The organism is Paenibacillus cineris (assembly GCF_018333335.1).
In the GTDB taxonomy this organism is placed as follows: domain Bacteria; phylum Bacillota; class Bacilli; order Paenibacillales; family Paenibacillaceae; genus Paenibacillus_AQ; species Paenibacillus_AQ favisporus.
The window spans coordinates 115,343-230,685 of sequence record NZ_BORU01000004.1; the positions used below are offsets into that span (position 1 = coordinate 115,343).

Consider the following 115,343-nt stretch of genomic DNA (forward strand, 5'->3'; position numbering starts at 1 on the left):
TTCGTTCATTTGACTCGTCACAAGCTCACGGCGCTTCTCCATGATGGAGAACAACGGACCGAAAGCATATTTGCTCAGAAGCCAATACAGAATCACAAACGCAATCAATGCCACAATGAAAGACGAAGGGATAATAGTCAATCTAGTCACTCCTTTCCGGTGCACGTTCAGTCTTGTTCATCAGACAATCAGATAAGGAAGGATCCAAGAACCTTCCTTATCTGACGGCTAAAAAGAAGGCGCGGATGGCCGTGGCCTTCCCCGCCAAACCTTACTGCTTAAATTAAGCTCCTGCGTAGAACAAGAACGCGAGTACGACACCGATGATTGGAAGGGCTTCGACCAGACCTACACCGATAAACATTGTCGTTTGAAGCGTGGATTTCGCTTCTGGCTGACGAGCGATACCTTCAACCGTTTTACTTACGATCAGACCGTTACCAATACCTGCGCCAAGTGCGCCCAAACCTACTGCAATCGCAGCTGCAAGAAATGCCCAAACTCCCATTTGTAAAATCCTCCTTAGAGATGTGTATTTTATTATTATTTATGTTTAGTTAAGAGTGAAGAAAGAAAACTCCAAGCTTAACTTTGAAGCTAATGTTCGTGCTCGTCGTGGCTCTCGATCATCTGAGAGATATAAACCATCGTCAGGATCGTGAAGACGAAAGCCTGGATGGCGCCGACGAAAATACTGAAGCCCTGCCAAACGATGAGACCGAGCACGGAAGCGATGTATCCGCCTACGCCGAGTGCGGTCAGTTTCAACAGAACCGAGATCAGCACTTCACCCGCGAAGATGTTACCGAATAGACGCATGCCCTGCGTCAGCAGCTTCGCAAACTGCTCGATAACGTTGATCGGGAAGAAGAACCAGTAAGGTTGGAAATAGTGCTTGAAATAACTCTTTGTATTTCTGGTCATTCCCAGGAAGTGCGAAAGGAAGAATACGATAAACGCGAGCCCCATGGTAACCGAAGCATCAGCCGTAGGTGATTTCCACCAAGCTAGCTCGACTTCTTCTACATCCGGATGCTTCGCAAACTCTTCGGTGACAGATACGATTTCTTTGCCAAAGATATGCGCATGTTCCGGATCATGGACTCCTGTAACGATACCAAATGGAAGACCCAATAGGTTGCCGACGAAGATAAACATAATAAACGTCAATCCAAGGGACAGAAAGTGCTTCCCCTTCTTCCAATCCATCGTGCTGGAAATCAGGTTCTGGACGAATTCCACCGTCCATTCCATGAAATTCTGCAATTTCCCCGGGTTTTCGACTGACAATTTACGGGTTGCCAGCTTCGCGATCACAAACACGATTACGGAGGTTACGATGAGCATCAGGATTGTGGAAAGGTCGAATTTTATGCCGCCCAATTCAATAATCGGTGATGTATGCATGTTTTTCTCACCCCTTTCTCAGTTGAAGGTCTACTCCTGTTTACGAGACAATCGAATCCCTATGAATAAGAGAAGAAACTGTGCCAATACCAGTGTTGCCGCAACGGCATACAGGTTAAACGTCTCCGGCCTTTGATAGGCCACAACGACGGCCAGCACACTGAGGGCTGCACGGGTCAGAAAACCCATATTTACTCTCTTGCCGCCCCCGCCTTCGACTGAATCCAACACTTTTTGCACTTTATAGCCCAAATAAAAGCTATTGGCAAGGCTGACACTGGAGCCAAGCACCATACCCAGCGCTATACTCCGGTATTGCGGGAAGACAGCAGCACCCAAGAAGCAAAGAGCCAGGAAATAAAGTGTCGCTCTAGTCAATACCCTGCGGTATTTCCATAGTTCACTCATCACTTTCCCCCATGACTGCCTTGGTGATCATAAAAACGCTTACGCCGCCAATCGCCAGACCCAGCAAAACTCCGAATGCAATCCAGAGTCCGGGTCCTCCCCAAATCTTGTCCAGCCAAGAGCCGAGATAAAAGCCCCCTAAAGTACACGCGGCCAGATCGATTCCGATGGCGCTTACAAGGCCCGCATACTTCAGAGGGCTTGCAGCATTTTTATTGGATTTTTGCGGCTTATCAGGTTGATTCATCTCTGTCCACCCTCTAATCCCAGTTCATTTTACTGAATGACCCGAGAGTTTGTCAATTGAACAAATCCGTGTCGAAACTGGCTGGAAATGTGACTAAAATCACTGCAAAAAGCCCGCAAATCCGTGTCAACCGTACAGTTTAACTGTATGCTGTACTCTTTGCCCTCAGAATATGGCTTAACTTTCCTTTGTGAACATTCTGTGAAATTGTTCCGGACGTTCATTTTTGATGCCAAAATGATGCAAAATCGCGTCGACAATCCGCTGGGATGCCTTGCCATCTCCGTATGGATTTGCGGCGCCGCTCATCGCATTATAGGCTTCTTGATCGGTCAGCAAATGCTTCGTCCGTCCGTACACTTGTTCCTCATCCGTTCCGACCAGCTCGAGCGTTCCCGCCTCGATGCCTTCCGGTCGCTCGGTCGTGTCACGGAGCACCAGCACCGGTACACCGAAAGATGGAGCCTCTTCCTGAAGACCGCCGGAGTCCGTCAGGATCAGATGCGTATGCGGATAAAAATTGTGCAAGTCTACAACATCCAGCGGTTCAATCAGCTTAATTCTTGGATGATTGCCCAAAATTTGATGCGCCGGTTCTTTGACCGCCGGGCTTGGATGGACCGGATACACGATGGCGATATCGTCGAATTCGTCGGCGATCCGCTTCACGGCACGGAAGATGTTCAGATGAGGCTCGCCCTGCGATTCGCGCCGGTGCGCCGTCATCAGAATCAGCCGTTTGCCCTGCGCCCAGTCGAGCACCGGATGGTGATAATCCGACTTGACGGTGTACTGGAATACGTCGGTAACGGTATTGCCAGTCACGTAAATGTGGGACTCGTTCTTGTTCTCCTTCTTCAGGTTGCCTGCAGACCAGTCTGTCGGGGCAAAATGAAGATCGGCAAGCACGCCGGTCAGCTGGCGGTTCATCTCCTCCGGATACGGGGAGAGCTTGTTCCACGTTCTCAGGCCTGCTTCGACATGTCCTACCTGGATCTTCTGCAGGAAGGCCGCATAGCTGGCCAGGAAGGTCGTCAGCGTGTCTCCGTGCACCAGAACGATATCAGGCTTGGCCTCTTTCAAAACCGGCTCCAGGCCCTGCAGAACGCGGATGGTTACCTCGTTCAGCGTCTGGTTCTCTTTCATGACGTCCAGATCGAAATCCGGCGTAATCTTGAATACCTCGAGCACCTGATCCAGCATCTGACGGTGCTGGGCCGTTACGCAGACGACGGATTCGATATGTTCGGGATGCTTCTGCAGTTCTAAGATGAGCGGAGCCATCTTGATGGCTTCCGGGCGCACCCCGAAGATCGTCATCACTTTAATTTTTGACATATGGTTTCCCTCTCCTTACTTGGTTCCGTACAGCCGGTCTCCGGCGTCTCCCAGTCCCGGAATGATATAACCGTGGTCGTCCAGCTTCTCGTCCAGGGCCGCTACATAAATGTCCACGTCAGGATGGGCTTCCTGCACGGCTTTGACCCCTTCCGGCGCGGCGATCAGGTTCATCATCTTGATCTGGGTGCACCCCCGCTTCTTCAGGACGTCGATCGCGGCAATAGCCGATCCTCCGGTCGCCAGCATCGGATCGATGACGATCAGCTCGCGCTCGGTCACGTCCGTCGGCAGCTTCGTGTAATACTCGACAGGCTGCAGCGTTTCCGGATCGCGGAACAAGCCGACATGTCCCACCTTGGCGGCGGGAATCAGCTTCAGCATGCCGTCGAGCATGCCGAGCCCGGCGCGCAGGATCGGAATCAGCCCGAGCATGCGGCCCGCCAGAACCTTGCCGTCCATCTCAGCGACAGGTGTCTGCACCTTCACCGACTCGAGCGGAACCTCGCGTGTAATTTCGTAAGCCATTAAGGAAGCAACCTCATCGACCAGTTCGCGAAAATCTTTCGTGTTCGTCCGCACATCGCGGATAAATGTCAGTTTGTGTTGAATCAAAGGGTGATCACAAATCACCAGTTTTCCCATGTTAGTCCCTCCGGTTAAATCGTAAGTCTAAGTGCTGTCATTGCCGGTTAGTTAGATGCCCATTCGCATACGATACATGCAAGTACACAAATCTTATTTATTATATCATTCCTGGAAATGATTTTGCACCCAAGAAAGATATGTTTATTCTGGCCCAAAGATCAGCCGGCTTAAACGTTAACCGAAAGACCGCGCAAGGGAACCGGCATGGTGTAAGCACCCCGTAAAGACCCGCCAATCTAGCATCTGCTCTTCGTATCGAGCAGTCTTAAATCTAGCAGTTCTTCCCCTCTGAACTACTATATAAAAGCCACTCTAAGAGTGTGAAGGCACACATCCGCTGTGACGGCAGAAAGGTTTATTGACCTATACGGCTTCTGAGAGCGAAAAGAAAAACGTATTATCGGCGTACATTCTCAGAAGACAGACCGCGTTTAGCGGGAGTTTCTTTTGCGGGATCAGGATGGTTAGCCTCGAAACCTCGGAAAATCTCTATTTCTTATTTCTAAAAAAAGGGACCGGAGAACATTCCCCAGTCCCTTATATTCTCACAGACCTGTACTTCTCAAGATCTGTGTCCTATTAGTAGTTAAGTTCAGGATACAGCGGATATTGATCCGTCAGTTCCTTCACCATCGCCGCTGCTTTGGACAGCACGGCTTCGTCCTTAGGCGACTTCAGCGTCATGGCGATGATTTTGCCGATCGTCACCATAGCCGCTTCATCCATGCCGCGGGAAGTCGCAGCCGGCGTACCGATCCGGATTCCGCTCGTCACGAACGGGCTGGTCGGATCGAACGGGATGGCGTTTTTGTTCACAGTGATACCGACGGAGTCCAGCACCTTCTCGGCGTCTTTCCCTGTAATGTTCACGCTGCGGGTATCCACCAGCATCAGGTGGTTATCCGTGCCGCCGGATACGATGTTCAGGCCTTCGCTGATCAGCGTCTCAGCCAATACTTTGGCGTTCTTCACCACGTTTTCGGCATACGTTTTGAACGATGGGTCCAGCGCTTCGCCCAAGGCTACGGCTTTGGACGCGATAACGTGCATCAGCGGACCGCCCTGCGTGCCCGGGAAGACGGCCTTGTCGATGGCCGCAGCCCATGGCTGCTTGCACAGAATCATGCCGCCACGTGGTCCGCGGAGCGTTTTGTGCGTTGTCGTCGTGACAAAATGGGCGTGAGGCACCGGGTTCGGATGAAGCCCGGCCGCAACCAGGCCCGCGATATGAGCCATGTCGACCATGAACAGCGCGCCTACGTCATTGGCGATCGAAGCGAGAGCTTCGAAATCAATCGTACGCGGATAGGCGCTCGCACCGGCGACGATCAGGCGCGGACGATGCTTGAACGCAAGTTTGCGGACTTCGTCATAATCGATGAGGAACGTATCTTCCTGGACCCCGTAAGCGACGAAGTTGTACAGCAGACCGGAAGCGTTCACCGGGCTTCCGTGCGTCAGGTGTCCGCCATGGGCAAGGTTCATCCCAAGCACGGTATCCCCTGGTTTCAGCGCTGCCAGGTATACGGCCATGTTGGCCTGAGCGCCGGAGTGCGGCTGCACGTTGGCATGCTCGGCTCCGAACAGCTCTTTCGCACGGTCACGGGCAATATCTTCAACGATATCGACGCGCTCGCAGCCGCCGTAGTACCGCTTGCCCGGATATCCTTCGGCGTATTTGTTCGTGAGGACGGAGCCCATGGCTTCCATAACCGCTTCACTGACAATATTCTCCGATGCGATCAGCTCGATATTCGCACGCTGACGCTTCAGTTCCAAGTTCATGGCCTCGAGTACAGCCGGGTCCTTCTTACGCAATTGATCCATGTTAATAGTTCCTCCCTTATTGGAATTCAAAATAAAATGTTCGTTTCAATCATCCGCTCATGTTAATCGCAAAGATCTGAACTGCCGCCGTCACGGTCGGCTCTGCCGGCTTCTTCATCCAGACGGTACACCGCCCGTTCGCCGCCGATCAGCTTGGGCCGCGTGTAGGCCGCATTCACGCGCGCGTGCCCCACATACCGCAGGGTCGGGCGAAAAGGCACCGCCACACGCCGAAGATGCATGCCGATCATCGTCTCGCCGATGTCAATGCCCGCGTGAGCCTCGATCGCTTCGGCCAGGCAAGGCTCCTTCATGGAACGGTAAGCAGCGGCAGCCATAGAGCCGCCCGCTTTCGGAACAGGAACGGCGGCGACCTCGGTTAAACGAAGGCGCTCCAGTACGGAACGCTCCATCACAAGCGCCCGGTTCAAATGCTCACAGCACTGAAACACCGTGTCGAAGCCGAACTTGGCCCGGACCTCGCCGATCGCCTGCAGCAGCTCTTCAGCAACCCCAAGTGCCCCCGAAGTGCCGATGCGTTTCCCGGCCACCTCACTGGTGCTCGTTCCGACAACCAGTACCTTGCCAGGGCCAAGCCCCGCGGCTTCCACCAGCTCATGAAGAATTTGAGATACCTGTTCTCCCAGCGAAACTTCCAATGGACTGCCTCCTGACATGCTTTCCATGAGAAAACCTCCCTAATTGTGCAGATACCGCTCTTCAATCGCTTTAATCTTGTTCACGCGCCCGACATGACGCTCGCCGCCGCTGAACTCCGTGCCCAGCCAAGCCTTGACAATCTCCTGGGCCAGACCTGGACCGATGACGCGTTCGCCCATCGCCAGCACGTTGGAGTCGTTATGCTCCCTGGTGGCAATCGCCGAGAATACATCGTGGACCAAGGCGCACCTGATGCCCGGAACCTTGTTCGCCGCGATGCTCATGCCGATGCCTGTTCCACAGATCAGGATTCCCCGGTCGGCCTCGCCTTTGGTAACCAGATCGCACACAGGGAGAGCGTAGTCGGGATAGTCCACGGAATCCGTGCATCCGCATCCCACATCCGCAACTTGATGCCCCATCCCTTCGATCACGGCAATGATGTCTTCTTTCAAACGTATACCCGCATGATCTGTTCCAACAGCAATTTTCATCTTTCGAAAAACCTCCTAAAATTTCGCGCAATACAGAGAAACGAGTCTAGCGCTCCCCGGTATTCCCGTGACTTCTTGTACCATTATAACTCATTTGCAGCCACTAGACGAAAAAAAGAGCAGTCCGCGGATCATTCCGCAGAATTGCTCTTTTGCCCAGGCGACCGGCCGTATATTCCGGTGCTCCATCGTGGTTGGATCCACATTGTCGCCAGTTACACCGGAACCGATGTTTTTCACCTTCATCATAAAGCATGACGCGATGAAAATCAATCTGCAAATTTACTCCATTTTTTTCAACCTAGGCTCCCGCCCAAGTGCAATTTAAGCTTGTTTCTTAAAATGTACGGAACGCCTCCAGCTTATCCAGCAGCCGCTCGATAGCGGCGCGGATTTCTGCGGCGGTGACATCGTAATCGTCGCGGGACCCGCCGAACGGGTCCGAAATATCAAAGCTCGGGATGCGCTGCTGGATCTCGATCAGCCGCTCCCGTTCCTCGTCCTCCAGCTGCTGCCCGAGCGCCCGCTTCATTTCCCAGGTGGCGTACAGGCTGTCGAGCTCCTGCAGGTCCTTGATCACGTTCTCGTCATCTTCGGTGTATTCCTTCAGGGTATAAATTTTGTCAGCCGCGAGTGGAAAGCTCCGGATCACATGCTGCTTATGCCCCTGGGTCAGTGTCAAAATCAAATCCGCCCAATCCACCGTGTCGGCCCTGAGCGGCTTGGCGGTCAAATGCTCATCGATCTCGTGGTCCCGCAGCACCGCTTCCGCATGACGCGAGATGGGTGTCCCTTCAAGGGCGGCCACGCCGGCCGAACGGACTTCGAGCGGAACGCTGCGCTCCTTGGCCAGCTTGCGAAGCAGAGCTTCGGCCATCGGGCTGCGGCACGTGTTTCCCGTACAGACAAACAAAATATGCTTCACGTCTCTAGCACCTCCCGAAGTGTCTTTGCCGATATTGTATCAGAAGATAAAGGCGAGGCCAAATGCCAGCAAAATCGCGCCGCCAAGGGCCTCCCCGTATTCGCCGAGATTCCGGCTTACCCTCCTGCCGAGCAGGAGTCCAAGCACGGCCATCGCGCCCCCGCAGATCCCGAAAGCAAGCACGGTCAGAATGCGGTTGCTCTCAAACATCCCCAGGGATACGCCTACCGAAAAGGAGTCAATGCTGACGCTGAGCGAAAACAGCAGCATCCCCAGCAAAGAGCGGTGATCCACCATTCGCGTTTCGCTTGTTTTGAAGGCATTCAGGACCATGTGCCCGCCCAGCAGCACAAGCAGCCCGCCGGCAACCAGGGCGGCAACTTGTCCGAGCAGCGAACTGACGTAATATCCCATAAACATTCCCAGCAGCGGCATCAACACATGGAAAAGGCCGATCAGCAGGCTGATCTTGAGAATATGCAGCAGCCGGATTCCTTTCATGCCGATTCCTACGCCCAGAGAGAATGCATCCAGTCCTAATGCGACGGCCATTATCATGATAGTCATTAGCTGCCCTAAACCGGCAGAAGTCTCCAACATCCCTATTCCCCCATGTCCGTTAGGTTCTTGTACAACCATATGCGGACAAGAGGTAAATGATGTCTCTTAAAAGGTGCGGCGAGAGGTCACAAGCGCACAACCCGCTGGCCGGCGGCCTTGCGGAGCCGGTTCATGATGGCAGCGCCCAGACCCTCTTCCGGGCAGGCTTCCGACAAAATAAACGTCACGCCTTCTTCATCCATGCGGCGAAGAGCGGCGTACAGCCGGTGGGCGGCCGCTTCCAGTCCGGCAAGACTGCCGAGGGACTGCACGCAATCCGCGGCGTAACGGCCGATATGCTCCTCGAATGCCATCACGCCGGTTCTCTCCCCGCGTGCCGCCGCCGCCTTCAGCTGCTCATCGATCCAGCCGGATACCTGCTCCGGCGTGCCGCCCTGCACAATGGTGAGCGCACCCTTGGGAGCGTAATGCGTATATTTCATGCCGGGCGATTTCGGCGCGACGATCTCCTCTTCATCCGGAGAGCGTTCGATTCCCGGATCGGTCGTCACCGCCGTCCCGGAAGCGGCGGCTAGCTGCTCGCTCGTAATGCCGCCGGGCCGAAGAACGGTGACGCTGCCGTCCTCCTGAACCTGCACGACGGTGGATTCAAGGCCGACCCCGGTCGGCCCTCCGTCCAGAATACCGTCGACCAGCCCGCTCAAATCTTCCTCGACATGGCCCGCGAGCGTCGGGCTCGGCCGTCCCGAGCGGTTGGCGCTCGGCGCCGCCACCGGACAGCCGGACTCACCGATCAGCTTCAGCGCGATCGGATGGTCCGGCATCCGGATGCCGACTGTCGTCAGCCCCGCTGTTACCCGCGGGGACAGCACGCCCGGTCGAAGCGGCAGCACCAGCGTCAGCGGACCGGGCCAAAAGGCCGCCATCAGCCGCCGCGCCGTATCGCTGACCTCTGTCACGAGCCCGTCCAATTGGCTTGTATCCGCAATGTGGACGATGAGCGGATTGTCGGACGGCCGGCCCTTGGCCTTGAAAATCGCCTCGACAGCCTCCGTATTCCGGGCATCCGCCCCAAGGCCGTAGACCGTTTCGGTCGGAAAAGCAACGGTACCGCCATCCCGTAGAATGGCGGCTGCCCGGCCGATCGACTGCTCTGCACGAGACACCGCTTCCCTCTCCGCTTCTGCGGCAGCGATGCTGCGTCCCCTCAATACGGTCACATCCCATACCGGTGTGGCATGGCTCTTATTTGCATCATGGGCGGAAGGAGCGCTTCCTCCATCCTGCCCTTGGTTTAAACCTTTCATCGCTGTTCATTCCTGTCATCGAAATTGGTATGTTTTATTATAGCACATCTGCACAATCTCCAAGACGCATGCCCCTGGACAGGATGGCCGCTAGTTCCTAAGCGAACAGTCCCGTCAGCCAGGACCACAGCCCGGAGAGCATGTCTACCAGGAAGAAGCGAACTTCCGGCTGGGAGGCATCGGCCGCTGCTTTCCCGGAAGCTTGAGCGGCTGCAGTATCCGTCACCTTGGCCGACGCGGTGGTCACGGCGCCCTTAGCGTCACCCTTGGCATCCGCAGACTGAGCCTTGGCCTCGGCGGGCTGAGCCGCAGCATCTCCGCTGGCCGCATCAATGAAGCAGAGCGGAGGGAACAGCACGCACCACCAATTTTGACCGCTGCCTGCACCCAGTGTGATCCGGAGTGCTTCATAATTCCCGGCCGGATACACGGTACCGCCGTACAGTTTGGTCGGAAACGGCACGATGCCCAGTTCAACATGGTAATCGTAATGAATGCCTCTCTTCTCCAGCTCACGGCCCACCAGATCGTTCAGTTCCGGCAAATGCTCCCGGATCGTCGTTCTCGCCTGATCCAGGCTTTGCGGGTCCTCAAGCTCCTGTACCCAGCTGTTCATCTCCGCCACCACGGCATCGCGAATTTCGCGTTTGACCAGCTGGTCGTCCGGATTATCGGAATTGGCCAGGATGCGCAGGCGGATGGATTCCTGCGGAATCGGCCCGCCGGCCACGGCCGCGTCGGTCTTTTGACTCTCCCACATCATGGCGATCATAAACAAAATACAAAAAATAATAGCGGTATCCTTCACCAAGTCGCGCAGCCAGTCTTGCCCTCTATATTTCCCCTGCTTCATCGTCTTTTCCATTTTCCCCGGGCCCCTCTCTATCAGAACAAATCTATGATAGTTCTCAGTATGTCCGGGAATGGTAGAGTCTAAACCTAGCAATCTATAATATAGATTGAATTAAAGAAATCACACCTTTGACACGGATATTCCCCTTGGAAACAAGGAATGATAAGAAAACTCGAATTCATCTTATCTAGTATTTCTACGAGCTTTTAACCCGTAAAAAAAAGACCGCCTTCCCAAGCCCAAGGACTTGTCGAAAACGGTCGTTTCTTGTAAATCATCAGCTTCACATACCCGCCTTGGCCTGTCCGGCTTGAGCGGAAGCCCCTTTGTTTGCCGGGGTCAGCATCTCATCGTCCACTTCCTCCCCATGAACGCGCACGCTCATGACGATCCCGATGCTCGCCATATTGATCAGCAGCGAGGTTCCGCCGTAACTGATAAACGGCAGCGTAATCCCGGTCAGCGGCATCAGGCCGATGAAGGCGCCGATATTTTCGAAGATCTGATAGAGCATCATGGCGATAATGCCCACGATCAGAATCGGCCCTGCCCGGTCCCGGCACTCGAGACAGATCAGAATCATCCGGTGGATCAGGATAAAATAGAGCAGCAGCACGACCGATGAACCGACGAAGCCGAATTCCTCGGCGATTTCCACGAAAATGGAGTCCGAATAAGTATACGGCACGCGCCCGGATTGAACCGAAGACCCTTTCATATACCCTTCGCCGACCATGCCGCCGGATGCGATCGCCAGCTTGGCGTTTTTCGTATGATAGGACGCCTTGGCCGTCGCCTTATCCGGCACCAGCCATGGGTCGAGACGTTCCGTCCAGTGCTCCCGCCCGATGTCCTTCATAAACTTCTCAATGTTGTCGTGAAAATGGATGTAAGAAAAAATGCTTCCGACAGCGACGGCCGCCAACACCACCAGCGCAATCAGCGCATGCCAAAACTTGATGTTGCCGATCCAGAGCAGTCCGAGCAAAATCAGAACGTAGCTGAGCGCGTTCCCGAGGTCATTCTGAACCATAACGAGCGCAAACGGCACGAACGTCAGCAGTCCGATCGGGACTACGTCATGCCAGAACGTGAGCCTCGATTTATTTTTGCGCATAATGATATACGTCAGAAAAATAATCAGGATGAGCTTGAACAGCTCCGCAGGCTGCAAACTGAAGCTTCCCATCTTGATCCAGCCCTGGGCGCCGTTGACGTCGGTCCCGATGAAGTTAACCGCAACAAGCAGGGCCAACCCGAACAAATACAAATAAAGCGCATATTTGACAAGCAGCTTGTAATCGACGATAACCAGCCCAAAAAATGCGATGAAGGCAAGCACGTAAAACTCGATCATTTTAATATGGGAACCGGCAAACTTCGTCCCCTGTGTGACACTGTAAATGGACATGATGCTGATGCCCATGAAAATCAAAAGAATAAAAACGACGACATAATCCACTTTTTTCAGCTTTTGAAGCATGGCTATCCTCCTGTGCGGAGCCTTCCGCTCCTCGTTGCCCCTGATGCGTACCTGTCTATTGTAATAGAACAGCCATGCCATATTCAATTCCTGTTAAATCCATCCCGGATGAGGCGCAGAATTTTGCCCGTCCCTGTGGCCGGAGCCGGTTCGTTCTGCAGCGGGAGCAGCTCCTCTTCCTCCTGCCCGTGAATCCGGACGCTCATCACCACCCCGATGCTGACCATGTTGATCACCAGTGAAGTGCCGCCATAACTGATAAAAGGCAGCGTAATGCCGGTCAGCGGCATCAGACCGATAAAGGCGCCGATGTTGACAAAAATCTGGTAAATGAACATCGTGATAATGCCTGTAATCAGGTATGGCCCCGCCCGGTCGCGGCAGTCCGCCGCAATCAGAATCATGCGGTGGATCAGAATAAAATACAGCAGCAGCAGCGCCGACGAGCCGATAAATCCGTACTCCTCGGCAATCTGGACGAAGATCGAGTCGGCAAAAGCCAGCGGAACCCGGCCGTCAGACTGGATCGTCGTCCCCTGCATGTAGCCCTTGCCGTCCAGGCCGCCCGACCCGATCGCCAGCTTGGCGTTGTAGGTCTGCCAGCTGTCGTCACGGGAAGCTTTGTCCGGAACGAGCCAGGGGTCAAACCGCGCGATCCAATGCTCGCGGCCAATGGACTTGAACAACTTCGCCGCCTCGTCATGATAATGAATATAAGCCTGAATTCCGCCGAAGATGGCGGCAAAGGCCACGGCGAACCCGATCAGCGCATGAACATACCGGATGCCGCCGATCCACAGGAGCCCTACCAGAATGAGGAGATAGCAGAGCGCGTTCCCCAGGTCGTTTTGCGCCATCACCAGCATAAGCGGAACCAAGGTGAGGAGCCCCATCGGCACGACATCCCGCCAAAAATACAGGCCGCGGGACCGGTCTCGATTTTTCCTCAGCAGCAGGCTGGACAGAAAAATGACCAGGAACAGCTTGAACAGCTCGGCCGGCTGCAGGCTGAGTCCCCCGGGAAGGGTAAGCCAGCCGCGGGCACCGTAGTATTCGTTACCGGCAAACAGGACGAATAAGAGCAGCATCAGGCCGAAGATATACACATACAGTGCATATTTAATCAGCAGCTTATAATTGACGAGCGAAGTCGCCAGAAACCCTGCAAAGCCGATGACGTAATAGACGGCCATCCGCACCGAATAATGATCGGTTTTGGGCCGGCCGGCGGTGACGCTGTATATGGAAGTCAGACTGAACGCCATCAGGCAGAGCAGCACCAGCATGACGGCGAAATCCAATTGTTTCAGTTTGCGCAGCATATCCTTTCCTCCAGGGAAAACATAGGTAGTTCCATTGTAGAGGAAATTGGGTCAAAAAGAAAATTATGGGATCACCGGCGGACGCCGAGAACGTGGCGGTCAATGCCGGCGAGGTCCGGGATGATCATAATCTCATCCCAATGGCCCGCTTGGCGGAGCAGGTCTGCGACTTCGCCCGCCTGGCCGATCCCCAGCTCGAATCCGATGAGCCGGGGCGGCTCCTGCAGCAGCGGCAGCTGCTGCATCATGATGCGGTAAGGCGCGAGCCCGTCCGCTCCGCCGTCCAGCGCCGTGCGCGGCTCATGGTCGCGCACCTCGGGCTGCAGGCCGGGAATATCGGCCGCAGGAATGTACGGCGGGTTCGACACCAGGATGTCGACCCGCCGCCCCGCAAACGGCTCCAGCAGGTTGCCTTCTTCGAAGGCAACCTGGGCGCCGTTGGCTTCGGCGTTGCGCGCGGCGACCCGCAGCGCGTCCGCCGAGATGTCGCTGGCGTAGACCTGCCAGCGAGGGGCATGCAGCGCCAGCGTGACCGCAATGGCGCCGCTGCCGGTGCCGATGTCGGCCGCGACCAGCGGGCGCAGGCCGTCCGCGGTGCCGGCACCGCCGCCGGGCGCAGCGGCTGCGCGGCCCTGTGCCGCCGGACGAGCCGCTTCGCGGTCCGGCAGCTCCGCGTCAGCCGGTGCCGCTCCTTGCGGCCACAGCTGCTCGGCCTGCTGCAGCACGGCCTCCACGAGCAGCTCCGTCTCGGGCCGCGGGATCAGCACGGCGGGCGTCACCTGAAAGGGGATGCCGTAGAACTCCTGCTCCCCGATAATGTATTGGGCCGGTTCGCCCGCCGCCTTGCGGGAAATCACTTCCTCCCAGGCCTTCTGCCGCTCCGCCGGAAACGGATCGGGCAGCGCCATGTAATAGGCCGCGCCGGAGAGGCCCAGCACATGCTCCAGCAGCAGCTGGGCGTTCCGCTGCGGCTCCATCACTTCATGCGCCGCTAAAAAAGAGGAAGCCTCCGCAAAGGCTTCCCGTATACTCTGCTTTGTCGTCATCACAAACGTGCTTTCCTTCAAAGCCTTATTCCCCTTTATCCATCATTTCCGCCTGCTCCGCAATGTTCAGGGCCGAAATGATCTCTTCGATTTCGCCGTTCATCACCGAATCGAGCTTGTGCAGTGTCAATCCGATGCGGTGGTCGGTCACCCGGCTCTGCGGGAAGTTGTACGTGCGGATCCGCTCACTGCGGTCGCCAGTACCCACTTTGCTCTTCCGCTCACCGGCATACTTCGCTTCTTCTTCCTGCCGCATCATATCAAAGATCCGGGCACGAAGCACCTGAAGCGCCTTTTCCTTGTTCGAGTTCTGCGACTTGCCGTCCTGACAGGTGGCCACGATTCCGGTTGGAATATGGGTCACGCGAACGGCGGATTTCGTGGTGTTGACGGATTGTCCGCCCGCACCGCTGGAGCAGAACGTATCGACGCGGATATCCTTGTCATGGATTTCGATATCGATCTCTTCGACTTCCGGCATGACCGCCACCGTGGAAGTGGAAGTATGGATCCGTCCGCCGGACTCCGTCGTCGGGATGCGCTGCACGCGGTGCGCGCCGCTTTCGTATTTCATTTTGCTGTAGGCGCCGCGTCCGTTGATCATGAAGATGACTTCCTTGAAGCCGCCCAGATCGTTCGTATTGGCGTCCATCAGCTCTACGCGCCAGCCTTGGGTATCCGCATAACGCGTGTACATCCGGTACAGGTCGGAAGCGAACAGAGCCGCTTCATCGCCGCCCGCCGCGCCACGGATCTCCACGATGACGTTCTTGTCGTCGTTCGGGTCCTTCGGCAGGAGCAGAATGCGGATGCGCTCCTCCAGCTCAGTACGGCGCTGGGTCAGCTCCTCGATTTCCATCTTGACCATTTCACGCATTTCGTCGTCCAGCTTCTCAGCCTGAAGCGCTTTGGCGGATTCGAGTTCTTCCATAACGGATTTATATTCGGTATAAGCCTCATATGCAGGCTGCAAATCGGATTGTTCTTTGGAATATTCCCGCAGTCGCTTACTGTCGTTCGCAACGTCAGGATCGCAAAGCAGTTCACTAAGCTTCTCATAACGGTCCGCCAAGGATTGCAATCGGTCCAACACTGGGATTCACCTCTCCTATTTAAAAAATACACTAGGTATATATATGCTTTGATCGTTATCGCTGCTCTCTATCAAAATAGAGGGTAGACGACTTTTTATTATATCACGGTGCGCGCATATTTACCATAGCCGTCATGGGTGAACAGGATAGCCGAAAGCCTGTTTATGTTAAGCTTGCGCTTTGTTTTTCCGCCCTATACTTACCAAAAAATAAACGCCGCAAATGACCAACGGATACAAGATCGCCCACCCGACGAACGGAAACACCGCCGCCGTCAGGATAAAGGACAGCCAACTGACCGTCCGTCCCCACCGCTGGCCTTTCAGCAGCCGGATCCCGGCTGCGCAGCCGCCCAGATACGTCAAAATAAACGTGGCATTGGGGAGCGTAATCAGCGTGGTCAGGGACACCGCGCCGGTTCCGTACAGAACGAGCACGAGCACGAAACAGCCTGCCAGGAAGCCCAGTCCCCCGACAGGCGTCTGGAATCGGGACGACATCTTCCCCATCCAGGCCGGCGCCTTTCCTTCCCGGGCCAGCGCGTAAGCCAGCCTCGACGAAGCGCCGGTATACGAAATGACCGTGGCCGTGCAAATAAACATTCCCGTCAAGCCCGCGATAACGGCCCCGGCCGGACCGAGCAGCTTTTCAATAACCAGCAGCAGCGATACGTCCGATCCGCTCCCCCCATAGCTGTGCGTTCCCACCGTGGCCAAAGCCGTCAGAAAATACAGCACGCCGACGATGATGGCCGCAACCGTCACGCCCTGCACCGCCGCCCGTTTCGGGTCCACGAACTCCTCGGACAAATGCGATACCGCCTCCCAGCCGATAAAACACCAGAACAGAATGGCCGCACTCTGGCCGACGCTGATCCACCCTTCCGGCATAAAAGGCGTGAAGTGCCTTGCTTCCATATGGGGAAAAGAACCGGATATCGCCAGGATGAGCACCAGCACGATCGCCGATACGACGACGATTTGCACGCTGCCTGCCAGCTTCATGCCAAAGACGTTGATGAACAGGGACACAGCCAGCATCAGCGCGGCGATGACGATTCTGGCGCCGTCACCCAGTCCAAAGGCTGCAGTCATATACCCTGCTCCCGTCAATGCTGCTACCGGTGCGCCTATCGGCACCGACATGAGAAAAAACCAGCCGACCAGCGTCCCGGCTTTGGTGCCGTATGCTCTGGAGACAAACGAGGACACGCCCCCGGCATCGGGGTAACGCGCCGACAGCAGCCCCATGACAAGGGCCATCGGCAGGACGAGCAGCGTCATGAGCCCCCAGGACAGGAGCGAGGCCGGACCCGCGATATGCGCGGCGAGCCCCGGCACGATCAAGATACCGGATCCGAGCACCGAACCGATATATAAAGCGATAGCTTGAGGCAGCCGAATGGAAGAGGTTAAGTGTGATGCTGCAGAAGTTTTTTCGAATGAGGTCTTTTCTAATGAAGCCATATATTTGATCATCCTATCTGCTGTTAATGGTGTAACCGGCAGGGATTACCGGCCATTCTAGGGTTGTGCAGTGCTCACAGCTTAACAGATAATAGATGAATAGGTAAAACAGATTATTTTGATCGTTTCCATCGGGAGAACCGATAGATGATGATGGCCACGAATTCATATTTCGCATCATGGAGGATTATGGATGGACTTAAAACACTTACACACCTTCCGAACCGTTGCGGATACGCACGGCTTTACCAAAGCCGCCGAAATCCTGTCCTACGCCCAATCGAGCGTCACGGCGCAAATTCAGGCGCTGGAGGAGGAAGTCGGCTCGAAGCTGTTTGACCGTCTTGGGAAAAAGGTACAGCTTACAACCGCAGGCGAGCGCCTGCTGCCCTATGCCATCCAGCTGCTGGAGCTGCACGACCGGGCGCTGGCCGAAATGTCCGCTGGCGGAAGCCTGCCATCCGGGACGCTGAACATCGGCGCACCCGAGTCCCTTGCGGCGTTCCGCCTGCCGGACATTATAAAGGAATACACGGAGCTGTACCCGGACGTGAAGATCATTCTCCGGCCGGCCGGCTGCAAGGAGCTCAAGAAATTGGCCCTGTCCGGCGATATGGACCTGGTGTTCGTGCTGGAGCCGGAAGCGGATGACCCGCACTTGCAGTCGGAGACGCTCATTCATGAACCGATGGCGCTCATTGCGCCGCCGGCGCATCCCCTGACCCTGCTGCCGCAGGTTGATACTCTGGACTTGAAAGACGTTTCTTTTATCCATACCGAATCGGACTGCAGCTACCGCCTGCTGCTCGAACAGCATTTAAACAGCCACGCGATCTACAGCAGCAGCGACCTGGAGTTCTGGAGCATCGAGACGATCAAGCACTGCGTCATGTCCGGTCTCGGCATCTCCCTGCTGCCCGCCATTGCGGTCAAGGACGAGCTGTCCTCCGGCCGGCTCATCCGGCTCCCTTGGGACGACAGCCCCTGCCAAGTGGCCACGCAAATGCTGTACCATCCCGGAAAGTGGCTGTCTCCGGCCCTTGGGGAGTTCATCCGCCTGTCCCGGGAACATGCCGCCAGATGGCGCCAAAACGGCTGAATAAATTTTTTTAAAAAACTTTGCAGGGATGCCTCGACATGCGGCGTCTAACTTAACGTATCGGGAGGAGGGGAGAAGACTGGAAGAAGAGTTGCAGTGGATCCGGGCGGTCAAAGCCGGCCATCCGGAAGCCTATAAATTTCTGGTGCAGCGGTACCAGAGCATGGTATACCACGTATGCCTGAAAATGACCGCCGACAGCGTCTCGGCGAAAGATTTGTCGCAGGACATTTTCCTTAAGGCATATTCGGCCCTGCCTGCTTTTCGGGAAGAATCCTCCTTCTCCACCTGGCTGTATCAAATCGCCGTCCGGAAATGCCTGGACTGGAAAAGGGCCCACCAAAGGGAACAGGCGCGAAGGACGATGGGAGAGGTTAGCGAAAACGATTGGGTAACCGCCGAGACACCCGAGAAGATCGTCCTCTCCGAAGAGACGAACAGCCGGATCCGTCAAATCGTCGATGAGCTGCAGGAGCCGTATAAGTCGGCCGTGCAGATGTATTATTTTGAACAATGCTCCTATCAGGAGATTGCCAAGAGGCGGGGCATTACCGCCAAAACCGTTGAATCCCAGTTATACCGTGCCAGACAAATGATGCGTCAGAAAGGAGAGGAGCTCAGGTGAAATGCGAACTCATTCAATACCAGATGGCCGCTTACGCCGCCCATGAACTGCCGCCCGAAACCTCCCTCTTGATCGAAAAGCATTTGAACCATTGTCCGGAATGCCAGGCTTGGTATCAGGAAATTGTGGAGATATCCCTAATTTGGGAGAATCCCGGTCCGGTCATAGATATGCCGGATATCGTTGCCGGCGTGATGGAGGAAGTCCGTCAAATGCCGCCGCTGGCGGTAAGATCGCTGCCGAGAAGCCGGCCCCGCGAGTCGCAGAAATCCAAGCTGGCCCATTTCGGCCTTGCGGCCTGCCTGACCTTTTGCTTATTCCAATTCGGAATTTTCGAGCATCTGGGGAACGGGTTAACGGAGGCCACGCAGCATTTATCCACTCGAATGGAGCACATATTTAAGGAGGGTAACCCATGATTAGAAAAAGTAGATGGCTCACGTTTATGTTGTCCATGATTCCCGGCCTCGGCCATTTATATTTAGGATTCGCCAAACAGGGACTGCAGTACATGATCGGCGCCTGCGTCTGCATCATCCTCATCCCGTCGATTCCGATGCTGTTTCCGTTCGCTCTGGCGATTTTGTGGTTCTACCAGCTGTTTGACGCCCTGCAGAAGGCGAGCTGGATGAAAGCCGCAGCCATGGAGCATGAGCGGATGATGATGGGCCAGGATACCTTCGGCTATCCTTGGACCGAACGTGACTGGATTCAAATGAACGGATATCAGAAGGAATCGGCGGTCCATCCGTTTTGGATCGGGGCAACCTGCATCGGTATGGGTATCCTCGTCCTCCTCGTCGGCGTCTTCCCCGGCCTGTGGGAATGGCTGCTGAACCGCAATATTACCAGCGTGCTGCTGGCCGTCGGCCTGATCGTTTACGGCATGTGGCTGCTTGGCAAAAGACCAAACCATAAGGGAAGTGAGCATCTGTGACCGCACCGCTTGAGACGCGCCCGCCGGTCCGAAAGATCGGCAAATGGACCACCGCCATCGGATTGATCGGCCTTGGGGTCATCATCATTCTTCAAATGAATCAGTTCATCAGTTTTGAAGTTCTGAAATACGTATGGCCCACTCTGCTCATCCTGCTCGGCATTGAAGTTGTCATTTCCAATGTCGTGCATGCCAACCAGCGGGTTCGTCTGGGCGGCGGAAGCGTCACGATCCTGATCCTGCTTCTGATTGTCAGTGGAGCCCAGGCGATTTACCCCAACTGGACGTTCCTCTTTAACAAAGGTTACCTCAGCGCCGTGCAGGGATCGGTTCCGGCGCAGGGAGAAATCAAGCGGGTAGAAGTTTTCCTCGACAGCGGCAAGGTTAACGTAACGGAAGCTCAAGGCTCGAATATTGCCTATGAGGGAAAAGTCCGCGTGCGCACCGAATCCTCCCAGGCCAATGCCGACAAATGGACGAAGCAGCACTGGAAGTCGGAAACGTCGGGGGACACGCTGACCCTGACACTGGATAAACACCAGCCGGATATCGTCCTGATCGGCGGCTGGGCGATGCCTGAAGATTACTTTAACCTCCAGGTTCCGGAGTCCGTCGAAGTGGAAGTGCATACGAAAAATTCCACCATCGACGCTTCCGGACTTCATGCCGGACTGACGGCCGTGACGTCGAACGGCACCCTGAACGTAAAGGATATCCAGGGCAAGGTGTCGGCCAAGACCAGCAACGGCCGGATCGTAGCCACGAACATCAACGGCCCTTCGGAGCTGGTGACCAGCAACGGTACGGTGACGGCCAACCAGCTTGGCGGCCCGGTCTACATCCGGACCAGCAACGGCGCCGTTCGGGGCGATAGCGGCATCGCCGGCAATTGGGACGTGAAAACCTCAAACGGCAGCATTAACCTGACCGTTTCCGAGGATGCCAGCGCCAAGCTGACCGCCAAGACGTCCAACTCCTCCATCAAGGGCAACATCGGCTGGGTGGATGAGAGCGACTCCCGCGCCACGGCCACCTTGGGAGACGGACAGTTTACCGTGGGGCTGGCCACGTCCAACGGCAGCATTACTGTGAATCATTAAGGAGCTGTGATCGTCGCAGGCTGCAAGCGATAATCAGCCTTTCGCGCTGGGTAGGACGGGGATAACCGACCACTCTGTCCTACCAAAAAACCGCCATTCCAAGGGTTACCCGGGGAATGGCGGTTTTACGTTGACTATCAGCTTACTCAATATCTAAATGTTTGCCTCAATTACACGTTTACACGTTGAAACGGAAATGCATTACGTCGCCGTCCGCAACGACATAATCTTTGCCCTCCAGGCGAAGCTGGCCGCGTTCCTTCGCGGCGTTCATGGTACCGGCGGCGACCAGATCGTCGTAGGAGACGACTTCGGCACGAATAAAGCCGCGCTCAAAATCGGTGTGGATGACGCCGGCTGCCTGCGGCGCCTTCGTTCCTTTGCGGATCGTCCACGCGCGCACTTCCTGCACACCTGCCGTAAAGTACGTGTACAGGCCGAGCAGGCGGTAAGCCGCCTTGATCAGACGGTTCAGGCCGGACTCTTCGAGACCGAGCTCCTCCAGGAACATTTCCTTGTCTTCCCCTTCCAGCTCGGCGATTTCCGCCTCGACCTTGGCGCTGATCGGAACGACTTCGGCGTTCTCGCCTGCCGCAAAGTCCTTGACCTGCTGCACGTATGGATTGCTGTCCGCGTCGGCCACGCCATCCTCGCTGACATTGGCAGCATACAGAACCGGCTTCAGGGTCAGCAGGTGCAGATCGCGCACGATCACTTTCTCTTCGTCCGACAGCTCCACGCTGCGGGCCGGCTGGTCATTGTACAGCGCTTCTTTCAGGCGCTCCAGCACTTCAACTTCCTGGGCGTACTGCTTGTTGCCGCCCTTCATGTTTTTGCGCGAACGGTCGATGCGCTTCTCCACGCTCTCCAGGTCGGCCAGGATCAGCTCCAGGTTGATGGTTTGAATGTCGCTGACCGGGTTGACCTTGCCGTCCACGTGTGTGATGTTCTCGTCCTCGAAGCAGCGCACCACGTGCACGATCGCATCCACCTCGCGGATATGGGCGAGGAACTTGTTGCCCAGACCTTCCCCTTTGCTCGCGCCGCGGACCAGGCCGGCGATATCGACGAATTCAAAAGCGGTCGGTACGGTTTTGTTCGGCTGGACCAGCTCGGTCAGCTTATCCAGACGCTCGTCCGGAACCTCGACAACCCCGACGTTTGGATCAATCGTACAGAACGGATAGTTGGCGGACTCGGCGCCCGCCTGGGTAATTGCGTTAAACAACGTGGATTTGCCGACGTTCGGCAGTCCAACGATCCCTGCTTTCAAAGCCATTTATATGACAACTCCTATTTAGGTAATAGTTAAACAGACGTCTCTCAATCCTACCCATTATATATTAGAACCCCCGGAGCGGCAAGGATTGGACTTTACGATCGGACGCCCGGCTTAAGCCTTTATTTCGCCCTGCTGCTGGGATGAAACGAACCGGGGAGCGTAAAGTGCCTAAGGATAAAGATGAAGCGATCGTGGGAAAAACGAAAGGCGGCAAAGTGAATGAAAGCTGCGAAAACCAATGCCGCAGACGCAGGCAATCAAGCTTTCGACGAAAAAGACCCGGATTCTCCGGGCCCTACTGCCAGAACATTTGCCAGACGATCTCTAAAAAGGATACCAAAACCCTTTCAGCACCTGCACCTTCAGCCAAATGCCTACTGCCAGCAGCAGCACGCCAAGCACGGCCAACGTCCAGTCCAGCCCTTCCATCTCCTTGCCGCTGTACCAGGTGCGTTTTTTCTCCGTACCAAAGCCCCGCAGCTCCATGGCGTTCGTCACCGAATCGATCCGGTGCAGCGCGGACTGCAGCACAGGAACGACGACCGCCGCCAAGTTACGCAGGCGCTGGGCGATGCTGCCGTCCTCTTTCGTAATCCCCATGCCGCGCGCCTGCATCGAGTTCAGCGTGCTCCGGAATTCTTCCGTCAGGTCCGGAATATAGCGGAGGGCAATGCTCACGGCGTAGGCGATTTTATAAGGGACGCCGATCCGGTTCAAACTGCCGGCAAATGCGCTAGGCTGCGTAGTAAAAATGCACAGGATCGTAATCGGCAGCAGCGTCAAATATTTGGCCGACAGCGTCAGCACATAAAACAGCGTCTCCGCATTGATCGTGTTATAGCCGAGCGGAATCAGCGGCGTATCCGTACCCGTCAGCCGAGTGCCGAAGGTCGGCGTGATGAGCAGAATAAAGATGCCGTTCAGTACCGTGAAAATAATCATCAGCCAAAACAAAAATGCCATTTTTTTAAAAGGAATCCCTGCCGTCACCAGCAGCGCAATCCCGACAACCAGCATCAGCACAAACACCCGCAGGTCCAAAAACATGTACGTCATGACCGTCCAGGCCATAAACAGCACCAGCTTGACCGCTCCGTCCAGCCGGTGAAACAGCGAGTTCCCCGTGACATAGAGGCTGCCCGTTCTATTCATGGCCCTTTTTCCCCTTCTTCTCTGCGTTGATAAAAGCCTGCACAAACCGCTCCGGCGAAGCCAGGCCGTTGGCTTTGGCGAAAAGGGACAGCGACGTCTCCTTCAAATGGGCCGGCTCCGTCACCTCCGGACGGCTGAGCACCGAGGCGACCGTGTCGGCGGCGAGCACCTCGCCCCCGCTGAGCACCACGGCGCGCTGCGCGTACTCCAAAGCCAGATACATGTCGTGCGTAATGAGCAGGAAGGCGATGTCTTGTCCGGCCAATTGCTCGATAAAATCCATAAACTCCTGGTAATGCCGATAGTCCTGGCCGGCCGTGGGCTCATCCAAAATCATCAGCTTTGGCGCCAGCACGAGAATCGCGGCGATGCTGAGCCGCTTCTTCTGGCCGTAGCTGAGCGCGGAAACGGGCCAGTTGCGGAAAGGATACAGCCCGCAGGTTTGCAGGACGCCCGCGACCCGCTCCTTGATTTCAGCGGCAGGCACCCCGCGGACCTTCAGGCCGAGGCCAACCTCGTCTGCGATCATATGCTGCGTGATCATCCGGTTCGGGTTCTGCATCACATAGCCGATCGCTTCACCCCGGCGGCGGATCGACCACGAAGCCATATCCTGGCCTGCATAAGACATCGAGCCGGACTGCGGCTTCAGAATGCCCGTAATCAGCTGGGACAGCGTCGATTTGCCCGCCCCGTTGTTCCCCAGGAGCGCAACGATCTCTCCGGCGCCGACTTGCAGCGATACATCCTTGAGAACCGGCTGGCCGGGCTCATACCCAAAGGTCAGCCCGCGTACGTCCAGCAGCGGTTCTGCAGGATGTGACGGCGCCCCGGCAGCTGCCTGTTCGCTCCATCCATCCAGCCGCTCACCAAGGCCGGGAATGCCCAGCGGCTGCGGCCGGCTGAGGCCTTGAACACCGTCCAGGGATACGCCGGCATACCGCAGCGCATCGACATACAGCGGCGGCCGCAAGCCGCAGCCGCGCAGCAGGCCGGACGCCAGAATCTCGTCCGGCGTACCGACCGCCTCGATGCCTCCGTCCTTCATCAGCACGATCCGGTCGATCGGCTGCTGCAGCACATCCTCCACCCGGTGCTCGATGAGGATGACCGTTTTGCCGCCCTGCCGGTGGATATCGTCGATGAGCTGCATCGCTTTGCGACCGCCCGCCGGATCGAGGTTGGCCAGCGGCTCGTCGAACAGCAGCACCTCCGCATCCGTCGACAGCACGCCGGCCAGGGATACGCTCTGCTTCTGTCCGCCCGACAGCTCGTAAGGGCTGTGGTCGATATATTCCAGCATGCCGACCCGCTCTAGGGAAACGGCGGTTTCCCGCTTCATCTGCTCGCGGGGCATCGCTTTATTTTCCATGACAAACGCCACGTCCTCGGCCACGCTTAGGCCCACAAACTGGGAGTCCTGGTCCTGCAAAATCGTTCCCACCGTGCGGCTCAGCTCGAAAATGCTCAATTCGGCAGGATTCCGTCCGGCAATACTCAGACGGCCGCGGATGTCTCCGCCGTAGGTAAAAGGAATAAGCCCATTGATACAATGGGCCAAAGTCGATTTGCCGGAGCCGCTGGGACCGGCGATCCAGATCTTTTCTCCGGGATAAATGTCCAGCGTAATGTCCTTCAGCGTGGGCTCCGACTGATTTTTATATTTAAAACTGTACTGTTGAAACGAGATGATCGGCTGCATCATGACGTAAATCTCCTATCCTGTGGCGCTCTGCCAAGCACCTACTCGTTGACGCTCAAATTGCTGACTTTGGCGTTTCTGCGGGCAAATCCGATCACAGCCGGAACCCCGAGCACCAAAAAGACGACAATATTCGAAATCGAAGCGGCCGTGACCTGCACCAGCAGCTTATCCGACGGCTCGCCCATAAACGTGATGTCAAACCATCCTGAGAAGAGCAGCGACAGAATGATGCCGACGACGCCGTATACGATGAACAGGCCGATATGCTTTCCTTTGTATGTACCGTTCTGCGGGTCAAACCCTTTGGATAAGTAAATGAGTCCCATAAATGCGGCCGTAATGCCGGAACCGAGCGCCCAGCCCCACCATACCGTACCGCTGGTGAGCAGGTCGTTCAGCACGTGGCCGATCAGCCCCGCGATAAACCCGACCACCGGGCCGAACAGGGCGCCGAAAATCGCCAGCAGCGCAATCGCCGGACGCAGCGAGGTATCGGGTCCCACGGGAATTCCAATAAAGCTGGTGGCTCCATAGAGGGCCGCACCGATGCCTATCGTCACCACAGTTCTTGTGTTCAACTGAAAAATGGATTTCTTCAAAGCAGAGTCACCTTCCCCTTTACATCAATTCAACAACCTTCATGTCCTAAAGGCGAACATTTCGCGTTATTTGTACTCTTAATATAAGGGCAGGCAGAAACGAAGGCAAAACTTTTTTTGGTAAATATTATATAAATTTTTTGGATCGATCGCCGCACGGAACGCGGAAACATCCATAAGGGCAGCAAAAAAGGCCTTATTTCCGATGAGGAAAATGGGCCTTTGGTTGATTGTTTGCTTTTTGGCATCATCCAGCTGACTGCGGCCTGGGGGCTGCGGTCCGCCGCCCGGGTTACGGCCGGGTCCGCACCAGCCGGCGCGTACCCTTCAGCGCGGCGACGTCCGCCGCGCCAATGCCAAACATCGCGGTGCGCAGCTCGAACTCGACCTGCGCCAGCGCCTCGTCCAGCGCCTGCTCGGACGAGACGGCCGGGCCGAGCAGGCTGCGGCCAAAGCCCGCGAGATCGGCGCCGAGCGCCAGCGCCTTGGCGGCGTCCACGCCGCCCTGCAGCCCGCCGCTGCCGATCAGCCCTCCGTGCGGGGATACCGCCCGCACCTCGGCAATGCACTCCGCGGTCGGGATGCCCCAGCCCGCGAAAGCCTCCGCCGCCCGGCGCCTAACCGCGTCCCGGCTGCGGAACTTCTCGACCTGGCTCCACGAAGTCCCGCCGGCGCCGGCCACATCGACGAAGGCCGCGCCGGCGTCGTACAGCCGCGCCGCCGTATCCCCGTCGATGCCCCAGCCGACCTCCTTGACACCGACCGGCACGTCCAACCGGCGGCACACCTCTCCGATCCGGAACAGCAGGCCGCTGAAATTCGTGTTCCCCTCCGGCTGGAACACCTCCTGCAGGCCGTTCAGGTGCAGCACAAGCATGTCCGCTCCGGCGATATCGACGGCCCTTTGGCACTGCTCCACGCCGAAGCCGTAGTTCAGCTGGACCGCGCCCAGGTTCGCGATCACCGGGATCGTCGGCGCATGCGTGCGCACATGGAAGGTCGGTGCGAGCTCCTCCTTCTCCACCGCCGCGCGGACCGAGCCGACCCCGAGCGCCCAGCCGCGCCGCTCGGCGACGGCAGCCAGGCGGGCGTTGATCGCCCCGGTCGTTTCGCTTCCGCCCGTCATGGAGCTGATCAGGAGCGGCGTCCGGAGCGTCCGCCCGAGGAAGGAGGCTTCGAGGGAAATCTCCTCGAAGCCAATCTCCGGCAGCGCACAGTGGCGAAAGCGGTACTGCTCCAGGCCGGAGGTCACGCCACTGCCCACATCTTCGCTCAGGCACAGGCGCACGTGCTCGATTTTTCTTTCCCCTGTAGGTATTTCGGGCAGCAAAGACCCGCTTTCCGCTTCGTTTCCGTTCATCTGATGCGCCCCTTTCATGGATATGCTGCAAACTTTGATTAACTTCATGACCCGCTCGTCACCGCACGATTCTCTAAAGAAAGTATTATACCACAGAACCTCTGGTAAATTCGCCAACTTGCCTCAAACCGAGCCGACCTTCCATCCTGTACATCACGGATGATGCATCCGGCTGACCAAAGTTCACATGACCGCGGCCTTCCCCTCCCGCGACCCGGTTCACACATCGTGGTGTAATGCTGGCTGCTCACACAGGCACACGTCACAGCAGCGAGCCATAAATGCTTTGCAGGATGTTCGGCCGAAGCGTTGGCTTAGGAGCCCACAAAGTTTCCTTGGGGAAAATTTTTGAAGTACATGCAACAGCCCAGGTGCTTTCCAATAGGATGTGATAGCCGTTTAGACTCGATTTGAATCGAAAGAATGTTGTGAAGGGAGTGCTGCCCATGAACGCAAGTGAGGAGAGCCGACTGGCGGCCGCCGGAAGCGGCTGGCGCAAAGGAGGCGGTCCGCCCAGCCTGCCTGAAGTTCATAAGTCGATGAAGGTTCCCTTAAAGGGCAGCTTCTTCCGCAAAATGCTAGCCTTCGCGGGTCCCGGATACCTCGTCGCTGTCGGGTACATGGATCCCGGCAACTGGGCCTCCGATTTGGCCGGCGGAGCCATGTTCAACTACTCGCTGCTGTCGGTCATCATGATTTCGAACCTGATGGCGATCCTGCTTCAGTCCCTGTCCGCCCGCCTTGGCATTGCTACGGGAAGGGACTTGGCCCAAGCCTGCCGCGATCATTACAGCAAGCCCGTCAGCATTGGGCTCTGGATATTATGCGAGCTGGCGATTGCGGCCTGCGATCTAGCCGAAATCATCGGCTCGGCCATCGCGCTGCAGCTGCTGTTCGGCCTGCCGCTGCTAGCCGGTGTCCTCATCACGTCCGTGGACGTCCTTCTGGTACTGCTGCTGCAAAACAAAGGATTCCGGCATATCGAAATTTTGGTCATTTCGTTTATCGCTGTGATCATCATGTGCTTCGGGGTCGAATTGTTCCTGTCCAAGCCGGAGATGGGCGCGGTCATGGCCGGATTCGTTCCGACGGCAGACATCGTGCAGAACCCGGAAATGCTGTACATCGCCCTTGCCATGCTTGGCGCGACCGTCATGCCCCACAACCTGTACCTGCACTCCTCGATCGTGCAGACCCGCCGGTACGACGAGTCCATCGCCGGCAAGAAATCGGCCATCCGTTTCGCTACCGCGGATTCCACCGTGGCGCTCACCATCGCCCTGTTCGTCAATGCGGCCATTCTGATCCTTGCGGCGTCTGCCTTTTATTCAACGGGGCATACTGAAGTAGCAGAGATTCAAGACGCCTACCAGCTGCTCACTCCGCTGCTCGGCACCGGTGCGGCCAGCGTTCTGTTCGCCGTCGCGCTGCTCGCTTCCGGCCAAAACTCGACGCTGACGGGAACCCTCGCGGGCCAGATCGTTATGGAAGGCTTTATGAACATCCGCCTGAAGCCATGGATCCGCCGTCTGATTACGCGCCTGATCGCTATCGTTCCCGCCGTGATCGTGATCGGAATTTACGGGGAAGGCTCCACCGGCCAGCTGCTGATTTTCAGCCAGGTCATCCTCTCGCTGCAGCTGTCCTTCGCCGTGTTCCCGCTCGTTAAATTCACATCCGATCCCGTTAAGATGGGACCTTTTATCGCCCCGCGCTGGGTGCGGATACTGGCCTGGATCGTAGCAGCCGTCATCGCAGCGCTGAACATCTATTTGCTGTATGGCACGTTTTTCTAGGCTGCTACTGAGGGTCAGCATGCCCTTTTCCCATATGATGACAACGTTCCGCTGCTTCAAACAGGCCCTTTCGACGTTAATAGTTGGTTAGACCGCTGTACCAAGCAAGGCAGGGTTCCAAACCGTGGGGCACTCCCTCGGAGAACCCTGCCGTTTAACCCGGCTGCAGTGGACAAGCAAAGGAGGCGATGACTCGATGACCCAACATATCCCATCCCAGGACGCACCTGAACCGTACCATTCGCGTGCGGCCAGCTGGCAGCCGCAGGGGAAAAGCCGTAAACGCCGGGTTCGGCGCTGGATTCTGGCTGCGGCCTGCTTGCTCATCCTTTGGCTCGCCGGGGTCATCGTGTATCAGACACACAAGCCGCTTCCTCCCGGCATTTCCTACGAGAGCCCGCTCTACCATCTCGATCAGGTCCGCTTCTACCGCGACTTGACTTACCCGGATAACCAAGGGCAGGTCATCCATGAGCCCCAGATTACGAATCGGATCATGCAGATTGTCGATGAATCCAGGGAGTTTCTTGTCATTGATCTGTTCCTGTTTAACGATTACAAGCATAAAGGGCAGAAGTTTCCGACCGTCAGCAAGGACTTGGCGGACAAGCTCATAGCGCATAAAAAGCAGTATCCCCAGATGCAGATCGTCTTTATTACGGACCAGATCAATACGAATTACGGCTCCGCCCCGAACTCCCTGCTCGAAGCGATGAAGGCGGAGGGCATCCAGGTCATCGTGACCGATGTGGATCCGCTGCGGGATTCAAACCCGATCTACTCCGCCGTGTGGCGGACGTTTATCCAGTGGTTCGGCCAGTCGGGCAATGGATGGATTCCGAATCTGATGGCAAACGACGGGCCCAAAGTCACCGCAAGGTCGTATTTAAAAATGCTGAACGTCAAGGCCAACCACCGCAAGGTTGTGGTCAGCGAGAAGACCGCTCTGGTCTCTTCCGGTAACGTGCATGATGCCAGCGCCTACCACTCCAATATTGCTTTTGAAGTGCAAGGCCCGATTATCGGCGATATCCTGAAAGGCGAGCAGGCCGCGGCCCGGCTGTCCGGGGACTACCAACTCCCGGTATATGCCCCAGCTTCCGAGAGCGCTCAGAAATCAAACCAAGGGAAAATAGCCGTCCGCTATCTGACCGAAGGCAAAATCGACAAATATACGCTGCTGGAGATCAACAGGGCACCGCAAGGGTCCACCTTGTGGATGGGCATGTTCTATCTGGCCGATGAAAAGGTAATGAGCGCCTTGCTGGATGCCGCCGACCGCGGCGTCAACATCCGGCTGCTGCTTGATCCTAATCAGAACGCCTTCGGCCAGGACAAAATCGGTATCCCGAACCGTCCCGTCGCGAAGGAGCTCACCAAACGTTCCGATGGCCGTATCGCCATCCGCTGGTACAACACGACCGAAGAGCAGTATCATACGAAGCTGATGTACATCTCCAACCCTTCAGGCAGCTCCGTGATCATGGGCGGCTCGACCAATCTCACGCCGCGGAACCTGGACAATTACAATCTGGAGAACGACCTCTGGATATCCGTTCCACGCGGCGATGCGCTCGACCGGCAGATGGCCGGCTATTTTGACCGGCTCTGGAACAACCGGGACGGGCACTACAGTCTGGACCTGAGCGCGTATCAGGAAAAGTCCACCTGGTTCAAGGACTTTCTGTTCCGCGTGCAGAAGCTGCTTGGATTTACGACCTTCTGATGCGTCACCAAGCCCCGATGCTTTCACAGGCGTCCTCCCATTCTCCGGTTGACCTGGGCCTTATCAGCACAGTCACTTCATCCGGATAGACCCAGCGATATCTGGCCGTTATGATCATACAACGCAAAAAAGGCGCCTTCTGTTATGCAGAAGCGCCTTCTGTTATATATTCCATCTTGTTATTACAATTCAAGTGAATTCCCGCTCACCGAACGGATCCCCTAAGCTTCGCAGACCGCCGACAGCTTGCACCGGTCTCCGCACAAGCGGCCTTTGCCGTGCGGCACGCACATCGGCGTTCCGAAGATCGGATCCTCCGCAATCATGCAGTCCATGCAGAACACTTCCTTGACCATTTGCGGCGTCAGCACGTCTTCCGGTGCACCGGCACAATAGACGCCCTGGTTCTTCACGGCAATCATATGATCGGCGTAACGGCAGGCCAGGTTCAGGTCATGAAGCACCATCACGATCGTCCGTCCCTGCTCACGGTTCAGCTCATACAGCAGATCCAGCACCTCGATTTGATGGCTCAAATCCAGGTACGTCGTCGGCTCGTCGAGCAGAATCAGGTCGGTGTTTTGCGCCAGCGTCATGGCGATCCAGGCCCGCTGCCGCTGTCCTCCGGACAGGGAGTCAACCGCGCGGTCGGCCAAATCGGTGAGGCGCGTCATTTCCAGCGCTTCGTTCACCAGACGCTCATCCTCCGCACTCCACTGCTTCAGCCACGATTGATGCGGATAACGCCCCTGCTTCACCAGCTGAAGCACGGTCAGTCCCTCCGGAGCCGTCGGTCCCTGCGGCAGAATTGCCATATTCCGGGCAACTTCCTTGGTTGACGTCCGATGGATTTCCTTGCCGTCGAGCAGAACCGATCCGCTCTTCGGACGCAAAAGACGCGCCATGGAACGAAGCAGCGTGGATTTGCCGCAGCCGTTGCTGCCGATCAGAACCGTAACTTTGCCTTCGGGAATGTCCAAATGCAGGTCTTTAATAATATCGGTATCGCCGTACCCCAGCGTCAGTGCTTCCGTTTGCAAAAGCGTCATCTTTCCCGTAACCCCCAATTCTGCCCATCATATGATTTAAACCAATCTAATAACGTCCGTCCACAATAATGAGAATCATTATCACAAATATAATCGGCGGCCGCGTGAATGTCAACCACTCACGGGCCGCCAAAAGAAGCTTTTTCGCCTACCTCGTACCACCGCAAAGCCGCTACAGCAAAGGGGATAGCAGCCTTGCGAGCGACTCCATAAAGCGCTCCGGTATTTTTTTCTTATTAAATTTATCGGGAATGATTTGCTTCGTATACACCAAATCCCGTTCAAAGTCCGACACGATCCGCTGCACGCTCTCGGTCTGCACCAGCAGCGCGTTCACTTCAAAATTCAAATGGAAGCTGCGCATGTCCATATTGGCGGTTCCGATCGTCGCCACTTCGCCGTCAATGATCAGCAGCTTGGAATGCAGGAACCCTTTTTCGTATTCGTAAATTTTGACGCCCACGTCGAGCAGCGAAGGAAAATACGAATGGGAAGCCAGGAACGGCAGCCACTTGTCCGGCTTGGACGGAAAAAGGATGCGTACGTCGAGCCCCGACATCGCAGCCACGCGCAGGGACGTCAGAATATCGTCGTCCGGGATAAAATAAGGCGTCGCCAGCCAGACCGATTTCTGCGCCGAAGTGATCATCGAGAAAAAAATATTTTTGAGCGTACGCCGGTCGTTGTCCGGTCCGCTAGGGATAATCTGCACGGCGCCGCCGCTGCTTTCCGCCAGCTCGGGAGACAGATATTCGGCGTCCAGCACCTTTTCCCCGGTCATATAGAGCCAGTCCTGCAGGAAAATAATTTGCAGCGTCCGCACCGCCTCGCCCCTGACGCGCATATGGGTATCTCTCCAGAAGCCGTATGCCGCATTGCGGCTCAGGTACTCGTCCCCGACGTTCAGCCCGCCGATAAAGCCAACCTTGCCGTCGATCACGACGATTTTACGGTGATTGCGGAAGTTGACCCGGGAGAGAAAAAACGCCTTGGAGCTTCCGTACGCGACGACCTGAACCCCGGCTTCCTGCATGGCCCGGAGGAACGATTTGGGCAGCTGCATGCTTCCCCAAGCATCGTACATAAAACGGACCTGCACGCCGGCTTTGGCCTTTTCAATTAAAATCTGCTGAATCCTTGTTCCGATGTGATCGGCGCGGTAAATGTAGTATTCCATATGAATATGATGCCTGGCCTTCTCGAGCTCCTTCAGCAGGGTGGAGAACGTTTCCTGCCCATTGGTCAGCACTTTGGTATCGCTGGAGAAGGAAATCGGAGTCCGCGCCAGCCGCTGCGAGAGATGCAGCAGCTGCTGCTGCATGGGATTAAAGGAAGAAAGATCCGGATGGAACCGCGCACCATTCTCTTCCAGCCGGTCATATGTTCTGAGATCCTGCTCGGCTTTTTTATCGAACTTGCGCCGTTTGAAGTAGTTTTGCCCGAAGAGCAAATAAAAGAACAGACCCACCACCGGCATCAGGGCGAGCAGCAGAATCCAGGCCATCGTCGAGGACGGGTTGCGGTTCTCCATAAAAATCATGAACCCGAGCGACACGACGGTAAGCGTGGAAAATATACTGACAATGGTTCCCGCGGTTTTGCCGAACACGCCGAAACCAAAATAGTAAAACGCAAATAATATCGCGGCAATGATAAAGATTTGTATTCCCCGTCTCATATGTTACCTCTCTTAAGTATCATTAAAAACATGCATATCCATGGTCATCGTCCAAACCCATAAGGTATATTTTACATGAACAAGTTCAAAGTTCCTACGAATTTTTATCGAATGGACAAGCCCGCCTGAAATTTCCGCGCATGCCTGATGTTAGAATGCCCATCTTCTTGACATTGGCTGCATTGTGTGAAAAAATATCACCTAACGACCGTTAGGTAGTCAATAGGAGTCGATGATATGAACGCCAAAAACACCCTGCTCGAAGCTGCATTATCGCATTTTGCCAAGGATGGATATGAAGGAGCGTCCCTGCAAAAAATAGCCGAGGAAGTCGGCATCAAAAAGCCGTCCATCTACGCGCATTTCAAAGGGAAGGATGAGCTGTTCCTGCAGACGCTGAAGGGCGCCCTCAATGAGGAAGGGACCCGGATTATCCGCCGCTATATCAGCCTGAAAGACCAGCCGCTCGAGCAGCGGCTCAAGGGACTGCTGGAGTATCTCCAGGAGGAGTATACCCGGAGCAGCAAAACCAAGTTTGTGCTGCGCATGGCCTACTTCCCCCCATCCTCGCTGCATGATCAGGTCATGGAACTGGTCTTTCCGTTTCTGGATTCGATGGAAAAGCGGATGATTCGCGTCATGCGCCACCATGCTTCCGCCGGCCACCTCCCGGTTAAAGATCCGGACGGTGCAGCCGTCGCCTACATGACGCTGATCGACGGGGTCCTTATCGAAATGGTGTGCGGCGGGCTGGAGGGGTCTCAGCGAAGACTGGCGGCATCTTGGCCCGTATACTGGGCGGGTATTCATCATATATGACGCAAGTGGCATCCTAACGGACAAACAAAGGAGGATCATCATGAACCGCCACTGGCTTTCTGTTATTATCGGGGGCGTTGTCGAAGTGCTGTGGGTGTCCGGCCTGAAGCACTCAGACAATGCGCTTGAATGGATTCTTACGGTCATCGCGATCATCGCGAGCTTCATTCTCATTATTAACGCTTCGAACCATCTGCCGGTCGGGACGGTGTATGCGGTGTTTACCGGCCTGGGAACGGCCGGCACCGTCGTTGCCGAGATGCTGTTCTTCGGCGAACCGTTCCGATGGTCCAAGTCGCTGCTCATTCTCGTTCTTCTCGCCGGAGTGATCGGCCTTAAGCTGGTCACTGACAAAGACGGCAAGGGACAAAAGGAGGCGAATCACTGATGGCTTGGATTGCAATCGTCGTCGCCGGCCTGTGCGAAATGTTCGGCGTCATCGGGATCAAGGGCGTCACGCAAAAGAAAGGGCTGCCGGCATATGTCATGCTGATCCTGTCCTTTATCGTCAGCTTCTCCCTGCTGTCCTACGCCATGAACTCGATTCCGATGGGAACGGCGTACGCCGTCTGGACCGGTATCGGTACGGTCGGCAGCACGCTGGCCGGCATGTTTCTGTTCGGCGAGCCCAAGGAATGGCGGCGGATTCTGTTTATTGCGATGATTTTGGCCTCAGCGGTAGGTTTGAAGCTGATCTCATAATTTTTTTTGCTTTTTTATAGAACGATGTCACAAATCGCGCACCTGATCAGTCTTCTTTGTGAACGAACCTAAAGGAGGCTGTTATCGATGGAAATCAGATTGAATTACAGGGACGCCAATATGCCGGCTGTTAAAGCGATGCTTGCTTTTGAGCAGTTTGCCCAGAGCACTTCGATCGACAAGGTGCTCTCCGAGCTGATTAAAATCCGGGTGTCGCAAATCAACGGATGCGCGTTTTGTCTGGATATGCACAGCAAGGACCTGCTCAAGCTGGGAGATTACCTGGAGCAGCTGACGCTGGTCTGCGTATGGCGGGAAGCTCCCGTATTCACCGAGCAGCAGCGCGCTGCGCTGGAGCTTGCGGAATACGTGACGAAAATTTCCGAGGCAGGCGTCCCGGATGAGGTGTTCGGCAGGGTCAAAGAACATTTTGACGAGAAGGAAATCGTCGACCTGCTGATGGCGATCAACGCCATTAACTGCTGGAACCGTTTAGCCATTTCGACCGGCATGTTCCCGGGTTGTATGGGTTAATAGAACCGCCTATCAAAACCGTCACAATTTCGCCATATTCATTCCCTATAAATGTGGAGCCCAACCGGCACCTTCCTGCGTATTACAACCAGGAAGGTGCCTTTTTTTGTAAATGGCGCCGGGTTGTTTGAAAACGACCTTCGCTCTGTAATATAATCGTTCTGACTAGGCGGTCAATTTGAGAACCGAAGTGTCAGAAAGGAGTGAAGGTGCATTTGTCTGAGAAACTGGCGGACAAGAAAAAACAGATTCTGAAAACCGCCCTGCAGCTGTTTTCCACAAAGGGAATTTCGGCCACCTCCATGCAGGAAATCGCGGAATACTGCGGCATGTCCAAAGGCAGCTTGTATCTGCACTTCAAATCCAAGGAGGATCTGGAGAGCAGCATCTACCTGTACTGTGAGGGCCTGATCCGGGACAGCGTTTTGCAGGTGGAACAGGAACACCTTCTGACTCCCAAAGAACAGCTGCGGAAACAGCTGGAAGTCGTGCTGAATCTGCTCGTGGAGCTCCGGGAGTTTCTGGTGGTGCAGATTCAGGATCACCATGCGTCGGGAAAAAAGCCACCGTCCCAGAAACATTTGCGCGAAAAGCAAATCATCGGCATCCAGTGGTTCAAAAACAAGCTCGAGCAAATTTACGGGGATGACGTCTATCCCTACACGCTGGACCTTACCATGTTTGTGGTGGGCCTTCTCGACGGATATATCCGGACGCTGTTTATTCCGGGTTTGCCGCTGAACATCCGGCGGGTTGCCGATCATATCGTGTTTTTGCTGGACGAAGTCGCCGGCGGCATGGTCCGGTCGCAGCGGGATCCGCTTATTTCCCCCGGGATATGGACCGAGTGGACGGAGAAGCTGAAGGACCGGTCCGGGGGGAGCCTGCGGCATCCGCTTATTATTACCAAGCAGATGCGGGATCTCTTAAAGGACAAGCTGCCGGAAGGACCAGAGCGTGACCTGGCTCAGGAGTCGATCGATATCATCGACAAGGAGTTTCGGGACATCGAACCGCGCAAAGCGATCCTGGCCGGCATGATCGCCAACCTGGAGAGCGTGCCCGAGCTTGTTTCCTTAAGCCGCGAATTGAAGGAAATCTGCAGGCTGTACGTGTTTTCAAGAACCGATCGTACCTGAAGCGTGAGCAAGAGATACAAAGGAGAGGAGCAGAAACCTGCGAAATGAAGAGCATTATTAATTTTTCATTGAACAATAAATTCGCCATCTGGATCCTGACGGTCATCGTCGCCGCCGCCGGCTTGTACAGCGGGCTGGTGATGAAGCAGGAGACGATTCCGAACATCAACATCCCGTTTCTTAGCGTGACCGCCGTTTACCCGGGCGCAGCGCCGGAAGGCGTCGTGCAGGATATTACGATCCCGCTGGAGCAGCGGCTGCAGAACGTGGACGGGGTCAAGAACGTCTCCTCTACGTCTATGGAGAACGCAGCCAACATCGCCATGGAATTCGATTACGGCACGGACCTCGATCAGGCCACCGCGGCCGTCCGGGAAGCGCTCAACGAAGTGACGCTGCCTGACGGCGCCCAGAAGCCGACGATCTCCAAGTTCAGCCTGAGCTCGTTTCCGGTCGTATCCCTCAGCGCGTCCGACAGCTCAAGCGATCTTGAGGGTCTGACCAAAAACATTGAGGGCGAAGTCGTGCCTGAACTGGAGAAAATTCCAGGCGTCGCTTCCGTCTCCGTCTCCGGACAATACGTAAAGGAAGTCCAGCTGACATTTAATAAGGAGAAAATGGCCCAGCTCGGCCTGACTGAAGATACCGTCAAGGGTATCGTTCAAGGCTCCTCCGTACGGGTTCCGCTCGGTCTGTTCAATCTGGAGCAGTCCTCCAAAGCGGTTGTCGTGGATGGCAACATCACGACGCTCGATGATTTGAAAAAACTGACGATTCCGGTTACGCCGGGAGCGGGCAGCGCACAAGGACAGAGCGGTACTGCCGGGGCAGCCGGTCAAGGTGCCGGTGGCGCGGGCGCTGCTGCTGGTGCAGGCGGCGCTGGGGCAGGCAATGCAGCAGCTGGTAATGCTGCAGCTTCCGTTCAAGGCGGCCAGGCCGGCGTTCCAACCGGCATTCCGACGGTGAAGCTCAGCGATATCGCCGACATCAAGGTGGTCGGCAGCGCAGAGTCGGTGTCCCGCACGAACGGCAAGGCCTCGATCGGCCTGCAGATCGTCAAGGACAATGACGCCAACACGGTGGACGTGGTCAATGCCGTGAAGGACAAAGCCAAAGACCTTGAAGGCCAGTTCAAAGGCATGGAGCTTACGGTGCTGCTCGACCAGGGCAAACCGATCGAAGACTCCGTGTCGACGATGCTGGATAAAGCGGTCTTCGGCGCGCTCTTCGCCGTTATCATCATCTTGATCTTCCTGCGGAACATTCGCTCCACGATCATCTCGATCCTGTCGATTCCGCTGTCGCTGCTGATCGCCCTGCTGATCCTATGGCGGCTCGATATTACGCTCAACATGATGACGCTCGGCGCGATGACCGTAGCGATCGGCCGCGTCGTCGACGACTCCATCGTCGTCATCGAGAACATTTACCGCCGCTTGACCAGCAGCGGCGAGAAGCTGCGCGGACGCGAACTGATCCGCGAAGCGACGCGCGAAATGTTCGTTCCGATCATGTCCTCGACGATCGTAACGATCGCGGTCTTCCTGCCGCTGGCGTTCGTCACCGGCATGGTCGGCGAGCTGTTCATGCCGTTTGCGCTTACGATGGTCTTCGCCCTGCTGGCTTCCCTGCTCGTAGCGATCACGCTCGTGCCGATGCTGGCCCACAGCCTGTTCAAGAAGGGCATCAAGGCCTCCAAGCAGCATGATCACGACAAGCCGGGCCGGATGGCCCGCGGCTACCAGCGGATTCTGAACTGGGCCTTGTCCCACAAGCTGATCACATTCGGTTCAGCGGTTATTCTGCTCGTGGCAAGCTTCTTCCTGACCCCGCTGATCGGCACCAGCTTCCTGCCGGATCAGGAGGACAAATATATCATGGTGACCTACTCGCCTGAACCTGGCGCTCAGCTGGAAACCGTGGAGAAGCGGGCCCTTGAAGCCGAGAAATACATTTTGAGCCAGCCGAACATCGACAAGATGCAGTACTCCGTCGGCGGCAGCGGCAATCCGCTGGCTGGAGGATCCTCGTCCAATTCGGGTCTGTTCTATGTAGAGTACAACAAAGATACGAAGGACTTTGAGAACGTGAAGAAAAACCTCGTGGAAGGCCTGAAGAAGCAAGTATCCACTGGAGAATGGAGCTTGATGGACATGTCCGGCGGCATGGGCGGAAGCTCGCTCAGCGTCAGCGTCTACGGCAACAGCCTGGATGATATCAAGCCGGTCTCCGAGCAAATCCTGAAGCTGGTGCAGGCAGACACGGATCATTTTGAAAAAGCGAAAACAAGCCTGACCAAAGCTTATGACCAATACACGATCGTGGCGGATCAGCAAAAGCTAAGCTCGATGGGCTTGACGGCCGGTCAAATCGCCATGAAGCTGAGCCCGGTCCGCGAACGTCCGGTGCTGACCGAAGTGACGGTCGACAACAAAGACTACAAGGTTTATATCGAAACCGATAATAAGGAATACAAGAGCATCAACGACATTGAGAACGAAACGGTCCAGTCGCCGCTGGGCATGAACGTTCCGATCAAAGACGTCGCCAAAGTGGAAAAAGGCACGTCGCCGGATACGATCACCCGCAACGACGGTAAAATGGTCGTGGACGTGACGGCCAACATCGTCACCTCCAACGTCGGCAAAGCTTCTTCGGACCTGCAAAAGGAAATCGACAAGATCGATTTGCCGGACGGCGTCGAAGTTAAATTCGGCGGCACCACTGAGCAGATCAACGATACGTTCACCCAGCTCGGCCTGGCCATGGCTGCGGCGATCGCCATCGTCTACTTCGTGCTCGTCGTTACCTTCGGCGGCGGCCTGGCGCCGTTTGCGATCCTGTTCTCCCTGCCGTTCACGATCATTGGCGGACTTGTCGGCCTCTGGATCGGCGGAGAGACGCTGAACGTATCGGCCCTGATGGGCGCCCTGATGCTGATCGGTATCGTCGTGACCAACGCGATCGTGCTGATCGACCGGGTGATTCACAAGGAACGCGAAGGCTTGTCGACGCGCGAAGCGCTGCTGGAAGCCGGAGCCACCCGTCTCCGTCCGATTCTGATGACGGCTCTCGCCACCATCGGTGCCCTGCTGCCGCTCGTATCGGGACTGGAGAACAGTGCCGGTATCATCTCCAGAGGTCTCGGCATCACGGTTATCGGCGGTTTGGTCAGCTCCACGCTGCTGACGCTGGTCATCGTGCCGGTTGTGTATGAGTTCCTGATGAAATTCCGGAAACCGAAAGTAGAAGATTAATTTCTTCAAATAAAAAGGACGTGCTTCTCTCCCTAAACGGGAAAGGGCACGTCCTTTTTCTATATAGTTTAGGTTTGCCGACGAAACTTAACCTACTAACCTATGCATAAAATCGGAATATACAGACAACTTAACACAAATCCTCTCTCAAGAAAAGACCTGTCATGGCACGCTTATAGTCTAAAGGTTCATTCATGTTATAGAAGGCTTTGTCCGCACCGGGCCCCAGCTCCTGGATGAGCTCTTCCTCGGAGACATAGCACACCTTCAGCTGCTCCAGCCACCCGGTCAGGCGCAGCCGGCCGGAAGACAAGCACGTCTCCAAGGACGGCAGGACGCTGCGATGGTAGGCAGCCAGCAGCGGCTGAATGCGCCCCCCCGATACTGGGACGATGGCCTGGAGTCCGCTTTTATCATCCATAACCGCGGCCGCTTCATCTGCCTTCCGTGCCAGAAAACGAAAAACCTCTTCCGTCACAAACGGCATATCACAAGCCGTGATGATGCTCCAAGGCGTGGCGGCAGCATGCAGTCCGGCATGCAATCCCGACAGCGGTCCCTGCCCCGGATAACGGTCATGCACCACTTCTTTGCCCAGGAACGCATATTTTTCGTCGTCATTCGCCGAAATGATGATATTTGAAGCAGCAGGCGACATCAAGCGGACGATCCGCTCGATTACCGTTTCGCCGTTCACGTTCAGCAGTGCCTTATCGGTCCCCATCCGGCTGGATTGACCCCCGGCCAGCAAAATTCCTGTGACCTTGAACATCGTTCGTCTCATCCCTCTCGTTACAAGCATTAACAGGCAATCTAGGTCGTATTTTTCATACATTTAAAGTAGCTCCAAATAAATTATGGGATAATTCTCAAAAGTTGGTTTGTATCCCTTTTCAACTAATGATAAAGTGGGATTGGCAGTCTTTAAAACGCCGCTTTCGATATGGAATGAACGGAAGAATTTCTAACTTTGCGCACAGAAGCGGGTCATCAGAAGATTACAATGCGGAACTTCAGTTCAACCTATATATTAGCAAACGGCCGGAAAGGAATGTGCTAGCGTGCAGGAAAACGGAAGCAAGCCGTCTTCGTTAACGTCGCTCAAGGCGTTCAACTTTTTAATTTACGGCACCATGGTGATTTTCACCAGCTATTTTCAATTATACCTGCAGGATGCGGGAATGAACAAACTGGAAATCGGCAGCCTGATGGCACTGGGGCCGTTGATCTCCCTGCTGGCCAATCCGGTCTGGACGTTTGCCAGTGAACGCCTGCGGGACACCAAGCGCAGCCTGCTGCTCATGATGGCGGGCACCCTGCTGCTGACTCAATTTGTATTTCATGCCGATACGTTTACGATGATTTATGTGGCCATGATGCTCTTTTTCTTCTTTCAAAGCCCGATGTTTGCGCAGAGCAACACGCTGATTCTCGGCTATATTCCGGATCAGCCGCACCGGTTCGGCGCGTTCCGGATGTGGGGCTCTATAGGCTGGGCGGTGACCGCTGTGGCGGCCGGCCTCTTCCTCGACCGGATCGGAATCTCCCGCCTTTCCTTCGTGTTTACGGGAATCCTTGTCCTGGCGATCGTATCCGTCCTGCTCCTGCCTCCGCTCAAGCGGACCTCCGAAACGCCGCCGATGCGTCTCCGGGGCTTTGGCAGGTTTGCGGTGAACCGTTATTTTATCGCTTTTATCGTTCTGGGCATGGCTGTCTCCGTCCCCACCTTTATGAATAATACGTTCATGTCGCTCTATATCACGGAACTGGGAGGATCAAAAACGGTAGTGGGACTGGCCGTCTTCCTGTCGTCCATTCTGGAGATCGGCGTGCTGATTCTGTTCAATCGTTATCTAAGGCGTAAATTGTCCACGCTCGTAGGCTGCCTTTCCCTTGTAAGCCTTCTGTTTGTCCTTCGCTGGCAGCTGATGGCGAACGCCACAAGCCCGGTCGAAATCGCCGTCATCCAGATCCTTCACAGCATCACCTTCGGCGGCTTCTTCTTTGTCGGAACCCAGGTGGTGCGACTGCTGACGCCGGCCCCATTCCGCGGACCCGCTCAGGCGCTCTACACGCTCACTTGGAGCGGCATCTCCGGCATGCTCGGCAGCCTGGCCGGCGGCTGGCTGTTCCAGAACTTCGGCGGCGCGGCCATGTACAAAATTTGCGTGATGCTGGCGCTGATCGGCGCGGCCGGCTTCGGCATTATGTGGTACTGGATTCGCGTTCAGCATCATACCCAGGCGGGGGCTGCCGGAACTGTGACCGGGCCTGCAGATGATGACGATTCACCGTTCTAAAGAAGCTGGACCCGATTGGCCGGGCCAAAGCTTGACATAAGCGAGACAGAGCAAGCCAAACATAAACAAAAAGCCAGCCGCTGGGTGATTGCATCTGCGGCTGGCTTTTCTATATGTCATTCGAACGTTGCAGGCCTTCTCATAGGTTCTTGTGCCGAGCCGATCCCGCCTTATTTCGGCATTTGGAAGGAGCTCTTCAGGGAGACGACCAGGTTAAATACCGGTTGTCCGGGCGCAGAATACTTCGAATCCACGTTAAAATATCCGTGCCGGAAAAACTGGAACTTGTCCTGCGGCTTGGCATTCTTCATGTCCGCTTCCACAAAGCCGTGCAGCACTTCGAGGGAGTTCGGATTGATTTCGTCCAGGAAGCTTTTCTCTGCTGTTTCGGCTTCGTTCTCCTCGGCCGTGACATCCGTCTCTTCCGCCTTGATCAGCGGCTCATACAGACGGAACTCCGCCGGTACGGCATGGGAAGCTTCGACCCAGTGGATGGTTCCCTTGACCTTGCGGCCGGTAAAGCCGGTGCCGCTCTTCGTTTCCGGATCATAGGTGCAGTGAATTTCCGTCACCTGGCCGTTCTCATCCTTCACGAAGTCATGGCATTTAATGAAATAGGCATTCTTCAGCCGGACCTCGTTGCCCGGGAACAAACGGAAATATTTGTTCGGCGGGTCCTCCATGAAGTCGTCCTGCTCGATGTAAATTTCGCGCGAGAACGGGATTTGCCGCGTGCCCATGTCCGGGTTCTCGGTATTGTTCTCCGCTTCGAGCCATTCCACCTGGCCTTCTGGATAGTTGGTGATGACCACTTTCAACGGCCGCAGCACCGCCATCGTCCGCGGAGCCTTCAGCTTAAGGTCCTCGCGGATAAAATGCTCCAGCATTTGCAAATCCACCAAACCCTGGCTCTTCGAGATGCCGGTCTCGTACACGAAATTCCGGATCGCTTCCGGCGTGTAGCCGCGGCGGCGGAGTCCGGAAATCGTCGGCATGCGCGGATCGTCCCAGCCGTCGACGATCTTCTCGTCTACGAGCAGCTTCAGCTTCCGCTTGCTGGTCAGCGTCTGTGCCAGATTCAGGCGGCCGAATTCGTATTGATGCGGTGTGCTCTCCATTTCGCATTCCTGGATGACCCAATCATAGAACGGGCGCTGATCCTCGAACTCCAGCGAGCAGAGGGAGTGCGTTACGCCTTCGATGGCGTCCTCCAGCGGATGGGCGAACGCATACATCGGGTAAATGCACCACTTGTCCCCCGTGTTGTGGTGCGTGGCATGGGCGATCCGGTAAATGACCGGATCCCGCAGGTTGATGTTCGGCGAGGCCATGTCGATCTTGGCGCGAAGCACCTTCTCCCCATCCTTGAATTCACCGCTGCGCATTTTCTCAAACAGCTCAAGGTTCTCCTCGACGCTGCGGTCACGGTAAGGGCTGTTTTGGCCCGGCTCGGTCAGCGTGCCGCGCGTCTCGCGGATTTGATCGGCTGTCTGATCGTCGACATACGCTTTGCCTTTTTTGATCAAGAGCACCGCACGGTTGTACATCTCATCGAAATAGTCCGAGGCATAACGCTTCTCCGCCCATTCGTATCCAAGCCATTTCACGTCTTCCTCAATGGATCTGACGAACTCCACATCTTCCTTCAGCGGGTTCGTATCGTCAAAGCGCAGGTTCGTTGCGCCTTCGAATTCGCCGGCCAGCGCGAAATTGATCCAGATCGCCTTGGCATGCCCAATATGCAAATAGCCGTTCGGTTCCGGAGGAAAGCGGGTGACCACTTTCTGAACCTTGCCCGACTTCAGGTCTTCCGTTATGACATTTTTAATAAAATTGGAGGGAGTGCTTGGTTTCTCCACAGTTATCAACCTTTCATCCATAAAGTCTTCTTTATAGATAGACCTCGTCCATCTTATTCTCTGTATAAAGCTTGTTTCATATAAATATACCTGTAATGCCGGGAGAGTTCAATCATTCGCGCTCCTCTCCCCTTTTACGTGAACGCGAAGCCTTATACATCCTTCCCCAATCCAGGGGCAAACATGAAAATTGGGGCTAATACCATTTTGACGCCATTTGAGGAATAAGGTAGCATGGAAATAAAAGCCGAAGGGGGCCTAAATGCATATGAAATCGATGAAGCTGGCGAAGGAACAGCGGGACCAGGCGATTCTGCAGATCCAGCAGTTTTTTGAGCATGAACGCGGCGAAGCCATCGGTGAGCTGGCAGCGGACGGCGTGCTGGACTTCTTTATGACACGCATCGCTCCGCATGTGTACAACCAGGCGCTGAGCGACTGCCGCCATGTGGTCAGCCAGAGAATGATATCCCTGGAAGACGATATATACGCATTGGAACAAAAGGTTAAAGCGTCCCGTTAAGTACGAGGGGAGAAGTGAAAACGCATGGTTGGTTACATATATAAGCTGGCCGCCAATTTCGCCGATCTTGGGAAAAGAAAGAGGGATTCATTCATGTTTACATACGCACTTGACGACCAAATTGAGCTCCGGCCCCTGGCGCTGCAGCATGCACGCCCGCTGTTTCACTTGACCGACCGGTCACGTGACCGGCTGCGGGAATGGCTCCCCTGGGTGGATGCGATCCGGGAAGTGGAGCATACGGCCAATTTTGTGAAAAATGCCATTAAGCAGGGCGCCGAGAACGGCGGCATTTCCGCCGGCATTTGGGTGGACGATGAAATCGCCGGTCTGATCAGCTACCATCAGATCGACTGGAACAACCGCTCCGTCAGCATCGGCTACTGGCTGGGGAAGGAATTTGAAGGCAAGGGCATCATGACCAGCGCCTGCCGGACCTTTGTCGATTATGCCCTGATGGACATGGATCTCAACCGGGTCGAAATCCGCTGCGCAACGGGCAACCACCGCAGCCGCGCAATCCCCGAACGACTGGGATTCGTTCTCGAGGGAATCGTCCGTGAAGCGGAGAAGCTACCCCAAGGTTACGTGAATCACGCGGTCTATGGGATGATACAAAATGAATGGAAGCTGCTTCGGTAGCCCGTTTTGAAAACCCTTCCTCCAAGGCAGACAAAATGCCGCCGCTCCTGTCCAACGGACAGGGAACGGCGGCATTTTTGCCATACGATGAAGCGGTCATTCAGCGATACACAGACGTTCGGCAGCCGCTGGATAACTGGGCGGCCGGCGGACTGGCCGCAGCCTGGCCGGTTTAGGCCAGCCAGTTGCTGAACTGCTCCTTCACGGTCGAAGCAAGGGCTTCGACTTCGAGCATCCGGGCAATCTCTTCCCGGTCCGCCCGCTTGCGTCCCAGCGCCAGCTGGCGCAGAACCGCGGCCACTGTCACGCCGCCCGGGCTGGATTCACGCTTGACGATGGACGATTGGCGGTCCAGCACCCCTTCCTGGAGCACGCGGAGATAAAAACCGCTGTATCCGGTATCCAGCACCCGTGCCGGGAAGTCGGTCACCCCATGCTTGCTGGCGATTTTGAAACAGGGAAATCTCGGCTGGGCGACCTGCATGACTGTCCCGCCGATTTCAAACGTATCGCCGATGCACACTTCTTCTTCCAGCAGCCCGGATACGGTCAAATTCTCGCCAAAGGCCGGGCACTCCATCGGAATGCCCAGCTCCCGCTTCCAATAGGCGTAATGCTCTACAGGATAGACGCACACGGCCTTGTCAGGCCCGCCGTGATTTTTCAAGTCACCTTGGCCGTCCCCTTCCATCTGCGTGCGTCCAACGAACACTTCTCCTTCAATCGGGCGTTTATGTATGCCGGTTGTGAGCGGTTTGCCCATATACTCCACCGTGATCGGCTTGCCGACGTTCACCGATACGATCCGGTAAGCGGTATCCACCTGATTCATTGCGGCTTCCCTCCAAATTGATCATCTTGCTTCCATCATAGCATTTGGGGGTGCGCCGGTACAAAAGAATTACACGAGCTGGGATGGCCCTTAGAGAGCCTGTACCAGCCCGCCGTCAATGACAAGGGTTGTGCCGGTAATATAGGTGTTGGCACCCGATAACAGGAATACAACGCCTTTGGCGAATTCCTCCGGCGTTCCATACCGTCCGAGCGGAATTTCGCTCTGGGACTGCTCTGCGACCTCTTCCGCGCTGACACCCTTCGCTTTCGCATTCGATTCGTTCAGCTGGATGATCCGGTCGGTCTCGATCCGCCCCGGTGCCACCGTGTTCACCAGGATTCCGTACTGAGCCAGCTCCTGAGACAAAGACTTGCTCATGCCGGCTACGCCGTTGCGGAACGTATTCGACAGAATGAGCCCGGGAATCGGCTGCTTGATTGACGTCGACGTCAAATTGACGATATGCCCGCCCAGTCCCTTCATATGCGGAAGCACCTCACGGATCATTCGGACATAACTGAGCAGGTTCAGCTGAAAGGCTTTATCCCAGTCTTCATCCGTCAGCGTTTCAAACGTTCCCGGAGACGGACCGCCTCCGTTATTGACCAATATATCGATGCGGCCGAACTTTTCGGCCGTATAACGCACCATCGCTTCCACTTCATGCGGAATCGTAATGTCCGCCGCGTAATATTCCACCACGCCGCTGCCGAGCTTCTGCAGCTCCTGCTGTACCGCCTCCAGCTTGCCGTCGCTGCGGCTGACCAGCATCACATCGGCTCCTTCTCGCACCAGTTCAGCGGCGATCGCTTTGCCCAGTCCCTGACTGGATGCAATGACAAGCGCCTTTTTACCCTCAAGATGAAGATCCATTCTCTTATGACCCCTCTTCTATAAATTCTGCTATACCCTTATAAACTGATCATTCGGGGATGAAACCATTCGGATTCTTGAATGCTGCTGATGACAAAGCGTTAATTATAGTATAAAAAGGAACCTTCACCTTGTGAAAGTCCCTTTTGTACCGTTTTATATCGGGCTGACTGACTAATTATACACAAAAAATGTCATATCATGGTATTTTACAGGACGGATAGCCCCATAGCCCCATTAAGGACGCGCCAGAAAGCAGCTCATCAATATATCATCGACATCGCGGCCGCCGATACAAAATTCCCGTTCCAGGCAGCCCTCCTGTACGAAACCACATTTGCGGTAAAATGCGATGGCTCCGGGGTTGGAAGACAGGACCCGCAGTCTCAGCTTTCGTTTTCCTTGCTCCTGCGCCCATTTCTTTCCCGCCTCGATCAGCCTCGACCCGATCCCCTCCTGCTGATAATCGGGATGAACCGCAATGTTAATTTCACAAACATGGCTGTTGCTGGAGAGGCCCGTAGCCGGACGAAATCCGATGTACCCGCACAGCACGTTGTCCACCACGGCCACCAGCTGGGAACCCGGCGGGCAGTGACGCAGATAGTCCTCCCGGGAAGACCAGCGGACCGGTTCCGGAGCGGTCCACTCGTTCCACACGAGGGCGTCGATATCCATCAGCGCCTGGGCGTCCCTCATTTCCGAGAGGCGGATGGTCAAAACACGATGTTCGGATGGCATAACAGCTTCACCTCGATTGATAGTAAACTAGGACCAGGTTCAGGGGTATTTGAGTCATCGTCAGCTTCCGAAGGATTCGGCCAGATCGATCTCCGCCTGCCGGTTGCGGACCGCGTGCGTCACAAAGAACACAACCGACAGCACCGCTACCCCAATCGCCAGCCAGGTCACCGGCATAATTCCTCCGTTATCATACAGTATTCCCATGACATAGGGCCCTGCCATTCTTCCGACGGCCCCCATTCCCCCGGTCAAACCGATATAGAACGGAGCCGCCTTATAGGCGTGATCGGAAATAAAAGCCGGGATGGCCGGCGAGATCAGCATCTCTCCGAGCGTCGCCAGGATCATAGCCATGACCATTCCCGGATAACTGTGCAGACCAGCAATGACAAGATAGGCCCCCAGGTAAAAGAGGCCGCTGGCCGTAATTTGGGCCGACGAGGTCCGTGCGAACCAGCGCTTGATCAGGCTTGTCAGCGGCTGGGCGACAAAAATGAGAATGCCGTTCATCGTCCACAGGAAGCCATAGGCCCGCTTCGGCATGCCCTCGGAGATAATGAACGGGGACACGCCTGTGTTCCAGATCGAGTTCCCCAGCCAGAGGAACAGGGAACCGATGCCGATGAACAGGTAAACCCTCGTATTGCAGAGCAGGGACCAGGTACCTTCGGCGCGTTCGGGCTTGTCCTTTTTCTGCAGATGAACCGGCCCCTGCTCCTTATCGAGCCTGCTGAGATAATTCAGGAAAAACATGGCGAAAACCGCCGATGTGACCCCGTTCAGAATAAAGGTCAGGTCGTAGGACAGATCGGCAAGGAATCCGCTCAGCGCCGTCCCCAGGGCGACGCCGATGTTGTTGGCGACGTACACGACGTTAAACAGCTCGCCCCGCCGGTCGGCGAAGCGGTAGCCGATGAACGCCTGGATCGCCGGCATGGACACGGCGTTGCAGAAGCCGATAAAGCCCATCAGAGCCATGTATAAATACCAATACGGGCTGATGAAGGGCAGGGCGAACAGGCCAAGCGCATTCAGGCCAAGCGACCCGACGATGAGCCGCTTCACCCCGACCCGGTGGTACAGCGCGCCGCCGAGCAGCTGGCCGATGATGCCGCCCAGCGCCTGGATCATGATGACCAGGCCGGCATCGGCCATCGAGTGGCCCAGCTCCTCAAACACGTACATGGTGGTGAGCGGCCACATCAGCGACCCGCCCGCCGAGTTGATCAGGCTGGCCGCCAAAAATATTTGAACTTCCCTTGGATAGGATTGCAGAAATTTCATGTTAGGAATCTCCTGTGCAGCGGTATGTGGTGAGGCCGGGCAGATGTCCGGCATCTGAAACCGGCAGATCACGAACGAAAAAAAGAAAGCCCCTGGGGGCTCTCCGGCAGGTGTCCGCCAAGCGTAAAACCGGCTGACACCTGTAGCAATTTATCGTTATGTCTGCCGTCCCACATGACAGTATCTATCATATTGTGTCATCCCGCAATGACCTTCACTGACGCTTTACTTCGACAGTGGTTGAGAAGAACGTGGCTCCGCCGCCCATGTCGGCCAGGCGGTCGGGCGTCAAAGCGTTGGCCCGCTGCCTGCGGCCGTCCTTTGCCCACCACAATCCCTGGCTTACGACAGTGCCGGGAAGCATTTTATCCGTGACCACAGCCTTCAGCTCATACCGTCCCCGCTCGTTGTATACGCAGACGGGATCCCCGTCGGTAATGCCGCGTGCAGCGGCGTCTTCCGGATGGATCTGCAGCACCGGCTCCTTCTCCAGCTTCTGATGCTTTTCCACATTGGCGAAGGTGGAGTTCAGGAAATTGTGGTTCGGCGGCGAAATGAACATGAGCGGGAAGCTCTCTCCTGCTGCAGGACGGCGCTCACCGTCGTAGCCTTCCTTCAGCGGGACATACTCCGGCAGCGGCGGCAGTCCCGCCAGCTTCATCGCTTCGGAATACAGCTCGATTTTGCCGGAAGGGGTCGGCAGCCGGTCCAAATAGTGCAGCTTCGGCGTCATGTCGAGCTTGACGAAGCGCTGCTCCTTCAGCGACTCCAGGGTTACTCCGTTCAGATAGGGATTGTCCGGATAATCCAGCGCCGCTTCGATCATCTGCTCCTCCGTCTGGGAGAAGGCTTCTTCATCAAAGCCCATCGCCCGGCCCAGCAGAGAGAACAGCTCCACGTTGCTCTTGCTCTCGCCCTGCGCAGGAATGACGGGCTCCTGGATCTGAACATATTGATGCCAGTAAGAGCCGAACAAATCTGTGCTCTCAAAGGAAGAGGTCGCCGGCAGAAGGATATCGGCGTATTTCGCCGTATCGGTCATAAACAGGTCATGCACGACCGTAAACAGGTCCTCCCGGGCAAATCCGGCCTGAACCCGTGCCGTATCCGGCGCGACAACCAGCGGGTTGCTGCAGTAGACAAGCAGCGCCTTGATTGGCTGCTCCGTCATGGCCAGCGCTTCCCCGATCCGGTTCATGTTGATGCTGCGCGCCTCCGGGTTCGGCCGCAGATCCGGGCGCTCCAGCGCTTCGCTGTTCATCGCGTTATAGCCGCCGTTGGACTTGGCGGCACCTCCGCCCTGCTTCAGCCAGTGGCCGGTCAAGGCCGGCAGGCAGGCGATGCTGCGGATGTTCATGCCGCCATTGTCATGATGCTGCAACCCGTTGCCGATGTGGATGTAGGCGGCTTCCGCCTCGCCGTACATACGGGCCAGCTTCTCGATATCCTCCTCCGGAATGCCCGTAATTTGGGATACAAGGGCCGGGGTGTACGCCTTCACATGCTCCCGCAGCTCCTCATGGCCGACAGTGTACTTGGCCATAAAGTCATTGTCCGTCAGCCCGTCGCGGAACAGGATGTGCATCATGCCCAGTGCGAGCGCCGTATCCGTTCCGGGATACAGCGGAATAAACCAGTCGGCCCACTGGCCGGTGCGGTTGCGGTGCACGTCGATCACGACCACTTTGGCTCCGCGCTTGCGGGCTCTCTCCGCAATGACGACTTGGTGCATATTCGTGCTGATGATGTTGCCGCCCCAGACCAGTATCAGGTCGGCGTATTCGGTATCTTCCGGCGTCGTTCCGCCGCCGAAGCCCATCGTATATCTCCAGCCGGCGCCGCCGGCGGAGTTGCATATCGTTTGGTCCAAACGGCTTGTACCCAGCGCATTGAGGAAACGTCGGTCCATGCCGTCGACGCTGAGAATGCCCATATTACCGTAGAAGCTGTAGGGCAGTATCGCTTCGGAGCCATGCTCCGCAATAATATCCCGAAAGCGCTGGGTAATTTCCGTCACCGCTTCGTCCCAGGTGATCCGTTCAAACTGGCCTTCCCCTTTGGGCCCCGTTCGCTTCATCGGGTACAACACCCGGTCCGGATGATAAACCCGCTCCGTCATATTTCTTACCTTATTGCAGATCGCACCCTGAGTAATCGGGTGATCGGGGTTGCCGGTCACTTTGACGATTCTACCGTTCTCCTTGTGCAGCAGCAGGCCGCAGGTATCCGGGCAGTCCAGCGGGCACACCGCAGGAAAAACGCCGTTCTCTTGCTCGATCATCTCCCGCTCCATCTCCCTCTATATGAAGTCTGTATATGCTTGTATTTCTATCTTAAAGCGAGCCGGCAAAATCCGCAAAAGAAAAAATAAGGCATCTGTTTCAACCCCACACCCGCCGGGTATAAAAAGAACAGGAGCATAGAGTGGACGAACCGTGTTCGCCCTGCCTGCTATGCCATATATCATGGACCACTCCCAACCGAATTCGCCAGGTCGATGTTTCGTTCCCCCGGACGCCGACCTGGCGAATTTGTTTATTTTTGGAATTCGATCAAAACCTGTGTTCCCGCCCTGGACATCGGGGTAATGCATACGTAGAGGTGATCAATGATGACAACCGTTTTTGTGGCAGGCGCAAACGGCCAGACCGGGCGCAGAATCGTATCGAAGCTGGTTGAGGCAGGTTATGACGTGAGAGGGCTGGTCCGTAAAGAAGACCACCTCCGGGATCTGGAATCCACAGGAGCTAAGGGTTATCTTGGAGACTTGTCGGGAGCTTTCTCCGACGGTATGAAGGGAGCGGACATCGTCGTCTGCGCCGCAGGGGCCGGCACCTCGGGAGATCCGGAGCATGTGGATCATGTCGGAACCGTTCGGCTCATTGAGCAGAGCGTGCTGGAGCAAATTCCACGGTTTGTGCTGATCAGCTCTATGGGCACCAAGGATCCGGACGCCATGCCTTCCTTCCTGAAGCCCTTCCTGATGGCCAAACGCAAGGCCGAGACCATCCTGGAGGAAAGCGGGCTGAGCTATACGATTATCCGTCCGGGCGGGCTGACAAACGAGCCGGGCAAAGGCAAGGTGCATGCCGCTCCGGAACTGCAGCGTCACGGCCGGGTATCCAGAGATGATGTGGCCGCAGCTGTTCTCGCGGCGCTGCAAATCCGGCAGACCCATAACCAGTCGTTCGACCTGCTTGAAGGCGATACCCCGGTGGAGGAAGCCTTGAAAGGATTAAACGGCAGCGTTCCGCAGTAACATCCGTTTTTGTAAGAAAAACGTCTATCGACGCACCTTCAAAGTAGACAGACCGCGTTTAAAGGAAGTTTTTCCTGCAATATCAGGAAGCAATGGCTATGGAGTTCATACTTACTGATATTATAAGAAAAACGTCTATCGACGTACCTTCAAAGTAGACAGACCGCGTTTAAAGGAAGTTTTTCCTGCAATATCAGGAAGCAATGGCTATGGAGTTTATACTTTCTGATATTATAAGAAAAACGTCTATCGACGTACCTTCAAAGTAGACAGACCGCGTTTAAAGGGAGTTTTTCTTGCAATATCAGGAAGCAATGGCTATGGAGTTCATACTTACTGATATTATAAAAAAAACGTCTATCGACGTACCTTCAAAGTAGACAGACCGCGTTTAAAGGAAGTTTTTCTTGCAATATCAGGAAGCAATGGCTATGGAGTTCATACTTACTGATATTATAAGAAAAACGTCTATCGACGTACCTTCAAAGTAGACAGACCGCGTTTAAAGGAAGTTTTTCTTGCAATATCAGGAAGCAATGGCTATGGAGTTCATACTTACTGATATTATCAAAAAGGTCTGTCCCGTTTTCGGGACAGACCTTTTGTTCATGATATTGGTTCGTATCACTTTCAGGAAGTTTTCAGGAAGCATCCCGGCAGTTTACAGCAAACCGCGAATCGCTTCCGTCATGGCTTCCGGCGACTCCTTCGGTTCAAAACGGGCAACTACTTCTCCCTGCCGGTTCACCAGGAACTTCGTAAAGTTCCATTGAATCTCGCCGTCTTCGGCCGGACCCGGCTGCTGCTGTTTCAAATATTGAAAGAGCGGATGAGCCCCTTCCCCGTTCACTTCCACTTTGGCGAATACCGGGAATTGAACCCCATAATTCAGCTGACAGAACGATGCGGCTTCTTCACTGGTACCCGGCTCCTGTCCTCCGAACTGGTTGCAGGGAAATCCAAGGATTTCGAGCCCCTGCGCCTTGAACTGGTCATACAGCTTCTGCAGGTCGCCATACTGTGGCGTTAATCCGCATTGGCTTGCCGTATTGGCGATGACCAGCACTTTACCTTCATAATCCTGAAGAGACACCTCTTGACCAGAGGTCTTGGCTGCTGTGAATTGGTATACGGACATGTGATTACCCCTTTCTATCCTTCATATAGAATTGGCATTCTGCTGCTATTTACCCCGATGCTTGGCCTTGGCCTTCCTTACGGCGATCTCCCGCTTGTAAGCGGCCAGGGCTTCCCGCTGTTCCCTGTTTCGGCAAGTGCGCTGCTTCTTTGACTTCTCCAGCTCCAGGCGAAGCGCCTCCTGGCTCTGGGTGCTGACGCCTCGGGAGCGGGACTCCTTCGCCGCCTGCCGGGCAAGCCGCTTCGGGTTGACCGACTTCACAGGCAGCCGCGCGGCCGGGACGCTGCAGGATAAACGCTCCACCAGCGCGGGAAGATCGTTCATAACGTACTCCCACACTTCCTGCAAAGACGGCTCGGAACCAAAGACGTGACAACCCGCCTTGAGCCCGTCTGCTTCCTGCACTTCGACGACACCGACCCAATAAGGATCTTCAAAAAATACCGTGAGTTTCACCAGTATTCCCCCTCTGTATAAATCGGACCGAGGGACATCCCGAGGGGGGAAGGCTACTGACATGTGATCCGGGAGGCTGTGCTGGCGAATCGCCCTCTGCCTCCCTACATGCGCCGCGGACTACCGACCGGGCTGTGATTTTACGATCCACTTTCCATGATACTCCAAAGCGGCCGTGATGCAAGTCCGGCCCCAAGCGAATCCAATGAAGCCGGGAATCAGCCTCATATCGGCATGCGGCGGTTCATATACTTTCCTGTAGCTGAAAGCGAGATTACTGCTGAAAAGGGGCCATACGCATGAATCATTCATCCAATCGGCCGGAGTCGGGCAGGCGGATTCCCCAGCCGATCCGCGGCCGCGAAGGGGCGACCGACGAGGGGCCGCGCGACGTGCTTCGGGACATGGAGAATCCCGATATGCTCGTTCCGCCGAAGACCGATAACGGGCTGATACCCAATTTAAAATTTTCCTTCTCCGATACGCACATGCAGCTTAATGAAGGCGGATGGTCCAGGGAAGTGACGGTTCGCGACCTGCCCATCGCCACCACGCTGGCCGGCGTCAACATGCGCCTCACCCCTGGCGGCCTGCGTGAGCTCCACTGGCACCAGCAGGCCGAATGGTCCTTTATGCTGCTCGGCAGGGCACGCATTACGGCAGTGGACCAAAACGGGCGCAATTTCATTGCCGATGTGGGTCCCGGAGATCTCTGGTATTTCCCGCCAGGCATCCCCCATTCCATCCAAGGGCTCGAGGAAGGCTGCGAGTTTTTGCTTGTTTTTGACGACGGACATTTCTCCGACCTGAATACCCTCAGCATCTCCGACTGGTTCGCCCACACGCCCAGGGAGGTCCTCTCAGCCAATTTCGGCGTTCCGGAAAGCGCGTTTGCAAGCATCCCTCCCAGCCAGGTGTACATCGAGCAGGAACCCGTTCCCGGTCCACTGGACAGCCAAAAGGTAACCTCGCCCTACGGAGAGGTGCCCCAAACCTTTACGCACCGCCTGCTCGCGCAGCCTCCGATCATCACATCCGGCGGCAGCGTACGGATCGTAGATTCGTCCAATTTCCCGATCTCGCGTACCGTAGCGGCGGCACTGGTGGAAATCAAACCCGGCGGAATGAGGGAGATGCACTGGCATCCGAATCAGGACGAATGGCAGTATTACCTTACCGGCCAAGGCAGAATGACCGTATTCGCCGGTGGCGGCAAGGCCCGTACGTTCAACGTTCGCGCGGGCGACGTCGGCTATGTGCCGTTCGCCTTCGGACACTATATCCAGAATACCGGAACAGACAGCCTCTGGTTTTTGGAAATGTTCAAAAGCGACCGGTTCGCGGATGTGTCATTGAACCAGTGGATGGCCTTGACACCACGGGAGCTGGTGGCGGAAAACCTGAACGTCGGGTCCGATCTGCTGGATGCGCTGCGCAAGGAAAAATCGCCTGTAGTCAAGTACCCCGGCTTCACCTACACGAAGCCAAAAGACGGCGCCCCGGACGGATAATATCCAGGGGGCCGTCTTTTTTTCTAGATGCAAGAAAGTATTAGCTTCGGAGAATGTGCTTCTTTATAACACAAGAAACACTTCCGGATGCGGTCTTGCTTCCGATGTATGCCGATAGACGTTATTCTAATTTCCGCCTGTTCGTTCTGTTATCGTCCGGCGGCGTCCGCCGGACGTCCGAACGCTTCGGCGATCAGCCGGAAGGACTGCAGCTTATCCTCAAAACGATGGGTAATGCTGGCGATCATCACCTCATCGGCATTGTATTCCTCGCACAGCTCTTCAATTCTGCGCTTCACCTGCTGCGGGGAACCGACGACCATCCGCTTGCGGTTCTCCTCAATCCGGATTCGGTCGTACCGCGAATACGGATATTCCAGCGCTTTCTCCACCGACGGAGTGCCTGAAGACGATCCGCCCTTTTCCAATAAAATGAGCGAGAGATCCATGCTGGACGCAATCCGGTTCGCTTCCTCCTCCGTCTCTGCGCATACGGCAAAGATGGCCACCAGGGACTGGGGCTTGTCAAAAATGGCCGACGGCTGAAAATGCTCCTGGTACCAGCGCATCACATCACTGCCGCCGGAACCGTTGATAAACTGGGCGAAAGCAAAGCCGGTTCCCCGCATGGCGGCAATCCCGGCGCTGCCACCGCTGGAGCCAAGCAGCCACATTTCCGGAACGGTTTGGACCATCGGCGTGGCCAGAAGTCCAGCAAAAGGATGTTCCGGACTCAGGGAATCCGTCAAATAGGCGACTAAGTCGTCGATCTGATCGGCGTAACGGTCCTCGCCGCGCATCTTCCCTTCCTGAAGGGCACGGGTCGCCAAAGGCATGCCGCCCGGCGCGCGTCCGAGTCCTAGGTCGATTCTGCCCGGATAGAGGCCTTCCAAGAGCCGAAAGTTCTCCGCTACCTTGTAAGAGCTGTAGTGAGGCAGCATTACGCCGCCTGATCCAACCCGGAGCGTCGATGTCTTCGCCGCCAGATGGGAGATCAGCACTTCCGGACTGGAGCCGGCCAGGTTCGGGGAGAAATGATGCTCCGATACCCAAAAACGATGGTATCCGAGCCGTTCGGCTTCCTGGGCCATGGCCGCCGTCTGGGCCAGCGCTTCCACCGGATTGCTGCCTTCCGATATCGTTGATTGATCCAATATGCTCAGCTTGATCATTACGCATCAAGACCTTTCTGCTATGACTGATTGCAGCCGGTGCTGACTGCTATTGCAGCAGCGGCATCCAGGTTTTGGATGAGCTGCCCTGCTATTATATCATGCGTTTGACGGGCTGCTGAAACGCTTGGCCGCAAAGTGGGAGGTTGCCCGAATCATCCGAGTCAGAAAACAAAAACGGCAGCGCCGCGATAGAGTACGGTTTGCACGGGCGGCCCACCCATTAGCAGATTTAGAGATTTGCCTCTAAATTTCGGGGCATCCGTGAGGACAAAAAAAAGGCAGCAGCTGACCCCGCCTGGGTTAGCTGCTGCCTTTGCCTTGGCCGCGGGGCGCCGTTATTTCCGGCGCCCGCGTCCTCCCGCGCTCCGGCCTCTGCCGCCGGGAGCGGATGGGCGGCCCGTGCCGCTCCGCTTGGCATCCCGGCCGCCGCGGGAACCGCCAACCGGCGCGCCGCGTTCCGCGCGGGCCGCTTGGCCCCGGCCGCCGCCAGCGCTGCGGCCGTCACGCTGCCCGGCCGCACCAGTGCGGGAGCGGCCGACACCTGCACCGCCTGCGCCGGCTTCGCTTCCGGCGTAGGCGCCCCGCGCCCGCTTGGCCTCGCCGCGGGCGCCTCTGCCTTCACCGCCCGCGCGTGCGGGGCGGTCATCCCGGCGCGGGCGGCCTTCGCCGCGCCCGCCGTCTCTGCCGCCGCGTCCGCGGTCCTCACGCTCCGCATGGATGGAGCGCGCCTTGGTCCCCGCGGCAGTGATGCCGGCGCCCTTGTCATACCGGCGCCGTTCAATATTGTACTGGATGTGCTGCTCGATGTTTGCCAGCTCGCCTTTGTCTTTGGGGGCGACCAGCGTGATGGCCATGCCCTTTTCCCCGGCCCGGCCCGTACGGCCGATCCGGTGGATATAACTCTCCACGTCATGCGGAATATCGTAGTTAAACACGTGCGTGACGCCTTCCACGTCAAGCCCGCGGGCCGCCACGTCCGTCGCGACCAGCAGCTGCAGCTTCGCCTCACGGAACCGCTTCATGACCGCTTCGCGCTTCGCCTGCGACAGGTCGCCGTGCAGCTCGTCCGAGTTATATCCTTTCTCCAGCAAGGCTTCGTTGAGTGTCGACGCCCGCCGTTTCGTGCGGCAAAAAATGATCGCCAGGAACGGGCGGTACGTGTCGATCATGGACATCAGCGCCTCCTGCTTCGTCCGGTCCGTCACTTCCACGACGATCTGCCGGATATGGTCCAGCGGCACCGGCGATTTCTCCCCTTTGATCACTACGTCCTCCGCGTCCCGGGTATAGGCTGCCGCAAGCCGCTTGACCTCGGCAGGCATCGTGGCCGAGAACAGCATCGTCTGGCGCTTGTAGGGCAGCGCCTGAATCAGCGTCTCGACCTCGTCCAGGAAGCCCATGTGCAGCATTTGGTCGGCTTCGTCCAGCACGAGCATTTTGACGCGCCCGAGCTCCAGCGTACCGCGCCGGAGGTGATCCAGCAGCCGGCCCGGCGTTCCGATGATCAGCTGGCGTCCCCCTTCGAGCTTCCGCAGCTGCTTCTCGACGTCCTGTCCGCCGTAAACGGCCAGAATCCGGATATCGGTCCCTGCCGCCAGCTTGCGCGCCTCCTCGGTAATTTGCAGCGCCAGCTCGCGTGTAGGCGCAACGACAAGCGCCTGCGGGTACAGCTGTGTCGGGTCTATTTTTTGCAGCATCGGCAGCATAAAGGCCAGCGTCTTGCCGGTTCCTGTACGTGCCCTCGCAATCACGTCGCTACCTGCAAGCAGGAGCGGGATCGTCTCCGTTTGCACCGGTGTCGGGATGGCAATACCGTTCGCCCTCAGTGTATTGACCAATGATTCGTTAACGCCCAAACTTGAAAACTTCAACAAAAATGCACCTCATTCATTAAGTTCCGCCTTTAGCGGGATATATAGTGGATTAACTCGGTTCAGACGCTTGTACTTTTATCTTAAAAAGGAGGACCGCCACGTGACCCGTGCAGGGCCGCCGGACAGACCTCCCTTAAAGGATGAAATGAAAAACGCATGAATAACAATGTATGGATCATAATGGCGGCAATACAGGCAGCTAAAACCTGCCGGATTTGAATATGGAAAACAGCAGCCACAGCACCATCAACAGCGCCACAATAAAGCCGGTTCCGATCACCGGAAAATGCCACAGTACCGAAGATTGCTGATTCAGGGAAGAACCGATGATCAGCCCAACCATGATGATGCTGAAGGCAAGCAGCACGATGCTGAAAGACAGCCGGTTGCTGATCTGGTCGAGCTTCCTCATCAGGGCTTCCATCTCCGGAACGCTGATCTCAACCTTCAGCTTGCCCTTGCTGATTAACGATGAAATCTGCCTTGCCTGGTCCGGCAGGTCGAACAGCGCCTCCGCCAGACCCGCCGCTCCGCCCAGCAGCTTCTTGCGCAGATTGCGGGTGCTGAAGCGGTCCTTGATCAGCTTCCGTCCAAACGGCTCCGCCATGTCGATGATGCTGAGCGTAGGGTCCAGCTTCTCGATGACGCCTTCCATCGTCAGCAGCGCCTTGCCGAGCAGCGTCAGATCAGGCGGAATCATCACTTTGTGACGCTGGGCGACCGCGAACAGATCGTTCAGCGCCGTCCCCATGCTGATTTCGGAAAAAGGAATATTATAGTACTGCTCCCGCAGACTGTCCAGATCCCTGCGCAGCTCGCGAATATCGCCGTCTTCCGGCATCATGCCCAGCCTCAGCACGGCGCGGACCATGCTGTCGGTGTTTTTCCGCATCAGGGCGATGATCAGCGAAGACAGATGATCCTTCATCTCCTCGCTAAGCCGTCCCACCATACCGAAATCCAGATAGGCAAGGCTGCCGTCCTTGCGCACGAGCAGATTGCCCGGATGCGGATCGGCGTGGAAAAAGCCTTCGATGAAAATCTGGTGCAGCATGCTCTCCACGAGCTTCTCGGCCGTTTCCTTCAAATCGTATCCCTTCGCCACAAGCTCCTCCTGATGGCTTAAAGAGATGCCGCGGACATATTCCATCGTCATGACGCGTGAAGATGTATACTGCCAAAATATTCGCGGGATGCACACGGTCTCATCGTTCTGAAACTGCAGTGCAATTTTTTCCGCGTTGCGGCCTTCCTGAGTATAATCCAGCTCAGCCCGCATGGAGCTCGCAAACTCTTCCACCAGGCGGGCGATCTGGTACTGCTTGACCCACACCCAGCGCTTCTCCGCTAGCGCGGTCAGGTCCCTGAGGATTTCCAGGTCTCTGACCACCATCTGCAGAGCGCCCGGACGCTGGACCTTGACCGCTACATCCTCGCCGGTCTTGAGCTTGGCGAGGTGAACCTGCCCAATGGAAGCTGCCGCGATCGGCGACTCCTCAAACCAGGAGAAAATATCCTCGATGGCGTCGTCCAGCTCCTGCTCGATAATGCCCTTGGCCGACTCGGACGAGAAGGGCGGAACCTGATCCTGAAGCTTGATCAGCTCCCGGATAATCGGCTCCGGCAATAGGTCCGACCGGGTGCTGGCCAGCTGCCCCAGCTTGACGAAGGTCGGTCCAAGGTCTTCCAGAACCAGCCGGATCCGTTCCCCCAGCGTCTTGGTCTGCGGCGTCTCATGGGTGATCCACCGTCTAGGTATGGACAGCATCTGGAACAGGCCCAGCTCCTCCACGATATAACCAAAGCCATGACGCATAAGCGCCATGGCGATCTCCCGGTAACGACCGGTATGTCTGATGCGCAGTGCCATCTTATTCCGCGGCCGGTCCGGAACGCTCTGCTTCGAGCTCCGCCACCCTCTTCTCCAATGTTGCAATGCGCTGTTCCAGACTGACGATATCCTGATCGGAAGGAACGTGAATGTCCGTTAATACACGCCGAACCTGGTCTTGAATCCACGTTTTAAATTGGGACTGCTCCTCCTCGCCGCGTTCCACCAGCCGGTTGACCAGATCTTTGGATTCCGACGGCGCCAGCTCGCCCCGTTTGACCAGATCGTCCACGATCTTCTCGACTTTCTCTTTGCTCACTATGGTAAGGCCCCATCCCAATGAAATTGCTTTTTTAAACAGATCACTCATGGTTATTCCTCCCAAAGCTATAGTCAATATATTATACCCCCAAATGATGGGTCATATAAACCCGGGAACCGCATTAACCCGGAAGATGCGCTGCCCACTGCGCTGCCTGCAGAATAAGCCGGCGGATCTGCGGATGGAGGAATGTCGGCTCGTGATGCCCCGGCATCAGAAAGGCGACTCTTCCCATACCGTAGCTATGTTTCCAGGCCGCCGGATGCCACGTTCCTTCCAGTTCGTATTCCAGCAGCACGGTTCTTTCGCCAAACGGGTCAAAATCAATCTGGTACGGCTCTTCGTCGAGTTCAAAAGGCTCGATGCCTTTCGTAACCTGGTCCTCTGCGCTCACCCGGAACGACAGCGGCTGGTACGGCGGATGACCGTTAAAACGGCCGCCGGCCAGCTGGGCCAGCTCATAGCGCCGGTTGCCGATAGACAGGCCGTTGTGGATGACAAGCAGGCCTCCTCCCTGGCTCACGTAAGACAGCAAACCCGCTGTCTGCTGCGGAGACACCTTCTCGTCCCACAAGTCGAAATAGCATATGCAAAGGTCAAACGGCTTCAAATGCTCCTCGAGCAGCAAATTTTTGTTTTCGCTGCATTGAACCGAAATGACATCGTTCAAAATATGGCTGATCTGCGCGTCTACCCCCTGCAAAGGGTGAAATTTCGGATGCGTGTAATCACCGAGTAAAATGCTTTTTTTCTTGTTCATTATGTTCCTCCTTGCTCGCTCTCGTTCCCTATAGCATTCCACACTTTCTGGAAAAAACCTTTAATTCCTTTCGTTTTGATGAAGGAAAAAGGGATGCAGCCAGCCGCATCCCCCGTCTGTATAGACATGTCCTTTCCTTCAATTTCGAACAAAATACCTTCCCAGTTCCACCATCATGCTGCCCATCCGCTCATCTTCCTCCGGCGAGCAGACGCGTTCGATGCCTTCTTCCCGCAGCGCCTGGGCCGTAATTTTGCCGACAGCCGCCGCGACCACCGGTCCGGAGAAAGCCGATACCAGCTTCGGGAGCTCGCCCTTCGCCCGGGCGTACTCGATCAGGTTGCGCACCTGCGGCCCGCTGGTGAACGCCACGGCGTCCAGCTCCGCCGCCGTAATTTCGGCGAGCAGCCGCGCAAGCTCCGCTTCCTCCGGAGCAATATGCTGATACGGCAGCACTTCCCGTACCTGGGCCCCCTGTTCCTGCAGCCAGGCCGTCAGCTTCGGAGCCGGATCGCCGTGCAGCTGTAGAATGACGTCCGCCCCTTGAAACGGATAAGACGCCAGCCCCCGAATCAGACCGGCCGTGCTCCCATCGTCGTCCCGTACGATCGGGATAAGCCCTCTCTTCTTCAGGGCATTCACCGTCTTGTACCCGCGGGCGGCAATGGACGAGCCCTGCAGCGCTTCGAGCAGTGCAGCGCCAGCCCCCATCTCCTCCGCCACCTGATCGATGGCGTCGAGCCCCATGCCCGTCGTCAATATGACCCAGGCGGGTGGATTGGCGATCCAGGCTTCAATATCCTTGCGCAGCTTCACATCGTCGAGGAATACCGTTCCCTGTGCGGGACGAATCAGCGGAATGCCTCCCATATTCTCCACAAGTTTGGCCATTTCGGCCGCTTTGCGGGGACCGGTTAACGCAATTTTTTTACCTGCCAAATTCCGAGCCATGCATCCTTCTCCTCATCAGGGTTCATGGAACCCGCCACTGTTTTATTAAACAGTATACTTGAAATTCCGCCCAAGGAGATGAAAAGATTCACAGACTTTTGACGGCAGCGGCGTTCTGGCGCTTGGCCAGGCGGTGCCTTTTACGCTGGTTATACAAGAATCGAACGACAAAAAAGGAAATGACGCCAAGCACCAGGCCGAACACCGACATGCCGATCAGTACGTGAAGACCGCCCTGCAGCAGATGCTTAAATATGGTAAAATCGCCGGACAGCAGGTTTCTCCAAGCATGCTCCTGGACCGGAATATCCACCATTTTTTTCGGGAAAAACCATTCTCCGATTTTCTTGGCAAAAGGGAGGAGGACGATAGGAAGGAAAGTGAGCTTGCCAATGACATTGCCTATAATAGCTGCCGGAAGCGAGCCGCCGGCCAACCTTACCGTAGGGTAAAAAATCAAATACACCAGCGATCCGGTGGAAATGACGATCATCTCGAGCCCGAACCCGAGTGCAAATCCGAGCGACACTTTGCGTGCTCCGCCCGGGGAACGGAACAGCTTGATCATGTTCAGCTTGATTTTCCGGTAAAACTTATGAAAAATGTTGTGCTTTCTCGATTTAGTTGTCATGTAATCACCCTTCAGGTATGCCTAGCAGGCAGGACATCCCCTTCAGCCGCAGGCTTCAGGGCCGCCCGTTCCTTCTATTGTATCACTTTTATCCCCTCTAATCTAACCGAAAGAGTCTGTTTTATTTTTACCGGCAGAAGGATCAGGTAGCGTCCTCCCGGGGTTCCTGCATCCGGGGTTTTCGATGGGGCCGATGGAACAAAAAGATGAAGAGCGGCAGCACGATGACGAACACCAGGGCCACGACCGTCCACTCCCTGTCGAACCGGAACACTTCGATCGAATTGGGATAGATCCAGAATGCTGTCACCACGGCGAATAACCCGATGGGCGAGGTCATCATTTTTCCGGAAATCTGCGGGATCATCGTTTTTAATCCGTAACAAATGATGAACAAGCTGGTGGAGATATTCAGCAGAACCGCCGGAAACCAGAGGCCAACGAGCAGCATGTCGAACCGGTCGAGGAAATCCGTTATTTTAATCTGCCGGGACATTTCGTAAGACGGGTACATCAGGCTTTCGGCAATGGGTACGCCTACCAGCAGCGAAATCATAATGACGATCAGCAGCAGCAGCCCTGTCGACAGGAGCAAAGCGTACATCCCGTCACGGATCCGGTAATCTTTGCTTGAGAAGATGAACGGGAGCGCCAAGATCTGGCCCAGGTAAGAAAAGACGACCCAGCTCCCTTTGCCGACGCCCGCCCAATCGACATAAAAGTAAGGTTTGATATAGTTGAAATCAAAATCCTTGGCAACGATAAACGGTATGATGAGGACCACCGTTGTCATCATCGGCCCATACAGGTCGGCAATGCCCATCACCGTCTGCACGCCCCCTCTGGCAATAAAAATCACCGTCGCCGTGATCGCAATAGAAATGATGAAAATCGGCGTGAGCGGCAGCAGGACGACATTGGTAAAGTCGGCAACCATGCGGATATCCCTGGCCAGGATGATAAAGAAAAATATCAGATACAGGATGGTAATCACTCTTCCGATCACTTTATGCCGTCCGTTCAGCGATTGGAACAGGTCCTTCCCGGGGAACCGCTTGGCGCTTTTGGACAGCAGCAGAAGCATCAGCGCAACGACGATTCCCGCCGGAAAAAAGGACAGGTAGGCGTGCTGCTTGGCATAATTGGCCAGCTCACTCGGTACGTGGATTAATGTGGTGTTCAAGATGTAGGTAATTCCGAGCATCCTAAACTGCCGGTTCGTCACTTTATTCACAGCCCTGCCTCCTTTATTGCGATTTCACATTCAAAAAGGAACGAATTTTTCGAGATAATGTCCCGCCAGTACCGATCCGTACACGACGTGGCCAAACTGCAGGCAGTAGGCCCAAATTCCGAACCCGCCTGCGAGCAGAATATAGGCCAACCAGCGATTAATCCCCGGAATTTCGCGCATGACCTTCCGATCGACCAGGATCACCAATATAGCGGCCAAGATATACAGCCCCAGAAGCTTAATCATTCCTGATTTCCTTTCTGCCGAAGGGCTTGCCGACGGCTCCGATATTCTCGATATGAAGCTCAGGTTTTACGATAACCCTGACCTCGGGATATGCTTTCTTCCAATTGCCCTTAAATCTCTGCCAAGCCTTAGGGTCATTCTCGTAGATCGACCTGCCGAATCCCAGAATATCCGAATTGTATTTATGCTGCAGAGACCGCATGGCGAGCTGCACTTTATCGACAATCTCCTCGCTGGCCCGGCGCTCCAGGTCCCGGAGGCTATGCTCATCGCTGATAATGCTGTTTGAATCATTTTCGTACACGGCGCCCTTGGCGTAAATTTCGATGGTCATCGTGATATCGTTGCCGCGGACAACCGGTTTCAGCTTGGCCTCATTTTCACTGAAACGGATGGAAATGTGGCCCTTGCCTCCGGGCCCGTCGACGATAATGTCCGGTGAGGGGGCCTGGTTCATGGCCAGATTGATGATTTTGCCTTCCTGCCCTTCCAGGGCTCCCACGAACTTGTCCTCGTCAAACAGAGCCAGGCCCGTAACCTGGATATTATTTTTGGAAGTGCCCACGCCCGGCGGCACCGCTTCTTGAATAGACAGGTACGGAAGAGCCACGTCCACGCCATCCGTCATGAGTGTGTTAACCAGCTGTTTCAGCGAATCGGGCCTTTTTGTGAATTCGTTGATCAGCTCCCGGATCATCTCGCTGGAGAATTGCTCCATCGGCGCTGCGGCGTCCAAAATTTTGTACGCCGATCCGCTTGTCACCGCCACCAGCGATGACAGGCGATTCTGAGGAATCCGGGCAAATTGGTCCAGCATCGGTGCAATGCCGTCCCTGGCGAAATCCTCGCCGATAAGCAGCACGCGCCGGTGGGAGAAGGAAAGGTTCCGGGAGTTGCCGGCCTGGATTTCCATGTTGGCGCTGCGCAGCGTAATGCCCGTTTTCGATTCCAGGTAGTAGGACTTTCCGCCGCTGGTGCCTCCGCCGCCGCCTTTGCTGCCTGCCCCGCCTAAATTCCCCGGCAGGGCGATCTGGAGGGCACTTCGGTACATCCCGTTTTCCTTGTCGACGGAAGATCCGATAACGAAGGCAACGTCGTTGATTTCTTTACGGTCCCAGCAGCCCGCCAGCGCAAGCGGGCTCAGGAGCAATAAACCGGCTACCGCCCATTTCTTGATCATGTCCATATCACCACACCTTGTTTGATTGCGGGGTACCGTTGATCTCCTTCTTCTCACGCACCCGGTCTTTCTTCGATGCCCAGGATGGGCGCCGCTTCATCTTCCACCATGGGGCGCGAACGAACACGTCCTTGTTATCCTGAACATGGAAAGGGCTGACGCCGGACATATACGGCACGCCAAAGGAGGTCAATTGGGTCACGTGGACCAGAATCCAGACCGTACCCAGCACGATGCCGAACAATCCGAGCACCCCGGCCAGAATCATCAGCGGAAACCGCAGCAGGCGGACCGTGATGGCCAGGTTGAACCGCGGAATCGTAAAGGAGGCGATCCCTGTCATCGACACGATAATGACCATAGGGGCCGATACGATGCCGGCCTCGACCGCTGCCTGACCGATAACGAGCGCCCCCAGGATGCTGACCGCCTGGCCGACGGTTTTCGGGAGCCTTACGCCAGCCTCGCGCAAGGCCTCAAAGGAAATCTCCATAATGAGCGCCTCGACGAGCGCAGGAAACGGTATTGCCTCCCGGGCAGCCGCGATGCTGAGCACCAAGGTCGAAGGCAGCATGTCCTGATGATAGGTCGTCGTAGCAATATACAATGCAGGTAAGAAGAGGGCGATAAACACGAATAAATACCGGATCCACCGGATGAAGTTCGTGATGAAGTACCGCTCGTAGTAGTCCTCGCTCGCCTGCATCAGTTGGAAAAAGGTCACCGGACCGATGAGAACGAACGGCGTACCGTCCGTGAATATGGCAAAACGTCCCTCCAGCAGCTGGGCCGCTGCGGTGTCGGGGCGCTCGGTGTACTGGAGCTGGGGAAAAGGCGAATACGGATGATCCTCGATCATTTCCTCGATATACCCGGATTCCAGTATTCCGTCGATTTCAATGTCCTTGAGCCGCTTCTCGACGTCCCGGATCATCTTGGGATTCGCCAGTCCCTCGATGTACGAAATGACCACATCCGTTTTGGTCTCTGTCCCGAGAACGATGCTCTTCATCTTCAGCCTCGGGGACTTAATTTTGAAACGCAGCAGCGCTGTATTGACGCGAAGCATCTCCGTGAATCCTTCGCGCGGCCCGCGGATGACCGCTTCGGTCTCCGGCTCGGATACGGTTCGGCGCAATCCGCCCTTTACATTGAACAGGTGGGCTTCCGAATACCCGTCCACCAGGATGACCGCGCTGGAATTCATCAGCCCCTCGATGACATCCCCCCACATGGTGGCGCTGTTGACCTGGGACAGGGATACGCGCGTATTTTCCAGTGGTTCCAGGTCAGGGTCTTGCTCCTTGCTCTCGTCCCCCTCATTCTTCAGGCGCACCAATCCCTGGATAATGGGCTGAATCATATGGATCTGGAGTTCTTCGGAGAACACGATCCCTTCCACATATACGAGCAGGCCCTCAACGCCCGGGGCAACCTCCATGCTCCGGTAGACCATGTCCGAGCAGTCATCGAAGATATCCTTCAGCATCTCCGTATTGACTTTCAGATCCTTCTGGATCGGCACCTTATCCAACGAAGGAGACGGCAGACCCAGTGCCCTGCCTGTTGGAAGGGCCATGCGCGGCTTATCCGGTGTTGCACCGCCTTTTTTCATCTCCACTAGTCACCTCGATTTCCGCTCCTTGCCAGCAAGAAGGAATTTAACCGTAGGTTGTGCCAGAATTGGATAAATTATGTGGATGGCTCGGGGAATGTACAAAAAAGGCGCCACCCGCTTGCAGCTTCGGGTGGCGCCTGCCTATTCATCGCCGTTAGATTTTAAATTGTGCGACCTGCTCGAGCAGCTGCTCAGCCAGCTTGTTCAGACTGGCCGCCGAAGAGGCAATCTCCTCAATGGAGGCAAGCTGTTCCTGGGCGGAAGCCGATACGGCCTGTGTGTTGCCTGCGGCTGCTTCGGAATACCCCTGAATGAGCCGAATCGACTGTTCGACGCTTTCGCCGCTCTGCGCAAGCGAGCGCGACGCCTCGGCGGCCGAGGCGATGTCCGCGCTGGCTCCTTTGACGGCCTTGCGGATCCGCGTGAACGACCGTCCTGTCAAATCCACCGCTTCGATGCCCTCGGACACCCTCGTCTTCGCGTCGTTCATGGCGGACAGAATCCGCGTCATCTCGCCCTTCATGCCGCTGACGAGCGCCTCGATCCGCTGGGCCGATTGCTCCGACTGCTCCGACAGTTTCCGCACCTCGATCGCGACGACCGCGAAGCCCCGTCCATGCTCTCCGGCCCTGGCCGCCTCGATCGACGCGTTCAGCGCCAAGAGATGGGTCTGCTGGGCAATGCCTGTGATCAAATTGACGATTTCGCCGATTTGGGCCGTACGCTCGTTCATCGTATCCACAATGCCGTCGAGATCGCTGACCGTCTCGTGGATGCTCTGGATTTTGTCCGTGACGCTGATCACGGCCGCGTTGCCTTCTTCCGCCGACTGGGTCGTCCGCTGCATCGTCTGCATGACATCGTCCATGTTGGCCCGAATCCGCTCGGACTCCTTGGACATGACCTCCATGCTCACCATGCTCTGCTCCACACTGCGAAGCTGCTGCTCACTTCCGACGGCAACCTCCTGGATGGCTTCGGTCACATGCTCGATCGCTTTGGTCGTCTGATCAGCGCCTGCAGCCAGCCCCTTGGCGGACGCGTTCACGTGATCCGTGATTTCCTGGACACTGATGATCATCGCGCGGAGATTGTCCACCATCGTCTGGAAGTGACGGCTGAGATTGCCGATCTCATCCCTCTTCGCCGTGTCCAGATCCTCCCGCAAATCCCCCTTGCTGATCCGCTCGGTCGCCAAGGTGAGCGCAGAAATCGGCTTAATGATCGAGCGGATATTGAACAGGATGATGGCCAGGGCGGCCAGAATGGATATCGAAATAACCAGGATCACCGTGTTGCGGATGCCGCTGACGGCACCGGCCACCTCTTTGTCGTACATCGTTCCGGCTATTTTCCACCCGGTGAGCTCGTTCGTCGTGAAGGACGCCCGCTTCTTCTCATTTTCGTATGTATAACTGAATTTTCCTTCTTGGCCGGCAAACAAATGCTTGGTCACCACTTCTTCCGCGGGTTCCCCCGTCTTGTCCGGATGCACCACATAGTTTTTTGCCGTATCGACGATCACGATGTATCCGTCCTTGCCCAGCTTCATTTGGGTCAGGCTGCGAATCGTATCCAGATTGAGCTCGATCGACATAACGCCTTTGCCTGATGGGAGCATCTGGGCGATGGAAGCGGACATTTGGCCGTTGGCCGCTTTAAACACAGGCGAGATGGTCGCGCCCTTCCCCTGCTTGATCGCCCGGATATACCAGTCCTGCTTGCGGACGTCGTATCGTTCCGGCAGCGGGTCCTCGGAGGCCCGGACGAAATCGCCGCTATCCGTGCCCAGCAATATATCCTTGACCTCCTTATGCAGGGTGAGATACTGCCTCAGCTGAGCCTTGAGCTCGCCTCCCTTGCCGGTGGGATCGCTTTCAGCACTGGCGACATAAGGCTGCTGAATCAGGTAAGCGAGATCATCCACCTTGGCCTGGATGTTCTGCGTGATGATCCGGTCAGCGGATTCGCTGCTCTCCAGGGCGTTGGTCATCAGCGTTCCCTCAATTTTCCCCTTGGCCGACTGGTAAGATAGCATTCCGATCATGACGCTGGGAATGATCAGCACGACGAGATACGATACCAGCAACTTTCGTTTAATGGACAGCGACATTCGTTTCACTAGCACTTTCCTTTCTACTGGGTAATCTGTATCTCCCACCCTCAAATTTGTTACTTGAGTCACGGTCTATATGAGCACATTATCATAGATTTTTTCTCGCTCATCCCCATAACATTTCTACATATATCCATTTTCTTTAAAAATTTTGAACTTATCAATAGGTAATAAGAACTAGTAAGGGCATTCTCAGGCGTCATTCATCCGAGAGAGTTCACGGAGAGTTCACGGCATTTTCTCCGATGGATACGCCGTTTTGCACAAAAAAAACAGCCTGGTGCTTTGCACCCAGACTGCTTGCCGGCTTGCTGCTGATTATTGACTCCCGGTAAATAAAATCATCGCTGTTTGCCTCTGAAGGCAGACTATCGTTTTAGCGCGTTCGTAATCCGTTCCTGCAGCGCCACGAGCTCTTCCCGAACGCGGGCGATCTCCTGGATTTTGACGTCCAGCAGGCCGATCTGCTTGGTAACCGCTTCTCCCATTTGCTCCAGCTCAGCCGTGCGCTGGTCGTCGTCGGACGAGGACGAAAACTTGCTGCGGTGGAGCTCCACCTGCTCATGAATCTGTAAATACTCTTGAATCTCCTGCAGAGAGAAGCCGAGCACCTTGCGGGCTAACACGATATTTTTCAAATGCTGCACGTCATCTTCTGTATATAAACGCATGCCTCCGTCCGAGCGCTCGGGTGATTTGATCAGGCCGATTTCCTCATAGTAGCGGATCGTGCGCTTGGTCAGGCCGGTTTCCTTCGCCACATCGTCAATTTTAAGCCAGTCCATTCCGTTCCTCCCATTCAAGGTTCTCCCCCAAGTATATCGTTCTCCCTAGCAGAATGCCAATGCGCAGACAGCGGCAGGCGGGGGACTCGGGGCAAATGAGAAAACAATCGAAACGCCGTCAGGCGCTCATGAATAGGGGGCAGAAAAGCACTAAACGCTGTCCTTCGGTTTTTCTCCGATCAAACCAAGCAAAAACATTTGGGAATAAGCAAACCCGCCATGAAGCTTCTGCACAATCGCGGGAACGGTCAGATCATGTTCCAGATACATCGAGAGGATGCGGTGCGTGAATTGTTTTTGATCCGTTAGAGAGAACTCCTGAAGCTGCTTTACAAAGTCCTTATCGATCTGCTCCCTCCCTCCTAGCTCCTGCTGCAGCCGGTAACCTGCCACATACAAATCAGCCGCCGTTTCTTCGTCGGTTTTGCGGTGCTCGGCGACATAATCGGCAATCCAGTCCCTGACCAGGGTGGAAGTATCCTTATGATTATCCTTTGCCGCCTGCTGAAAGCTTTCTTTCAGCTCTTTCGGGAGACGGATATGCAAACTTGAATCCATTGGTCGTTCCTCCTATTTTGGCATCCATATACGTACGATTTTATACATAATGTGTACACATTGTCAACACAAATGGCAAAAGCAAGGCAGCCAACCCTAAGATTGACTGCCTTGTCCAGCTGCATCGTAATTTAAGCCTGCTGCGCTTTGCGCTGCTCCAGCTCCTGAATGATTTCGGCGTATTTGCGGTCCGTCAAATTATAGAAGAAGATCAGGACCATCGCGCCCAGCGTCAGAATGGCCGGAGCCAGCGTGAGCGAAAAGGCGATGCCGTGCAGCGCGGTAACCGTCTGTGCCTGGTTAGCCACATACCCGGTCAGCGTAAGCAGAATACCAGAGAGCGAGCCGGCAAGCGCCGTCGCGACCTTCTGGGCGAAACTGAAGGATGCGTAGCTGATGCCTTCGGCCCGAACCCCGGTTTTCCATTCGCCGTAGTCAACCGAGTCTGCGGCCATCGTCCAGCCGACGACCCACGGCACGGTGAGAGTCAAGCCGATCAAAGCCGAGAAGATAAAGATCAGCGTAATGCTGCTGTAGCTCGTAAAGTACAGACACACGCTGCCGACGATCGTGATCAGAAAAGCAAGCTGAAGCGTGTTTTTCTTGCCGATTCTCTTTTCCACAAAAGGAACGCAGGCCATGCCGATCATGCCCATCAGAAGGACCACCGGGATGTAATACGCCGCCAGGTCCTCCCGGCCTACATTATATTTGAAATAATACGCCGGAATGGCGAAGAAAATCGTATTGGCTCCGCCGCTCAGCATCATCGCAAAGGACGAGAGCAGGAGCGGTCTGTTTTTCGCTAACGTTTTCAATCCGCCCTTGGTGCTGACTTCCTTCTGGATCGGAATCCGCTCCTGTGTGCTCTTGAAGCAGCCCAGCAGCAGCACGATCGCTACGATGGCGTACAGCCCCACCGTGTATTGATAGCCTTTGGCGGTGTTGTCGCCACCGAACCAGCTGGCCAGCGGGCTGGTGGCATACGATACGATGAGCGTCGCAACATTGGCGAAGATCATGCGGTATGTCATCAGCTTCGTGCGGTCTCTCTGATCCTGTGTAATGACAGGCGACATGGCCGAATAAGGAATGTTGACCAGGGAATACAGAAATCCGAGCAAAATATAAGTCACGTACGCATAAACCAGTTTACCGGTGTTCCCCATATCCGGCGTCGAGAAGCATAATACGAACATAACCGACAGCGGAATGCTGCCGAATAATAAATAAGGTCTGAAGCGTCCCCATCTTGAATTCGTTTTATCGACGATCATCCCGATGATCGGGTCAAAAATGGCATCCAAGAACCGGGCGACCAGAAACAGCGATGCGACGGCCGCCGGGCTGATGCCGTAGACATCCGTGTAGAAGAACATCAGGTATACCGACGTCATGCCCCACACGAAGTTGTTGGCCGCGTCGCCCAGCCCGTATCCCATCATTCTGAACGAGCTGAGCTTGCCGTACACTGATGCCGCTGATGTTTTAGCTCCCATGTGATTGCCCCACTTTCAAAAAGTCTTCATTCAGGATGTTTAGGTGAGCTCCTGATATATTCAATTATAGGAAACGCTTGATATCGCTTTCATCGCGTTTTTTGCTCAGAACCTTCACGTTTTTTGTTGAACCGGTCCGGCTGCATCCGGTCCCGGCGGCAGTCAGGGGAATCATGATGCCCGAAAAGCGCAAAAAAGGTACAGCCGTTCCAATGAACAGCTGTACCTTATAGAGTGAACGTTATGGGCTGTGCTTAAACCTTCGTCTGGTGAACCGTAGCAAGCAGCTCGTCGACCATCGATTCAGGCGAGCGCTCAATCAGCATTTCCTGACCGTACAGCTGGATCAGCTTGATGAGCGGAAAGTCACCAAGAAACTCAAGCGACTGTTCGCTTAGCGAAACCGGATCGGAAATTTGCCCGTTCATACGCTCCATGAACCGCTCCAGCACTTCCCGGGACAGGGACTCCGCCATCCAATCGCGAATGAGGCTGTATCGGTGCAGACTTGGACTCTGCTGCGCCTCAAAAGCCATGTCTACCCGTGCCGTCGCGCGGATATCCGCAGAGGAGCTGCCGGCCATAAGCATAAACCAGCCGCTTTCCGCAACCCATTGCCCCCGCTTGGGATCATAGTAAGAGAAATCCCGCGGGGTCAGCGTAAAGACGGCAGTCTTCGTTTCCCCGGGCTCCAGCTGCAATTTGCAGAAGCCTTTCAGCTCCTTGACCGGCCGGATCAGGCGGCTCTCTTCGTCCTGAACATAGAGCTGGACGACTTCCTGACCCGCGAGGTCCCCCGCGTTACGGATATCCACTTCGACCGTCGCCACCCCGCCGGCAGTGCGGACGCGCAGGCCGCCGTACTCAAACGACGTGTAGGACAAGCCGTGGCCGAACGGGAACAGCGGCTCAAGCTCCTTTTTGTCGTAATAGCGGTAACCGGTAAAAATCCCTTCGCTGTACACCGCCTGCTGGTTGCCGTCGCCGAACGTAAGGTAGGACGGCGTGTCTGACAGCTTCACCGGGAATGTCTCGGACAGCTTGCCGGAAGGATTCACACGCCCAAACAGGATGTCCGCCACGGCCCGGCCGCTGCCCTGTCCGGACAGCCACATCTCCAGCACGGCCGGCACGCCGCCGATCCATTCCTGCATCGCCACCGCCGTACCGTTGCACAGGACGACGATGCAGTTCGGCTGAGCCGCGGCAACTTCCTGGATTAGCTTCACCTGTACCGGCGGCAGGTCGATCGTCTTGCTGTCGTAACCTTCGGATTCCGTGCCTTCAGGCTGGCCGACGAAAAGGACAGCCGCTTCGGCCTGGATGGCCAGCCACACGCTCTCTTCGATCAGAGCGTCGTCCGGCTCGTTGTCGTTGCGGTACCCTTCCGCGTACGCCAGACGGTCCTCCCCGCCAACCATCGCCGCGATTTCATCGTACGGGATGTCCAGGCGGGTCGGGGTTACCCGTGCGCTGCCGCCGCCCTGGTAGCGCGGCTTCTTCGCCTTCTGGCCGATAACGGCCAGCCGACGGAGCTTCCCGGCCGCAAGCGGCAGGATGCCGTTCTCATTCTTCAGGAGAACGATGCTCTCCGCTGCGGCCCGGCGCGCCAGCTCGTGGTGCGCGTCCACGTCCCAAGGCTGCCGCGCCTCCTTGCTGCCGGCTGCGGCAGTGACCTTGGCAACCAGCTCCAGCATGCGCCGCACGGACGCATCCAGCACGCTCTCGTCCAGCTCGCCGCTCCGCACGGCGGAAACCAGCTTCACGGCGTTGTATTTCGCCGGCCCCGGCATTTCCAGGTCAAGCCCGGCCCGCAGGCTCTTCAGTCGGTCGTGGACCGCCGTCCAGTCCGACATGACGACCCCGTCATAGCCCCATTCCTCGCGCAGCACCTGGCGCAGCAGAAAATCATGCTCGCTGGTATAAGTACCATTCAGCAGGTTGTACGAGGTCATCACCGTCCAAGGATTCGCCTTCTTGACGATGATTTCAAATGCGGTCAAGTAGATTTCCCGCAGAGTGCGTTCATCCACAACGGAATTCGAAACCATCTTCTCGGTCTCCTGATTGTTGCCGGCAAAATGCTTGACCGATGCGCCGACGCCCATGCGCTGCAGCCCGTTCACCATGGCCGCGCCCAGCTCACCGGTCAGCACCGGGTCCTCGGAATAATACTCGAAGTTCCGTCCGCCAAGCGGAGAACGCTTCATATTGACGCCAGGTCCAAGCAGAATCTGCGTATCCAGCGTCAGACTTTCCCGGCCGAGGGCTTCGCCCACTTCCTCAATGAGCTCCGTGTTCCAGGTGGACCCCAGCGCCACGCCGGTCGGATAGCAGGTCGCCGGCATATTTTCCGAAAACAATCCCATTTCCTGCGTGCTTCCGGGCTTGCGGACGCCGTTAGTACCGTCAAACATCGTAATGGACGGAACGCCCGCCCGTTCAATCTCTTGCGTCTTCCACATGTCGGCCCCCGCGACGAGCGCCGCTTTCTCTTCCAGGGTCAGCGATTTCAGCAGCTTATCTATGGATGTATTCATGATGACTCATTCCTTTAATCATGGATTGTACATAGATTGAACTAAAGTTTTGCATGGAACTTCCTGTTATATAACGGTCCAATCGGCCCTATAACATCCATTTCTTTAGTTCATGCTATGTAGACGTTTGCAGAATCAACAAATGACTGCTTGTTCTCATTCTAACCCTGAAGCAAAAGCCCGTTCTTGTTCTCTTTTGCCTAAAAGCACCCCTTTTTTTGCGGTCATCCCCGGCTGCTGCAGGCATATCGCAAACAGCCCCGAATTTCCGTTCGGCACAGGAACGGGAAATTTCGGAGCTGTGTTCAATACTGTTTATGGAGCGTGATCAGCTGCACGCCGTGCGGCGGTACGGTGACCCGAACGGTATAGGAAGAAGCCGCCCGGATTTGGGAGACCTTCAAGTCAGGCCCGCTTTGGCGGCGCAGATAGGCGACCTCATCCTTACTGGGAAAGTCCGGCGCTCCCATCGCCTGCCATGCGTCAAACACCGATCCGTGCTCCCGGTCCAGGGTATAGTGCGACACCTTGTAATCCCCCTGCAAACCGCGAATGTCGAGGCTGACGTCCAGCGCCTCCTTGCTTTCAAACACGTCGTACCGGTTTTGCTCGCTGATGCCCGACCATTCGCCCTTGGCGTACAAGCTGTCCACATGTGTATAGTTGTACAGCAGCACCTGGATGTCTCCGTTCTCCTCGGTCGCGATATAATACGGACCCCTGGCCAAGATCCGGCGGCCGAGCTTGTTCAGCAGCGCAAAAGCGTAATAGGAGGGCTTCTTGAGCCCGTGCATGCTGATCAGCCCGAATCCGCCGTGAAACGGGCTGTCGCCCGCCCGCATCTCCTCAAAAATATCAGTGAACGTCCAAAACCCGAGCGACTGCAGCAGGCCGATGGAATCCACCGCGTTTTTGATAATAAACGGCGCCATGAACATCGTGTCATGCAGCAGATTGTGCGGATACAAGGAAAAGTTCCATTCCGTCAGATGCAGCTCCAAAGCCTCCGCCGGAGAATCGGCGATCCGTTCGCGGACTTTGTGGATCGTATCCACAAAAAATTCCGGCGGCTGTGTATGGGATAGACCACCGGAGTGCTCGTCCCCGGGCCAATATTCCGAATAGCTGTGGAAGGAAAAAAAATCGATATCTACCCGGTGTTCGTGGCAGTACTGCAGGAAGGTCTGAATCCAGTCCGTCTCCCACACGGTAATATAATTCAGCGCCGGCCCGCCGACCCGGAGATCCGGCGAGACCGACTTGATCGCCAGCGCGGTGGCGGCGTAAAATTCGAAATATTCCTCCTTCGTCCCCGACCAGCAGATCTCGATGGCATCCGGCTCGTTCCACACTTCAAAGTACCACTGCCGCACCTCTTCCATGCCGTAGCGGTTGACCAGATGCCGGACAAACTGGCGGATGAGTTCCGACCACTTGGCCATATCCTTCGGCGGCGATATGTTCCCTTTCCACCAAAAGAGGGTCTCATCCGAACGCTTCAGCTTGCCGGGCATAAACCCGAGTTCAACGAAGGGACGTATCCCTTGACCCAGCAAAAAATCGTACAGCTCATCGGCATAACTCCAATTGTACCGCGGAGTCCCGTCCTCGGATTCGTCGTAAATCATCATCTCGTCATTGAAAATGCCGTGGAACCGGATATGTTGAAACGGCTGCTCCGCCTGGATTTCCGCCAGCTGCTTCCGCCAGTCTTCGCGCAGCCCTTCGGCGGCCCTTCCCGCCGTCAGCAGCCGGTTCCAGTGAGGCTCGTACGATTCTCCGGGAGCGGCCGCATCCAGAACGAGGCTTTCCTCAACGCTTCGGGCAGGGGTGGGCGTCACGGACGGTGCCGCGGCTTCAACCTGCGGCAGATGCCGGTACAAGCCCTCCAGCACTTTTACCGTATCGACCTTGATGTAGGAGCCGCTCTCGGATGTATCCCTCGTAAAAGGAAGATGCTTGTCATCCGCTCCTCCGCTCTGCCGCTCATGCTTCTGCCGGTACTCGGAAGGCGTCACGCCCATTTTTTCCTTAAAGCTTTTGTTAAACAGCTTTACATTGGCGAACCCGCAGTCCGCGGCGATGTCGATAATGTTGCTCGTCGTCTCCCTCAGCATCGTCTCCGCTTTTTCCAAACGGATGAGGGTCAAATATTTCTGAAAGGAGATGCCGATCTTGCTTTTGAAAAAGTGGGAGAAATAATAGAAGCTCAGATGCTCCTGTTCAGCCATCTGCTTCAGGTTGATTTTGTACATATAGTTCTCGTCCACGTATTGAATGATCCGGCGAAGGCGCTCGAGATCTACGTCGCTCGCATTCGCGCTGTCGTCCAGCCGCTCCGCGGTCGCGAAATATCGAACCAGCTGGCCCAGCAAGAGATGCAGATGCCCCATCACTTTGTCGCTGTAGCCATCCTCCCGCTTGTTCAGCTCCCACATCATTTGGGCAAGACCGGAGCGGATGGGCGCAAAGCGGGCTTCGTCCGCACCCCGGGCGTTCACGGAGCTGCAGTCGATCCGGTTTTTGGACTGCTGCGGCTGGGCCTGGACCGTCCCTGGATCGACCTGCAGGGTAAGCAGGACGTTGGCCTCGCCAGTCTTGTCGATTTTGTGCACGTCCATGCTGTTGATGACCAGCAGATCCTCTTCCCGCAGAATCAGCCGCTCCTGGGCGACATGGATTTCCACCGAGCCTTTGAGGACGTAGATCAGCTCCAGCTCTTTATGCCAATGAAACGGAATATGGTCAATGCTGTTGATGAACAGCGTAAAAGGCATATGCTCATGGTGCTCGATAAACTCGTATCTGTGTTTCAATCCGATTTCCTCCACTTGGCTTTCTTGCCGCAACAGATTCAACGTAGAACTACTTTACAAGCTGCTCCGCCCGATGTAAAGCTGCAGCACGGCGGGGGTCCTTGGCGTATCTAGAGCATTCCCGTTATCCGGTTGCCATAGACGAGCGATATATTCTCGGTCTGGAGAAAAAAAAGACCGCCCCGAGCGCGGTATCGGGATACCTGCTGCAGGACGGCCTTCGCCATGCCTTATTCGATCATTAGGAGTTCAAAATTTGTTCGATCCGTTCCAGCACGTCCGCCGAAAGCTCAATGCCCGAGGCCTTCACGTTCTCGGTGACCTGATCCGGACGGCTTGCGCCCACCAGCGCGCTTGCCACATTCGGCTGCCGCAGAATCCAGGCCAGGGCCAGCTGGCCTACCTTGATGTCCAGCTCGGCGGCGACCTTCTCCAACTGGCGCACCTTGGCGATCTTCTCTTCGCTGATGCGGTCTTCCTTCCAGCCGAGCTTGGCGGCGCGGCTTCCTTCCGGAGCCTGGCCGGGTGCCGTGTATTTGCCTGTCAGCAAGCCTTGCGCCAGCGGCGAGTAAACGACCTGGCCGATACCCTTCGCTTCGCCGAGCGGAATAACCTCGTGCTCGATCTCCCGCTGAAACATATTGTATACCGGCTGGTTTACGACGATGCGGTCCAGCAGGTAGCGGTCAGCCGTGCCGAGCGCGGCCTCCATCTGCGCCGCGGTCCACATGCTGACGCCGACGTACATCACCTTGCCCTGGCGAACCAGGTCATCCAGCGCCCGCAGCGTTTCGTCGATCGGCGTATCGGCATGATACCGGTGGCAGTAGTACAGGTCCACATAGTCGTGGCCCAGCCGCTTCAGGCTGGCATCGCACTGCTCCATAATGTGCTTCCGCGACAGTCCCTGATCGTTGGGGCCGTCCCCCATTTTTCCGAACACCTTGGTTGCCAGTACGTAAGACTCCCGCGGGTACGCCTTCAGCGTCTGCCCCAACAGTTCCTCGGCCGCACCCCGCTCGTACACATTGGCCGTGTCAAAGAAATTTACGCCTTCGTCATAGGCCGTCCGGATCGCCTGAACCGCATTTTCGCGCTCCACGTATCCGCCGTAAGTCAGCCAGCTGCCCAGGCTGATTTCACTCACTTTCAGTCCGCTTCTTCCCAGTCTCCGGTATTTCATCGTTGCATCAGCGCCTCCTTGTTCATATCGGGATTCCCCAATTGGCCGCCCTAAGGCAGGTTTTCTGCCCGCCAGCAGGACGATTTAGGCTTTCCCTACTATTGTAAACAACCCCCGCAGGGAAGAAAAGCCGCCGCCCGGGCAAGCTCCGTTTCTTTTTGGCGAAAAGTGGTAATAAATGAAATGAAAATACTTAGGAGGCTACGATGCTATGCAACCATCTGAACCGATATCCAATGAGCTGCCGCAGTACCCTGAATCTTTATGGAGAGCGACAACGGACCTCCCTTCCTTTCCGCGTCTGGCGGAAGACATCAAGGTGGACGTTGCTATCGTAGGCGCGGGAATTGCGGGCATTACGACCGGGTACTTGCTTGCCCGGGAAGGGCTGAAGGTCGCCCTGGTCGAAGCGGGGAACGTACTGAACGGCACCACCGCACATACGACCGCCAAAATTACAGCCCAGCACGGCATGCTGTACGATGAACTGCTGAGCCATTTCGGGCAGGAACGGGCATCCATGTATTATCAGGCCAACCGGGATGCGCTGCAATTTATCCGGGATACGGCGTCCAAGCTGAATATCGACTGCGGTCTCCATGAAGAAGACGCCTATGTATATATGGAGAAGGATAAGGATCTCAATAAGCTGGAGAAGGAATTTGAGGCTTATGAAAAGCTGGGCATCCCCGGCGAATGGGTGAACAAGCTGCCGATTCCTCAGTTCGCATCGGGTGCCATCAAGCTGCCGGGACAAGCCCGGTTCCATCCGCTGCATTATTTGCGGCGCCTGCTGGAAGAGTTCGTGAAGGCTGGCGGACAAGTGTATGAGAATACGACGGTCCATAAGGTGGACAAGGAGGGACCGTTAACGGTCGTCACCTACCGCGGAAGCCACAAGATTCAATGCAGCCATGTCGTCGCCGCTACCCACTTCCCGTTCCTCGATGAAGGCGGCTTTTATTTCGCGCGGCTGCATGCCGACCGCTCGTATGCGCTGGCTATGAAGCCGGAAACGGCGTTTGCCGGCGGCATGTATATCAGTGCGGACAAGCCGACGCGCTCGCTGCGGGCCGCCTCCTGGAACGGTGAAGAGGTGGTCATCGTCGGCGGCGAAGGGCATAAAACCGGGCAGCATATGTGCACCTTCTCCTACTATGAGGCGCTCGAAGCCTATGGCGGCAAGCTGCTGGGCAGCAAAGGCATTCCTTTCCGCTGGTCCACCCAGGATCTGGTCACCATTGACAAGGTGCCGTACATCGGACAAATTACGTCCAAGGACGAAGGGATCTATGTGGCAACCGGCTTCAACAAATGGGGCATGACCAGCGGTACCCTCGCCGGGCGGATGTTATCGGATCAAATCATCGGCAGGGACAATCCGTACAGCGAGCTGTACACGCCGTCCCGTTTCCTCGCCGACCCGTCAATTATGAACCTGGTGAAGGAAAATGCCGATGTGGCCGGAGAGCTGATTTCCGGCAAAGTCGGCCTCGTCCACACCCGGATTGAAGACCTGAATCCTGACGAAGGCGCCGTCGTCCGCCATAACGGAAAAAAAGCCGGTGCTTATAAAGACCCGGAGGGCAATCTTCATCTGGTGGATAACACGTGTACGCATATGGGCTGCGAGACCGAGTGGAACGCGGCGGAGCGGACCTGGGACTGCCCTTGCCATGGCTCCCGGTTTTCCTATGACGGGGTCGTGTTTGAAGGACCGGCTATCAAGCCGCTTGAGAAACTGGATGCACACGAGTAGACTGAATTAAGGAACGATACCACAATCGGAGGCGATTCCTTATGATAGTCATCACCAATACGATTTTGATCAAGGAAGGGCACGGACAAGCCGTGGCCGAGCGTTTTGCGAATGCCAAGGGCGTGCAGGACATGCCAGGCTTTGTCCGGATGGAGGTATGGCTGGGCAAGAGCAAGGAGGCGGAAGCCGAGGAACTGAAGGTGTCCACCGTCTGGGAGGACGAGGCGTCGTTTAAAAACTGGACGCAGAGCGAGTCCTTCCGCGCTTCTCACCGCGGGGCCGGAGGCAGCAAGGACGTCCTTCTCGGCTCTACGCTGAACCAGTATGAGCTCGTCGTCAGCCCCTTGAACGCAGCGGAATAAGCAGTATGCTGTAGTGCAGGCGGATATTGCCCGACAACCAAAAAAGGATAGGTTCGAGAGATCCGAAGGGTCTGCCGAGCCTATCCTTTATTATTTTATAAGATGTAGTTGATCCAACTCTGACCCCGCGGCAGCCGGTTCCGACTGACATCAGGCGATGCCTGCCTCGGCTCCCGCTTCCTCCACCTGAAGCCGGTATGCATACAGCGACTCGTCGATAATGGCGCTCATCATGGGCAGATCCGCTTCGGGAATCAGCTCCAGCGCATAGTTCCATGCGTTCTCTTCAATCTGCAGCGCCACGCGCATCCGCTGTTCCTCAGTAAGATTCATGTCTTCCAGCGATTCGGAGAGCGCAGGCAGCTCCGGATCCGCGGCATGCCCCAGCTCATGGGCCAGGACAATCGTAAAATACTCCTCCACCCGGTCCAATGATCCGAACATCTGCATGCATTGTTCCTCGATCACACCGGTATACATCGTGATCCGCTTGGAAACCATCCCGTACTTGCCGCCGATCAGGCGTCCATCCCGGGACCGTGTTCTCAGACGGACCTGAACGCCCAGTCCCGACCGTCCGACCAGCTCACGGATGATTTCGTTCAAATATATGGTGTTCAACGCTCTATCTTTATCCCCTTTAATGTCAAATAACCTAATAAATCATTATACGACGCAGCAGGCGAAAAGCAACAAGCAATCAAGCACTTTTTTCGGGTTTGCAGGGTGTCGGAGTCGATAAGCTAATGGTGAAAAGGGCATCCCGCATGTACAGGCGTAGCGTTTGACGCCTCTCTCTTAAAGAAGTTTGGCGTCTTGACCGTGTTGTCATACGAATGGTGAAAAATATGGGTCGTCGCCGGCGATAACGGCGGGATTAACCACGTCCAGTTCCCGGTAACCTCTCTGCCGCTCCTGGCTTCCCGCTCTTCAAACAGCCGGAACTGGGAAGCCGCCGTATGGTGATCCACCATGCTGACCCCCGCCTGCTTGTAAGAATGCAGCACGGCGACGTTCATCTCGACGAGTGCGCGGTCCCGCCAGAGCGAGGTTTCGCTCGCTGTGGACAGGCCCATCAGCTCCGCCACCCGCGGCAGCATGTTATACCGCTGTTCATCGGCGAAATTTCGCGCACCGACCTCGGTCACCATGTACCAACCGTTAAACGGAGCGGCCGTATAGCGGATGCCGCCGATCACGAGTTCCATATCGGAAATGATCGGCACGGCGTACCAGCGCAGGCCCAGCTCAGCGAAAGCAGGCATATCCGGATGCGTGATCGGCACTTCCATGACCAGCTCCGGCGGAATGGGAAACAGCTCAGGCACGCCTTTCCCGCCTTGAATGACAAGAGGAAGGACGTCGTAGGGCGTCCCTTCTCCCGTCCAGCCCAGCTTCTTGCACAGCCTCGTAAACAGAACGGAAGCCGGATCACCGGTGACCGTCCCGCCGTTCTCGTACCCCGCATAGCGGATCAGCTGGTGGTTCAGGATGCGGATATCGCTCATGCCGGGTACCGACGGCCTAAATACCGTGATCGTCGGCACAATTTTGCCGCCGCCCGTGCCGCGTTCGATATGACGCAGCAGCGCATCGGCAATGTCGCCGGGGCGCTCAAGGCCCCGCTCATCGATGACCTGCATCGAGTCCCAGAACAGGCGGCCGATGCAGCGGTTGCTGTTGCGCCATGCCATTTTTGCCCCGTGAACCAGTTCCTCGTACGTATGCTCATACGTTCCGGTCTCTTCAATGCTGGCCCTGATTTCCGCCAGCCTCCGGACGGTCTCGGCCTCCGTCTTGCCAAGCTCCTGATAACACAATAATATATATTCTTCCGCATCACTCTGCAGAACGTCATACACCTTCATGCCGCGTTCACCTCGTCGTTCGTAAAAAGGGTCTGTCTCTCCCTATTATAAGCCAGACGCTGAAGCCACAGCCGTGTAAGGCTTGAGCAAATGGTGAATCTTGCGGCAGTCTGGATGAGCAGGGTTGGGCGGCGGACGAGAGATGTTCGGTGGCAGTACAAAAGAGGAGCCCCTGAAAAACAGGGACTCCTCTTTAGGATGAATCAGGACGGCATGCCGGCTTTGGTGTTCTCGGCCTCCGTATGGGAAGACGGCCAGAAAGCAAAGCGGCCCAGCAGCGCCGTAATGGCCGGCACGAGAAACGGCCGGACGATGAAGGTGTCCAGCAGGACACCCGCGGCGGTAATGATGCCGAACTGGACCAGCACCTGGATCGGCAGCGAGGCGAGCACCGCGAAGGTCCCGGCCAGAATGAGGCCGGCGGAGGTGATGACCGAGCCCGTCTCGGACACGCCCTCCTGGATCGCCTGCTTTAACGGCATATGCTTCCGTTTTTTCCAGATGCTCGAGATCATGAAGATGTTGTAGTCCTCGCCCAGCGCCACCAGGAACACGAATGAATAGAGCGGAATCGCTCCTTGGATCGCGTCTGCGCCAAGCCCGTAATGGATGATGAGCCAGCCCAGGCCAAGCGCCGAGAAATAAGACAAAATAACAGTCAAAATCAAATATACCGTTGCGGTGATCGACCGCAAATACATGAGCAGCAGCAGGGTGATCATGCCGATGACGACCGGAATAATGACCATCGTGTCGCGGTCGCCGGTCTCGCGGGTATCGTATTGTTCGGCGGTCTGGCCGCTGATCCACACTTTACCCGCCGGGGAACCCACCCCCGCCGCCTGAAGCGCCTGCTCTGCCGTGCTCCGCAGGTGGGGAATCTGGTCCATCGCTTCGCTGGAATAAGGATTCATGTCCAGCGTGACGTCATACGCGATAATATTGGCGTTTTGACTGCCCGGCTGCCCTTTTGACACTTCATCCACATATGGCAGCTCCTTCAGCTTCTGCCCCAGGCCATCCGTCTTGCCTTCTGTATTGACCATAATTTTCACCGGGGCCAGTTCCCCGGGGCTGAACTGCTTCCCGATCGTATCGAAGCCTTCACGCGAGGCCATATCTTTCGGAAAAGATGACATAATATCGTAGGTAAACTTCACCTGGCTGGATACGGAAGCGAGCGCGCCCAGCACGATCACCGTCACAATGACGATCATCCAAGGTCTGCGGACCACGAGCCGGCTGGCAAAGCCGGGATGCTTCGGCTTGCGGGCGGGTACCGGTTTGCCCTTCTTGCGGGCCCGTTCCTCTTCCATCTCCGGCGTACGGGGAACGAACGGATAGAACGACGTCCGCCCGAAAATCGCCAGCAGCGCAGGTACCAGCGTCAAACTTGCGATCACCATCACAAGAATAGAAACGCTGAACGGAACCGCAAAACGGTGGTATGCCCCGTACTTCGCCAGCAGCAGGGCCAGCAGCGACAGAACCACCGTGAAGCCGCTCATGGCGATCGCGCCTGAGGATTCCGTCACTGCCCGCAGCAGCGCCCGGGTCTTGCTCTCTTCTTCCTTCAGCAAATGGCGGAAGTGCGAGATCAGGAACAGACAATAGTCCGTCCCGGCCCCGAACAGCAGCACCGTCATGATCGAAACGGCTTGGGAGTCCACGGTGATCCAGCCCTTCTGGGCCATCAGGCCGAGCAGGGGGCTGACTGCGCCATACGCAAAGCCGACCGCGATCAGCGGAATCAGCGCCAGAATCGGCGAGCGGTAAATAAGCAGCAGGATGACCAGCACCAAAATGACGGTGGACATGAGCAGCTTGAAATCCGCGTTCTTGAAGAGGCCGGTCGCGTCGATCGAAATGCCGACCGGACCGGTGACGCGGACGCTGAGGTCCGAACCGGAGTTATGGCTTGCGGCGAAGGGATCCTGCCCGGTTTCATGCGTGATCCCGGACTTCAGCTGCTCCACCCCTTCTTTCAGCTGGTCGCTGTCTGCGCTTTTCTCGAACAGCACGGGGGTGACCAGCGTGCTCTGGTCCTCGGACAGCATCGCTTTCAGCGCGGCCTCCGGCATTTGATGAAATGGCGGAACCGAATCCTGATAAGGCACCGGATTCGCGCTCCATCCGGCATACACCTTCTGCACATGCTGTAAATCATCGTCTTTCAGCCCGCCTTCACGGTGCCAGACCAGCAGGGCGGGAACCCCTGCATCGCTGCTGAACTGCTCCTCCGCGATGCGTTCAGCCTGAACCGAAGGCTTGGCGCCGTCCAGATTGGCCGCATTGTTCTGGACCTCGCTGTTGACCATCGGCCAGATGGCACTCAGCACGCCCACGATGATGACCCAAACGGCCAGCGTGATCCATTTGCTTCTTTTTCCGGCGACCCAGCGCCCGTATCCGGAATCCCCCATATTCTGCTCCTCCCCACCTGTTACAGGTGCCAAAATGGTATAGTATAAGTACATGTTCATGCCGATAAAGTGCGGCTTCCGCAGGCTCCGTGATACAATATGGTACAGTACGGACCGCCGTACTTTTCAGCCTTATCAGGCGGCATACAATCGCAGAATTCAATGAAAAGCACATCCGCTATTACCATGCCACATTAATTATATATACCGGAAGGTTAATTATCAATCAGGATTTAGAACAGGATTGTGGAATTACTGGAGGACAACGATCAACTACTTAGATTATGGAGGACAACGATATGGAACAATCTCAGGGAAAACATCCGGCTAAACGCTCCCCGGGCCGGCCCAAACGCCGGCAGGAGGACACTCCCATGAACGAATTCATCCTGAAAACAGCGTCCGCCCTGTTCATGGAGTACGGCTATGAGCCGGTCTCGCTGCAGCAAATTGCCCAGGTATGCGGCGTAACCAAAGCTTCCATTTACTATCACTTTGAAAATAAAGCCCAGCTCTTCACGGCGGCTGTCACCGCCATGATGCAGAAGGCGCGCAATGCTTCCCTGCGGATTATGCAGCAGGACAAGCCGCTCTACGACCGGCTCGTGGAGCTGGCCGAGAACAAGCTTCGTTTCCCGCACGGAGACTTTGAAACGATCATGCGCGATGCCAGCGCCTCGCTGGCGCCCGAACAGCTGGAGGAAATCCGCGTCAGCGAGGACCAGATTCACGATGTGCTTACCGTCAGCTTCACCGAGGCGATCAAAAACGGGGAGGTGCGCTCCGCACACCCGCTCCTTATGGCGCACACGCTGGCATCCATGCTGATGATCGGCAACCGGGAGATTGCCAAAGAATTCGCCCCGTCTGCGGGTGAACTGGCCCAGGAGATCGTCAACATGTTCTGGAACGGGGTCGGCGTGCAGGAAGCGTAGCGGTCAGGACTGGCTGAAGGCGGCCTCGATGGGTTGGTGGCTGCGGCTCGATTATGGCGTAGGTCAGCCGCCGCTATTCTTCCGAGGCTTTCCGGGCCGACTTGCCGCGGACAGGCTTCTTCTGTTCCTTCTCCTGCTTCTGCCGCAGCTTCCACTCGTCGAGCCAGGCCCATAAGTAGTAAGCGGCGTAGCTCCGCCATGGCGACCAGCTGCGGCTGATCTCCAGCATGAGGGGAGAAGGCGGCTGGCTGTCAAAGTCCCACAGCACTTTCATCGCATTTTTCAGTCCGATGTCATCAGCCGGGAAGAAATCGGTTCGGCCCACGCTGAAAAGCAGGAAGCACTCGACCGTCCATTTGCCGACGCCGCGGATCGGGAGCAGCCGATTGAAAATCTCTTCGTCCGCAAGGTCCGGCATGGCGTTAATATCGAGGGAGCCGTCCGCTACCTGCCGCGCCAGGCCAGTAATATACTCGGCTTTGCGGCGGCTGAACTGCAGCGGCAGCAGCTCGTCGGGTTCGAGCGCGGCCAGCGCTTCCGGCTTCGGGAAGCTGTAGAGCGTATGGTCCCCGATCGTCACGGGGGTGCCGTACTGCTCGGTGATTCGCGAGACGAGCGAAGCGGCAAAGCTCAGGTTCATCTGCTGGCCGATAATCGTCCGCACCAGATTTTGAAACAGATTCGGCTCCAGCAGTATTTTCAGCCCATGAAGCCCCGGAAGAATGGAGCCAATAACAGGCTCATCCTGAAGCTGCGCATAGAACGGCCTGAGGTCCACATGGTTGGACAGCATTTTGCCTACATACGCCCGGATGGCTTCGGTTTCCTTCGAATTACAGGCCTGCAGCAGATCCACCTCCGCCGCCGGTCCCTGGTCGGTCTCCACCAAGGACACGGTGACCGGAATGTCGCGCCCTTCCGCCGGAATCACCTTCGTGAATACCGGGTATTCCGGATGAGCCAGCACGAGCCGGGGGTTTTGCCCCCTGACCGCGACCATGGTTCGTTCGATGCTAAAGGGCGTAAGCAGCGGGATCGTTTCTTTCATGTTCCGTACCTCCTGACTCCTGTAAAGTGATCAAGCATTCACCGCAGGTTCGGTCTGCGTTTTATATTCCTGAATGAACTTCTAAGATCAATATTGACAAACACACGTTCGATATTCAAGCATAAACTGCCAATATTCCAAAAAAAAGAGCAGCCGTCATGGCTGCTCTTTTGAAATGCGGATGATAAGGGGTCGCGGGTGGGGTCACCTTCACCCTCAGACAACCTCCTGAATGCTTCCGCCGGAAAACTGGCTGTTATACAGATCGGCGTAGAAGCCGCCTTTGGCCAGAAGCTCCTCGTGGTTGCCCTTCTCGATCACACTGCCCTGGTTCATGACCAGGATCAGATCGGCGTCACGGATCGTGGACAGCCGGTGGGCGATGACGAAGCTCGTTCTGCCCTTCATCAGGTCGTTCATCGCCTTCTGAATATAGACCTCTGTCCGGGTGTCGACGCTGCTGGTCGCTTCATCCAGAATGAGGATGGACGGATCGGCCAGAATGGCACGCGCAATCGTCAGCAGCTGCTTCTGCCCTTGGGAAATGTTCGACGCTTCTTCGTTGAGCACGGTGTCGTAGCCGTCCGGAAGCGTCCGGATGAAGTGATCGGCATGAGCCGCCTTGGCCGCCTCGATCACTTCCTCATTCGTGGCGCCGGCCCGGCCGTAAGCGATATTTTCCATAATCGTCCCGTTAAAGAGCCAGGTATCCTGAAGCACCATGCCGAAAATGCTGCGCAAATTGCCGCGCTTCAAGTGGGTAATGTTCACGCCGTCGATGGTGATCGCCCCGCCGTTCAGCTCATAGAAGCGCATCAGCAGGTTGATGAGCGTCGTCTTGCCGGCACCGGTCGGCCCGACGATGGCGATCGTCTGTCCCGGCTTCACATCGATGTTCATGTCTTCAATGAGCATTGCGTCTTCCTTATAGCCGAACCGCACATGCTCAAACTCCACGGCCCCCTTCGGATTGTTCAGGACAGCCGCATCCGCCGCTTCCGGCACTTCCTCTTCTTCATCCAGCAGCTCGAACACGCGCTCCGCCGAAGCGATGGTGGACTGGATGATGTTCGCAATGTTGGCCGTCTGCATAATCGGCTGGGTGAACTGTCTGGCGTACTGGATGAACGCCTGCACATCCCCGATCGTAATCCGGCCGTGCGTGACGAAGATCCCCCCGACCACGCAGACCAGCACATAGCCGATGTTGCCGATAAACATCATCATCGGCATGATGATGCCGGAGATGAATTGGGCTTTCCAGCCGGAGCTGTACAGCTTTTCGTTGATTTTGTTGAAATCCTCGACGGACTCCCGTTCGCGGCCGAAGGCCTTCACAATTTTATGTCCCGTGTACATTTCCTCCACATGGCCGTTGAGCTGTCCCAGAGAAGCCTGCTGGGCCATGAAATGCTTCTGGGACCGGGAAGCTACCGCTTTGATAACAATGAAGCTGAGCGGCAGCGTCACGATCAGAATCAGCGTCATCCATGGGCTGATCGACAGCATCATCACGATGACGCCGACCAGCGTCACGATCGACGTGATTAGCTGTGTCAAGCTCTGCTGAAGCGTGGTGCTGATGTTGTCGACGTCGTTGGTCGCGCGGCTCAAGATTTCCCCATGCGTCCGGGAATCAAAATATTTCAGCGGCAGGCGCGACAGCTTCGCGTTGATCTGCTCACGCATATCGTACACGACCTTCTGCGCCACGCCGGCCATCAGATACTGCTGAATATAACTGAACGCTGCGCTGAACAGGTACAGACCAATCAGAATCAGCAGGATCTGGGTAATGTAGGTAAAATCAATGCCGGCGCCCGGCGTTCCCTTTGCCATCGCGATGACGCCTTCCAGCAGCTTGGTAATCGCCTTGCCGAGAATTTTCGGGCTCGCGATGCTGAACACTGTACTGAGAATCGCCGTCAGAAAAATAACGATCAGCGTCCCCCGCCGCGGCCGCAGGTACCCGACCAGCCGCTTCAGGGAGCCCTTGAAGTCCTTGGCCTTCTGCGCAGGCATCATTTGGCCGGGATGGCCGCCGGGATGCCGGGGTCCTCCCATCCGGGGTCCGGGTCTTCTTGTTTGCTCACTCATGCGATCTCCTCCTCTGACAGCTGTGAGGATACAATTTCGCGATAAACGTCACTGGTCTCCATCAGCTCGCGGTGGGTGCCGATGCCGGCAATCCGCCCTTCGTCGAGGACGATGATCCGGTCGGCGTCCATGACCGTGCTGACCCGCTGCGCCACGAGCAGAACGGTTGCGTCCCGCGTCACCGGCTTCAGCGCGCTGCGCAGCTTCGCATCCGTCTTGAAATCAAGCGCCGAGAAGCTGTCGTCGAACGCATAGATTTCCGGTCTGCGTACCAGCGCCCGTGCGATGGATAAGCGCTGCTTCTGCCCGCCGGACACGTTGTTGCCGCCCTGGGCAATTTCCGACTCAAAGCCGTCTTTCATATTCATAATAAATTCGGTCGCCTGGGCGATATCCGCCGCTTCGCGGATCTCTTCATCGGTGGCGTCCTTTTTGCCGTAGCGGATATTGTCCGCAATCGTCCCGGTGAACAGCAGCGCCTTCTGCGGCACGAAGCCGATCTTGGCGCGCAGCTCCTCCTGCGTCATCTCGCGGACATCGACCCCGTCGACCAGCACGCTGCCTTCCGCCACATCATAGAAGCGCGGAATCAAGCTGAGCAGCGTCGACTTGCCGGAACCGGTGCCGCCGATAATCGCCGTGGTCTCCCCCGGCTTGGCGGTGAATGAAATCCCCGACAGCGCCGGCTGCTCCGCGCCCGGATAACTGAACGTCACGTCCCGGAATTCCAAATAGCCGCGTCCTTCTTCAGAGGATTGTGCAACGAGCGGATCGTCGATATCCGGCGTAATGCTGAGCACCTCGTTAATCCGCGCAGCGGATGCGGAAGCGCGCGGTACCATGACGAAGACCATAGAAACCATGATCAGGGAGAACATGATCTGCATGGCGTACTGGATAAAAGCCATCAGGTCCCCGACCTGCATATGTCCGTCCCTAATGCGCAGGCCGCCAAACCAGACGATGGCGATGGTCGATAAGTTCATGACGATCATCATGATCGGCATCATGGCCGCCATGATTTTGTTGACCCGGACCGCCGTGCTGGTCAGATCGTGGTTGGCTTCCTTGAAACGCTCCTGCTCATGCTGAATCCGGTTAAACGAACGAATGACCCGGATCCCGGTCAGGTTTTCGCGAAGCACCCGGTTCAGTTTGTCCAGCTTGACCTGCATGGCCTTGAACAGCGGCATTCCCATGCCGGCTATGAGGGCAATGGAGCCCGCCAACACCGGAACGATCACGACGATGATCAGGGACAGCTTGGCGTCCTTGGACACCGCCATAATAATCCCGCCGATACACATCATCGGCGCGCTGATCATCATCCGCAGCATCATGGTCAGCACCTGCTGGGTCTGGGCGATATCATTGGTGGTGCGGGTAATGAGCGAAGCCGTGCCCAGCTTGTCAAATTCCTGCAGGGAGAAATTCTGGACATGCTGGAATACCCGGCTGCGCATCGATCTGCCGAAGCCGCCCGCCACTTTGGCGGACAGGTAGCTCGCGGCAATGGAGCAAATGGCTCCCCCCAGAGCTACGGCCAGCATAAAGCTGCCGATTTTCCAAATGTAAGGAATGTCTCCCTCGATGATGCCCTTATCCACGATGTCCGACATCAGCGTCGGGAGATACAGGTCCGACATGGACTGCAGAAACACAAGCACAAATGTGAACAGGATCAGAAGCCAGAACGGCTTCAATGAACGAAAAAGCTTCAGCATGTTGGCACTTCACCTCCATCCGATGAATCATTCTGCGTCTTGCTTTCATAATACTTATAAGCCTTGGTCAGCAGCTCGGACAGCTTCTCGCTCTCCTCGATGCCCAGGTGATCGACAAGCCCCTTGAAGGAATGGATCGTCGCCTTACGGGCTTGGATAATCGCTTCCCGCCCCTCTTCGCTGAGCTTGATCCGGACCACCCTTCGGTCCGCCTCATCCGGCGTCCGTACGATCCATTTCTTCTTCTCCAGCGCTTTGACAAACTGGGTGACGGTCGGAGAAGTGACCCCCAGCATCGCACTGATCTCGGATACCTTCAGTCCCGGGCTATCCGGCTCGACATGACGCATGAGCAGAACCATCAGCCCCATCTCGCTCATCTTCAAACCTTCGATTACCCGGTGGCGAAACTCACCCCTGTTAAATCGCATGACTGCCTGAAGCAGCTGGACAACGGTTTCGTGGTGCTGATCATGCTCCTGCGGTTCGCTACCCTGGCAGAAGGCTTTCTGACGGTTGTTGCCATCGTCGTTCATGACGCCAACAATCCTCCTTTCTCAAACGTGCTATGAAGGATTAGCTCCCGCATAAAAAAATAATTAGGTTACCAATTAAATAGGCAACCTAATTATATGACCTTTCCGATTTATATGTCAATTAAAACATATCTAATAAAGTCCAACAATATTTTGTTCATGGATCGGCTGTGCTTGCAGGATCAGCATTCCGCAACAAACGTTTAACGGTCACAACAAACAGCATACAGCAGGTGACCGCCGCGCAGACGTCTGCAATCGGCTCGGCCATAATGACGGCATCGGCTTTGGGCGATATGAACTCCGGCAGCACAAAAACCAAAGGAATCAGCAAAATGATTTTACGCAGAACGGCAATAAAGATGGACACCTTAGCCTGCCCAAGCGCAAGAAACATCTGCTGCAGCGCCAGCTGAATGCCGTAAATGCATGTCCCCAGGAAAAAGACCGGCATCAGCCTTTCCGTCAGCGCAATCAATTCAGCCTGATCCGTGAAAATCATGGCGGGAAACCGCGGCAAGAACACCGCCACCGCCCACATCTGGATGCCGAGGACACCGCAAACGGCCGTACAAAACCGGATCGCCGCCTTCACCCTTGCATAGTCTCCCGATCCATAATTGTAGCCGATGACCGGCTGTGCTCCCTGCGCAAAGCTGGATAAAGGCAGGGAAAACAGCTGCATGAGGCTGGTCAGAATGCTGATTGCGCCCACATACAAATCGCCGCCATACCGCGCAAGGGAAATATTAAACACGATCTGGATCAGGCTTTCCGTCGACTGCATGATAAAAGGGGACAGCCCCAGCGCAAGGATGCGGCACGCCATCCGGGGGTTCACCCGCAGGTTGCGGAGCCGAAGACGAAGGTGGCTGTGCCTGGATGTAAGAAACGACAGCACCCATATAGCGGACGCAGTCTGGGAAATGACGGTTGCCAAGGCAGCCCCGCGGACTCCCATATGCATCGGAAATATAAAAAGGGGTGCCAGGATGGCGTTCAGCACAGCTCCGGCACAGACCGTGGCCATTGCCGTTTTGGCAAAACCCTGAATGGAAATAAAAGAATTCAGCCCAAGGGACATCAGCACGCTGACCGTCCCCAGCAAATAGATGCCCATATAATCACTGGCATAGGGCAGTGTTGTACCGCTCGCCCCGAAGGCGATCAACAGGGGACGCTGAAAACACAGCAGCACCGCCGTCAGCACTCCCGAGACGAGCAGGAGCATCAGGCAGCAGCTGCCCAGCAGCTTCTCCGCTTCCTTGGGTTTCCCTTCCCCCAGCTTCATGGAGGCCAGCGGAGCGCCGCCAAGGCCGATGAGGGCCGCAAACGCCGAGATGGTCATGATCAGCGGGAAGGCGATGCCCAGTCCGGTTAATGCAAAGGTACCGCCTCCCGGCATCCTGCCGATCAGCATCCGGTCGACGACATTGTACAGCGCGTTGACGATTTGAGCCGCAATCGCCGGAAGTGCAAGAGACAACAGCAGCTTGGGGATGCTCCCCGCGGCAAACCGGCTGCTCATTTCATCATGGTTGATTGTAAATCATTCCTTTTCGCTCGTAGTTTCCGTAGAAATGCGCATTTCCATCTTTCATTATATCAGACTGAGATCGCATGAAAACACGAGTTTTAAGGCATCTATGCGGCCGTTTAAGGGTTGTAAAATATAAAAATAATGAGGAGATACATGTCTGAATCCAAAACGCTTTAGAAGAAAAAATAGGAGGTCTGAGAGGGTGTGGGTTTAATGTATTTTTTCTTGTAACCTCATTAAAATAATGCGTTCCAGTCTGCCCGGTTACCCCCTGTCCTCCATCAATTTCCCCTGCGTAAACGCGATCCATTCCCGCGCGGCATAGGACAGGTAACGGTCCCTGCGCCAGATCATCCCCAGCTGCCACGGAATAACCGGTTCCACCAGCGGCATAATCCGGATCCGCTCCCGGTTGATTTCCCGGCAGATCGTTTCCGGCAGCAGGGCGATGCCCAAATTGGCGGCGACCATGCCGCTGATCAAGTCCCATTGGGAGCTTTCGTAGACGATATGCGGCTGGAAGCCGACCTTGACGCATTCCGTAATGATCCGGTCATGCAGCGCAAAGTCCTCCCGGAACAGCACGAAGTTCTCTTCCGCCAGATCGGCAAGCCTGGCGCACTCGCGATGCGCAAGACGGTGCGACGGGTGCACCAGCAGCATCAGGTTTTCCCGGACGAACGAAAACGAGTGGAACAGCGAGTCGTCGGTTGGCAGCACCACAACGCCAATGTCGAGCAAACCGCTTTCTACGTCGACCTCCACCTTTTTGGCGCCGTCCTCAAAGATCTGCATCGTCACCTGCGGGTATTTCTGATGAAACTGCCCGATCACCTCAGGAAAAAAACTCGATCCGACCATCGGTGGCAGGCCGAGGCGGATATGGCCCTTCTTCAGATTTTTCAAATCGCCGAGCTCGGAGGACAAGCTCTGGAACGACTTCACGATCGGCTGCGCCTGCTCGTAAATAATCCGGCCGGCATCGGTCAGCACCACCTTTTTGCCTGAACGGTCAAACAGGGTGACGCCAAGCTCCTCCTCAATGTTGCGGATCGTTTTGCTGATCGACGGCTGCGTGATGTAGAGCGATTCCGCCGCCTTCGTAAAACTCTGCAGCCGGGCGACCTCCATAAAATACTGCAATTGGCGGATGTCCATACGTCGTTCTCCTTTTCCTTAAGTAAGTCTATCGGGGACATTTTACGTACTTGCCCATCATCCATTTCGATTTTCAACTTATACGTCATCCTTATGCTATAGCCAAATGGAATGATATCCATTCGATATATGCATTTTACCTATGAAAATTAATGCTGTAAAATTTTCATTATAAATGAAAGGAAGGCGAAAACAATTGATGAAGCATGCCGTCAAAGGGACCTTTCAGGTCGCCGTTTTAATGCTGTTTTCATATGCGATGAACCAGCTGGCCGGTCTGCTGCATCTGCCGGTGCCGGGCAGCATTCTCGGAATCATCGTGTTGTTTCTTTTGCTCGAATCCGGCGTCGTCAAGCTCGAATGGATCGAAGTCGGAGCAAACTGGCTGCTCGCCGAGCTCCTGCTCTTCTTTATCCCGGCCGCCGTCGGGGTGATGAAATATTTTGCGATGCTGGAGAGCGACGGGGTGCGAATCCTGCTCGTCGTTATTTTCAGCACGGTCGTGGTCATGGCCAGCTCCGGCTTGACCGCCGCACGCATTGCCAAACATAAAGAACGGAAGGTGTCATGATGATCGGTCTCATCTGTCTGCTGCTAACCCTCGTGATCTACATGGCAGCCAAACGATTGTATAAGCGGTATCCCAAAGTGTATCTGTCGCCGCTGCTGGTGACGCCCTGCATCATTATTATTTTCCTGCTGTGCACGCATATTCCCTATGAACATTACAATGCCGGCGGGAAATGGCTGAGCGATATGCTCCAGCCTGCGACAGTCGCCTTTGCGGTGCCGCTCTATAAAAATTTTAAAGTACTCAAAAAGCACGCCGTCGAAATCGTCGTCAGCGTGCTTACCGGTTCCTTCATGGCTATGATCTCTTCGGCGGTGCTCGCCAAAGGGCTGAAGCTGGACACTTCATTGGTGACCAGCCTGATCCCCCGCTCGATCACGACGCCGATCGCCATGAATGTATCGCAGGTCATCGGCGGGGTGCCGAACATTACGGCAGTCTTCGTCATTATGACCGGCCTGCTCGGCTCCGTGCTCGGGCCGATGATTCTGCGCCTCCTGCGGATCGAGAACGAAATCGCCCGCGGCGTGCTGCTCGGCACGAGCGCCCACGGGACGGGGACGTCCTTGGCCTTCGGCTTCAGCTCGATGAGCGGAGCGATCTCCAGCGTCTCGATGATCCTGGCCGCCTTGTTCACGCTCGTCGCGGCGCCGCTGCTCATGCTGATGTGGTAATGGGTTACAGGCGGACCGGCTTGCCGGTAGATGCCGAGACCAACGCGGCACAAGTCACAGCCTGCGTCCGGCAGGCATCCTCATAGCTTGAAAGAATACGGGAGCGGTCTCCGGTGCGCAGCGCATGGAGAAACGCTTCCGTTTCGCGTACATAGGGGCTCCCCTGCTCCGTATATTCTGTCGTGACGCCGGGCGCCGCCAGCTGCAGCCGCTGCGGGTTCCAATCGACGATCCCCCGGTCCGTATAGAATGTCAGTCCCGTCTGGCTCAGCCCGCCGCCTTCCGGCAGGACGCATGTGTTGGAGATGTTCGCTACCACGCCGCTCGCCAGGCGGAGCGTGACCGTTCCCACGTCGGCAACTTCCACCCCGTCCACCTGGCTCCGCTTGACCCTGTCCCCGTAAAGCGCATACACTTCTTCCACTTCGCCGGCCGTATACCGGAGCATGTCGACCATATGCGTCGTCTGCTCGATGAACTGCCCGCCGGAGCCGCTTTGCCGTCTCCACCAGGACACGCCCGGCATGCTGTCCATCCACCGCCCCAGCACCATGCCGGTCGTATGGTTCGACAGCTCCTCCTTCAGCCGCGCCGCATTGTGCTGGTAGCGGAAATGGTACCCCACCGACGTCAACAGCCCCGTCTCGCGGACCCGGACCAAAATTTGTTCCGGCAAGCCGGTGTCGATCCCAAGCGGTTTTTCCACCAAAAACGGAATACCGCGCTCAATCAGCTTCATTTCGATTTCGCCGTGTGCCATCGGCGGCACGCAGATATACACCGCGTCGAGCGGCCCCGCGTCCAGCATGGCATCCAGATCCTCATATCCCTCGGCGCCGTAACGCCGCGCCATCCGGTCTGCTTTCTCCAGGCTTGTACCACAAACCGCCGTCAGCTTTACTCCATCCATCGCCGCCAAGTTGTCGGCATGTACGCCGCTGAACCATCCGGTTCCGATCAATCCGATACGAAGTGTCATCCTGCGCGATCCCACCTTTATCCTGTTTTCTCCACTATACCGGGGGCCGTCCCGTTTGGCTACGATTTGTTGGGAACGCATCCCACGCTCTCGTATCCATCCCTTTCGCGGAACCAAATCCCGACGAGACCAAGCGGCCCGGAGGAGCACTTCGCTGTGCCGCGTCTCGCCCGTCTAAGGCCTCCCGACGGTGAATCCCTTCCACTCATCCGGGAGCAGCCCCTGATAGTGCCGCTGGAGAAATCGGTCGTCGACCAGCACCAGCACGCCCGTATCCTGCTCGGAGCGGATCAGCCGCCCTCCGGCCTGCAGCACCTTGTTCATCCCCGGGAACACGTAGGCGTAATCATACCCGCTTTTCCCGTTTTCATTGAAGTAATCCCGAATCAGGTTCCGTTCAAAACCAAGCTGCGGCAAGCCCACGCCGACAACGACCACGCCTCCCAGACGGTCCCCCTGCAGGTCGATGCCTTCGGAGAAAATGCCCCCGAGCACGGCGAAGCCGACGAGCGTATCCGCATTGTCCGCCTGGAACGCCGCGAGGAACCGCTCCCGCTCCTCCTCGGCCATTCCGGTATCCTGCACGATGATGCCAACCTCCGGGTGCAGCTCCGCAAAAGGCTCGACCACCATACGCATATATTGGTACGACGGGAAAAAGACCATGTAATTCGCTTTGCGCTCCGATATGAGGCCATGCAGCAGCTTCACCAGCGCGTCCTGGGTGTCGTCCCGGTCCCGGTACCTGGTGGACAGCGGCTCGATGCGCACATCCAGCTGCTCCCGGCTGAACGGCGACGGCACGGACAAGCTGTAGTCCTCCTCGCCGGCGCCCAGCATGTCCCTATAGTAGGACAGCGGAGACAGAGTGGCCGAGAAGAACACGGTCGAGCGGAAGCCTTTTCCCGCCTGGGTGAGCAGGTAGGACGGATCCATGCAGAACAGCTTCAGCACGCAGTCGCCGCCGTGAATCTCGGCATACGTCAAAAAGCGTTCGTCATACAGCTTGGCGATCCGGATATAATGCTGCGACGCAAAATAAGCATCCAGCAGTTGCTCCTGCAGCCCGGGGTCGCCTTTGGGAGCCAGCAGCTCCCGCTCGGCTTCGGCGATGAACAGCTCCAGCCGCTCACCCAGTTCCCGAGGCTGTTCCTGCCACTGCTTCTGGCGGACTTCGCCCATTTCCTTTTTCAGCTCGATAAAAAATTTATTGACCGCATCCGCCGCCTTCTGAACCCCGGCATCCACGCCCTTGTATCCGCGCTTCAGCTCGAGAAATGCCGCCTTGCCGATCTCAGCCGAGAACATGTCCCGTCCCCGATCAACGAGGTTATGGGCTTCGTCCACGAGCAGCACCGTCCGCCTCTTCTGCTCCTCGGGCAGCCGTTTGAACGAAACCCGCGGATCAAAGATGTAATTATAGTCGCAAATGACCGCATCCGCTGCGTAGGCCGCGTCCAGCGAAAACTCAAAGGGACATACCTGGTGCTTGCGAGCGTAACGCTCGATGACGGCGCGGTCCATCACCGTTTCCTGGGACAGCATGTCCAAAATAGCCCCGTTGACCCGGTCGTAGTAGCCGTCCGCAAACGGGCAGGCGTCCTTCCGGCAGACCGTCTCCTCCTGAAAGCAGACTTTGTCCTTAGCCGTAATCGTCACCGTCTGCATCCGCAGCCCTTTGGCCTGCATCAGCGCAAAGGCCTGCTCGGCGGCCGTTCGGGTGATCGTCTTGGCCGTCAAATAAAAGATCTGCCCAAGCAGCCCCTCCCCGATGGCCTTCACGGACGGAAACAGCGTGGACATCGTCTTGCCGATCCCCGTCGGGGCCTTGGCAAACAGCTTCCGCTTCTCCTTCACCGCCTGATAGACCGCTCCCGCCAGCTTGCGCTGTCCTTCCCGGTAAGTGTCGAACGGGAACGGCAGCGCGCGGATGCTCTCATCCCGGAGATGCGCATTTTTCAGCCGGAGCGCGGCATACGGGGTATAGACCTCCAGCACCCCCATCACAAAGGCTTCGAGCTCTGCCAGCGTCAGCATCCGCCGGAAACGGCGCTCCGTGCCGGTATACGTCTCGACGTAGGTGAGCTGCACCGTCATCCGGTCCAGGCCGTGGTCCATGGCATAAATATAGGCGTAAACTTGAGCCTGTGCCCAGTGAACGGGCTTTCCGTCCCCCTCCATCGCATCCAGGCTCGCAGCGGTCGATTTGATCTCATCGATCATCCAGCCGTCATCCGTTTGGATCAGGCCGTCGCATCTTCCTTCAATGACATAAGTCTGGTCCCCGAAGGAGATCTCCCGCTTCAGAAACACCTCCTTCTGGTCGCCTTCCCCGTAGGTTTTCTGCACCTGCTGGTGAATTCGTGTGCCTTCAACCATGGCGGTGGCCGACCGGAATCCGGAATCGATATCCCCGCTTGAGAAAGCATATTCCACCAGCGGTCGAACCGATATCCGAACCTCCGCCCGCTCCCGGTTTTCTTCAGACATAAGATCACCCGTTCCCCTTGTTTTTCCCATCATACCATAATGGAGCAGGCAGTCCCAATGCGCTATCCACGAAAAAAGCCCGTGCCGCCCTGATCAAGGGGCACGAGCTTTGTCTAATGAACTCATCCGGCAGCGGCAGGTCACACGACGCCACCGTCTTCCTGCTATCTTCTTCGCGTCTCGGTCAGGCGGAACTGGTTGACAAGCTGAAGCAGCGATCCGGTGATGGACTCCACATTTTCCGATGTGCCGCGGACGTGCTGCATGTCCTCCTGCAGCTCCTGCAGGGTGCCTTCCACCTCTGCCGAAATGCTGCGGTTTTCGATGCTGACGGCGGCTACCTTTTCCATGATGCCCACCACTTCACCGACCATCTTGGTCTTGAGGCTGTCCTGGCTGCCAGCCTGTCCCAGCATTTCAGAGGCCGAAGCGACGATTTTCGTACCCTCCTCCACCGCCCGGCTGCCTTCGTCCATGGAGGCAAAGGCCAGTTCCACCTGCCCGCCGATCTGCCGCAGTGTCCGCTGGATCTGCTCGGTGGAATGCCGGGTAAGCTCGGCCAGCTTGCGGATTTCTCCCGCCACTACCGAGAAGCCTTGACCGTGCTCGCCCGCCCTTGCCGCTTCGATCGACGCGTTCAGCGATAACAGATTGGTCTGCTTGGAAATGTTCTCGATGGCCGTCAGCAGGCCGGCAATATCCCGCGTCGTTTCCATAAACGTCCGAATGGTCCGGTTGCTCTCCTCCACCTTGTCCTGGATTTGCTTCATCTTGTCGCCGATATGCTGCACTTCGCTTTGCGCCACCGCAATTTGCTGAGCAGCCGCCTCTTCGATTTCCCGCAGGGTAACGCTCATCTCCACCGACACGTCCTTGGCCACGTCGATATCCTTCAGCTGGCCGCGGATGCCGCGGATCATGCTGTGAACCTTCCCGCTCACCCGCTCCGTGGAGCTGGCGGTCGACTGGGCCGTCGCATGCTGCACGTGCTGGCTGTCCTGAACGTCCTGCGCCGCCTGCTTAACCTGCAGCATAATGCCTTCCAGGGCATCGATCATGCTGTTTACCCATTTGCCGAGCTCCTTGGCCTCGTCATCCGCAAATTCGCGCAGGTCCAGCCGCTGCGTCAAATCCCCTTTGCCTTCGGCATTGATGCGGATGAACCGGCTCAGGCTGCGTAAATGCTCCGCCGTCCGCCGCGTCGCCCTGCGTTCAAGAACGGAGACCGCGATCCAGCCGAACAGCACGTTTGCCGCCAGAACCATGATCAGCCCCGTGACCGGAGGCAGACTCCAGGCCAGCAGACCGAATAGAAGACCGTTCAGCACCACGCCCGCCAGACCTGTCATCAGGTGCATTTTCTTCATCTTCCAACCGAAGCTCCGGAAGCGGTACACTTCCTCCAAATCCCCTTCGCACATCATCCCCCATACGTCCGGGCAATGCGGAAGCTGAAAAGTAACCCCTTTACCGATCACCGGAATGTGCCGGTAGTCCGAATATCCCGGAAACTCCACAAACAGATTGCTTCCGTTCTGTATCGTGTTCGCCACCCCTGGATGCAGTTCTCCTGTGGCCGGGTCCTTGAACACCAGTTCCAGCTCGGTATGGTTCTTTACCTGAACCGTCCCGTAGTCGGTCCGTACCCCTTCTTTCAGGTTATCGCCGTGCGTAAAGGTAAAGTCCTCGAAGCGGCTCCGCGACAGCGCCGTTCCGGGCGCGATGTTCTTGCTCAGTCCCGGCTTGGCCATGAAAATGTAGTTATCGCCTGAATCGGGATATACATGCCCCTGCTCCCGCTGGATCAAGTCGCCCAGGACATCGTTTGGAACCCGGCCGCACAGCGCCCCTTTCCACTCACCGTCATTCATGACCGGCAAAATAAACATCAGCGTCATCGCGTCGTGAAACGCCGAAGTGCTCGGGCCGACCTCTAATGTGGCCGGGTCGGAATAGGGGCCGAACAGGCAAGGATTCCCCTGCAGCGTATACTTCAGCCCCGGCTCGATCAGGCCCTCTCGGCTGCAGCTTGCTCCGATGCGGGACGGATGGGTGGAGTACACCACCTTCATGTCGTCACGAATCAGGAAAATCTCCGAGAAATCGGCACCTCTCTTCATATAGGAAGCGAACAGCGGCTCCAATGCCGCGGCCCCGGCAGGATCCTGGACGATATGGCCGAAGTTTGGGCCAAGCTGTATGCTCAAACGCTCCAAATGGGACCAATACTCCGTAACCCAGCTCTCTAATATTTGTATACGATTCTGGGCGATTCCCTCAAAAATGTTTTCGATATCCTCTTTCAAATGACGGTTTAACCGGTACGACCACCAGAGTGGCAGCCCCGTTGTAAAGCCAAGCCAGTCAAACATCCCCCTCAACCCCTTCATCGAACATTACATTATGTGTTAACTTATTTAACACAATATGGTTTTCGCACATTTTACCTAAAATACAGGCCTGGTTCAACACAATATTTTACAGTTTTTAGGGGGTTATTGACCGGTGGGAAATAAGCAGTGTACCGCCGTGTTTAGCGGGGTGTCATGGTGTTACGGCCCAGCCCGCCGTCATCCGGCGGATCGGAAATCCGGACGTTTTCAAAGAATGCTTCAGAGGAGCGGCGGAAGCGGTTCATTTACTTCCCAATATGGTAAATGATAACTAGAAATGACAAGGATTCGCCTTTTGACATCTTTCTGAGCCGAAGGCATAATAAACCTATTGCCCTCGATTCCATGCGACAAAAGGGCTCAAGCAACCGCAGGATATTCAATTTTATGCGCAATCATCCAGCTTTTCGCGCGATATACTCAGCTGCCCGGCTTAGATCAGCCAGGTCAGCCCGTCATTAAAAGGAAGGAAGTTGGTAACGTGTCTTCACTTCGTGGATTTCTGCGAAAACCGTTTGTCTTATTCACCATTCTTTTACTTTTAAAGGGGTATTTGGCATGGGCCGTTACGTTTAATGACCTGATGCCCTGGAAGCCCATCATTACCGAAATTCCGTTTATTTGGCTCGTGTTCTGTCTGATTGAGTGGTTTGCCGGCAAGCGGAAATTCGGCGCTTATGTCATCGCCAACCTGCTGCTGACCACGATCTTTTTCGCCGTCATTATGTACTTCAAATATTATGGCGTCATCGCGACTTACCATGCCCTGGAGCAGGTTAACCAGGTTACGGCCGTCCGCAACAGTGTCTTTTCGCTGATGGACCCTTACTATTTGCTGATCTACGCCGACATCGTCGTGATCTTTGTCATCATGGTACGGGGCCGTAAAGCGCGGCAATGGAAGGATCAGACCAGCCGCCGGGCCCGCCGGAGCGTCGTTACCGTGCTGTTCATCCTGTCCCTCGTGATCTGCCTGTTTAATATCGTTCCGAACCGGGCCAGCATGAACGAGATCACAAAAGCCCAGCAAATGGGCATTTTGAATTATGAAGCGTATACGATTTTCTCCAAGAAGAAAGAGGACATCGTTCCGCTGAACAGCATTACCCAGGCCTCGATCGATGAGCTCAAAGGCATCAAGAAGACCGATCAGCCGCAGCATTTCGGGGATGCCAAAGGCAAGAACGTCATCATTATCCAGCTGGAATCGTTTCAGAATTTCCTGATCAACCTGAAGATCGACGGCCAGGAAATTACGCCTAATATGAACAAGCTGGCCAAAGAGCAGTACTACTTCCCGAACTTCAACCAAATGGTCGGCCAAGGCAATACATCAGATGCCGAATTCGTCGTGAACACCTCGTTCTATGTTCCGCCGAGCGGAGCAGCCACGCAGAACTATGTCGACAAGAAGCTGCCGAGCCTGCCGAGGCTGATGGAGAGCAACGGTTACTCGACCGCGACCTTCCATACGAACGACGTGGAGTTCTGGAACCGCGGGGAGCTGTATTCGTCCCTTGGCTTCCAGCATTATTACGACAAGTCCTTCTTCGGTGACGAAGATTCCTTCTTCTTCGGCCCATCGGATGAAGTGCTGTATAAGAAGACTGCCGCGAAAATGAAGGAAATGGACCAGGAAGACAAACCGTTCTATGCCCAGATCATCTCGATGTCGGCGCATCATCCGTTCACGATTCCGGAGAGAAAATACCACATGCAGCTCCCTGAGCGATACGACGGTACGTTTGTCGGGGATTATATCCGCGCCCAGAATTATGCGGATTATGCGCTGGGCCAGTTTATCGATGAACTGAAGACTAACGGCCTCTGGGAAGACAGCCTCATCGTCATCTACGGGGATCACATGGGACTGCCGCTGTACTCCCTGGACCGTGATGATAAAGAATTGATGAAGGAAATTTACGGACATGAATATTCCTATTCGGATATGATTAACATCCCGCTGATTCTGGCGGGCGGCTCGATCCAACATCCGGAAGTGAACAACACGGTGGGCGGACAGGTCGACATCCTGCCGACGGTCGCCAATCTGACGGGTGTTTCCGTCAAAGACCATATTCATTTCGGACAGGATCTCTTAAATCAGAGCTATAATCTGATTCCGGAGCGTTATTATTTGCCGACCGGTTCCTTCCTGACCGACAATGCGCTCTTCGTGTCGGGAGCCGGATATGAGGATGGAGCGCAGTACCCGCTGAGCGGCCGAACCTCAGTGGACGGCGGCACTACGGAAGAGGAATATAACCGGGCGCTTAAGCTCCTTAATTTGTCCGACAGCTACGTGAACCAGCAGCCGCTTAAATAGAGAATGGCCTCATGCATATCAAGCCTTGCCTGTACAATTACGGGCAGGGCTTTTATTTTTCACCTTTGTTATCAATGTGTTATTTATTTTTCACGCACCCTATCTCCACACCAAGACGGGCATACCATCTATAATCATCATATTTTCACAACCACACACTTGATCTTCAGACGTATTTTGTTTATAACAAGTATATAAAGTTATCATAACTAAATAACGAAATATGCTAACAAAATAACACAAGAAGAGGTGCACACGGTGAATTTAATGCGCAATAACTTGCTGGAAGGATATATCGGCGGCATGACCTGGGGATGGACCGGCATCCGGGGAACATGGAACACCCCTGAGGCCGGACATTCGATGGAGGAAATGGTAAAACGCCTCGGCGTGAACTGGACGGCCGTCACCTTTGCGGCCCTGCAGGATACGGCCCATTCGACGGAAATCCACTTTGCGGAAGAGCCGACCGTAACGGATGAAGAGGTTCGCCATGCGATTGCCTCCGCCAAACGTCTCGGCTTGCGCGTCTGCCTGAAACCGGTCGTCAACTGCGCCGACGGAACTTGGCGGGCCCATATCAACTTTTTCGATATTGACGTGCCTTGTGAACCGAAATGGTCCGAGTGGTTTGACTCTTATACCCGGTTTATGCTGCACTATGCGGCTATGGCCGAGGAAACCGGCTGCGAAATGCTGTGCATCGGGTGCGAGATGGTGCAGACCGACCGAAGGGAACGGGAATGGCGCGAGCTCATCCGCCAGGTTCGGCAAGTATACTCCGGCATCGTTACTTATAACTGCGATAAATATCAGGAAGGCCAGGTGGCTTGGTGGGATGCAGTGGATGTCATTTCATCCAGCGGCTATTACCCGATCGACAGCTGGGAAGAGCAGCTGGACCGCATTGAGCCGGTCGTCCGCCGGTACGGCAAGCCCTTCTTCTTTATGGAGGCGGGATGTCCCAGCCGGACCGGTTCGAGCCGGATTCCAAACGACTGGGGACTGCCCGGAGACCCAAACGAGGACGAACAAGCCGCTTATTATGAGCGGATGTTTGAAGCCTGCGCCAGCCGTTCATGGGTGGGAGGATTTATGCTGTGGGACTGGCCGGCGGCGCTATATGCACCGGGGGATGCCGCAGGGAATGATGATTACTGCCCTTATGCGAAAAAGGCGGAGGGCCTCATCCGCGATCATTACACGGCACAAATCCGCGAATTCGATGGACTGCCTGCCCAGCCGTAAGCGATCTAAAGGGCGCACAGGAAGATTGAACCTCGCGATTTCAGCTCTTTCAACCCGCACATACGGCAACCCTGTGCACTTTCCGGAAACTTCGAAACTTCCTTTATCGATAAAAAGCATCCCGCCTGTTGGGCGGGATGCTTTTTTTGTTATGACCGGCTGAGATTGTATCGTACCTGCCGTGATGTCAGCTCCCGGAGCCATCCGGCGCCTGCGCCGTGGAATCACGGTAGACGATATCGCCGGCGAGCAGGATTTTTTCCAGAGGCGTATCCGCCTTGTCCATTCGTTCGAGCAGCTTCTCGACAGCCCGGCGGCCCATCGCCTCCTTCGGAACATGAACGGTCGTCAGGGACGGACTGCCCTTGGCCGCATCGGCGATATTGTCAAATCCGGAGACCGACACCTCCTCCGGAACCCGCACGCCAAGCTCGATCAGGATATCCCGGGCCGTCAGCGCAATCGCATCGTTGGCGCAGACCAGTGCGGTCGGCAGCGATTTGGATTTGATTTTCCGCGAGATCCACGACCGGATCTCGGGCTCGAAGCTGCCGTTCTCCAAATCGGGAAGCGGAATGACCAGCCCTTCCTGGCTCGGCAGTCCCTGCTCATCCAGCGCCGTCCGGTACCCGATGGAGCGGTCCCGGAAGCTGCGCGAATACCGGTCGTTTCCGATGAACTGCAGCCGCTGATGGCCGATGCCGATCAGGTGGGTCGTCAGCCGGGCCATCACATCCATATTGTTCGCAAAGACCGTGTCGGACGGAATGAGCGGATCCTCCATGTCGACCAGCACGATCGGCAGCCCCATCCGGTGCACCTCCAGCAGCAGCGGCGTGGAAATTTCCCCGACCCCAATGAGTCCGAGAATCCCTTCCGGATTCAGGAGGCTGACAAAGTTGTCCACGTTCTGCTCAGAGATGATCACCATGCCCAGTCCCCGTTCCTCGAGGCTGATCGAAATCCCCTCCATAATCTTGCCCCAGTACAGCGATTCCCTGTTCTGAAAACGGATATTGGGCATCAACACGATCACGGAATGCTTGGCACCGCTGCGCTTAAGCGTGTTGGGTTCCGTGCGGGGGCTTCTCATATAGGCTTTCTTTTGCGAAAAATACCCGAGCTGGGAAGCCGCCTGGATCACCCGCTCCCGGGTCATTTCATTGACTCCGCCCTTGCCGGACAGCGCCTTGGATACAACGAACTTCGATACGCCCAGGTGGTCGGCGATTTGCTGCATCGTAATCTTTTTGGCCATCGTCTCTATTTCACCTCAAATAAACTGTCATTCATGTTACGAATATCGTAAAGGGCTGCATCGGGCGTGCCGCTTCCAAGGCGGTTTAGACGCCGGTGATGCTCCGGGTCCGGATACAGCCGTTTCTGGAACCATGTTTGTTAGTCTGCGGAATCAACAACATTATAACAAAATGGACGCCGGCATTATATAGAGACGATAACGAAGAACAGAGACAGCTGGATTTTTCCAGATTTAGGGTAAAAGGAATTGACTCTTATCACGCAATCGTATACATTTGTATACAAACAGCATTACACGTATACACATCCACTAATTCTAAGGAGTGACGTCAATGAAAGAAGATATGAACAACGAGGGCGGCCGCTGGGAGCGAGGCGACCGGCGCGGCGGCGGGGGCCGCGGACACGGACACCACGACCACGGCCGGCGCGGCAAAAGGGAGCATCACGGCGACGACGAAGGCGGCGGCCGGAGCTTTCAGAGCGCCCAGACGTTTCGGCGCGGCCGCGTGCTGATGTTTCTGGAGCGTATGCAGGTCATTCGCAGCACGCTGATGCAGCAGCTGAGCCAGCCCGAGTACCAGCCGATCCAGCAGGTCATTACCGGTGAGCTGAAAGCCGTTGACCAGATGATCCAGGAGTACATCCATACGTTCGAGCTGCGTGAAACGGCGGATGGCGGAGCCTCGGGTCCTTCGCCGGGAGGCCAGGCGCAGGCTGCCGATTCTGATACCAAGTGAGGTCCCGCCCATGTGGAAACTGATGATATCCTACCTTCGTCCGTATAAGGTGTCGGCTCTGCTGGCTCCTCTGCTGATGCTGCTTGAGGTATCCATGGACCTGCTGCAGCCAGCGCTGATGGCGAACATCGTTAATAAAGGAGTGGTTCCCGGCGACCTTGCGTACATCGAGCGAACGGGTCTTCTGATGATCGGGGTTGCCGTAGTCGGCCTGCTTGGCGGCGTGGGGTGCACTGTCTTTTCAACTTATGCCTCTCAGCATTTCGGCACCGATCTCCGGGACCATCTGTTCCGGAAAATACAAACCTTTTCCTTCCGCAATCTGGACGAGCTGAAGACCGGATCGCTGATCACCCGGCTGACGAATGACGTCGTTCAGCTGCAGACAGTGGTCCAGATGATCCTGCGGAGCATCCGCTCCCCGCTGCTGTTCCTCGGCAGCCTCATCCTGGCCCTCTGGATCAGTCCCCGGCTGACACTGGTTCTGGCGGTATCGATCCCTGTCCTGGTGGTCTTTCTGGTGCTGCTGATCCGGAAGTCTTTTCCGCTGTTCGGCCGGGTTCAGTCGATGCTCGACCAAGTGAACGGCGTCCTGCAGGAGAACCTCGCCGGCATTCGGGTCGTCAAGGCCTTCGTCCGCGCAGGTTATGAACGCAAGCGCTTTGCCGGCGCTAACGGCGATTACACGAAGGAGGCCATCTCGGCCAACCGGCTCTTGGGGCTGAACATGCCGGTCATGACGCTGATCCTGAATTTGAGCATCGTGGCGGCGCTCTGGTACGGGGGTGCCCTTACCCGCGGCGGATCCCTTCCCGCCGGCGATTTGATCGCTTATATCAATTACGTGACACAACTCCTGTTCGCCATGCTGATGGTAAGCAACATGCTGACCTTCATCTCCCGGGCCAGAGTCTCCGCGGCCCGGGTGCAGGAAGTGTTTGACGCGCAGCCGGACATTGTCGATCCCACCGGCGCCCAGGCCAAGGAACCGGCGGCCGCGGACGTGGTCTTCGAGAATGTATCCTTCGGTTACGGGAAGCATCCGTATGCCGATCCGGTGCTCAGCGGGATCAGCTTTACAGCCAAACCGGGACAGACGACCGCCATTCTCGGCGTTACCGGATCCGGCAAATCCTCGCTCGTACACCTGATCCCCCGGCTCTATGACGCCACCGGCGGCCGCGTGCTCATCGGCGGCACGGATGTCCGCGACATCCCGCTGGACATCCTGCGCGGGATGGTGGGCATGACGCTGCAGCAGTCCGTGCTGTTCAGCGGCACGGTGCTGGATAACATCCGTTACGGCCGGCCCGGCGCTCCGCTGGAGGAAGTGACCGCGGCGGCCAAGGCCGCCCAGGCCCACGATTTTATCATGCAGATGCCGGACGGCTATGAGACCGTGATCGGGCAAAAAGGCGTCAATCTGTCCGGCGGGCAGAAGCAGCGCCTGTCGATCGCCCGCGCGCTGCTGGTAAAGCCGCGAATTCTCATCCTGGACGACAGCACGAGCGCGGTCGACGTCGGCACGGAATCGCGCATCCAGGCTGCGCTGAAGGAGCTGATGAACCGCAGCACCAACATCATCATCGCGCAGCGGATCAGTTCAGTCATGGAGGCCGACCAGATTCTGGTGCTGGAGAACGGCTCCATTGCCGCCCGGGGGACCCACGAAGAACTGCTGCGGACCAGCGCGATCTATCAGGATATTTACCGTTCGCAGCGGAAGGAGGAAGATACGCATGCCGCAGCCAACTAAACCCGCCGGCGCTGAAGCCGGCCGCGGGGGCCCTCCCATGATGGGCCATGGACCCGGCCGAAACATGGTCATGCAGAAAGCCAAGCCCAAGCAGGCTGGTGCTACCCTCAGAAGACTGTGGGCCTATTTGAGCCGGCAGCAGTTCGGGTTGATCATCGTATATATTACGACCATTCTCAGCGCGGTCATTTCCCTGATCGGCCCTTTCCTGCTCGGCAAAGCGATCGACCGCTTCATTATGCCGAAGGAGCATGAAGGCTTCTGGTCGCTCTGCTTGCTGATGATCGGCATCTATGCACTGGGCAGCGTCGTTTCCTGGATTCAGGTGTACGTCATGACGGCGGTCTCCCAGCGCACCGTCTTGGCTCTCCGCCAGGACCTGTTCGATAAATACCAGCAGCTGCCGCTGCGCTTTTTCGATACCCATCCGACCGGAGAGCTGATGAGCCGCACGACCAATGACATCGAGAACGTGTCGAACACGCTGAACCAGAGCGTAACGCAGCTCTTGAACAGCATCATTACGCTGGCCGGGTCGCTGGTCATCATGCTGAGGCTCAACCTGCCCCTTACGCTCGTCAGCCTCATCAGCATTCCGCTCGTGCTCGTGGCAACACGTCAAATCACGCGGCTGACCCGAAAGCTGTTCAAAGCCCAGCAGCAGCACCTCGGTGAGCTCAACGGCTTTATTGAGGAGACCGTCAGCGGGCAGAAAATCGTCAAGCTGTTCCGGCGGGAGCCTGTCGCGGTCGAGCAGTTCCAGAAGATCAACCACAAGCTGAATCAGGTCGGCATCCGTGCGCAGATCGCCTCCGGCATGGTCGGGCCGGTCATGAACATGGTGAACAACCTCAGCTTCGCCCTGATCGCGGCGGCCGGCGGCTGGATGGTGTTGCAAGGGCACACCTCCGTCGGCATCGTCGTCAGCTTTCTGAACTACTCCAAGCAGTTCGGCCGGCCGATCACCGAACTGGCCAACCAGTTCAACCTGATGCAGTCCGCCATTGCGGGTGCCGAGCGCGTATTTGAGATTTTCGACCTCGACACCGAGTATGCCGAAGACCACAAGCGGGCCGTCGCGGAGCTTGGAGAGGTAAAGGGCAGCGTCGAATTCCGGAATGTAACTTTCAGCTATAAACCGGGAACGCCGGTGCTGCAGGACGTATCCTTTACCGCCGAGCCCGGTCAAATGATCGCCCTCGTCGGCCCTACGGGTGCAGGCAAAACGACGATCATCAACCTGCTGACCCGGTTCTACGAGATCGACCAAGGCGACATTTGCATCGACGGGGTGAGCATCCGCGATATGGATAAAGACAGCCTGCGGAGCAAGGTGGGGATCGTCCTCCAGGACACCTACGTTTTTTCCGGCAGCATCCGCGAAAACATCCGGTTCGGACGGTTGGATGCGACCGATGCCGAAGTGGAGCATGCCGCCAGGCTGGCGAATGCTGACCGCTTTATATCCCGTCTGCCGGACGGGTATGATACCGTCCTGGCCGCCGAGGGCAGCAATCTCAGCCACGGCCAGCGCCAGCTGCTGACCATCGCCCGGGCGATCCTCGCCGATCCGGCCATCCTCATACTGGACGAAGCCACCAGCAGCGTCGATACGCGGACCGAAATGCATGTCCAGGAAGCGATGCAGACGCTGATGAAGGGACGGACCAGTTTTGTCATCGCCCACCGGCTGAGCACGATTCAGGATGCGGACCGGATTCTGTTCATCCACGGCGGACGCATTGCCGAGCAGGGGGACCACCGTCAGCTGCTGGAAGCCAAAGGTTTTTATTATGACTTGTACACCAGCCAGTTTCAGCGGGCGATATAATTGGGGAATCATAATAAAACTCCGGATGCCTTCACAGGCGCTTCCGGAGTTTTTTTCGAATGAACGATGTTGTCAGGTCAGGATTTAACCCTCCACGGGGGTCAGAACAGCCTGCGGCTCCGATCCGGGAATCATCTCCTTTTCCGTCCCCTTCCCTAACCGGATATAACGCCCAATAAATTGGCGTATCCTGCGTTCGTACTCTTTTTTGTCCACAAAATAAGCGTTCGCATGCGAAGCCCCCTGAACCACATAGACTTCCTTATCCCCTGCCGCGGCATCCACAAGACGGTGCAGCATCGCGTATGGGACAAAGGTATCGCGGTCCCCGTGAATAAACAGAATCGGGAGCTTTGTCACGCCGACCTGCTTCAACGCTGAGGCTTCTCCGAAGGAGTATCCTGCCCGCATCTTGCACATCAGGCTGGTTGCCGGCAGCAGCGGAAATGGCGGGAGCTTATACATCTGCTTGAGTTGATGGGTCAAAATGTCACGCACTGACGTGTAGGCACAGTCCGATACGATGCACTTCACCTGACCCGGGAGCTCCTCCCCGCTTACCATCAGCACCGTCGCTCCGCCCATGGATACGCCGTGCAGTATGATTTCCGCCCCGGGTCCGCTGCGGTCAATGACCGTGCCGATCCACCGCATAATATCCCTGCGGTCCGGCCAGCCAAACCCGATGTAATTCCCTCCGCTTTGGCCGTGCCCCCGGTTATCCGGCATCAGCACGTTCATGCCCATCTCATGGTACAGCTTAGCAAAAGCCCCCATTTCCCGGCCCTGGCTGGAATAGCCGTGCACGACGATGGCGGTTTGGCGGGCAGGCGTCGCTGCGGGGATGAAATATCCTTTGAGGGCAATACCGTCCGAGGACGTCAGTTCCAACGTCTCTACAGGCTGGCTGCGGAGCCACTCCTCCTCAAGCTCCCAGGGGTGCTCTTCTTTGACCAGCGCCGGATCGGCTTCCAAAAACTCCTTCGTGCTGCGCTTGATGCCCACATTATAAAAATAAGCACTTGCCGCGGCCAGCAGCAAAACGATCACGGCCAGGCAAATGATGGCGACCCATACGGCGGTGAACATGATGGTGATCTTTCCCTCCCGGTCTTAGGCGATTATTGGATATGTATAAAATAACATTCCGCAGCACGGCATACAATGGCGGTTCTGCGTCCGTTCCTCACGATCACGCAAAAACAGCCCTTTCGGTCCATCACCGAAAGCGGCTGTTCGCTGTGCTGCAGGATCCTGCTACTTTTTGTTCTTCGCCATCGACCGCAGCGCTTCCCGGTAGGCGTTGTCCGTACTGTAGTCCGGCTTTGGCGCCGGGGGCTCCTCCTTGGCCGGCGTGCCTCCGGCGAACTGCCGGAGAGCATCGCGGTAAGCCCGGTCGCCCTGCTGCTCCGCAGCCTGCGGCCTCCGGGTTGTCACCGGCACCGGCTCGGGTCTTCTTACCGGTTCAGAGGCCACCGGTCCGGTGGTTGCCGGCAGCGGTTCCGCCGCCTTCACAGGTTCAAGATGAGCGGCTGGCTCCGCCGCCTCTGGGTTGTTTGGGACGGATTCCGGAGCATCCTTTTTTTTCGCCGTTTTCTTGGACATCCGGGCATTGTAAATAAAAAGAAAAACCAGGGCGAGGACAGCCAGAACGATAAAGGCGATAATCATAGCCTGTACCTTACCTTGCTGCCGAGGAGAATCGTCCGGCCAATTCGGCTACGCGCTTGCCTAATGCTCGGCCCAGGGCGAGGTCGTTTTCGCCGGGCAGGTTTTTGGGATCGTCATCCGAAAGCTCCACGGGACACGTCACACCCACGCCGTAATACGATCCGTACAGGGCATTCTCCGGTATGTTTCCGGGAAGACCGACAACGATCATGCCGTTGTGAAGCATCGGCGTCAGCAGGTTGATCATGGTGGATTCCACCCCTCCATGCACGGTTGCTGTCGTGCAGAATACGGCCCCTACTTTGTTGACCAGTTTGCCCTGCGCCCACAGGTAGCCGAGCCGGTCAATCCAATTTTTGAGTCCTGAGCTGATGGTTCCAAAATGCCCCGGACATCCCCATACGATGGCGTCCATATCCTCCAGTTTATAAATGTCCGCTTCATTGACGTGAGCGATCTCTGCCTCAGCTCCGTCTACGCCCTTAGCCCCTTCCCATACGGAACGCGCCAAGGCTTCCGTGTGGCCGTTTTCGCTGTCGTAAACCACGTACACTTTCATGCATAACTCCCCTTTCATCAACTGGATTTCTTATTTATCCCCAGGGCAGCGTTCCTTTATCCTAGCAGTGATCCGGGAAATTCCTCTGCTGAATATGAATGGGGCAATTAGGAGATGCTCTTGGATATCTGTTTTCAATCGATAACTAGGAAGCAACTTTAGGAGGGATCATGCTTTTATGAACTCGCGTGCACTGCTGGTCAACGTTGTAGTCGTCATCATTGTGCTCGTCCTGGGCGGCGCGGCCATTTATTACTACAACCAGACGTCCAACTACATTAAAACCGACAACGCCCAAGTCACCGGACAGGGGGTATCCATCACCGCACCAGCGGCCGGCAAGCTTACGACCTGGAACGGATCCGTCGGAAAGTATTACAATTCCGGCGATGTCGTAGGAAGCGTAACTTCCGGAGGTACCCGGGTCGATATTACGTTCCCTGTGAACTCCACCATCGTTCAGCAAACAGCGGTTCCCAATTCTTTTGTATCCCCGGGAACTTCGCTGGCAAGAGCCTTCAACCTGAACAACCTGTGGGTTACAGCCAATATTGAAGAAACCAAGCTGGATAAAATCAAGGTCGGCCAAACCGTCGACGTCTACGTTGATGCTTTTCCGGATACAACGCTAACCGGCAAGATCGATCAAATCGGACTGGCTACCTCGTCTACGTTTTCGCTGTTTCCAACGACGAATTCCAACGCCAACTACACCAAAGTGACGCAAGTCATCCCTATCGTCGTAACCATTGAAGGATATAAAGGCCTCGGGCTCGTTCCAGGCATGAATGCGACTGTCCGAATCCATATTTAGGGGGCTTGTCTAATGGAAAATATACACTTGGGGCGGACGTTGACGGTACTCATGCTTGGGGCGTTCGTCTCCATCCTGAACCAGACGCTGCTGAACGTGGCGATCCCCCACCTGATGAACGATTTTAACGTGTCCGCAACGACGGTGCAGTGGCTGTCCACCGCCTACATGCTGGTGAACGGCGTGCTCGTTCCGGTCACGGCTTTTCTGATTGAGTCCTACGGGACCCGGGTGCTCTTTATTACGGCCATGAGCCTATTCACCATCGGTGCGGTGCTCTGCGCCGTCAGCACCAACTTTCCGCTGATGCTGTTCGGCCGCGTTGTGCAGGCCAGCGGGGCGGGGATCATTATGCCCGTCGTGATGAACGTGTTCCTGACGGTTTTCCCGCCCGAAAAACGCGGGACCGCGATGGGCATGATGGGGATTGCCATGATGTTCGCACCGGCGATCGGACCGACGTTATCGGGATGGATCGTGGAGCACTATACGTGGCGCATCCTGTTTTTCATGGTCATTCCGCTGGCCGTTCTTGATATACTGTTCGCCCTGAAGTGGCTGAAAAACATCAACCGCCTGACCAAACCGAAATTCGACTTCTGGGGCGTCGTCTTCTCTACCCTGGGCTTCGGGATCCTGCTGTACGGGTTCAGCTCCGCCGGAGACAAGGGCTGGACCAGCTTTACGGTGCTTGGCTCGCTGATTGTTGGCGCCATATTTATCATCCTGTTTATCGTGCGCGAGCTGAACATGGAATCGCCGATGCTCGATTTCCGCGTGTTTAAGTACGACATCTTCTCGGTTTCGACGGTCGTCGGCGGCCTCGTCAACATGACGATGTTCGGAGCGATGCTGCTGCTTCCGATTTACCTGCAAAATATCCGCGGGTTCACCCCGCTCCAGTCCGGCCTGCTCCTTCTGCCAGGGGCGATCCTGATGGGGATCATGTCCCCGATCTCGGGAGCGATTTTCGATAAAATCGGCGCACGGCCCCTGGCCATTATCGGGCTGCTCATCACTGCGGTCATGACCTTTGAATTCAGCCGGTTGACCGACGCTACGTCGTATTCGCATCTGATGATGCTCTACACGATTCGCAGCTTCGGCATGTCGCTGATCATGATGTCGGTACAGACCGAGGGACTCAACCAGCTTCCCTACTACCTCGGAAGCCACGGAACCGCGATGTCCAATACGATGCGGCAGGTGGCCGGGTCGATCGGGACCGCGCTGCTGGTGACGGTGATGTCGACGCGGACCACTTTTCACATCGCGGAATCGTCCACGCTCTACAACGAAGACAATCCGTTCATCATGCAGGATATCGCTGCACTTGGGCAGGAGGTTGCCACCACCGCAGGGGTTCCCGCCGAGACCGGCGTATCGCTGGCACTGCAGTCGGTGCTGGGGCTGGTGTCGTCGAATGCAAGCATCAACGGGATTAACGACGCCTTTATCGTGGCGACCTGGTTCGCTATCGCCGCCCTGTTCTTTTCCCTCTTCCTGCGCCGGGCGCGCAAAGGCAAACGGTCCGGGAGCCCGGCCAAGCAGCCCTAAGCTTCTAGACCCAAAGCGCAGCACCAAGATATTGGGCCTCATGATCGGGGTACATATACAAAGCCGCTATCCCGCATGGGATAACGGCTCTTTTATTTTTCGGACAAGATTTGCTTTTTTAGTCGTACAAGCAGAGCCCCTCTCATAGGATGTAACAATGCGACAGACCGATGAAGGGGGTTCTCTTTGAATGAGTGTATGGATCAGCCATTTCCTGCTTGGCCTTTCCCTGGCCGCTCCGATTGGTCCCATCAATGCGGCACAGATGGACCGCGGGCTGCGCGGAGGCTTTTTACACGCGTGGCTGGTGGGCCTCGGGGCCATGGTGGCCGACGGAATTTTTATGCTGCTTGTGTATTTCGGGGTCATTCATTTTCTTAACATCCCTTTTATGAAAACGTTTCTGCTGCTGTTCGGCTTTTTTATCCTGACTTATATCGGCGTAGAAAGCCTCCTGACCGCAGGAAAAGCGGGTATGGAAACCCGCAGCAGTAATGAATCGCATGTGAAATCCTTCAGCGCCGGCTTTATCATGTCCATCTCTAACCCGCTGTCTATCCTGTTCTGGATGGGGATTTACGGGTCGGTTCTCGCCGACATGATCGCCAAGTACGAAGCCAAAGAGGTGTTCCTGTA

102 protein-coding genes and 1 riboswitch (2 of these 103 running past the window's edge) are annotated in these 115,343 nt (G+C 56.2%); of the genes, 33 read left to right on the top strand and 69 right to left on the bottom strand.

Translation table 11 applies throughout. The features are described 5' to 3' along the window. The 19 genes from atpF to KI379_RS27375 all read right to left on the bottom strand — a co-directional run. Positions 1–141, bottom strand: the beginning of a protein-coding gene (gene atpF, locus KI379_RS27285) for a F0F1 ATP synthase subunit B (protein WP_105444861.1). Its footprint begins 348 nt before the window's first position; only the first 141 of its 489 coding nucleotides appear in the window; it begins with the start codon at positions 139–141; its stop codon lies off the left edge, out of view. A gap of 142 nt (positions 142–283) precedes the next feature. Beyond that, a complete protein-coding gene (gene atpE / locus KI379_RS27290; protein ID WP_036706394.1) occupies positions 284–508 on the bottom strand; it encodes a F0F1 ATP synthase subunit C in 225 nt (74 codons plus the stop codon). An 89-nt stretch (positions 509–597) separates the two neighbouring features. Beyond that, complete coding sequence (atpB, locus tag KI379_RS27295) at positions 598–1,407, bottom strand: F0F1 ATP synthase subunit A (protein ID WP_212985578.1); 810 nt, start codon at positions 1,405–1,407, stop codon at positions 598–600. Between the two features lie 30 nt (positions 1,408–1,437). Beyond that, positions 1,438–1,815, bottom strand: a complete 378-nt coding sequence (locus tag KI379_RS27300) for an ATP synthase subunit I (protein ID WP_076174683.1) — start codon at positions 1,813–1,815, stop codon at positions 1,438–1,440. Next, positions 1,808–2,062: an AtpZ/AtpI family protein gene (locus KI379_RS27305; RefSeq protein ID WP_076174685.1), complete on the bottom strand. Its 255-nt coding sequence runs from the start codon at positions 2,060–2,062 to the stop codon at positions 1,808–1,810. The genes KI379_RS27300 and KI379_RS27305 overlap by 8 nt, the downstream gene beginning before the upstream one ends. Before the next feature lie 177 nt (positions 2,063–2,239). Further along, positions 2,240–3,400: a non-hydrolyzing UDP-N-acetylglucosamine 2-epimerase gene (wecB, locus tag KI379_RS27310; protein WP_089549714.1), complete on the bottom strand. Its 1,161-nt coding sequence runs from the start codon at positions 3,398–3,400 to the stop codon at positions 2,240–2,242. Positions 3,401–3,415: 15 nt separating this feature from the next. Further along, positions 3,416–4,045, bottom strand: coding sequence for a uracil phosphoribosyltransferase (upp, locus tag KI379_RS27315; protein ID WP_076174689.1), 630 nt, complete (start codon positions 4,043–4,045; stop codon positions 3,416–3,418). Positions 4,046–4,627: 582 nt separating this feature from the next. Further along, positions 4,628–5,875: a serine hydroxymethyltransferase gene (gene glyA, locus KI379_RS27320; RefSeq protein ID WP_145139594.1), complete on the bottom strand. Its 1,248-nt coding sequence runs from the start codon at positions 5,873–5,875 to the stop codon at positions 4,628–4,630. A 62-nt stretch (positions 5,876–5,937) separates the two neighbouring features. Continuing rightward, positions 5,938–6,552 (bottom strand): TIGR01440 family protein, encoded by a 615-nt coding sequence (locus KI379_RS27325; protein ID WP_116233566.1) that lies wholly within the window; start codon positions 6,550–6,552, stop codon positions 5,938–5,940. A gap of 21 nt (positions 6,553–6,573) precedes the next feature. Beyond that, entirely contained in the window at positions 6,574–7,029 is a 456-nt protein-coding gene (gene rpiB, locus KI379_RS27330) for a ribose 5-phosphate isomerase B (RefSeq protein WP_089549712.1), read from the bottom strand. Between the two features lie 147 nt (positions 7,030–7,176). Further along, positions 7,177–7,258: riboswitch (ZMP/ZTP riboswitch) on the bottom strand. A 108-nt stretch (positions 7,259–7,366) separates the two neighbouring features. Next, a complete protein-coding gene (locus tag KI379_RS27335) occupies positions 7,367–7,954 on the bottom strand; it encodes a low molecular weight protein arginine phosphatase (RefSeq protein WP_076174699.1) in 588 nt (195 codons plus the stop codon). A gap of 39 nt (positions 7,955–7,993) precedes the next feature. Beyond that, complete coding sequence (locus KI379_RS27340) at positions 7,994–8,554, bottom strand: manganese efflux pump MntP (RefSeq protein ID WP_089549710.1); 561 nt, start codon at positions 8,552–8,554, stop codon at positions 7,994–7,996. Between the two features lie 86 nt (positions 8,555–8,640). Continuing rightward, positions 8,641–9,822, bottom strand: a complete 1,182-nt coding sequence (locus KI379_RS27345) for an L-threonylcarbamoyladenylate synthase (protein ID WP_212985579.1) — start codon at positions 9,820–9,822, stop codon at positions 8,641–8,643. 97 nt (positions 9,823–9,919) lie between these two features. Further along, entirely contained in the window at positions 9,920–10,642 is a 723-nt protein-coding gene (gene spoIIR / locus KI379_RS27350; RefSeq protein ID WP_212985763.1) for a stage II sporulation protein R, read from the bottom strand. Positions 10,643–10,958: 316 nt separating this feature from the next. Further along, positions 10,959–12,158: an FtsW/RodA/SpoVE family cell cycle protein gene (locus KI379_RS27355; protein WP_089549708.1), complete on the bottom strand. Its 1,200-nt coding sequence runs from the start codon at positions 12,156–12,158 to the stop codon at positions 10,959–10,961. An 83-nt stretch (positions 12,159–12,241) separates the two neighbouring features. Beyond that, complete coding sequence (locus tag KI379_RS27360; protein WP_116233466.1) at positions 12,242–13,480, bottom strand: FtsW/RodA/SpoVE family cell cycle protein; 1,239 nt, start codon at positions 13,478–13,480, stop codon at positions 12,242–12,244. A gap of 71 nt (positions 13,481–13,551) precedes the next feature. Further along, complete coding sequence (locus KI379_RS27365) at positions 13,552–14,526, bottom strand: HemK/PrmC family methyltransferase (protein WP_212985764.1); 975 nt, start codon at positions 14,524–14,526, stop codon at positions 13,552–13,554. Between the two features lie 25 nt (positions 14,527–14,551). Continuing rightward, the gene (gene prfA / locus KI379_RS27370; RefSeq protein ID WP_076174707.1) at positions 14,552–15,619 is read right to left on the bottom strand and encodes a peptide chain release factor 1; all 1,068 of its coding nucleotides are present in this window, start codon (positions 15,617–15,619) and stop codon (positions 14,552–14,554) included. Positions 15,620–15,787: 168 nt separating this feature from the next. Then, entirely contained in the window at positions 15,788–17,086 is a 1,299-nt protein-coding gene (locus KI379_RS27375) for an amino acid permease (protein WP_212985580.1), read from the bottom strand. Between the two features lie 193 nt (positions 17,087–17,279). On the opposite strand from KI379_RS27375, the gene KI379_RS27380 reads away from it, so the two are divergent. The 5 genes from KI379_RS27380 to KI379_RS27400 all read left to right on the top strand — a co-directional run bounded on the left by KI379_RS27380 (position 17,280) and on the right by KI379_RS27400 (position 20,847). Then, on the top strand, positions 17,280–18,185 hold the full coding sequence (locus KI379_RS27380) for a LysR family transcriptional regulator (protein ID WP_145139607.1): 906 nt from the start codon (positions 17,280–17,282) through the stop codon (positions 18,183–18,185). A 91-nt stretch (positions 18,186–18,276) separates the two neighbouring features. Further along, positions 18,277–18,810, top strand: coding sequence for an RNA polymerase sigma factor (locus KI379_RS27385; RefSeq protein WP_163882721.1), 534 nt, complete (start codon positions 18,277–18,279; stop codon positions 18,808–18,810). Next, a complete protein-coding gene (locus tag KI379_RS27390) occupies positions 18,807–19,229 on the top strand; it encodes a zf-HC2 domain-containing protein (RefSeq protein ID WP_212985581.1) in 423 nt (140 codons plus the stop codon). The genes KI379_RS27385 and KI379_RS27390 overlap by 4 nt, the downstream gene beginning before the upstream one ends. Next, entirely contained in the window at positions 19,226–19,747 is a 522-nt protein-coding gene (locus KI379_RS27395; protein WP_076174717.1) for a hypothetical protein, read from the top strand. The genes KI379_RS27390 and KI379_RS27395 overlap by 4 nt, the downstream gene beginning before the upstream one ends. Then, the gene (locus KI379_RS27400; protein WP_089549702.1) at positions 19,744–20,847 is read left to right on the top strand and encodes a DUF4097 family beta strand repeat-containing protein; all 1,104 of its coding nucleotides are present in this window, start codon (positions 19,744–19,746) and stop codon (positions 20,845–20,847) included. The genes KI379_RS27395 and KI379_RS27400 overlap by 4 nt, the downstream gene beginning before the upstream one ends. Positions 20,848–21,025: 178 nt before the next feature. Here KI379_RS27400 and ychF read toward each other — a convergent pair whose 3' ends face one another. The 5 genes from ychF to fni all read right to left on the bottom strand — a co-directional run bounded on the left by ychF (position 21,026) and on the right by fni (position 26,945). Continuing rightward, a complete protein-coding gene (gene ychF, locus KI379_RS27405; protein ID WP_076174721.1) occupies positions 21,026–22,126 on the bottom strand; it encodes a redox-regulated ATPase YchF in 1,101 nt (366 codons plus the stop codon). A 327-nt stretch (positions 22,127–22,453) separates the two neighbouring features. Continuing rightward, complete coding sequence (locus tag KI379_RS27410) at positions 22,454–23,281, bottom strand: energy-coupling factor transporter transmembrane component T family protein (protein ID WP_212985582.1); 828 nt, start codon at positions 23,279–23,281, stop codon at positions 22,454–22,456. Further along, positions 23,274–24,983 carry an ABC transporter ATP-binding protein gene (locus KI379_RS27415; protein WP_212985765.1) on the bottom strand — a complete coding sequence of 570 codons (1,710 nt, stop codon included), beginning with the start codon at positions 24,981–24,983 and terminating at the stop codon, positions 23,274–23,276. The genes KI379_RS27410 and KI379_RS27415 overlap by 8 nt, the downstream gene beginning before the upstream one ends. A gap of 41 nt (positions 24,984–25,024) precedes the next feature. Then, positions 25,025–25,585 carry an ECF-type riboflavin transporter substrate-binding protein gene (locus KI379_RS27420; protein ID WP_084204127.1) on the bottom strand — a complete coding sequence of 187 codons (561 nt, stop codon included), beginning with the start codon at positions 25,583–25,585 and terminating at the stop codon, positions 25,025–25,027. Between the two features lie 292 nt (positions 25,586–25,877). Continuing rightward, positions 25,878–26,945, bottom strand: coding sequence for a type 2 isopentenyl-diphosphate Delta-isomerase (fni, locus tag KI379_RS27425; protein WP_244879468.1), 1,068 nt, complete (start codon positions 26,943–26,945; stop codon positions 25,878–25,880). Positions 26,946–27,391: 446 nt separating this feature from the next. Here fni and KI379_RS27430 point away from each other — a divergent pair, with 446 nt between their 5' ends. Continuing rightward, entirely contained in the window at positions 27,392–28,741 is a 1,350-nt protein-coding gene (locus KI379_RS27430; RefSeq protein WP_076174730.1) for an Nramp family divalent metal transporter, read from the top strand. 196 nt (positions 28,742–28,937) lie between these two features. Continuing rightward, a complete protein-coding gene (locus KI379_RS27435) occupies positions 28,938–30,467 on the top strand; it encodes a phospholipase D family protein (protein ID WP_212985583.1) in 1,530 nt (509 codons plus the stop codon). A 221-nt stretch (positions 30,468–30,688) separates the two neighbouring features. On the opposite strand, the gene KI379_RS27440 is transcribed toward KI379_RS27435, so the two are convergent. Together KI379_RS27440 and cls are read right to left on the bottom strand one after the other, a co-directional pair. After that, entirely contained in the window at positions 30,689–31,516 is an 828-nt protein-coding gene (locus KI379_RS27440; protein WP_076174732.1) for an ABC transporter ATP-binding protein, read from the bottom strand. 172 nt (positions 31,517–31,688) lie between these two features. Then, complete coding sequence (gene cls / locus KI379_RS27445) at positions 31,689–33,194, bottom strand: cardiolipin synthase (protein WP_076174735.1); 1,506 nt, start codon at positions 33,192–33,194, stop codon at positions 31,689–31,691. Positions 33,195–33,431: 237 nt separating this feature from the next. On the opposite strand from cls, the gene KI379_RS27450 reads away from it, so the two are divergent. The 6 genes from KI379_RS27450 (at position 33,432) to KI379_RS27475 (ending at position 39,645) form a co-directional block, all read left to right on the top strand. Further along, positions 33,432–34,013: a TetR/AcrR family transcriptional regulator gene (locus tag KI379_RS27450; protein WP_212985584.1), complete on the top strand. Its 582-nt coding sequence runs from the start codon at positions 33,432–33,434 to the stop codon at positions 34,011–34,013. A gap of 40 nt (positions 34,014–34,053) precedes the next feature. Further along, positions 34,054–34,401: a DMT family transporter gene (locus KI379_RS27455; RefSeq protein WP_076174740.1), complete on the top strand. Its 348-nt coding sequence runs from the start codon at positions 34,054–34,056 to the stop codon at positions 34,399–34,401. Continuing rightward, positions 34,401–34,715 carry a DMT family transporter gene (locus KI379_RS27460; protein ID WP_089549695.1) on the top strand — a complete coding sequence of 105 codons (315 nt, stop codon included), beginning with the start codon at positions 34,401–34,403 and terminating at the stop codon, positions 34,713–34,715. Before KI379_RS27455 ends, KI379_RS27460 begins: the two co-directional genes overlap by 1 nt. A gap of 87 nt (positions 34,716–34,802) precedes the next feature. Continuing rightward, the gene (locus KI379_RS27465) at positions 34,803–35,249 is read left to right on the top strand and encodes a carboxymuconolactone decarboxylase family protein (RefSeq protein ID WP_212985585.1); all 447 of its coding nucleotides are present in this window, start codon (positions 34,803–34,805) and stop codon (positions 35,247–35,249) included. A gap of 215 nt (positions 35,250–35,464) precedes the next feature. Continuing rightward, positions 35,465–36,388, top strand: a complete 924-nt coding sequence (locus KI379_RS27470; RefSeq protein WP_212985586.1) for a TetR/AcrR family transcriptional regulator — start codon at positions 35,465–35,467, stop codon at positions 36,386–36,388. A 44-nt stretch (positions 36,389–36,432) separates the two neighbouring features. Continuing rightward, positions 36,433–39,645, top strand: coding sequence for an efflux RND transporter permease subunit (locus KI379_RS27475; protein WP_212985587.1), 3,213 nt, complete (start codon positions 36,433–36,435; stop codon positions 39,643–39,645). Between the two features lie 130 nt (positions 39,646–39,775). Here KI379_RS27475 and mobA read toward each other — a convergent pair whose 3' ends face one another. After that, on the bottom strand, positions 39,776–40,417 hold the full coding sequence (gene mobA / locus KI379_RS27480; protein WP_212985588.1) for a molybdenum cofactor guanylyltransferase: 642 nt from the start codon (positions 40,415–40,417) through the stop codon (positions 39,776–39,778). Positions 40,418–40,706: 289 nt separating this feature from the next. Between mobA and KI379_RS27485 the strand changes: the two genes are divergently transcribed. Further along, positions 40,707–41,945, top strand: coding sequence for an MFS transporter (locus KI379_RS27485; protein ID WP_076174755.1), 1,239 nt, complete (start codon positions 40,707–40,709; stop codon positions 41,943–41,945). 170 nt (positions 41,946–42,115) lie between these two features. Here the strand turns inward: KI379_RS27485 and KI379_RS27490 are convergent, their stop codons facing one another. Next, on the bottom strand, positions 42,116–43,804 hold the full coding sequence (locus KI379_RS27490; RefSeq protein ID WP_076174809.1) for a glutamine--tRNA ligase/YqeY domain fusion protein: 1,689 nt from the start codon (positions 43,802–43,804) through the stop codon (positions 42,116–42,118). Positions 43,805–44,072: 268 nt separating this feature from the next. On the opposite strand from KI379_RS27490, the gene KI379_RS27495 reads away from it, so the two are divergent. The 3 genes from KI379_RS27495 to KI379_RS27505 all read left to right on the top strand — a co-directional run bounded on the left by KI379_RS27495 (position 44,073) and on the right by KI379_RS27505 (position 45,145). Continuing rightward, complete coding sequence (locus KI379_RS27495) at positions 44,073–44,327, top strand: DUF2164 domain-containing protein (protein ID WP_076174757.1); 255 nt, start codon at positions 44,073–44,075, stop codon at positions 44,325–44,327. 93 nt (positions 44,328–44,420) lie between these two features. Further along, positions 44,421–44,969, top strand: coding sequence for a GNAT family N-acetyltransferase (locus KI379_RS27500; RefSeq protein WP_076174812.1), 549 nt, complete (start codon positions 44,421–44,423; stop codon positions 44,967–44,969). After that, the gene (locus tag KI379_RS27505) at positions 44,951–45,145 is read left to right on the top strand and encodes a hypothetical protein (RefSeq protein WP_076174760.1); all 195 of its coding nucleotides are present in this window, start codon (positions 44,951–44,953) and stop codon (positions 45,143–45,145) included. The genes KI379_RS27500 and KI379_RS27505 overlap by 19 nt, the downstream gene beginning before the upstream one ends. Here the strand turns inward: KI379_RS27505 and KI379_RS27510 are convergent. The 5 genes from KI379_RS27510 to KI379_RS27530 all read right to left on the bottom strand — a co-directional run bounded on the left by KI379_RS27510 (position 45,142) and on the right by KI379_RS27530 (position 50,986). Then, complete coding sequence (locus KI379_RS27510) at positions 45,142–45,801, bottom strand: MOSC domain-containing protein (RefSeq protein WP_076174763.1); 660 nt, start codon at positions 45,799–45,801, stop codon at positions 45,142–45,144. The genes KI379_RS27505 and KI379_RS27510 overlap by 4 nt on opposite strands. Before the next feature lie 90 nt (positions 45,802–45,891). Then, positions 45,892–46,677 carry an SDR family oxidoreductase gene (locus KI379_RS27515; RefSeq protein ID WP_076174766.1) on the bottom strand — a complete coding sequence of 262 codons (786 nt, stop codon included), beginning with the start codon at positions 46,675–46,677 and terminating at the stop codon, positions 45,892–45,894. 237 nt (positions 46,678–46,914) lie between these two features. Then, positions 46,915–47,418, bottom strand: a complete 504-nt coding sequence (locus KI379_RS27520; RefSeq protein ID WP_076174768.1) for a GNAT family N-acetyltransferase — start codon at positions 47,416–47,418, stop codon at positions 46,915–46,917. A 60-nt stretch (positions 47,419–47,478) separates the two neighbouring features. After that, positions 47,479–48,705: an MFS transporter gene (locus KI379_RS27525; RefSeq protein ID WP_076174771.1), complete on the bottom strand. Its 1,227-nt coding sequence runs from the start codon at positions 48,703–48,705 to the stop codon at positions 47,479–47,481. Between the two features lie 214 nt (positions 48,706–48,919). Next, a complete protein-coding gene (locus tag KI379_RS27530; protein WP_212985589.1) occupies positions 48,920–50,986 on the bottom strand; it encodes a molybdopterin-containing oxidoreductase family protein in 2,067 nt (688 codons plus the stop codon). Between the two features lie 327 nt (positions 50,987–51,313). Between KI379_RS27530 and KI379_RS27535 the strand changes: the two genes are divergently transcribed. Beyond that, positions 51,314–51,964: an SDR family oxidoreductase gene (locus tag KI379_RS27535; RefSeq protein WP_244169412.1), complete on the top strand. Its 651-nt coding sequence runs from the start codon at positions 51,314–51,316 to the stop codon at positions 51,962–51,964. A gap of 661 nt (positions 51,965–52,625) precedes the next feature. Here KI379_RS27535 and KI379_RS27540 read toward each other — a convergent pair. Continuing rightward, positions 52,626–53,102, bottom strand: coding sequence for a glutathione peroxidase (locus KI379_RS27540; RefSeq protein ID WP_076171834.1), 477 nt, complete (start codon positions 53,100–53,102; stop codon positions 52,626–52,628). A 45-nt stretch (positions 53,103–53,147) separates the two neighbouring features. After that, complete coding sequence (locus KI379_RS27545) at positions 53,148–53,558, bottom strand: YjdF family protein (protein ID WP_076171836.1); 411 nt, start codon at positions 53,556–53,558, stop codon at positions 53,148–53,150. Between the two features lie 299 nt (positions 53,559–53,857). Between KI379_RS27545 and KI379_RS27550 the strand changes: the two genes are divergently transcribed. Beyond that, complete coding sequence (locus tag KI379_RS27550) at positions 53,858–55,069, top strand: oxalate decarboxylase family bicupin (protein WP_076171838.1); 1,212 nt, start codon at positions 53,858–53,860, stop codon at positions 55,067–55,069. Positions 55,070–55,218: 149 nt separating this feature from the next. On the opposite strand, the gene KI379_RS27555 is transcribed toward KI379_RS27550, so the two are convergent. From KI379_RS27555 to KI379_RS27635, 17 genes are all read right to left on the bottom strand, one after another. Then, a complete protein-coding gene (locus KI379_RS27555) occupies positions 55,219–56,241 on the bottom strand; it encodes an LLM class flavin-dependent oxidoreductase (protein WP_076171840.1) in 1,023 nt (340 codons plus the stop codon). Positions 56,242–56,579: 338 nt separating this feature from the next. After that, positions 56,580–58,118, bottom strand: a complete 1,539-nt coding sequence (locus KI379_RS27560; protein ID WP_076171842.1) for a DEAD/DEAH box helicase — start codon at positions 58,116–58,118, stop codon at positions 56,580–56,582. A gap of 199 nt (positions 58,119–58,317) precedes the next feature. Then, on the bottom strand, positions 58,318–59,988 hold the full coding sequence (locus tag KI379_RS27565; RefSeq protein WP_076171844.1) for an ABC1 kinase family protein: 1,671 nt from the start codon (positions 59,986–59,988) through the stop codon (positions 58,318–58,320). A gap of 1 nt (position 59,989) precedes the next feature. Continuing rightward, positions 59,990–60,319, bottom strand: a complete 330-nt coding sequence (locus KI379_RS27570; RefSeq protein ID WP_076171846.1) for a phasin family protein — start codon at positions 60,317–60,319, stop codon at positions 59,990–59,992. Positions 60,320–60,392: 73 nt separating this feature from the next. Continuing rightward, positions 60,393–61,031 carry a ThuA domain-containing protein gene (locus KI379_RS27575; protein WP_076171848.1) on the bottom strand — a complete coding sequence of 213 codons (639 nt, stop codon included), beginning with the start codon at positions 61,029–61,031 and terminating at the stop codon, positions 60,393–60,395. Between the two features lie 138 nt (positions 61,032–61,169). Continuing rightward, positions 61,170–61,982, bottom strand: coding sequence for a uroporphyrinogen-III synthase (locus KI379_RS27580; RefSeq protein ID WP_076171850.1), 813 nt, complete (start codon positions 61,980–61,982; stop codon positions 61,170–61,172). Positions 61,983–62,070: 88 nt separating this feature from the next. Further along, positions 62,071–62,613 carry a DUF2062 domain-containing protein gene (locus tag KI379_RS27585; RefSeq protein ID WP_076171852.1) on the bottom strand — a complete coding sequence of 181 codons (543 nt, stop codon included), beginning with the start codon at positions 62,611–62,613 and terminating at the stop codon, positions 62,071–62,073. Between the two features lie 142 nt (positions 62,614–62,755). Next, the gene (locus tag KI379_RS27590; protein ID WP_076171855.1) at positions 62,756–63,847 is read right to left on the bottom strand and encodes a GerAB/ArcD/ProY family transporter; all 1,092 of its coding nucleotides are present in this window, start codon (positions 63,845–63,847) and stop codon (positions 62,756–62,758) included. A 30-nt stretch (positions 63,848–63,877) separates the two neighbouring features. Continuing rightward, positions 63,878–64,093: a hypothetical protein gene (locus tag KI379_RS27595; protein ID WP_076171857.1), complete on the bottom strand. Its 216-nt coding sequence runs from the start codon at positions 64,091–64,093 to the stop codon at positions 63,878–63,880. Then, a complete protein-coding gene (locus KI379_RS27600) occupies positions 64,086–65,273 on the bottom strand; it encodes a Ger(x)C family spore germination protein (protein ID WP_076172527.1) in 1,188 nt (395 codons plus the stop codon). Before KI379_RS27600 ends, KI379_RS27595 begins: the two co-directional genes overlap by 8 nt. A 7-nt stretch (positions 65,274–65,280) precedes the next feature. Continuing rightward, complete coding sequence (locus KI379_RS27605) at positions 65,281–66,852, bottom strand: spore germination protein (RefSeq protein ID WP_076172530.1); 1,572 nt, start codon at positions 66,850–66,852, stop codon at positions 65,281–65,283. Positions 66,853–67,045: 193 nt separating this feature from the next. Next, a complete protein-coding gene (locus tag KI379_RS27610; protein WP_244879486.1) occupies positions 67,046–69,004 on the bottom strand; it encodes a methyl-accepting chemotaxis protein in 1,959 nt (652 codons plus the stop codon). 371 nt (positions 69,005–69,375) lie between these two features. After that, positions 69,376–69,792: a MerR family transcriptional regulator gene (locus KI379_RS27615; RefSeq protein WP_076171861.1), complete on the bottom strand. Its 417-nt coding sequence runs from the start codon at positions 69,790–69,792 to the stop codon at positions 69,376–69,378. Between the two features lie 150 nt (positions 69,793–69,942). Next, a complete protein-coding gene (locus tag KI379_RS27620) occupies positions 69,943–70,350 on the bottom strand; it encodes a ribbon-helix-helix protein, CopG family (RefSeq protein WP_076171863.1) in 408 nt (135 codons plus the stop codon). Positions 70,351–70,481: 131 nt separating this feature from the next. Then, positions 70,482–71,849, bottom strand: coding sequence for an MFS transporter (locus KI379_RS27625; protein WP_076171865.1), 1,368 nt, complete (start codon positions 71,847–71,849; stop codon positions 70,482–70,484). A gap of 254 nt (positions 71,850–72,103) precedes the next feature. Further along, on the bottom strand, positions 72,104–74,389 hold the full coding sequence (locus KI379_RS27630; RefSeq protein ID WP_212985591.1) for a beta-glucosidase family protein: 2,286 nt from the start codon (positions 74,387–74,389) through the stop codon (positions 72,104–72,106). 305 nt (positions 74,390–74,694) lie between these two features. Continuing rightward, the gene (locus KI379_RS27635; RefSeq protein ID WP_212985592.1) at positions 74,695–77,205 is read right to left on the bottom strand and encodes a GH39 family glycosyl hydrolase; all 2,511 of its coding nucleotides are present in this window, start codon (positions 77,203–77,205) and stop codon (positions 74,695–74,697) included. Between the two features lie 101 nt (positions 77,206–77,306). On the opposite strand from KI379_RS27635, the gene KI379_RS27640 reads away from it, so the two are divergent. After that, positions 77,307–77,450, top strand: a complete 144-nt coding sequence (locus tag KI379_RS27640; RefSeq protein ID WP_167372887.1) for a hypothetical protein — start codon at positions 77,307–77,309, stop codon at positions 77,448–77,450. Here KI379_RS27640 and KI379_RS27645 read toward each other — a convergent pair. After that, a complete protein-coding gene (locus KI379_RS27645) occupies positions 77,447–78,388 on the bottom strand; it encodes an aldo/keto reductase family protein (protein WP_212985593.1) in 942 nt (313 codons plus the stop codon). The two genes, KI379_RS27640 and KI379_RS27645, sit on opposite strands and share 4 nt — an antisense overlap. A 211-nt stretch (positions 78,389–78,599) precedes the next feature. Here KI379_RS27645 and KI379_RS27650 point away from each other — a divergent pair, with 211 nt between their 5' ends. After that, complete coding sequence (locus tag KI379_RS27650; RefSeq protein WP_076171873.1) at positions 78,600–80,147, top strand: FAD-dependent oxidoreductase; 1,548 nt, start codon at positions 78,600–78,602, stop codon at positions 80,145–80,147. A 41-nt stretch (positions 80,148–80,188) separates the two neighbouring features. Next, on the top strand, positions 80,189–80,509 hold the full coding sequence (locus KI379_RS27655) for an antibiotic biosynthesis monooxygenase (RefSeq protein ID WP_076171875.1): 321 nt from the start codon (positions 80,189–80,191) through the stop codon (positions 80,507–80,509). Between the two features lie 150 nt (positions 80,510–80,659). Here KI379_RS27655 and KI379_RS27660 read toward each other — a convergent pair whose 3' ends face one another. From KI379_RS27660 to KI379_RS27670, 3 genes are all read right to left on the bottom strand, one after another. Further along, complete coding sequence (locus tag KI379_RS27660) at positions 80,660–81,130, bottom strand: hypothetical protein (protein WP_076171877.1); 471 nt, start codon at positions 81,128–81,130, stop codon at positions 80,660–80,662. A 122-nt stretch (positions 81,131–81,252) separates the two neighbouring features. Beyond that, on the bottom strand, positions 81,253–82,377 hold the full coding sequence (locus KI379_RS27665; RefSeq protein WP_212985594.1) for a nitric oxide synthase oxygenase: 1,125 nt from the start codon (positions 82,375–82,377) through the stop codon (positions 81,253–81,255). Positions 82,378–82,580: 203 nt separating this feature from the next. Next, a complete protein-coding gene (locus tag KI379_RS27670; protein WP_212985595.1) occupies positions 82,581–84,800 on the bottom strand; it encodes an MMPL family transporter in 2,220 nt (739 codons plus the stop codon). Between the two features lie 374 nt (positions 84,801–85,174). Between KI379_RS27670 and KI379_RS27675 the strand changes: the two genes are divergently transcribed. Continuing rightward, entirely contained in the window at positions 85,175–85,735 is a 561-nt protein-coding gene (locus KI379_RS27675) for a TetR/AcrR family transcriptional regulator (protein WP_240913409.1), read from the top strand. Between the two features lie 73 nt (positions 85,736–85,808). Here the strand turns inward: KI379_RS27675 and KI379_RS27680 are convergent, their stop codons facing one another. From KI379_RS27680 to cidR, 6 genes are all read right to left on the bottom strand, one after another. After that, complete coding sequence (locus KI379_RS27680) at positions 85,809–86,783, bottom strand: DNA-3-methyladenine glycosylase family protein (protein WP_212985596.1); 975 nt, start codon at positions 86,781–86,783, stop codon at positions 85,809–85,811. A gap of 216 nt (positions 86,784–86,999) precedes the next feature. After that, positions 87,000–88,880 (bottom strand): ABC transporter ATP-binding protein, encoded by a 1,881-nt coding sequence (locus tag KI379_RS27685; RefSeq protein WP_076171886.1) that lies wholly within the window; start codon positions 88,878–88,880, stop codon positions 87,000–87,002. Continuing rightward, positions 88,877–90,604, bottom strand: a complete 1,728-nt coding sequence (locus tag KI379_RS27690) for an ABC transporter ATP-binding protein (RefSeq protein ID WP_212985597.1) — start codon at positions 90,602–90,604, stop codon at positions 88,877–88,879. The genes KI379_RS27685 and KI379_RS27690 overlap by 4 nt, the downstream gene beginning before the upstream one ends. Further along, positions 90,598–91,140, bottom strand: a complete 543-nt coding sequence (locus KI379_RS27695) for a MarR family winged helix-turn-helix transcriptional regulator (protein ID WP_089549664.1) — start codon at positions 91,138–91,140, stop codon at positions 90,598–90,600. Before KI379_RS27695 ends, KI379_RS27690 begins: the two co-directional genes overlap by 7 nt. A 157-nt stretch (positions 91,141–91,297) precedes the next feature. Beyond that, a complete protein-coding gene (locus tag KI379_RS27700; RefSeq protein ID WP_212985598.1) occupies positions 91,298–92,668 on the bottom strand; it encodes an MATE family efflux transporter in 1,371 nt (456 codons plus the stop codon). 276 nt (positions 92,669–92,944) lie between these two features. Next, the gene (gene cidR, locus KI379_RS27705) at positions 92,945–93,838 is read right to left on the bottom strand and encodes a cidABC operon transcriptional activator CidR (RefSeq protein ID WP_212985599.1); all 894 of its coding nucleotides are present in this window, start codon (positions 93,836–93,838) and stop codon (positions 92,945–92,947) included. Between the two features lie 199 nt (positions 93,839–94,037). Between cidR and KI379_RS27710 the strand changes: the two genes are divergently transcribed. Next, entirely contained in the window at positions 94,038–94,409 is a 372-nt protein-coding gene (locus KI379_RS27710; RefSeq protein ID WP_089549661.1) for a CidA/LrgA family protein, read from the top strand. After that, positions 94,409–95,083 (top strand): CidB/LrgB family autolysis modulator, encoded by a 675-nt coding sequence (locus KI379_RS27715; protein ID WP_212985767.1) that lies wholly within the window; start codon positions 94,409–94,411, stop codon positions 95,081–95,083. Before KI379_RS27710 ends, KI379_RS27715 begins: the two co-directional genes overlap by 1 nt. 4 nt (positions 95,084–95,087) lie before the next feature. Here KI379_RS27715 and KI379_RS27720 read toward each other — a convergent pair whose 3' ends face one another. The 3 genes from KI379_RS27720 to KI379_RS27730 all read right to left on the bottom strand — a co-directional run bounded on the left by KI379_RS27720 (position 95,088) and on the right by KI379_RS27730 (position 100,924). Next, positions 95,088–96,062, bottom strand: coding sequence for a Gfo/Idh/MocA family protein (locus KI379_RS27720; protein ID WP_212985600.1), 975 nt, complete (start codon positions 96,060–96,062; stop codon positions 95,088–95,090). 174 nt (positions 96,063–96,236) lie between these two features. Then, complete coding sequence (locus KI379_RS27725; RefSeq protein WP_212985601.1) at positions 96,237–98,552, bottom strand: ATP-dependent DNA helicase; 2,316 nt, start codon at positions 98,550–98,552, stop codon at positions 96,237–96,239. 164 nt (positions 98,553–98,716) lie between these two features. Further along, the gene (locus tag KI379_RS27730) at positions 98,717–100,924 is read right to left on the bottom strand and encodes a methyl-accepting chemotaxis protein (protein WP_212985602.1); all 2,208 of its coding nucleotides are present in this window, start codon (positions 100,922–100,924) and stop codon (positions 98,717–98,719) included. Positions 100,925–101,426: 502 nt separating this feature from the next. Between KI379_RS27730 and KI379_RS27735 the strand changes: the two genes are divergently transcribed. Beyond that, on the top strand, positions 101,427–103,271 hold the full coding sequence (locus KI379_RS27735) for an LTA synthase family protein (RefSeq protein ID WP_244879469.1): 1,845 nt from the start codon (positions 101,427–101,429) through the stop codon (positions 103,269–103,271). 267 nt (positions 103,272–103,538) lie between these two features. Continuing rightward, a complete protein-coding gene (locus KI379_RS27740; protein WP_212985769.1) occupies positions 103,539–104,519 on the top strand; it encodes a glycoside hydrolase family 113 in 981 nt (326 codons plus the stop codon). Positions 104,520–104,706: 187 nt separating this feature from the next. Here KI379_RS27740 and KI379_RS27745 read toward each other — a convergent pair whose 3' ends face one another. Beyond that, positions 104,707–105,777: a LacI family DNA-binding transcriptional regulator gene (locus KI379_RS27745; protein ID WP_089549657.1), complete on the bottom strand. Its 1,071-nt coding sequence runs from the start codon at positions 105,775–105,777 to the stop codon at positions 104,707–104,709. Positions 105,778–106,111: 334 nt separating this feature from the next. On the opposite strand from KI379_RS27745, the gene KI379_RS27750 reads away from it, so the two are divergent. Genes KI379_RS27750 through KI379_RS27760 form a run of 3 tightly spaced genes read left to right on the top strand, consistent with a single transcriptional unit; the run spans position 106,112 to position 110,106 of the window. Then, positions 106,112–106,519 (top strand): hypothetical protein, encoded by a 408-nt coding sequence (locus tag KI379_RS27750; RefSeq protein WP_212985603.1) that lies wholly within the window; start codon positions 106,112–106,114, stop codon positions 106,517–106,519. Positions 106,520–106,529: 10 nt separating this feature from the next. Beyond that, complete coding sequence (locus KI379_RS27755; RefSeq protein WP_212985604.1) at positions 106,530–108,275, top strand: ABC transporter ATP-binding protein; 1,746 nt, start codon at positions 106,530–106,532, stop codon at positions 108,273–108,275. Then, positions 108,259–110,106, top strand: coding sequence for an ABC transporter ATP-binding protein (locus tag KI379_RS27760; protein ID WP_373309619.1), 1,848 nt, complete (start codon positions 108,259–108,261; stop codon positions 110,104–110,106). Before KI379_RS27755 ends, KI379_RS27760 begins: the two co-directional genes overlap by 17 nt. An 84-nt stretch (positions 110,107–110,190) precedes the next feature. On the opposite strand, the gene KI379_RS27765 is transcribed toward KI379_RS27760, so the two are convergent. The 3 genes from KI379_RS27765 to KI379_RS27775 all read right to left on the bottom strand — a co-directional run bounded on the left by KI379_RS27765 (position 110,191) and on the right by KI379_RS27775 (position 112,336). Beyond that, positions 110,191–111,195: an alpha/beta hydrolase gene (locus tag KI379_RS27765; RefSeq protein ID WP_212985605.1), complete on the bottom strand. Its 1,005-nt coding sequence runs from the start codon at positions 111,193–111,195 to the stop codon at positions 110,191–110,193. A gap of 168 nt (positions 111,196–111,363) precedes the next feature. Beyond that, complete coding sequence (locus tag KI379_RS27770) at positions 111,364–111,777, bottom strand: hypothetical protein (RefSeq protein WP_076171916.1); 414 nt, start codon at positions 111,775–111,777, stop codon at positions 111,364–111,366. Positions 111,778–111,787: 10 nt separating this feature from the next. Beyond that, complete coding sequence (locus tag KI379_RS27775) at positions 111,788–112,336, bottom strand: NAD(P)H-dependent oxidoreductase (protein WP_076171918.1); 549 nt, start codon at positions 112,334–112,336, stop codon at positions 111,788–111,790. Positions 112,337–112,514: 178 nt separating this feature from the next. On the opposite strand from KI379_RS27775, the gene KI379_RS27780 reads away from it, so the two are divergent. The 3 genes from KI379_RS27780 to KI379_RS27790 all read left to right on the top strand — a co-directional run. Further along, positions 112,515–113,150 carry an HlyD family secretion protein gene (locus KI379_RS27780; protein WP_212985606.1) on the top strand — a complete coding sequence of 212 codons (636 nt, stop codon included), beginning with the start codon at positions 112,515–112,517 and terminating at the stop codon, positions 113,148–113,150. Positions 113,151–113,162: 12 nt separating this feature from the next. Next, positions 113,163–114,707 (top strand): DHA2 family efflux MFS transporter permease subunit, encoded by a 1,545-nt coding sequence (locus KI379_RS27785; protein WP_076171922.1) that lies wholly within the window; start codon positions 113,163–113,165, stop codon positions 114,705–114,707. A 190-nt stretch (positions 114,708–114,897) separates the two neighbouring features. Further along, positions 114,898–115,343 carry the 5' portion of a LysE family transporter gene (locus tag KI379_RS27790; RefSeq protein WP_076171924.1) on the top strand. The gene runs 184 nt beyond the window's last position, so only the first 446 of its 630 coding nucleotides appear in the window; the start codon lies at positions 114,898–114,900; its stop codon lies beyond the right edge, outside the window.

Bases quoted from the DNA above. Each gene is read 5' to 3' on its own strand.
- KI379_RS27570 (WP_076171846.1), bottom strand. From the start codon at position 60,319: ATGAGTGATCTGTTTAAAAAAGCAATTTCATTGGGATGGGGCCTTACC.
- KI379_RS27765 (WP_212985605.1), bottom strand. From the start codon at position 111,195: ATGTTCACCGCCGTATGGGTCGCCATCATTTGCCTGGCCGTGATCGTT.
- KI379_RS27680 (WP_212985596.1), bottom strand. From the start codon at position 86,783: ATGAAAGAAACGATCCCGCTGCTTACGCCCTTTAGCATCGAACGAACC.
- KI379_RS27520 (WP_076174768.1), bottom strand. From the start codon at position 47,418: ATGCCATCCGAACATCGTGTTTTGACCATCCGCCTCTCGGAAATGAGG.
- KI379_RS27685 (WP_076171886.1), bottom strand. From the start codon at position 88,880: ATGAGTGAGCAAACAAGAAGACCCGGACCCCGGATGGGAGGACCCCGG.
- KI379_RS27565 (WP_076171844.1), bottom strand. From the start codon at position 59,988: ATGGCACTGCGCATCAGACATACCGGTCGTTACCGGGAGATCGCCATG.
- KI379_RS27505 (WP_076174760.1), top strand. From the start codon at position 44,951: ATGGAAGCTGCTTCGGTAGCCCGTTTTGAAAACCCTTCCTCCAAGGCA.
- KI379_RS27720 (WP_212985600.1), bottom strand. From the start codon at position 96,062: ATGACACTTCGTATCGGATTGATCGGAACCGGATGGTTCAGCGGCGTA.
- KI379_RS27600 (WP_076172527.1), bottom strand. From the start codon at position 65,273: ATGATCAAGAAATGGGCGGTAGCCGGTTTATTGCTCCTGAGCCCGCTT.
- KI379_RS27665 (WP_212985594.1), bottom strand. From the start codon at position 82,377: ATGAAGGTGTATGACGTTCTGCAGAGTGATGCGGAAGAATATATATTA.
- KI379_RS27500 (WP_076174812.1), top strand. From the start codon at position 44,421: ATGTTTACATACGCACTTGACGACCAAATTGAGCTCCGGCCCCTGGCG.
- KI379_RS27690 (WP_212985597.1), bottom strand. From the start codon at position 90,604: ATGCTGAAGCTTTTTCGTTCATTGAAGCCGTTCTGGCTTCTGATCCTG.
- KI379_RS27610 (WP_244879486.1), bottom strand. From the start codon at position 69,004: ATGTCGCTGTCCATTAAACGAAAGTTGCTGGTATCGTATCTCGTCGTG.
- upp (WP_076174689.1), bottom strand. From the start codon at position 4,045: ATGGGAAAACTGGTGATTTGTGATCACCCTTTGATTCAACACAAACTG.
- glyA (WP_145139594.1), bottom strand. From the start codon at position 5,875: ATGGATCAATTGCGTAAGAAGGACCCGGCTGTACTCGAGGCCATGAAC.
- KI379_RS27725 (WP_212985601.1), bottom strand. From the start codon at position 98,552: ATGTCTGAAGAAAACCGGGAGCGGGCGGAGGTTCGGATATCGGTTCGA.
- KI379_RS27650 (WP_076171873.1), top strand. From the start codon at position 78,600: ATGCAACCATCTGAACCGATATCCAATGAGCTGCCGCAGTACCCTGAA.
- KI379_RS27760 (WP_373309619.1), top strand. From the start codon at position 108,259: ATGCCGCAGCCAACTAAACCCGCCGGCGCTGAAGCCGGCCGCGGGGGC.
- KI379_RS27455 (WP_076174740.1), top strand. From the start codon at position 34,054: ATGAACCGCCACTGGCTTTCTGTTATTATCGGGGGCGTTGTCGAAGTG.
- atpB (WP_212985578.1), bottom strand. From the start codon at position 1,407: ATGCATACATCACCGATTATTGAATTGGGCGGCATAAAATTCGACCTT.
- KI379_RS27645 (WP_212985593.1), bottom strand. From the start codon at position 78,388: ATGAAATACCGGAGACTGGGAAGAAGCGGACTGAAAGTGAGTGAAATC.
- KI379_RS27440 (WP_076174732.1), bottom strand. From the start codon at position 31,516: ATGACGCTTTTGCAAACGGAAGCACTGACGCTGGGGTACGGCGATACC.
- KI379_RS27715 (WP_212985767.1), top strand. From the start codon at position 94,409: ATGATCGGTCTCATCTGTCTGCTGCTAACCCTCGTGATCTACATGGCA.
- KI379_RS27745 (WP_089549657.1), bottom strand. From the start codon at position 105,777: ATGGCCAAAAAGATTACGATGCAGCAAATCGCCGACCACCTGGGCGTA.
- KI379_RS27495 (WP_076174757.1), top strand. From the start codon at position 44,073: ATGAAATCGATGAAGCTGGCGAAGGAACAGCGGGACCAGGCGATTCTG.
- KI379_RS27525 (WP_076174771.1), bottom strand. From the start codon at position 48,705: ATGAAATTTCTGCAATCCTATCCAAGGGAAGTTCAAATATTTTTGGCG.
- KI379_RS27670 (WP_212985595.1), bottom strand. From the start codon at position 84,800: ATGGGGGATTCCGGATACGGGCGCTGGGTCGCCGGAAAAAGAAGCAAA.
- ychF (WP_076174721.1), bottom strand. From the start codon at position 22,126: ATGGCTTTGAAAGCAGGGATCGTTGGACTGCCGAACGTCGGCAAATCC.
- KI379_RS27510 (WP_076174763.1), bottom strand. From the start codon at position 45,801: ATGAATCAGGTGGATACCGCTTACCGGATCGTATCGGTGAACGTCGGC.
- KI379_RS27710 (WP_089549661.1), top strand. From the start codon at position 94,038: ATGAAGCATGCCGTCAAAGGGACCTTTCAGGTCGCCGTTTTAATGCTG.
- KI379_RS27605 (WP_076172530.1), bottom strand. From the start codon at position 66,852: ATGGCCCTTCCAACAGGCAGGGCACTGGGTCTGCCGTCTCCTTCGTTG.
- KI379_RS27450 (WP_212985584.1), top strand. From the start codon at position 33,432: ATGAACGCCAAAAACACCCTGCTCGAAGCTGCATTATCGCATTTTGCC.
- KI379_RS27340 (WP_089549710.1), bottom strand. From the start codon at position 8,554: ATGTTGGAGACTTCTGCCGGTTTAGGGCAGCTAATGACTATCATGATA.
- KI379_RS27675 (WP_240913409.1), top strand. From the start codon at position 85,175: ATGAACGAATTCATCCTGAAAACAGCGTCCGCCCTGTTCATGGAGTAC.
- KI379_RS27575 (WP_076171848.1), bottom strand. From the start codon at position 61,031: ATGAACAAGAAAAAAAGCATTTTACTCGGTGATTACACGCATCCGAAA.
- KI379_RS27325 (WP_116233566.1), bottom strand. From the start codon at position 6,552: ATGTCAGGAGGCAGTCCATTGGAAGTTTCGCTGGGAGAACAGGTATCT.
- rpiB (WP_089549712.1), bottom strand. From the start codon at position 7,029: ATGAAAATTGCTGTTGGAACAGATCATGCGGGTATACGTTTGAAAGAA.
- KI379_RS27585 (WP_076171852.1), bottom strand. From the start codon at position 62,613: ATGACAACTAAATCGAGAAAGCACAACATTTTTCATAAGTTTTACCGG.
- KI379_RS27555 (WP_076171840.1), bottom strand. From the start codon at position 56,241: ATGATCAAGCTGAGCATATTGGATCAATCAACGATATCGGAAGGCAGC.
- KI379_RS27535 (WP_244169412.1), top strand. From the start codon at position 51,314: ATGATGACAACCGTTTTTGTGGCAGGCGCAAACGGCCAGACCGGGCGC.
- KI379_RS27655 (WP_076171875.1), top strand. From the start codon at position 80,189: ATGATAGTCATCACCAATACGATTTTGATCAAGGAAGGGCACGGACAA.
- KI379_RS27700 (WP_212985598.1), bottom strand. From the start codon at position 92,668: ATGAGCAGCCGGTTTGCCGCGGGGAGCATCCCCAAGCTGCTGTTGTCT.
- KI379_RS27355 (WP_089549708.1), bottom strand. From the start codon at position 12,158: ATGCTTCAAAAGCTGAAAAAAGTGGATTATGTCGTCGTTTTTATTCTT.
- KI379_RS27375 (WP_212985580.1), bottom strand. From the start codon at position 17,086: ATGGCTTCATTAGAAAAGACCTCATTCGAAAAAACTTCTGCAGCATCA.
- KI379_RS27620 (WP_076171863.1), bottom strand. From the start codon at position 70,350: ATGGATTCAAGTTTGCATATCCGTCTCCCGAAAGAGCTGAAAGAAAGC.
- KI379_RS27305 (WP_076174685.1), bottom strand. From the start codon at position 2,062: ATGAATCAACCTGATAAGCCGCAAAAATCCAATAAAAATGCTGCAAGC.
- KI379_RS27780 (WP_212985606.1), top strand. From the start codon at position 112,515: ATGAACTCGCGTGCACTGCTGGTCAACGTTGTAGTCGTCATCATTGTG.
- wecB (WP_089549714.1), bottom strand. From the start codon at position 3,400: ATGTCAAAAATTAAAGTGATGACGATCTTCGGGGTGCGCCCGGAAGCC.
- atpE (WP_036706394.1), bottom strand. From the start codon at position 508: ATGGGAGTTTGGGCATTTCTTGCAGCTGCGATTGCAGTAGGTTTGGGC.
- cls (WP_076174735.1), bottom strand. From the start codon at position 33,194: ATGAGACGGGGAATACAAATCTTTATCATTGCCGCGATATTATTTGCG.
- KI379_RS27345 (WP_212985579.1), bottom strand. From the start codon at position 9,822: ATGAAAGGTTTAAACCAAGGGCAGGATGGAGGAAGCGCTCCTTCCGCC.
- KI379_RS27755 (WP_212985604.1), top strand. From the start codon at position 106,530: ATGTGGAAACTGATGATATCCTACCTTCGTCCGTATAAGGTGTCGGCT.
- KI379_RS27595 (WP_076171857.1), bottom strand. From the start codon at position 64,093: ATGATTAAGCTTCTGGGGCTGTATATCTTGGCCGCTATATTGGTGATC.
- fni (WP_244879468.1), bottom strand. From the start codon at position 26,945: ATGAACGGAAACGAAGCGGAAAGCGGGTCTTTGCTGCCCGAAATACCT.
- KI379_RS27740 (WP_212985769.1), top strand. From the start codon at position 103,539: ATGCGCAATAACTTGCTGGAAGGATATATCGGCGGCATGACCTGGGGA.
- KI379_RS27365 (WP_212985764.1), bottom strand. From the start codon at position 14,526: ATGACGACAAAGCAGAGTATACGGGAAGCCTTTGCGGAGGCTTCCTCT.
- KI379_RS27540 (WP_076171834.1), bottom strand. From the start codon at position 53,102: ATGTCCGTATACCAATTCACAGCAGCCAAGACCTCTGGTCAAGAGGTG.
- KI379_RS27630 (WP_212985591.1), bottom strand. From the start codon at position 74,389: ATGAATACATCCATAGATAAGCTGCTGAAATCGCTGACCCTGGAAGAG.
- KI379_RS27515 (WP_076174766.1), bottom strand. From the start codon at position 46,677: ATGGATCTTCATCTTGAGGGTAAAAAGGCGCTTGTCATTGCATCCAGT.
- KI379_RS27410 (WP_212985582.1), bottom strand. From the start codon at position 23,281: ATGAATAGAACGGGCAGCCTCTATGTCACGGGGAACTCGCTGTTTCAC.
- KI379_RS27380 (WP_145139607.1), top strand. From the start codon at position 17,280: ATGGACTTAAAACACTTACACACCTTCCGAACCGTTGCGGATACGCAC.
- KI379_RS27460 (WP_089549695.1), top strand. From the start codon at position 34,401: ATGGCTTGGATTGCAATCGTCGTCGCCGGCCTGTGCGAAATGTTCGGC.
- KI379_RS27625 (WP_076171865.1), bottom strand. From the start codon at position 71,849: ATGGGAGCTAAAACATCAGCGGCATCAGTGTACGGCAAGCTCAGCTCG.
- KI379_RS27530 (WP_212985589.1), bottom strand. From the start codon at position 50,986: ATGATCGAGCAAGAGAACGGCGTTTTTCCTGCGGTGTGCCCGCTGGAC.
- KI379_RS27785 (WP_076171922.1), top strand. From the start codon at position 113,163: ATGGAAAATATACACTTGGGGCGGACGTTGACGGTACTCATGCTTGGG.
- KI379_RS27475 (WP_212985587.1), top strand. From the start codon at position 36,433: ATGAAGAGCATTATTAATTTTTCATTGAACAATAAATTCGCCATCTGG.
- KI379_RS27615 (WP_076171861.1), bottom strand. From the start codon at position 69,792: ATGGACTGGCTTAAAATTGACGATGTGGCGAAGGAAACCGGCCTGACC.
- mobA (WP_212985588.1), bottom strand. From the start codon at position 40,417: ATGTTCAAGGTCACAGGAATTTTGCTGGCCGGGGGTCAATCCAGCCGG.
- KI379_RS27730 (WP_212985602.1), bottom strand. From the start codon at position 100,924: ATGTTTGACTGGCTTGGCTTTACAACGGGGCTGCCACTCTGGTGGTCG.
- KI379_RS27770 (WP_076171916.1), bottom strand. From the start codon at position 111,777: ATGATTATCGCCTTTATCGTTCTGGCTGTCCTCGCCCTGGTTTTTCTT.
- KI379_RS27360 (WP_116233466.1), bottom strand. From the start codon at position 13,480: ATGCTGCGCAAACTGAAACAATTGGATTTCGCCGTCATGCTGGTGCTG.
- KI379_RS27580 (WP_076171850.1), bottom strand. From the start codon at position 61,982: ATGGCTCGGAATTTGGCAGGTAAAAAAATTGCGTTAACCGGTCCCCGC.
- KI379_RS27415 (WP_212985765.1), bottom strand. From the start codon at position 24,983: ATGCAGCCGATCATCTCGTTTCAACAGTACAGTTTTAAATATAAAAAT.
- KI379_RS27695 (WP_089549664.1), bottom strand. From the start codon at position 91,140: ATGAACGACGATGGCAACAACCGTCAGAAAGCCTTCTGCCAGGGTAGC.
- KI379_RS27750 (WP_212985603.1), top strand. From the start codon at position 106,112: ATGAAAGAAGATATGAACAACGAGGGCGGCCGCTGGGAGCGAGGCGAC.
- KI379_RS27395 (WP_076174717.1), top strand. From the start codon at position 19,226: ATGATTAGAAAAAGTAGATGGCTCACGTTTATGTTGTCCATGATTCCC.
- KI379_RS27550 (WP_076171838.1), top strand. From the start codon at position 53,858: ATGAATCATTCATCCAATCGGCCGGAGTCGGGCAGGCGGATTCCCCAG.
- KI379_RS27465 (WP_212985585.1), top strand. From the start codon at position 34,803: ATGGAAATCAGATTGAATTACAGGGACGCCAATATGCCGGCTGTTAAA.
- cidR (WP_212985599.1), bottom strand. From the start codon at position 93,838: ATGGACATCCGCCAATTGCAGTATTTTATGGAGGTCGCCCGGCTGCAG.
- KI379_RS27775 (WP_076171918.1), bottom strand. From the start codon at position 112,336: ATGAAAGTGTACGTGGTTTACGACAGCGAAAACGGCCACACGGAAGCC.
- KI379_RS27435 (WP_212985583.1), top strand. From the start codon at position 28,938: ATGACCCAACATATCCCATCCCAGGACGCACCTGAACCGTACCATTCG.
- KI379_RS27430 (WP_076174730.1), top strand. From the start codon at position 27,392: ATGAACGCAAGTGAGGAGAGCCGACTGGCGGCCGCCGGAAGCGGCTGG.
- KI379_RS27300 (WP_076174683.1), bottom strand. From the start codon at position 1,815: ATGAGTGAACTATGGAAATACCGCAGGGTATTGACTAGAGCGACACTT.